The 114,469-nt window shown below is 69.5% G+C and carries 97 protein-coding genes and 1 pseudogene (1 of these 98 cut by a window edge); 59 read left to right on the top strand and 39 right to left on the bottom strand.

The features are described from left to right. Window positions 1–522 precede the first annotated feature (522 nt). On the bottom strand, window positions 523–765 hold the full coding sequence (locus WME79_RS41260; protein WP_437526480.1) for an addiction module protein: 243 nt from the start codon (window positions 763–765) through the stop codon (window positions 523–525). A 137-nt stretch (window positions 766–902) separates the two neighbouring features. On the opposite strand from WME79_RS41260, the gene WME79_RS41255 reads away from it, so the two are divergent. Further along, complete coding sequence (locus tag WME79_RS41255) at window positions 903–1,127, top strand: addiction module protein (protein ID WP_437526477.1); 225 nt, start codon at window positions 903–905, stop codon at window positions 1,125–1,127. Between the two features lie 440 nt (window positions 1,128–1,567). On the opposite strand, the pseudogene WME79_RS41250 reads toward WME79_RS41255, so the two are convergent. The 3 genes and pseudogenes from WME79_RS41250 to WME79_RS41240 form a co-directional block, all read right to left on the bottom strand. After that, window positions 1,568–1,735, bottom strand: a pseudogene (locus WME79_RS41250) (GFA family protein); the annotation flags it as partial. A gap of 57 nt (window positions 1,736–1,792) precedes the next feature. Further along, entirely contained in the window at window positions 1,793–2,497 is a 705-nt protein-coding gene (locus WME79_RS41245) for an NADPH-dependent F420 reductase (RefSeq protein ID WP_437526475.1), read from the bottom strand. A gap of 95 nt (window positions 2,498–2,592) precedes the next feature. Then, a complete protein-coding gene (locus tag WME79_RS41240) occupies window positions 2,593–3,255 on the bottom strand; it encodes an SDR family NAD(P)-dependent oxidoreductase (protein ID WP_437526472.1) in 663 nt (220 codons plus the stop codon). A 340-nt stretch (window positions 3,256–3,595) separates the two neighbouring features. On the opposite strand from WME79_RS41240, the gene WME79_RS41235 reads away from it, so the two are divergent. The 8 genes from WME79_RS41235 to WME79_RS41200 all read left to right on the top strand — a co-directional run bounded on the left by WME79_RS41235 (window position 3,596) and on the right by WME79_RS41200 (window position 10,651). Next, window positions 3,596–4,072: a helix-turn-helix domain-containing protein gene (locus tag WME79_RS41235; protein WP_437526469.1), complete on the top strand. Its 477-nt coding sequence runs from the start codon at window positions 3,596–3,598 to the stop codon at window positions 4,070–4,072. Further along, window positions 4,005–4,640 carry an IS630 family transposase gene (locus tag WME79_RS41230; RefSeq protein ID WP_437526466.1) on the top strand — a complete coding sequence of 212 codons (636 nt, stop codon included), beginning with the start codon at window positions 4,005–4,007 and terminating at the stop codon, window positions 4,638–4,640. The genes WME79_RS41235 and WME79_RS41230 overlap by 68 nt, the downstream gene beginning before the upstream one ends. A gap of 9 nt (window positions 4,641–4,649) precedes the next feature. After that, window positions 4,650–5,069 carry a winged helix-turn-helix transcriptional regulator gene (locus WME79_RS41225; RefSeq protein WP_437526463.1) on the top strand — a complete coding sequence of 140 codons (420 nt, stop codon included), beginning with the start codon at window positions 4,650–4,652 and terminating at the stop codon, window positions 5,067–5,069. A gap of 96 nt (window positions 5,070–5,165) precedes the next feature. Beyond that, entirely contained in the window at window positions 5,166–5,786 is a 621-nt protein-coding gene (locus WME79_RS41220; RefSeq protein WP_437526461.1) for a glutathione S-transferase family protein, read from the top strand. A gap of 247 nt (window positions 5,787–6,033) precedes the next feature. After that, window positions 6,034–6,801 (top strand): dienelactone hydrolase family protein, encoded by a 768-nt coding sequence (locus tag WME79_RS41215; RefSeq protein ID WP_437526459.1) that lies wholly within the window; start codon window positions 6,034–6,036, stop codon window positions 6,799–6,801. Window positions 6,802–7,040: 239 nt separating this feature from the next. After that, window positions 7,041–8,048 (top strand): GlxA family transcriptional regulator, encoded by a 1,008-nt coding sequence (locus WME79_RS41210; RefSeq protein ID WP_437526456.1) that lies wholly within the window; start codon window positions 7,041–7,043, stop codon window positions 8,046–8,048. Window positions 8,049–8,272: 224 nt separating this feature from the next. Beyond that, complete coding sequence (locus WME79_RS41205) at window positions 8,273–9,058, top strand: alpha/beta fold hydrolase (protein ID WP_437526453.1); 786 nt, start codon at window positions 8,273–8,275, stop codon at window positions 9,056–9,058. Between the two features lie 369 nt (window positions 9,059–9,427). Further along, on the top strand, window positions 9,428–10,651 hold the full coding sequence (locus WME79_RS41200; RefSeq protein WP_437526450.1) for an MFS transporter: 1,224 nt from the start codon (window positions 9,428–9,430) through the stop codon (window positions 10,649–10,651). 9 nt (window positions 10,652–10,660) lie between these two features. Here the strand turns inward: WME79_RS41200 and WME79_RS41195 are convergent, their stop codons facing one another. From WME79_RS41195 to WME79_RS41185, 3 genes are all read right to left on the bottom strand, one after another. Next, window positions 10,661–11,458, bottom strand: a complete 798-nt coding sequence (locus WME79_RS41195) for an alpha/beta fold hydrolase (RefSeq protein WP_437526448.1) — start codon at window positions 11,456–11,458, stop codon at window positions 10,661–10,663. A 76-nt stretch (window positions 11,459–11,534) separates the two neighbouring features. Beyond that, window positions 11,535–12,131: a dihydrofolate reductase family protein gene (locus WME79_RS41190; protein WP_437526445.1), complete on the bottom strand. Its 597-nt coding sequence runs from the start codon at window positions 12,129–12,131 to the stop codon at window positions 11,535–11,537. 46 nt (window positions 12,132–12,177) lie between these two features. Beyond that, window positions 12,178–12,879 (bottom strand): hypothetical protein, encoded by a 702-nt coding sequence (locus WME79_RS41185; RefSeq protein WP_437526442.1) that lies wholly within the window; start codon window positions 12,877–12,879, stop codon window positions 12,178–12,180. A gap of 401 nt (window positions 12,880–13,280) precedes the next feature. On the opposite strand from WME79_RS41185, the gene WME79_RS41180 reads away from it, so the two are divergent. The 3 genes from WME79_RS41180 (at window position 13,281) to WME79_RS41170 (ending at window position 15,472) form a co-directional block, all read left to right on the top strand. Then, window positions 13,281–13,772: a DoxX family protein gene (locus tag WME79_RS41180; protein WP_437526440.1), complete on the top strand. Its 492-nt coding sequence runs from the start codon at window positions 13,281–13,283 to the stop codon at window positions 13,770–13,772. A gap of 97 nt (window positions 13,773–13,869) precedes the next feature. Beyond that, on the top strand, window positions 13,870–14,493 hold the full coding sequence (locus tag WME79_RS41175; RefSeq protein WP_437526437.1) for a glutathione S-transferase family protein: 624 nt from the start codon (window positions 13,870–13,872) through the stop codon (window positions 14,491–14,493). Between the two features lies 1 nt (window position 14,494). After that, window positions 14,495–15,472, top strand: coding sequence for an endo alpha-1,4 polygalactosaminidase (locus WME79_RS41170; RefSeq protein WP_437526434.1), 978 nt, complete (start codon window positions 14,495–14,497; stop codon window positions 15,470–15,472). Window positions 15,473–15,495: 23 nt separating this feature from the next. Here the strand turns inward: WME79_RS41170 and WME79_RS41165 are convergent, their stop codons facing one another. Continuing rightward, entirely contained in the window at window positions 15,496–16,506 is a 1,011-nt protein-coding gene (locus tag WME79_RS41165) for a LysR family transcriptional regulator (protein WP_437526431.1), read from the bottom strand. Window positions 16,507–16,596: 90 nt separating this feature from the next. Here WME79_RS41165 and WME79_RS41160 point away from each other — a divergent pair, with 90 nt between their 5' ends. Both WME79_RS41160 and WME79_RS41155 read left to right on the top strand, forming a co-directional pair. Continuing rightward, window positions 16,597–17,790, top strand: coding sequence for an FAD-dependent oxidoreductase (locus WME79_RS41160; RefSeq protein WP_437526428.1), 1,194 nt, complete (start codon window positions 16,597–16,599; stop codon window positions 17,788–17,790). A gap of 419 nt (window positions 17,791–18,209) precedes the next feature. Continuing rightward, window positions 18,210–19,088, top strand: a complete 879-nt coding sequence (locus WME79_RS41155) for a class I SAM-dependent methyltransferase (protein ID WP_437526427.1) — start codon at window positions 18,210–18,212, stop codon at window positions 19,086–19,088. 197 nt (window positions 19,089–19,285) lie between these two features. Here the strand turns inward: WME79_RS41155 and WME79_RS41150 are convergent, their stop codons facing one another. Both WME79_RS41150 and WME79_RS41145 read right to left on the bottom strand, forming a co-directional pair. After that, the gene (locus tag WME79_RS41150; RefSeq protein ID WP_437526424.1) at window positions 19,286–20,593 is read right to left on the bottom strand and encodes an RNA polymerase sigma factor; all 1,308 of its coding nucleotides are present in this window, start codon (window positions 20,591–20,593) and stop codon (window positions 19,286–19,288) included. Further along, complete coding sequence (locus WME79_RS41145) at window positions 20,533–20,868, bottom strand: YciI family protein (RefSeq protein WP_437526421.1); 336 nt, start codon at window positions 20,866–20,868, stop codon at window positions 20,533–20,535. The genes WME79_RS41150 and WME79_RS41145 overlap by 61 nt, the downstream gene beginning before the upstream one ends. A gap of 270 nt (window positions 20,869–21,138) precedes the next feature. Between WME79_RS41145 and WME79_RS41140 the strand changes: the two genes are divergently transcribed. The 5 genes from WME79_RS41140 (at window position 21,139) to WME79_RS41120 (ending at window position 23,961) form a co-directional block, all read left to right on the top strand. Beyond that, a complete protein-coding gene (locus tag WME79_RS41140) occupies window positions 21,139–21,312 on the top strand; it encodes a hypothetical protein (RefSeq protein WP_437526418.1) in 174 nt (57 codons plus the stop codon). A gap of 84 nt (window positions 21,313–21,396) precedes the next feature. Continuing rightward, on the top strand, window positions 21,397–21,744 hold the full coding sequence (locus tag WME79_RS41135; protein ID WP_437526415.1) for a VOC family protein: 348 nt from the start codon (window positions 21,397–21,399) through the stop codon (window positions 21,742–21,744). 58 nt (window positions 21,745–21,802) lie between these two features. Then, on the top strand, window positions 21,803–22,162 hold the full coding sequence (locus tag WME79_RS41130) for a YciI family protein (protein WP_437526412.1): 360 nt from the start codon (window positions 21,803–21,805) through the stop codon (window positions 22,160–22,162). Next, window positions 22,159–23,421, top strand: coding sequence for an RNA polymerase sigma factor (locus WME79_RS41125; RefSeq protein WP_437526409.1), 1,263 nt, complete (start codon window positions 22,159–22,161; stop codon window positions 23,419–23,421). The genes WME79_RS41130 and WME79_RS41125 overlap by 4 nt, the downstream gene beginning before the upstream one ends. A gap of 219 nt (window positions 23,422–23,640) precedes the next feature. Continuing rightward, window positions 23,641–23,961, top strand: coding sequence for a hypothetical protein (locus WME79_RS41120; RefSeq protein WP_437526406.1), 321 nt, complete (start codon window positions 23,641–23,643; stop codon window positions 23,959–23,961). 158 nt (window positions 23,962–24,119) lie between these two features. Here WME79_RS41120 and pobA read toward each other — a convergent pair whose 3' ends face one another. Genes pobA through WME79_RS41070 form a run of 10 tightly spaced genes read right to left on the bottom strand, consistent with a single transcriptional unit; the run spans window position 24,120 to window position 33,035 of the window. Further along, window positions 24,120–25,313 carry a 4-hydroxybenzoate 3-monooxygenase gene (gene pobA / locus WME79_RS41115; protein ID WP_437526404.1) on the bottom strand — a complete coding sequence of 398 codons (1,194 nt, stop codon included), beginning with the start codon at window positions 25,311–25,313 and terminating at the stop codon, window positions 24,120–24,122. 7 nt (window positions 25,314–25,320) lie between these two features. Beyond that, a complete protein-coding gene (gene pcaC, locus WME79_RS41110; protein ID WP_437526401.1) occupies window positions 25,321–25,719 on the bottom strand; it encodes a 4-carboxymuconolactone decarboxylase in 399 nt (132 codons plus the stop codon). Window positions 25,720–25,722: 3 nt separating this feature from the next. Continuing rightward, complete coding sequence (gene pcaD, locus WME79_RS41105; RefSeq protein WP_437526398.1) at window positions 25,723–26,505, bottom strand: 3-oxoadipate enol-lactonase; 783 nt, start codon at window positions 26,503–26,505, stop codon at window positions 25,723–25,725. Window positions 26,506–26,512: 7 nt separating this feature from the next. Then, on the bottom strand, window positions 26,513–27,886 hold the full coding sequence (locus WME79_RS41100) for a 3-carboxy-cis,cis-muconate cycloisomerase (RefSeq protein WP_437526395.1): 1,374 nt from the start codon (window positions 27,884–27,886) through the stop codon (window positions 26,513–26,515). Window positions 27,887–27,892: 6 nt separating this feature from the next. Beyond that, window positions 27,893–28,483: a protocatechuate 3,4-dioxygenase subunit alpha gene (gene pcaG / locus WME79_RS41095; RefSeq protein ID WP_437526392.1), complete on the bottom strand. Its 591-nt coding sequence runs from the start codon at window positions 28,481–28,483 to the stop codon at window positions 27,893–27,895. Next, a complete protein-coding gene (pcaH, locus tag WME79_RS41090; RefSeq protein WP_437526389.1) occupies window positions 28,473–29,192 on the bottom strand; it encodes a protocatechuate 3,4-dioxygenase subunit beta in 720 nt (239 codons plus the stop codon). Before pcaH ends, pcaG begins: the two co-directional genes overlap by 11 nt. 3 nt (window positions 29,193–29,195) lie before the next feature. Next, complete coding sequence (gene pcaF, locus WME79_RS41085) at window positions 29,196–30,401, bottom strand: 3-oxoadipyl-CoA thiolase (RefSeq protein WP_437526386.1); 1,206 nt, start codon at window positions 30,399–30,401, stop codon at window positions 29,196–29,198. Beyond that, complete coding sequence (locus WME79_RS41080; protein ID WP_437526384.1) at window positions 30,401–31,051, bottom strand: 3-oxoacid CoA-transferase subunit B; 651 nt, start codon at window positions 31,049–31,051, stop codon at window positions 30,401–30,403. The genes pcaF and WME79_RS41080 overlap by 1 nt, the downstream gene beginning before the upstream one ends. 6 nt (window positions 31,052–31,057) lie before the next feature. Then, on the bottom strand, window positions 31,058–31,741 hold the full coding sequence (locus WME79_RS41075) for a 3-oxoacid CoA-transferase subunit A (RefSeq protein ID WP_437526383.1): 684 nt from the start codon (window positions 31,739–31,741) through the stop codon (window positions 31,058–31,060). A gap of 31 nt (window positions 31,742–31,772) precedes the next feature. Continuing rightward, complete coding sequence (locus WME79_RS41070) at window positions 31,773–33,035, bottom strand: MFS transporter (protein WP_437526380.1); 1,263 nt, start codon at window positions 33,033–33,035, stop codon at window positions 31,773–31,775. A gap of 671 nt (window positions 33,036–33,706) precedes the next feature. On the opposite strand from WME79_RS41070, the gene WME79_RS41065 reads away from it, so the two are divergent. Continuing rightward, window positions 33,707–34,981 (top strand): hypothetical protein, encoded by a 1,275-nt coding sequence (locus WME79_RS41065; protein WP_437526377.1) that lies wholly within the window; start codon window positions 33,707–33,709, stop codon window positions 34,979–34,981. Window positions 34,982–35,105: 124 nt separating this feature from the next. Here WME79_RS41065 and WME79_RS41060 read toward each other — a convergent pair whose 3' ends face one another. Next, window positions 35,106–35,618, bottom strand: a complete 513-nt coding sequence (locus WME79_RS41060) for a hypothetical protein (RefSeq protein WP_437526374.1) — start codon at window positions 35,616–35,618, stop codon at window positions 35,106–35,108. Window positions 35,619–36,054: 436 nt separating this feature from the next. On the opposite strand from WME79_RS41060, the gene WME79_RS41055 reads away from it, so the two are divergent. The 3 genes from WME79_RS41055 to WME79_RS41045 all read left to right on the top strand — a co-directional run bounded on the left by WME79_RS41055 (window position 36,055) and on the right by WME79_RS41045 (window position 39,115). Next, entirely contained in the window at window positions 36,055–36,729 is a 675-nt protein-coding gene (locus tag WME79_RS41055) for an HAD hydrolase-like protein (protein ID WP_437526373.1), read from the top strand. 213 nt (window positions 36,730–36,942) lie between these two features. Continuing rightward, on the top strand, window positions 36,943–37,941 hold the full coding sequence (locus WME79_RS41050; RefSeq protein ID WP_437526370.1) for a hypothetical protein: 999 nt from the start codon (window positions 36,943–36,945) through the stop codon (window positions 37,939–37,941). Beyond that, entirely contained in the window at window positions 37,931–39,115 is a 1,185-nt protein-coding gene (locus tag WME79_RS41045; RefSeq protein ID WP_437526367.1) for an alpha/beta hydrolase family esterase, read from the top strand. Before WME79_RS41050 ends, WME79_RS41045 begins: the two co-directional genes overlap by 11 nt. Before the next feature lie 179 nt (window positions 39,116–39,294). On the opposite strand, the gene WME79_RS41040 is transcribed toward WME79_RS41045, so the two are convergent. Next, window positions 39,295–40,407, bottom strand: coding sequence for a cellulose binding domain-containing protein (locus WME79_RS41040; protein WP_437526364.1), 1,113 nt, complete (start codon window positions 40,405–40,407; stop codon window positions 39,295–39,297). 605 nt (window positions 40,408–41,012) lie between these two features. Here WME79_RS41040 and WME79_RS41035 point away from each other — a divergent pair. Further along, window positions 41,013–42,101: an alpha/beta hydrolase family esterase gene (locus WME79_RS41035; RefSeq protein ID WP_437526362.1), complete on the top strand. Its 1,089-nt coding sequence runs from the start codon at window positions 41,013–41,015 to the stop codon at window positions 42,099–42,101. A gap of 6 nt (window positions 42,102–42,107) precedes the next feature. On the opposite strand, the gene WME79_RS41030 is transcribed toward WME79_RS41035, so the two are convergent. Then, the gene (locus WME79_RS41030) at window positions 42,108–42,473 is read right to left on the bottom strand and encodes a hypothetical protein (RefSeq protein ID WP_437526359.1); all 366 of its coding nucleotides are present in this window, start codon (window positions 42,471–42,473) and stop codon (window positions 42,108–42,110) included. A 495-nt stretch (window positions 42,474–42,968) separates the two neighbouring features. Here WME79_RS41030 and WME79_RS41025 point away from each other — a divergent pair, with 495 nt between their 5' ends. The 28 genes from WME79_RS41025 (at window position 42,969) to WME79_RS40890 (ending at window position 92,793) form a co-directional block, all read left to right on the top strand. Next, the gene (locus tag WME79_RS41025) at window positions 42,969–44,360 is read left to right on the top strand and encodes an MATE family efflux transporter (RefSeq protein WP_437526356.1); all 1,392 of its coding nucleotides are present in this window, start codon (window positions 42,969–42,971) and stop codon (window positions 44,358–44,360) included. Window positions 44,361–44,595: 235 nt separating this feature from the next. After that, window positions 44,596–47,400 (top strand): TonB-dependent siderophore myxochelin receptor MxcH, encoded by a 2,805-nt coding sequence (mxcH, locus tag WME79_RS41020; RefSeq protein WP_437526353.1) that lies wholly within the window; start codon window positions 44,596–44,598, stop codon window positions 47,398–47,400. A gap of 92 nt (window positions 47,401–47,492) precedes the next feature. Beyond that, window positions 47,493–48,248 (top strand): MotA/TolQ/ExbB proton channel family protein, encoded by a 756-nt coding sequence (locus WME79_RS41015; protein ID WP_437526350.1) that lies wholly within the window; start codon window positions 47,493–47,495, stop codon window positions 48,246–48,248. Between the two features lie 2 nt (window positions 48,249–48,250). Beyond that, window positions 48,251–48,703, top strand: a complete 453-nt coding sequence (locus WME79_RS41010; RefSeq protein ID WP_437526347.1) for an ExbD/TolR family protein — start codon at window positions 48,251–48,253, stop codon at window positions 48,701–48,703. After that, window positions 48,700–49,638: a ferric siderophore ABC transporter substrate-binding protein gene (locus WME79_RS41005; protein ID WP_437526344.1), complete on the top strand. Its 939-nt coding sequence runs from the start codon at window positions 48,700–48,702 to the stop codon at window positions 49,636–49,638. The genes WME79_RS41010 and WME79_RS41005 overlap by 4 nt, the downstream gene beginning before the upstream one ends. 304 nt (window positions 49,639–49,942) lie before the next feature. Beyond that, window positions 49,943–51,133 (top strand): hypothetical protein, encoded by a 1,191-nt coding sequence (locus WME79_RS41000; RefSeq protein WP_437526341.1) that lies wholly within the window; start codon window positions 49,943–49,945, stop codon window positions 51,131–51,133. Window positions 51,134–51,152: 19 nt separating this feature from the next. Further along, window positions 51,153–52,040 carry an ABC transporter ATP-binding protein gene (locus WME79_RS40995; RefSeq protein WP_272102574.1) on the top strand — a complete coding sequence of 296 codons (888 nt, stop codon included), beginning with the start codon at window positions 51,153–51,155 and terminating at the stop codon, window positions 52,038–52,040. Further along, window positions 52,037–55,432, top strand: a complete 3,396-nt coding sequence (locus WME79_RS40990) for an ABC transporter permease (protein ID WP_437526337.1) — start codon at window positions 52,037–52,039, stop codon at window positions 55,430–55,432. Before WME79_RS40995 ends, WME79_RS40990 begins: the two co-directional genes overlap by 4 nt. A gap of 927 nt (window positions 55,433–56,359) precedes the next feature. Continuing rightward, on the top strand, window positions 56,360–57,742 hold the full coding sequence (locus WME79_RS40985; RefSeq protein ID WP_437526334.1) for a salicylate synthase: 1,383 nt from the start codon (window positions 56,360–56,362) through the stop codon (window positions 57,740–57,742). 73 nt (window positions 57,743–57,815) lie between these two features. Further along, window positions 57,816–64,421, top strand: coding sequence for an amino acid adenylation domain-containing protein (locus WME79_RS40980; RefSeq protein WP_437526331.1), 6,606 nt, complete (start codon window positions 57,816–57,818; stop codon window positions 64,419–64,421). 154 nt (window positions 64,422–64,575) lie between these two features. After that, window positions 64,576–70,116: an amino acid adenylation domain-containing protein gene (locus tag WME79_RS40975; RefSeq protein ID WP_437526328.1), complete on the top strand. Its 5,541-nt coding sequence runs from the start codon at window positions 64,576–64,578 to the stop codon at window positions 70,114–70,116. Further along, window positions 70,113–71,894 carry an ABC transporter ATP-binding protein gene (locus WME79_RS40970; RefSeq protein WP_437526325.1) on the top strand — a complete coding sequence of 594 codons (1,782 nt, stop codon included), beginning with the start codon at window positions 70,113–70,115 and terminating at the stop codon, window positions 71,892–71,894. The genes WME79_RS40975 and WME79_RS40970 overlap by 4 nt, the downstream gene beginning before the upstream one ends. Continuing rightward, window positions 71,891–73,630 carry an ABC transporter ATP-binding protein gene (locus WME79_RS40965; protein WP_437526322.1) on the top strand — a complete coding sequence of 580 codons (1,740 nt, stop codon included), beginning with the start codon at window positions 71,891–71,893 and terminating at the stop codon, window positions 73,628–73,630. Before WME79_RS40970 ends, WME79_RS40965 begins: the two co-directional genes overlap by 4 nt. After that, a complete protein-coding gene (locus tag WME79_RS40960; RefSeq protein WP_437526319.1) occupies window positions 73,627–74,736 on the top strand; it encodes a saccharopine dehydrogenase NADP-binding domain-containing protein in 1,110 nt (369 codons plus the stop codon). Before WME79_RS40965 ends, WME79_RS40960 begins: the two co-directional genes overlap by 4 nt. Beyond that, window positions 74,733–76,901 carry a methyltransferase gene (locus WME79_RS40955; RefSeq protein WP_437526316.1) on the top strand — a complete coding sequence of 723 codons (2,169 nt, stop codon included), beginning with the start codon at window positions 74,733–74,735 and terminating at the stop codon, window positions 76,899–76,901. Before WME79_RS40960 ends, WME79_RS40955 begins: the two co-directional genes overlap by 4 nt. Window positions 76,902–76,921: 20 nt before the next feature. Continuing rightward, complete coding sequence (locus WME79_RS40950) at window positions 76,922–79,216, top strand: methyltransferase (RefSeq protein ID WP_437526314.1); 2,295 nt, start codon at window positions 76,922–76,924, stop codon at window positions 79,214–79,216. Beyond that, complete coding sequence (locus tag WME79_RS40945; RefSeq protein WP_437526311.1) at window positions 79,213–80,403, top strand: cytochrome P450; 1,191 nt, start codon at window positions 79,213–79,215, stop codon at window positions 80,401–80,403. The genes WME79_RS40950 and WME79_RS40945 overlap by 4 nt, the downstream gene beginning before the upstream one ends. Then, on the top strand, window positions 80,400–81,545 hold the full coding sequence (locus WME79_RS40940) for a Gfo/Idh/MocA family oxidoreductase (protein ID WP_437526308.1): 1,146 nt from the start codon (window positions 80,400–80,402) through the stop codon (window positions 81,543–81,545). Before WME79_RS40945 ends, WME79_RS40940 begins: the two co-directional genes overlap by 4 nt. 30 nt (window positions 81,546–81,575) lie before the next feature. Further along, entirely contained in the window at window positions 81,576–82,307 is a 732-nt protein-coding gene (locus WME79_RS40935) for a VOC family protein (protein ID WP_437526305.1), read from the top strand. A gap of 36 nt (window positions 82,308–82,343) precedes the next feature. Beyond that, window positions 82,344–83,960 (top strand): (2,3-dihydroxybenzoyl)adenylate synthase, encoded by a 1,617-nt coding sequence (locus tag WME79_RS40930; RefSeq protein ID WP_437526302.1) that lies wholly within the window; start codon window positions 82,344–82,346, stop codon window positions 83,958–83,960. Window positions 83,961–84,026: 66 nt separating this feature from the next. After that, window positions 84,027–84,836: a thioesterase II family protein gene (locus tag WME79_RS40925; RefSeq protein WP_437526299.1), complete on the top strand. Its 810-nt coding sequence runs from the start codon at window positions 84,027–84,029 to the stop codon at window positions 84,834–84,836. A 214-nt stretch (window positions 84,837–85,050) separates the two neighbouring features. Continuing rightward, window positions 85,051–85,380 carry a hypothetical protein gene (locus WME79_RS40920; protein WP_437526296.1) on the top strand — a complete coding sequence of 110 codons (330 nt, stop codon included), beginning with the start codon at window positions 85,051–85,053 and terminating at the stop codon, window positions 85,378–85,380. 221 nt (window positions 85,381–85,601) lie between these two features. Further along, window positions 85,602–86,780 carry a TolC family protein gene (locus WME79_RS40915; protein WP_437526293.1) on the top strand — a complete coding sequence of 393 codons (1,179 nt, stop codon included), beginning with the start codon at window positions 85,602–85,604 and terminating at the stop codon, window positions 86,778–86,780. Then, on the top strand, window positions 86,777–88,093 hold the full coding sequence (locus tag WME79_RS40910; protein WP_437526290.1) for an efflux RND transporter periplasmic adaptor subunit: 1,317 nt from the start codon (window positions 86,777–86,779) through the stop codon (window positions 88,091–88,093). The genes WME79_RS40915 and WME79_RS40910 overlap by 4 nt, the downstream gene beginning before the upstream one ends. Before the next feature lie 10 nt (window positions 88,094–88,103). Then, a complete protein-coding gene (locus WME79_RS40905) occupies window positions 88,104–91,346 on the top strand; it encodes an efflux RND transporter permease subunit (RefSeq protein WP_437526288.1) in 3,243 nt (1,080 codons plus the stop codon). Next, on the top strand, window positions 91,339–91,533 hold the full coding sequence (locus WME79_RS40900) for a hypothetical protein (protein ID WP_437526286.1): 195 nt from the start codon (window positions 91,339–91,341) through the stop codon (window positions 91,531–91,533). The genes WME79_RS40905 and WME79_RS40900 overlap by 8 nt, the downstream gene beginning before the upstream one ends. A gap of 67 nt (window positions 91,534–91,600) precedes the next feature. Then, window positions 91,601–91,771 carry a hypothetical protein gene (locus tag WME79_RS40895; RefSeq protein WP_437526284.1) on the top strand — a complete coding sequence of 57 codons (171 nt, stop codon included), beginning with the start codon at window positions 91,601–91,603 and terminating at the stop codon, window positions 91,769–91,771. 194 nt (window positions 91,772–91,965) lie between these two features. Next, window positions 91,966–92,793 carry a hypothetical protein gene (locus tag WME79_RS40890; protein ID WP_437526282.1) on the top strand — a complete coding sequence of 276 codons (828 nt, stop codon included), beginning with the start codon at window positions 91,966–91,968 and terminating at the stop codon, window positions 92,791–92,793. A 64-nt stretch (window positions 92,794–92,857) separates the two neighbouring features. Here WME79_RS40890 and WME79_RS40885 read toward each other — a convergent pair whose 3' ends face one another. From WME79_RS40885 to WME79_RS40870, 4 genes are all read right to left on the bottom strand, one after another. Further along, on the bottom strand, window positions 92,858–95,176 hold the full coding sequence (locus WME79_RS40885) for a heavy metal translocating P-type ATPase (protein ID WP_437526279.1): 2,319 nt from the start codon (window positions 95,174–95,176) through the stop codon (window positions 92,858–92,860). 80 nt (window positions 95,177–95,256) lie between these two features. After that, window positions 95,257–95,550, bottom strand: a complete 294-nt coding sequence (locus tag WME79_RS40880; RefSeq protein WP_437526277.1) for a DUF5132 domain-containing protein — start codon at window positions 95,548–95,550, stop codon at window positions 95,257–95,259. Then, complete coding sequence (locus tag WME79_RS40875; protein ID WP_437526274.1) at window positions 95,550–95,762, bottom strand: hypothetical protein; 213 nt, start codon at window positions 95,760–95,762, stop codon at window positions 95,550–95,552. Before WME79_RS40875 ends, WME79_RS40880 begins: the two co-directional genes overlap by 1 nt. A 243-nt stretch (window positions 95,763–96,005) precedes the next feature. After that, window positions 96,006–97,244 carry a YncE family protein gene (locus WME79_RS40870; protein ID WP_437526271.1) on the bottom strand — a complete coding sequence of 413 codons (1,239 nt, stop codon included), beginning with the start codon at window positions 97,242–97,244 and terminating at the stop codon, window positions 96,006–96,008. Between the two features lie 762 nt (window positions 97,245–98,006). Here WME79_RS40870 and WME79_RS40865 point away from each other — a divergent pair. Further along, entirely contained in the window at window positions 98,007–99,005 is a 999-nt protein-coding gene (locus WME79_RS40865; RefSeq protein ID WP_437526268.1) for a DUF1259 domain-containing protein, read from the top strand. A 209-nt stretch (window positions 99,006–99,214) separates the two neighbouring features. Here WME79_RS40865 and WME79_RS40860 read toward each other — a convergent pair whose 3' ends face one another. After that, window positions 99,215–100,618 carry a multicopper oxidase family protein gene (locus tag WME79_RS40860; protein WP_437526265.1) on the bottom strand — a complete coding sequence of 468 codons (1,404 nt, stop codon included), beginning with the start codon at window positions 100,616–100,618 and terminating at the stop codon, window positions 99,215–99,217. Continuing rightward, window positions 100,615–101,091 (bottom strand): hypothetical protein, encoded by a 477-nt coding sequence (locus WME79_RS40855; RefSeq protein WP_437526264.1) that lies wholly within the window; start codon window positions 101,089–101,091, stop codon window positions 100,615–100,617. Before WME79_RS40855 ends, WME79_RS40860 begins: the two co-directional genes overlap by 4 nt. Before the next feature lie 296 nt (window positions 101,092–101,387). On the opposite strand from WME79_RS40855, the gene WME79_RS40850 reads away from it, so the two are divergent. Then, a complete protein-coding gene (locus tag WME79_RS40850; protein ID WP_437540125.1) occupies window positions 101,388–101,690 on the top strand; it encodes a hypothetical protein in 303 nt (100 codons plus the stop codon). Between the two features lie 173 nt (window positions 101,691–101,863). On the opposite strand, the gene WME79_RS40845 is transcribed toward WME79_RS40850, so the two are convergent. Next, window positions 101,864–102,334 carry a YncE family protein gene (locus tag WME79_RS40845; protein WP_437526261.1) on the bottom strand — a complete coding sequence of 157 codons (471 nt, stop codon included), beginning with the start codon at window positions 102,332–102,334 and terminating at the stop codon, window positions 101,864–101,866. A 43-nt stretch (window positions 102,335–102,377) separates the two neighbouring features. On the opposite strand from WME79_RS40845, the gene WME79_RS40840 reads away from it, so the two are divergent. Beyond that, complete coding sequence (locus tag WME79_RS40840) at window positions 102,378–102,512, top strand: hypothetical protein (protein WP_437526258.1); 135 nt, start codon at window positions 102,378–102,380, stop codon at window positions 102,510–102,512. Window positions 102,513–102,584: 72 nt separating this feature from the next. Further along, window positions 102,585–103,274: a tRNA-uridine aminocarboxypropyltransferase gene (locus WME79_RS40835; protein ID WP_437526255.1), complete on the top strand. Its 690-nt coding sequence runs from the start codon at window positions 102,585–102,587 to the stop codon at window positions 103,272–103,274. Between the two features lie 25 nt (window positions 103,275–103,299). Here WME79_RS40835 and WME79_RS40830 read toward each other — a convergent pair whose 3' ends face one another. The 4 genes from WME79_RS40830 to WME79_RS40815 form a co-directional block, all read right to left on the bottom strand. After that, complete coding sequence (locus WME79_RS40830; RefSeq protein WP_437526252.1) at window positions 103,300–104,088, bottom strand: CAP domain-containing protein; 789 nt, start codon at window positions 104,086–104,088, stop codon at window positions 103,300–103,302. Between the two features lie 135 nt (window positions 104,089–104,223). Beyond that, entirely contained in the window at window positions 104,224–104,697 is a 474-nt protein-coding gene (locus WME79_RS40825) for a hypothetical protein (protein ID WP_437526249.1), read from the bottom strand. 48 nt (window positions 104,698–104,745) lie between these two features. Continuing rightward, on the bottom strand, window positions 104,746–105,270 hold the full coding sequence (locus WME79_RS40820; protein ID WP_437526246.1) for a hemerythrin domain-containing protein: 525 nt from the start codon (window positions 105,268–105,270) through the stop codon (window positions 104,746–104,748). Between the two features lie 181 nt (window positions 105,271–105,451). Beyond that, the gene (locus WME79_RS40815; RefSeq protein ID WP_272102623.1) at window positions 105,452–105,682 is read right to left on the bottom strand and encodes a hypothetical protein; all 231 of its coding nucleotides are present in this window, start codon (window positions 105,680–105,682) and stop codon (window positions 105,452–105,454) included. Between the two features lie 427 nt (window positions 105,683–106,109). Between WME79_RS40815 and WME79_RS40810 the strand changes: the two genes are divergently transcribed. Then, the gene (locus tag WME79_RS40810; RefSeq protein ID WP_437526243.1) at window positions 106,110–107,393 is read left to right on the top strand and encodes a hypothetical protein; all 1,284 of its coding nucleotides are present in this window, start codon (window positions 106,110–106,112) and stop codon (window positions 107,391–107,393) included. A gap of 19 nt (window positions 107,394–107,412) precedes the next feature. On the opposite strand, the gene WME79_RS40805 is transcribed toward WME79_RS40810, so the two are convergent. The 4 genes from WME79_RS40805 to WME79_RS40790 form a co-directional block, all read right to left on the bottom strand. Then, complete coding sequence (locus tag WME79_RS40805) at window positions 107,413–108,306, bottom strand: class I SAM-dependent methyltransferase (RefSeq protein ID WP_437526241.1); 894 nt, start codon at window positions 108,304–108,306, stop codon at window positions 107,413–107,415. A 194-nt stretch (window positions 108,307–108,500) separates the two neighbouring features. Next, on the bottom strand, window positions 108,501–110,054 hold the full coding sequence (locus WME79_RS40800; protein ID WP_437526238.1) for an AAA family ATPase: 1,554 nt from the start codon (window positions 110,052–110,054) through the stop codon (window positions 108,501–108,503). A gap of 128 nt (window positions 110,055–110,182) precedes the next feature. Beyond that, complete coding sequence (locus tag WME79_RS40795) at window positions 110,183–110,692, bottom strand: AAA family ATPase (protein WP_437526235.1); 510 nt, start codon at window positions 110,690–110,692, stop codon at window positions 110,183–110,185. A gap of 85 nt (window positions 110,693–110,777) precedes the next feature. Beyond that, the gene (locus WME79_RS40790; RefSeq protein ID WP_437526232.1) at window positions 110,778–111,485 is read right to left on the bottom strand and encodes a TVP38/TMEM64 family protein; all 708 of its coding nucleotides are present in this window, start codon (window positions 111,483–111,485) and stop codon (window positions 110,778–110,780) included. A gap of 62 nt (window positions 111,486–111,547) precedes the next feature. Here WME79_RS40790 and WME79_RS40785 point away from each other — a divergent pair, with 62 nt between their 5' ends. Next, window positions 111,548–112,306 carry a TetR/AcrR family transcriptional regulator gene (locus WME79_RS40785; protein ID WP_437526229.1) on the top strand — a complete coding sequence of 253 codons (759 nt, stop codon included), beginning with the start codon at window positions 111,548–111,550 and terminating at the stop codon, window positions 112,304–112,306. 39 nt (window positions 112,307–112,345) lie between these two features. Here the strand turns inward: WME79_RS40785 and WME79_RS40780 are convergent, their stop codons facing one another. After that, on the bottom strand, window positions 112,346–112,618 hold the full coding sequence (locus WME79_RS40780; protein ID WP_437526226.1) for a DUF2277 domain-containing protein: 273 nt from the start codon (window positions 112,616–112,618) through the stop codon (window positions 112,346–112,348). Window positions 112,619–113,109: 491 nt separating this feature from the next. Between WME79_RS40780 and WME79_RS40775 the strand changes: the two genes are divergently transcribed. Then, on the top strand, window positions 113,110–114,469 hold the 5' portion of the coding sequence (locus WME79_RS40775; RefSeq protein WP_437526223.1) for a hypothetical protein. Its footprint extends 1,415 nt past the window's final position; 1,360 of the gene's 2,775 nt are visible here — the first part of the coding sequence; the start codon lies at window positions 113,110–113,112; its stop codon lies off the right edge, out of view.

Below are 114,469 nucleotides of genomic sequence, written 5' to 3'. Positions count from 1 at the left end.
GCCTTCAGGTCGGAGGTAGTGGATGTTGATGCCGTTCGTTTCGCAGACTCCACTTCGCCCGCGCCCTCACCCGCTCTCGGGGGTGGCCCCGATGAGCCCGATGTGCCGCGCCCCCGTCGACGCCCCCGCCGAGACGGCGGTCGAGCCGCCGACCGCGACCGAGGCCGCCCTCCTCGAGCGCCGGCACCAGGGCCAGGTTAGCCCGTTGTACCTTCGTCTCGAACGCGTTTCTTCCAAACAGACGGGCTACGCCGCTGATGGAGTACGGCGACGACAACCGCCGCCCGCTCGTTTCCTTCAGCACGGAGCAGGAAGTAGACCGCATAGGGAACCGCTTGAGCAGCGCGCGCCGGACACCACCCCGCCCGACATCGGGGAACTGCGACGGGAGGTCGCTGATCCGGCGGACGATGTGCCGTAGCTCATCGACGAACTGTCCGCCCAGCCCGTCCTCCTCGCCCTCGTACCAGTCCGCCGCCTCCCGGATGTCCAGCTCGGCAGACGGGAGGACGAGGAGCCGGCTCATCGACGCGTTGCGAGGTGCGTACGGAGGTCGGCCTCGACCTGTTCCCAGGAGCGGCCAGCATTCGGTGCGGCCTCGTACTCGGCGAGCCGGCGATCGAGCTCGACCTTGTGCCACTCGGGTACCGGCACCTCGTCTTCCCTCGCCGCGATCCGCTCCCAGAGCGCCTGGACGTACTCGATCTGCTCGTGCACGGTGAGGTCGTCGAAGCCGGGCGGCGGGCCCTGGATGGCTCGTTGCATGAGCCGCAAGATACCACGAGGTACCGCGACGACGCAGCACACGGCCCTCGCGGTCGAGAACGAGCGGCGCCGACGGCGAACCACGCCAGCCGCGCCGTCCATCCAGCCGAGCCGGAGCCGCGCGGTACAATCCCCCCGTGAACCTTCCCGAACTGGAAGCCGAAGCCCTGAAGCTGCCCGTCGCGGAGCGCGCACGTCTCGCAGAGACGCTTCTGGAAAGCCTGGATGAGCTCTCCGAGGAGGACCACAGGCGCCTCTGGACCGAGGAAGCGACGCGCCGGGACGCAGAGCTTGACGCGGATCCGTCCCGGGGGCGACCGGCCGAGGACGTCTTTCGTGACGCCCGCGCGCGGCTCCGGTGACGCTCCCGGTCATCGTTCACGACCGGGCTGAGGTCGAGCTGAACGAGCGTGCGCCCGACGTGCGCCCTCGACCTGGATGGCGCGCGAGAAAGGCGCTCGCGAGGTCGGGTGGTGGGAGCTACCCGGCCGCTGCGACGTCCAAGGCGGCAGGACTGCAACGGCGTACGTGCTCAGGGCGACGACAGCCGGCCGGCTTCGGGAGCCATGCTCGCTCGCTGCTCCGGCGCATGCCTCCGGAAAAGCGGCTCGAGGCTGCGATGCGGCTGAGCCAGGCGGTCCGTGACCTACGATGAGATCGAGTTCTGTCGCCGGCGAAAAGTCAAGGTCCGCGCCAGCGGAGAGGAGCTGGTTGTCAAGGCTCCGGAAGATACCATCCTCCAGAAGCATGAAGGCTTCCCAGACAGTGAGGGCACGTTCCCGCACCCCACCGTTCGTGCGACCTACTCTTCAAAGCGACCCGTGGCGTCACGATCGCGGTCGTATCGTCTCGTGAGTGGAAACGGCGGCAACCAGGACTCGCGACGAACGATCCAGCTTTCGTAGGTTGGCATCAGTTGATCTGGGGCATCCAGGGATCCTAGGTTCACTTCGATCTCGTCTGCCAATCTGAGGATACTGTGTCCTTGAGGCAGCCGCTGCGACCGACGATTCCGCTTGCGCTCAGATCAGCTCGGGCTCTGTGACGCGATGAGCGATCGCAGCCAGTCGTCCGAGGCCTTGCGGTACTCGGGGACGCGGCTCCGTTCGGCCGCGGCGAGCGCCTCCTTCAGCCGAGGCGCGTCGAGGTCGTGGATGTAGCAGGGGGTACCCGGCTGCTGGCGCCACGAGTCCTCGAGGCCGCCTGCGTCGACCGCATCGAAGCCGAGCTCGTCGACGAGGCGCATGACCTTCGCCCGCGCTTCCGGCGGATCCCCCGCGATCGGGAGCGCGACGCGCCCCGGCGTGCCCTCCGGCTTGCCCTTCGCGAGCAGGCTCTCGAAGTAGATGTTGTTGAACGCCTTGACCACCGGCCGCCCGATCTGCTCGGCGACCCACGCGCTCTCGACCTGCCCCGCCTCGATGGCCGGGATGCTGCCGTCGCGGACCGGGTAGTAGTTGTTGGTGTCGATCACGACCACGCCGGCGGGCACGCCGGCGAAGAGATCCTTCGGCAGGTCCACGACTGCGCGCTGGGGGATCGTAACGACCACGATCTCGCCGCCGCGCGCGGCTTCCGCGGCCGAGACGGGGGTGGCCCCGGTCTCGGCGGCAAGCTCGCGGAGCGTGTCCGGCCCGCGCGAGTTCGCGATCACGACCTGGTGACCGAGCTTCCCCAACAGCTTCGCCAGCGACCCGCCGATCGAGCCGGCGCCGATGATTCCGATCTGCATTCGTCACTCCTTCGAGCCGAGCCGCCCGCGATCGAGCGCGGACGCCGGCGGTCCAGGTGCATCGTCTGACGCAGACGGGCGATCGCTCGCGCCGTTCACGTCGGGGATGGGCTGTACCACGACCAGCCGCCCTCGGCCCGCGCAGGAGAACGCTGCCCCCAGGACGAGCTTGCCCTCGGGGTATGACGACCTGGCCCCCAAGGTAGGGCGACCTCGTTCACGAGCAGCAAGGCGTCGTCCACGGCCAGCGCGACATCGTCCCGGGGATGGGATGAGGGAGCAGCAAGTTCAAACGTCCGCCCGCGCAACGCCTGAGTTGAGCCGTGCCGCGAAGCGGCGTCGGTTTGAACGATTCGCGTGATCATGTGCGGGAGGAGCGCGCGATCGAGACGCACGGCGGCCATGAGGTTGAGCGACAGCTCGTCCTGCCAGATGTCCTCGGTGAGCGACGCGAAGCCGCCGCCCGGCGCAGAGGAGCCGCCGACGGTGTGGACCAGGATGTCGATCCCGCCAAGCTCGCCCAGGAGCGCGCGGACGACAGCGTCCACCCCTGCTACCGTGGCGAGGTCGGCCTGTACGAAGACGTTCGGCGACTGGCCTTCTGGGAGCGCAGAGCGCGCCGTGGTCGCCGTCACGGCGCCCCCGGCGCCGAGGCGGCGGACGATGGCCTCGCCCGCCCCCTTGGTGCCGCCTGTGACGAGCACGCGCTTGCCGGCGAACTCCTCGGGATCGATCGAGAATCTTCGGGGCGTGTTCATCCGTCGATCTCCGGGTGGGCGATCCGAGCTCGATCGAGCAATGGCATCGACGCTCCGCGCGTTCTGCGCGGCGACGTCCCCTGCGAGCGGTTCAGGTACTTGCATGGGCGGTGATTCCTCCTGAGGGACAATGACTCGCGGCCCGGCGCGTGGGCCCCCTCGCACGCAAGGTTGGGCTAGTGCCGCCCCGCAGTTTTGACGATCCGTTTCGCTCGGCTCGTGCGTCTGGGTGGGCGTGAGGGAAGAACGAAAGCAGCCGAGGTCCCGGTTCAGGGGGCTCCAGCTCAGCCAGGAGGACCAGCAGGCGCTGCGCCGACGCGAGCGGGAGGGCCCGCTGGGCATGCTCGTCGCACGGCGGATCCAGGCGCTGCGTCTGCTCGACAAGGGCTGGACGATCACGCAGGCAGCGGAGGCGACGGGAACCTACCGCCGCGAAGTGCGGCGTGTCGCCAACCGCTTCCTGGAGGGCGGCGTCGAGCACGCGCTGAGCGAGGAGTCCCGGCGACGCCGCTCCAAGCTCCTCGACAGTGTGCAGACGGCTGCGCTCATCGCGATGGTCTGCGGTCCGCCGCCCGAAGGGCGGGCGCGATGGACCATTGCCCTGGTCACCGACGAAGCCGAGCGCAGAAAGATCGTTCGCTCGGTCAGCCGAGAGACCATACGCAGGACCCTCGCCGACCAGGACATCAAGCCCTGGCGGGAAAAAAATGTGGTGCGTTCCCAAGATCGACGAACCGTTCGTCGAGCGGATGAAGGACGTGCTGGAGCTGTACGCCCGGCCCCACGACCCGAGCGAACCGGTCGTAGCGCTCGATGAGCGCCCCGTCGTCCTGCACGACAACGCAAGGCCCGACAGGCCGATGCGCCCAGGAAAGCCGCGGCGCATCGACTACGAGTACGTGCGCCGGGGAACGGCCAACATCTTCTGCATCGTGGAGCCGAAGACAGGGCGCCATCTCACCCACGCGACGGAGGACCGGACGCGTCCATCCTTCGCGCTCGCCGCCGAGCGTATTGCCCGCGCCTACCCGCGGGCGTGTCGGATTCATCTGGTCCTGGACAACCTCAACACTCACACCCCTGCATCGCTCATCAAGGCCTTCGGGGCCGAGCGGGGCCACGCGCTTGCCTCGCGTTTCGAGTTCCACCACACGCCGAAGCACGCGAGCTGGCTGAACGCCGCGGAGATCGAAGCCAGCCTCGTGTCCAGGGAGTGCCTCGGCCGCAACCGCATCCCAAGGCTCGCGGCGCTCCGGGCTCGGGTACGACAGTGGAACGCAGCTGCGGACCGAGCTCGACGCAAGATCAACTGGAAGTTCACCGTCCGCGACGCCGAGCGAATTTTCGGGTCCGACTGGTTCAACAGAATCGTGTCAGAGCACTAGGCTCATCGGGTGGCAAGAACGCACGAAAAGGTGGGGTACGCACCTGAAGGTGAGTACGACGAGCCGGCGACTCCCGAGATCGCCGCCGAGCGTGTCGAGCAGGCGCTCGAGCTCCTCAAGGGGCGCTGGAAGCTGGTGATCCTATTCCGCCTCTTCGGAGGGAAGGTGCAGCGCTTCTCGGAGCTCGAACGCGCCATCCCTGGCATCTCGCAGAAGATGCTGATCCAGCAGCTCCGGCAGATGGAGCGCGACGGGATGATCTGGCGCATCACGCACCCCGAGGTGCCGCCCCGGGTCGAGTACGGGCTCACCGAGTGGGGACAAGCGCTCTGCCCGGCGCTGGACACGCTGCTGCGATGGGCAGCCAAGCGCGGCGCGTCCTCTCCCGTTTCCCCCAACCTCGGTCGGGTCACGGCGCCTCGGGCGTGACGTCCTTCAGGTGGAGCGCCGTCCAACGAGAGCGAGCTCATGCGCGACGAACGAAGCCCGCTTGCGGCTCGCGCGCGGCGGGGTTCTGCTCGCCGCATGTCCGACCTCAAATTCTATTACGCCCCCATGACGAGCGCAGACCGGGTGCACTGGGCGCTCGAGGAGCTCGGCGTCCCCTACGAGAAGGTCAAGCTCGACCTCGCGGCGGGAGATCAGCGCAAGCCCGAGTACCTCGCGCTCAACCCGAACGGCAAGGTCCCGCTGCTGGTCGCGGAGGGGAAGCCGATCTTCGAGGGGCTCGCGATCCTGCTCTACCTCGGCGAGCGCTTCGGCGTGGACAAGGGCCTCTTCCCGCCGCTCAACGCCGATCGCGCCGAGGCGTTCAAGTGGATGGCCTGGGGCAACGTCACGCTGTTCGAGGCGACGACGCGGCTCCTGCGCAACACCCTGGAGCGCTTCCCTGCCGACGAGCGCAACCCCAAGGTAGCCGAGGGCGCGAAGCAGGACCTCGCGAACGGGATCGCGATCCTCGACCGCGCGCTCGAGGGCAAGGAGTACCTCGTGGGCAACCAGTTCTCGCTCGCCGACGTGTCGCTCGTGACGGCGCTGCCGTTCCTGGCCCGCTTCGGCGTGGACCTCTCGCCTTTCGCGAACGTGAACGCGTGGATCGCCCGCTGCACGAGCCGGCCTGCGGCCCAGCGGGTCAGGCCGGGCTGAAGTCTCCGCCCTCGCCCTGACTCTTGTGGAGCATCACCAGGAAAGCCGGGCCGCCGATCAGCGCAGTCACCGCGACGACGGGCGGCTCGGTGCCGAGGGGGCGGAAAGCGAGGCGCGGGCCATGAAGCACGGCTGAGCGCCCAGCACGTCCACGCTTGTGCGTCGCGGGCGTTGCAGCACCGCCGCTTCGCGCCGCGCACGAACGCGTGCAACCTTGCTCGTCATGTCGATCTACGGCTTTATGGAGATGTCGTTTCAGCATGCCGGCGTCACGCGGAAGGTGTATCGCCGTGGCGCCGGCCCTGGGGTCGTCATCTTGCACGAGCTACCGGGCCTCATCCCCGAGGACATCGCGCTCGGTGCGCGGGTGGCGGACGCTGGCTTTACCGTCTTCATGCCGAGCCTGCTGGGGACGCCCGGCAAGAGGGACTCGTGTCTCCACATCGCCGAAAGCGCGGCTCGCCTCTGCATCAGCCGTGAGTTCAACAACTTCGCTACGAGGCGGCGGAGCCCGATCAGCAACTGGGTGCGCGCGCTCGCCCGCGCGATGCACGCGGAGCTCGGAGGCAGGGGCATCGGCGCGATCGGCATGTGCCTTACTGGAAACTTCGCGCTGGCGCTCATGCTCGATCCGATCCTCGCGGCGCCCGTGGTGTGCCACCCGGCGCTGCCCGCACCTTACACGCGCGCGCAGCGGGCTGCTCTGCAGCTTTCGGACGCCGAGCTCCGCATCGTCAGAGAGCGCGTCGCGGCGGGCACACCAGTGCTCGGACTCCGCTTTACGGAGGATTGGTTCTGTCCAAAGGAGCGCTTCGACCGGCTCACCGCCGAGCTCGGTGACGGGTTCGAGAGGATCGAGATCGACTCGTCCGAAGGGAATCCTTACGGGATCCGGCGCGATGCCCACTCTGTCCTGACCCGCGATCTGGTCGACCGCGACGGCCACCCGACCCGCGAGGCGCTGGCGCGCCTCCTCGCTTTCCTCCGCGAGCACCTCCACGGCACGGCCGGCTAGCGCGCCGACCGGTCTGAACGAGTGCGGGTGTGCCGCGGGGCGATCACGCCACGCGCGCCCGACTTCGCCGGGCCATCGCGTGGCGGATCCCTGCCTGGAGAGCCCTCCGGCGGAGGATCGCGCCCGGCCGGCGACGGGCACGGCGGGAGCGTCGTGGCGCGGGCGGCGGCGAGATCGAGCGCATTCCCGCTCTGCTGCGCTCCCGCCTGGGCCGCCTTGATCTATCTACCTGTCCCCTCATGCCAGCGAGCTTCACCCAGCCCCGCCTCGTCGTCCTGCTCGCCTTCGAGGGCGCCGCGCTGCTCGATCTCGCCGGGCCTCTCGAGGCCTTCACCGTGGCGAACACCTTGCGCGCGCCGGGCGCTCCTCCGCCTTATCGCGCGATCGTCGCCTCGACGGCCGGCGGGTCGGTGCGCACCACGACCGGGCTCGCGGTCTGTGCCGAGCCGCTCGCGGCGCTCGACGACGAGGCCATCGACACCCTGATCGTGCCGGGCAGCGGGCCGCCGGAGGCCCCGGCCGTGCCGCCTGATCTCGTCGCCTGGCTCGCCCGCCGCGCGCCGCGCGTGCGTCGCACCTGCGCCGTGTGCACGGGCGCATTCCTCCTCGCCGCCGCGGGCCTGCTCGACGGTCGCCGCGCAGCGACCCACTGGCGCTCCGCGCCGCTCCTCGCGGAGCGCCACCCGGGCGTCCGCGTCGACGCGGACTCCGTCTACCTGCGCGACGGCTCGATCTGGACCTCGGCCGGCATCTCCGCCGGCATCGACCTCGCCCTCGCGCTCGTCGAGGAGGACCTCGGGCACCGCGCGGCGATGGCGGTCGCCCGGCAGCTCGTCGTGTTCCTCAAGCGGCCTGGCGGGCAGTCGCAGTTCAGCGCGCCGCTCGCGGCGCAGGCCGCCGAGGGCGGCACCTTCGCCGACCTGCATGCCTGGATGGCGGACCGCCTCGCCGGCGATCTCCGCGTCGAGCGCCTGGCCGCGCAGGCGGGGATGAGCCCGCGCACCTTCGCGCGCGCGTACACGGCCGCGGTGGGGCAGACCCCGGCGAAGACGGTCGCAGCCATGCGCCTCGAAGCCGCCTGCCAGGCCGTCGCGAGCACGGACCTCCCGCTCAAGCAGATCGCCCACCGGTGCGGCTTCGGCGACGAGCAGAACCTGCGCCGCACCTTCCTGCGCCGGCTCGGCGTGGGACCGCTCGAGTACCGGGAGCGCTTCTCCGGGAACGCCCGCGCGCGTGGCAGGAAATGACGGCAGTTCGGCGGGGCGCCCCGCCAGCGAGCGCGCACCCTCCTGGAGCTTGGCCTTCGCCGGCAGACAGGAGCCCCCGCCATGACCACAGAGATCGCAGGAATCCAAGCCCCTGACACGCGCCTTGCCCATGACGCGACCGTGCTGGGCATCGCCTCGCACAAGGAGCCGGAGGTCGCTGCTGGAGGGCGCCCCCTTCGACAACTGAGCTGGACGGAGCGCTCATGAAGATCACGGCGAACCGGATCCAGATCCATGTCCGGGAGCGAGGCGAGGGGGACATCGCCCTCGTCTTCCTCCATTACTGGGGCGGCTCATCGCGCACGTGGGCAGCGGTGGCCGAGGCCCTCTCCCCGAGGTGCCGCACGGTCGCGATCGATCAGCGCGGCTGGGGCGACTCCGACGCACCGGAAGAGGGCTATCGCATCGGCGATCTGGCCGATGACGCGGAGGCCGTGATCCAGGTGCTCGGCCTCGAGCGCCACGTGCTGGTGGGCCACTCGATGGGCGGCAAGGTCGCGCAGCTGCTGGCGTCCCGCCGGCCTGCCGGGCTGCGGGGGCTCGCCCTCGTCGCCCCTGCGCCGCCCACGCCGATGCCGCTCAGCGACGAGCAACGCGCGACCATGGCCCGTGCCTATGACTCGCCGGAGTCGGTCGGCTTTGTGCTCGATCATGTGCTGACCGCGCGTCCGCTGAGCTCCGCGCTCCGCCAGCAGGTGATCGAGGACAGCTTGCGCGGCGCGCCCGCCGCCAAGGCCGCCTGGCCGCACGTCACGTCGCTGGAGGACATCTCCGCAGACGTTGCGTCGATCGACACGCCGGCGCTGCTGATCGCCGGTGAGCTCGACAAGGTCGAGCACCTCGACGTCCTGCGGCGCGAGGTGGTGCCGCGCATCGCCGGCGCAGGCCTGCGCGTCCTGCCCGGCACAGGGCACCTGTCGCCCCTCGAGGCGCCCCTCGCGCTCGCGTCCGCGCTGCGGGATTTCGTCACGGAGCTCGAATCCGCGTGAGCCGGAAGGCGCAGATCGCGGACGCTCGAAGGGACCCTCCGCGGCCGTCGTTTCACGCACGGGCCTCTGGCCCTCGCCGATCCCGTCAGCCCGAGCCCTCCCTCGATCGTCCGTCTCGAAAGACGCTAATCCGTTATAGCGGATGATGCCTGCTGCGCCAGCAGCGGGCGTATGCTGCGCGTGTGCTGCTGGAGCAGCAGGCGGCGGGCCGTGAGCTGACGCCGGCCTCCTGCCGTGGCGCCAGGCGGTCGCCATGGGCCTGCTCCGGCTCGGGAGCGTGATTTGCAGGGCGCCCGCGCGGCAGCACCACCCGATTCGGCACGGCGGACGAACGCGCCGATCGACCGGTCGCTCGCCTCGGTTCGCGTGATGACCTCTTCGCCGCCTCTCCCCCACCGTTATCTCCTCGGCTTCATGGTGCTCGGCATGCTCGCGGGCTCGAGCAACGGCGTGGCCAAGGTGGTCCTGCCGCTGTATGCCGCCTCGCTCCACGCCTCCCCCTGGCAGATCGGCCTGGTCGGCGGCCTGCAGTTCACCGGCATGCTGCTGCTCTCGATGCCGGTCGGAGGCTTGATCGACCGCCACGGCAGCCGGCCGCTGTTCCGCTTCGGCGGCCTCGCGGGCGCGGCGCTGTACCTGATCGGCTTCACCCACATGGATCGGCCCTGGCAGCTCATCGCGGGCGTGGTCCTCTTCGGGCTGCTCAACCCGTTTCGCATGGTCGCGACCCAGACCGAGTTTCTTCACCTGCTTCCTCGCCTCGGCCCGCGCAAGGCAGGCTGGCAGCGCGCGTCCCACTCGCTCGGCATGTTCTTCGTGGGCCCGATGCTCGGCGCGCAGCTCCTGGGCCTGCTCGGCTACACCGGCGTGTTCGTGGTGACCGGGCTCGGGCTGCTGGCGACGGTCCTTGTCGGCGATCGCGTGCTCTCCGGGGCTCCCCCCGGCCGCGGGCGCTCGGCCACACCGCTCCTCGAGCGCCTGCGCGGGCAGGTCGGGATCATCCTGTCTCGCCGCGAGCTGCGCCAGAGCATGCTCATCGAGCTGTGTGGTCAGATGGCGATGTCCTACTTCGCCGTGTTCGTGGTGTTGATCGGGATTCGCGAGTTTCACCTCTCGGTGCCACAAGCCGCGAGCCTGGTGACCCTCCAGGGCGCCGTGTTCGTGCTGACCTTGCTCCTCGCCGGGGGCGCCCTGTCGCCGCTGCGCGACGCTGCCCGCTACGCGATCGCCTTTTCGCTGCTGCTCGCGACCGAGCTCCTGCTCGCTTTCCCCCTCGGCGTCGCGTCGCTGTGGATCGGCGCGGTCTTGCTCGGGCTCGGGCTGGGCGTGCAGCACCTCACGAGCGTCAATCGCTTCGCGGCGCTCACCGCCGAGCTCGGCCGCGGCCGGGTGGGCGGTCTGTTCTCGCTCTCGGGACCGGCCGGGGGCCTGATCGGCGCGGTGGCGGGCGGCTCGCTCGGGCAGCGCTTCGGCCTGTTCAGCGGCTTTCGCGTGCTCGCGGCGCTCTATGCGGTGCTGATGGTGTGGCACGGGCGCGGCGTCCTGACCGAGAACCACCAGCCCGTCGCGCTCGCCGAGGGCGAGCCGGAGTGACTGCAGCAGCTACGCCAGCTCACGCAAGAACGACAGGACCACCTCTCCCAGGCGCTCGGGTTGTTCGAAGGGAAGGCCGTGGCCGGCGTCCTGTACCTGTTCGATCCGTACACGTGGGTTGAGGCTCCGCAGCTCCGTTGCCACCTCGAGCGTGACGACGGGGCTGTCGTCACCAAGGACGAGCAGGCTCGGGACGTCAATCGCGCTCACCACGTCGCGATACGCGGGGTTGGGCGGCGTGAGAACGTCGAACGCGTCCATGCGGGTCTTCAGCCTCGCCTCGGCTTGCAGCTCGATGATCTCGGGCGAGCGATGCGGGTTTCGGGCTCGGGCCCGCGCAACGAGGTCAGACTTCTGTAAGCCGAGGACCTGGCGGTGTTGCTCGGCGACGTCGCTGTCGTACACCTCGCGCTGGCGCTCGGGGCTCAAGAACGTCGGGTCGACCAGGATGAGGCCGCGGAGGACCCCCGCCCCTCGGCTCGCCACCACCGCGGCGGTCATGCCGCCCATCGAGTGGCCAAGCAGGACCGGACGGGAGAGCGAAAGGCCGCGGATGAGGCCCACGACGTCGCTCGCGTGATCGTCGTACCGGTATCCGTGGGGCGGCGCGCTCGAGCCGCCGTGCCCTCGGGCGTCGGGCATGACGACGTCGAATTCACCTTCGAGCGCCCGCGCCAGGGGAGTCCAGCAGGCGCCGCTCCCCATCAATCCATGGAGCAGAACGACGGGAACCTTGGCGCCTCCCGTTCGGAGGTAGTGGATGCTGATGCCGTTCGCTTCGCAGACTTCACTGATCCAGGTCGTCATGGAACTGTCCCTGCCTGCCGCAGCTTCACACGTGTGATGTCTCCCGTCGCCCATTCGACCGCCCTCGTCCGCAGGACTACGCCTTGCGTACCGGGTAGCGCAGGTGTGTGACGCCGACGCCAGCGATCACCGTCGGGTTGCCAAGGACGGCTGGCGTGCGGGCGAGGTGGTCAAAGAGTCGAACTCCGGACCCAAGAAGAACCGCCGCGATGTCGACGTGGATTTCGTCGAGGAGCCCAGCATTCAGGCACTGCTGGATGGTGTCGGCGCCGTGGACCCCAACGGACTTCCCGGCGGCGGCGGCTCTGGCTTGGCTCACGGCGCTCTCGACGCCGTCGGTCACGAAGTGGACAGTCGAGTTGGGTCGCGGCCATCCGTCGGGGATGTGGTGGGTAAGCACGAATGCTGGTCCCCAAGCGTGATTTCCGCCCCAGCCCTGGGCGACCTCGAAAGTGCGTCGACCGGTGAGCATGGCACCAAGTCCGGACGTGAGACCGCGAAGGTGCTCGGCGCTCGGCCCGGACACCTTGAACGTCATGGGATCCGACCCTCCCATGTGGATCTCGACGTCCCCCGAATTGACGTACCAGTCGAACACCTCGGCCACGCCATCGTTGAGGTCGGCGACGTAGCCGTCGAGCGACATGGACATGATTGCGATAACCTTCGACATCGCGATGCTCCTCTGGAGGGTGGAGACTGCGTTCTGGGGAGACACGTCAGCAAAAATGGCACGTTTGGCGGAGATCGCAGCCGAGGCATCGCTCGGCGAGCGCCGTGAAGTCGGGCACAGCAAATGGAAGACCTCCGTCGCGCGAGAAGAGGTCTTCGAAGAGCCGGGCAGGCGGAAAAACGTAGTTGCCAAAGGTGATGCTCACCCATGACCGCGCGGCAGCGATTCCGGCGATCTCCATGTGCCCGGCCTTGTACGGGTAATTGGCGATAGCATACGGCGGAACGTTCACGAGATCCATGCGCGCTCCGAATTCGGGCGCCGCGTCCTCGGAGTCGCGGCCTTCGGACATCGACACGGGCACCTGGGTACGATGGCATGTGATCGCGACGTAGTAGACGTCATCGAACTGCGTTTGCGTCATGTCGAGCCGCGCCCCGTCTTGAAGCGCTTCGAGCGCAAGCAGAGGCGGTCGCTTCGGTCGGAACTCGCTCCAGATCGTGGCTTGGACGTTGTCATCATTCGCCAGGGAATGGCAGAGCTCCTCCGCGGCGTCGGGACGCATCCACGAGCCTGGATTGCGCCCGCGGTACTTGCCGGCCTTGGGCATCCCGCGTGACATGGTGAACACGAAGGACCCAACGGGCTCGGGGTCCGTCCGCACGAATCGCTCGGGGTTCTTCCCGACGAACCCAGCACTCATTGCGGCCTCGAGAAACGCCGTCATCGCCTCCGCCTTGAAGGCCAAACGCGGATCGAGCGGGACGAGAAGATGAGAATAATACATGCTCATGGATTGCCTCGCGGTCCTGGGAGCCCTCCGTGAACGAGTCGCCACGTGTCCGTGGAGGGCGACCGGTAGTTAGGCGCCGGCCATCTCGCGCACAATTAATTAGCGTATCCGACGGCTGCACCACCTTGTCAAGGAGACCAGCGCCGGACCGTGCGGGCGCTACACCGGACGAAGGCGCGGCTCGTGCCGGCGGCGGCGAGCGGCGCGCCCGCGTTCGCGCAGCATCGCCCCGCGCCGGAGGGCGTCCGCCGGGCCGGGCGCCCGGTCAGGGGCGGCGCGGCGATTTTTTTCTCGGCGACCGATGATTCCTGGCGGGGCCGGGGGTCTACGAGGTGAATCCCAGCACGGAGGCACCCATGACCGCGATCTCCCCCAGCATCCATCATCGTGACCAGGATCTCACCACCATGCCCCGGGCCGAGGCGCCCGCCAGCGTCGCAGCGCCCGGCGCGGCGCCGTCCAGGCGAGCGCTGTGGGCGGGACGCGTTCTGAGCGGGCTGGGCGTGCTGTTCCTGACGTTCGATGCCGCGGTGAAGGTGCTGCAGCTGTTCCCCGCGGATGCAGCCACGGCCCAGCTCGGATTCCCGGTCAGCCTCGTCCCCACCCTCGGCTACCTTCAGATCGCTTGTCTGGTGGCGTACCTGATCCCGCGCACCGCGGTGCTCGGCGCGATTCTGTGGACCGGTTACCTGGGCGGCGCGATCGCGATCCACGTGCGGGTCGGGAGCCCGCTCTTCAGCCACACGCTCTTTCCGATCTACATCGCCGCGCTCCTCTGGGCGGGGCTCTGGCTGCGCGACCGCCGCGCGCGCGCGCTGCTCGCGAGCCCGGCGTCGCTCGACCGATGAGCTTCACATTTGCTTCCCGCCTCCCCGCCTTCATGGTCAGATCGGGCCGCGGCCAGCCCGCCTCTCGAACCATGGATCGCGAGCAAGGAGACCACCGATGATCAAGGTCTACAACTTCGCGCGCGGGGCCCGCGGCCTGCGCGTGATGTGGCAGTGCGAAGAGATGGGTTTGCCCTACCAGGTCGAGATGGTCTCGTTTCCGCCGAGCGAAGCCTACCTCGCGCTGCATCCGCTCGGCACCGTGCCGTTCCTCGAGGATGAGGGCGGCGTGGCGATCCACGAGTCCGTCGCGATGATGCTCTACGTGGCGCAGCAATACGGGCCCACGCCCCTCTTGCCCGGCAAGGGCGATCCGGCGCTCGCGGGCGTGCTGCAAATGGCCGTGTTCGGCGAAGCGACCATCGGGGCAGCCGTCAATGCCCTGCTGACAGCACATTTCGGCGCGCCGGAGGCGGAGAAGCGCAACTGGTCCGTCCGCGCGCACGAGGCAACCGTCGAGAAGGCCTTGCGCTTCACGGCCGACATGCTCGGCAACATGCCTTTTCTCGCCGGCGAGGGCCTCACGCTTGCCGACATCTCCGTGAGCACCGCGATCGGAATCTATCGCGGCGCGCTCGGCAAGACGTTGCCCGACGCGCTCGTCACCTACCAGGAGCGGATCGCCGCGCGGCCGGAGTACCAGCGCGCGCGCGCGAGGTGCCGTGGCGAGGACAGGGGCTGAAATGAATCGATCGTGGCCCGCGGTGGTCAAGTCGTTGATCTTCGTCCTCGCGGCGGTGCACGCCGCGTGCGGCGACGCCGGCGTGGATCCGGGCGGGGCAGGGGGCTCGCGCCCGGACCCGCCCGACAGCTCGGGCACGCCGGTGTCGACGTCCACCTCATCGACGTCCACCTCATCGACGTCCGCCGGCGGGGACCCCGGCATCTGGATCCCGGCGCTCGAGACGTCGTGGCACTGGATGATCGACCACCCCCTGGATCTGGACGACCCGAAGGACATGGGCCTGGTCGATCCCACGGGAGCGCCCATCGAGTCGCCGCCTCCCACGGTCTACGACCTCGACTGGGAGTTCACGCCGGCCGAGACGGTGGCCGCGTTCCACGCGAAGGGCGCCAAGGTCATCTGCTACGTCGACGTCGGCGCGTTCGAGGACTATCGGCCAGACGCCGGCGACTTCCCGGAGTCCGTCAAAGGCAACCCGGACTACCACTGGGAGGGCTCGTTCTGGCTCGATATCCGGCAGATCGATGTCCTCAGGCCGATCATGCAGGCCCGGTTTCATGTCTGCAAGGACAAGGGCTTCGACGCCATCGAGCCCGACGAGGTCGACGGTTACGCCAACGACTCCGGGTTCCCCCTCACCTATGAAGACCAGATCGCCTACAACGTGCTCATAGCGGATCTCGCCCACTCAATGGGCATGTCCGTGGGGCTCAAGGGCGACATCGAGCAGGCGGAGGACCTGTGGCCGCACTTCGACTGGACGCTGAACGAGCAGTGCTTCGAGTATGAAGAGTGCGAGATCCTCGTCGATACCTTCCTGGCGAACGGCAAGGCCGTGTTCGAGGTGGAGTATGACGATCCGTTCTCCGGTCACATGACCGACAGGTCGCTCTTCTGCGAACAGGCGAACGCCTGGGGCTTCAACAGCATGGAGATGCCGCTCGACCTCGACGGTGGCCGGTGGCCCTGCCGGTGACCCGCGGCCTTCCGAGCACCGCATCATCGCCTCGTTGGTGAGCTCGACGCTGGCCTCGAATCCCGAGGTCCACTGGGCTTCTTCCTCGTGCCCTCCGCCGCGCGGCCGCGCGCGGGCGGGCCGTCGCGGAGCGCGGCGATGACGAGCTCCCGGAAGCAGCGGGCGCCCTCGTCCTCGTGGGTCCGGTCGTGCCAGACGAGCTGCATGCGGAAGACGAGCGCGGCCACGGGCGGCTCGAGGAGGGTGAGCGGCGCGAGGCGCGCCAGCGCCTCGGCGATGCGGCGCGGCATGGCGGCGACGAGGTCGGTGTTCGCGGCGATGACCGCGGCGGCGGAGAAGGTCGGGACGGCGGCGGCGATCTCGCGGCGCAGCCCCTGGGCCGCGAGCGCCTCCACGGCGGCGCGGTTGCCGATGCCGCCGCGCCCGAGCGCGATGTGGATGTCGATGTGGCGCAGCGAGTTGAACGCCTCGCGCGTGAGCCGGCGGCGGGCGCACGGGTGACCGCGGCGGACCACGAACACGCTGTCCTGCTCGAAGAGGTCTGCGGCGTGGTGGCCCGGCGGGAGCGGGTGCGCGGGCGCGATCGTCGCGTCGACGTCGCCGCCGCCGAGCCCCCCGGTCGCCTCGAGGTGGTCGACGCTCACGACGCGGAGGGTCGCGCGCGGCATCTCGGCCGCGGCCGCGCGCGCGATCGCCGGCAGGCTGCAGATCTGGTCGAGGTCCGAGAGCGCGAGCGTGAACGCGCGCGTGGTCGCCCGCGGGTCGAACGCGCGATCCCCCTCGATCGCGCCGGCGATCTCGCCGAACGCGGCCCGGAGCCGCGGCGCGATCTGCTGCGCGCGGGGCGTGGGGACGAGGCCGCGCCCGCTGCGCACGACGAGCGGGTCGCCGAGCTGCGCGCGCAGCCGCGCGAGCGAGTTGCTCACGGCCGACGGCGTGACGCGGAGCCGCCGCGCCGCCCGCGCCGCGCTCCGCTCCTCGAGCACCGCGTGCAGGACGAGCAGCAGGTTGAGATCGAGAGTCGACAAGTTCACGGATAGTGACGATTACCATCACGAATCATCACTGGCAATGAGCGTCAGTCCCACCCATGCTGGCCCGGGATCGAGGTTGGAGGTGGCGAGATGACACAGCGAGGTGTGCGGCGGGTGGTGGTCGTCGGCGGGGGCATCGCGGGCCCGGTGCTCGGGATGTTCCTTCAGCGTCTCGGCGTGGAGGCGACGATCTTCGAGGCGCGCGCGGCCCCTCTGGAGCAGGAGGGTGCGTTCCTGGGCGTCGCGCCGAACGGGATGAACGTGCTCGCAGATCTGGGCATCGCGGACGCGGTGCAGGCGCGGGGCGCGGTGTGCGACGGGATCCAATTCGAGAACGCCCGCGGGCGGCGCATCGGCGTGATCGATCAGCGCGACGCGGCGCGCCGGTTCGGCGCGGGGCTCGTGATGATCCGGCGCGGCGCGCTGCACGCGGCGCTCGCGGAGGAGGCGGCCCGGCGGGGCGTCGCGATCCGGTACGGCATGCGGCTCGAGGGGGTGGACTGCTCGGATCCGCGCGAGGTCGTGGCGCGCTTCGAGGGCGGCGGCGAGGCGCGCGGCGACGTGCTCATCGGGTGCGACGGCGTCCGATCGCGCACGCGGGCGGCGGCGCTGCCCGGCGCGCCGGCGCCGGGATACACCGGCCTCATCGATTTCGGCGGCTTCGCGCGCTGCCCCGGCGCGCCGCTTCAGCCTGGCTGGAGCGTGATGGTCTTTGGCCGGCGCGCGTTCTTCGGCGCGTTCGCGGCGCCGGAGGGCGAGGTCTGGTGGTTCCACAACAGCGGAGAGCCCGCGCCGGAGGGCGCCGCCGCGCCGGGGCCGCTCCGCGAGCGCATCCTCGCGCTCCACGAGGGTGATCCAGGCTGGATCGCGGACGTGGTGCGCGCGACGCCCGAGGTGCTCGGTCCGTGGCTGCTGCACGACATCCTGACGATGCCGCGCTGGCACGCCGGCCGGGTCTGCCTGATCGGGGACGCGGCGCACGCGGCGACGCCGCACGCCGGCCAGGGCGCCTCGCTGGCCATGGAGGACGGGATGCTCCTCGCGAGGTGCCTGCGGGACGAGCCTGAGCCTGAGCGAGCGTTCGCGGCGTTCGAGCGGCTGCGGCGGCCGCGGGTCGAGGCGATCGTCCGCCAGGCGCGCCGCAACGGCAGCCGCAAGGCGGTCTCGGGGCCTGTCGCCGGGTGGCTCCGCGACCGGGCGCTGCCGCTGTTCTTGCGGATCGGCGCCGCCGCGCAGGAGCGCGCGCACGCCTACCGGATCGACTGGGAGGAGCGGATCGCGTAGCCGGGGAAAGGGCGGGGGCGCGTACCCCTCGCCGTCGCTCCGAAGGACAACCGGCCGTCGCCGTCGGAGACGGGGACGCGTCAAAACGCGCGAGATGCGGGAGGGACGCACTACCGAGCGTTACCGAACAGAGCGTTACCGACGGCCGCATCATCACAATTTCCGACCGCCACGGACGTCCCTATCAAGCCTGTTGAGGGTGATTGGCGTCAGGCTGTTGCGTATGACAGAGACTCCTCGAAGCGTCGGGCGCGGGCTTTTCGGGTGGAGGGGAAGTCTGGCGGGGGTGCGCGTCGCGGCGCGACACGGGGCGTGCCGGGGGTACATCAATGGGCAATGAGGATCGCGCGAGACGGCTTGGGCAGGCGGACGTCCATGCCGTCAGGTACGTTCACGAGCCGAACACCAGGCGCGATCTGATGTGTGTGGCCGGCGATGACGCCGTGGTGGCCGCCGCCGCGGGCTGGGCGATGCGCGACGCGGTCGGGGTCCATGCCACGCTCAGCTGGCTCAAGAAGCACCCCGGGCAGAAGCGGCGCGCGGAGATCTGCTTCCATGAGGAACTGCGCGCGCACGGCTGGATCACGGCCAGTGATCCTCCGCGGCTGACCCGGGAGGGGAGCAACGCGCTCGAGGTGCTGACTCGCACGATCGGCGCGGACAGAACCAGCGAGACGGTGCGGTTCCTCCACCAGAACGCCACCATCGACTCGAGCAGCCGCGTGCTCGACGTGGGCTGCTCTGCGGGGCACATCCTGCGGAGCCTCGCGGCGCGGCGGCCGCTGCGCGCGGTCGGCGTCGACCAAGATCTGTTCGCGCTCCACGTCGCAGCGCTCGGCTGGAGCGGGCTGCTGTCGGCGCGGGAGCCGGAGTGGTGGTGGGCGAACGCTGTACGCTTGCCCTTCGGCGATGGCGAGTTCACGCACGGGCTCTCCTTCGCCACGCTGAATTACCTGCCGGTGCGTGCGTCGCTCCGGGAGCTCGCGCGCGTCATCCAGCCCGGTGGGCAGCTCATCGCCAGCGTGGAGGGCGAGGGGGTCTGGCGCCACAGATGGAGGCTGAGCGATTCCCTTCGTCGCATTCACCTGATGCGCGAGCGCCTGGGCGGCGCGGCCCTGCTCCACGCGGACTGGCAGCGGATCCCCGCGCTCCGGCGGCTCTCCCAGCGGATCTATTTCTCCATGGCCGCCCTCAAGCAGCTGCTCCCGAAGGCCGGTTTCGCGGTCGAGCGCTGCGAGGCGCTCTGGGAAGAGCAGGGAGCGCCCTGGGCGATCGGGATCGCCGCGCGACGCAAATGAGGCTCGTATCCGGCCGCCCCCGGCGCTCGATGTCGTCGAGGGCGCCGTCATAGCGCGAGCAGAGGACCGTCGCCGCCTTCCCCGAAGCCGTCGCGAGGGCCACGTGCCCCGAGGGAGAGCCTGCGACGGAGCGGAGCGAGCCGCAGCCGAGCAGCCCCGAGCGGAGGGGCCGCCTTCACTCCACAGCCTGCGGGGAATCACGGACCGATGGCCCGGAGCCGCCGCTGCAACAGCGCTTTCACCGCGGGCGTGGGCGCGGATTTGAGCGCCACATCCCGATAACGCCGCGCCGCATCGTCATTTCCGCAGCGCCGATGCAAGTCGGCGAGCACCGCAGCCCACAAGTAGGAGCCGGTCAGCCAGGTGGGCGGCTCCAGGCCGTCGAGAACAGCGAGCCCCGCGGCAGGCCCCTGCCACTCCGCCGTTGCGACCGCGCGATTCAGCCGGTGTATCGCGGAGGGGCCGAGCCGCTCCAAGAGGGCGTAGCAGTCCACGACCCTTTCCCACCGGGTCTCTGCGACAGACGGCGCGAGACAATGCTCCGCGGCGATGCCGGCCTCCGCGTGGTACCTGGAAAACACATCACCCTGCGCAGATCTGGCCAACCACGAAAGCCCAACCTGAATTTCCTGCTGGTCCCAAAGAGAGCGGTCCTGCTCTTCCAGGAGCAGCAACCCACCGGAGGCATCCTGGCGAGCGGTCATCCGTGCCGCGTGCAGATGCATCAGCGCCAGCAGGGCAAACGTTTCCGGAGTCCGGCCCACCGGGTGTTCCGCCAGGATGGCCGCCAGCCGCATCGCTTCGTCGCAGAGCTCTCGGCGGATCGCCGTCTCCGCGTAGGAAGCGAGGTAGCCCTCCGTGAACAGGAGGTAGAGGATTGCGTGCACGGCGGGGAGCCGCGAGGCGCGCTGCTCGCCCGTGAGCTCGTCGCGGAGCAGCGGAGATTCCCGCAAGCGGCTGCGGGCACGACCAAGGCGCTTGTACACGTTGGCTTCGCTGGCAAAGAGCCGCTCCGCGATCTCTCGGACATCGAAGCCGCAGAGGGTCTTCAGCGCAAAGACGAGCTGCGATTCAACGGGTATCGCGTCGTCGCAGCACACGAACAGCATCCTGAGCAGATCGTCTCGCACATCGCCCGCGAGGAAAGGGTCCGGACCGTTCTCCGGCGCACCGGGGTCGTCCAGGGCGTGCTGCTCCGCCCTGCGATCGCGGCGCGCTCGTCGGCGTATCTCTCCCACAAGGTGGTTGTGCGCCACGCGGAAGAGCCACGCCGATGGATTGTCCGGCAAGCCGGCGATCGTCCACGATTCAAGGGCAGCCATGAGCGCCGACTGAACTGCGTCCTCGACAGCCTCGATGTGCTGCAGTCCTACGCGGCGCGAGAGCATGGCGACCAACCGGCCGTACTCGTGCCGGAAGGAGTGCTCAAGCAGCCGAGGTGCGCTCAAGGAGCGTGGATCTCGATGACTTCGACGCCTGAACCGGGCCGCACGAGCCCTGGACATTCACGGGCCACTTGGATCGCCTCTTCCAGCGTCTGCGCCGAGACGATCATGTAGCCGCCGACCAGCTCTTTGACCTCCACGAAGGGTCCGTCCGGCGCAGGCTGCGTGGTGACGAGCCTCCCCGCGCCGAGCTTGCCCCCCATGTCAGGCAGGTTCTTCTGGAACTTCTCCCTCCAATCGTTGAACTTGGCGTACATCGCTTGCATCTGGGCGGGCGAGGGTTTCTCGCCATCTCCACCGGGCAGCGCTCGCTGCAAACACAGATACTTGGGCATGGTTTCTCCTCTGGGAGCTCCGCCGGTCACCTCGACCGGCACCCCCATGACGCTCGCGCGTCCGGGTTTTGGACACCTCCGGTCGTTTTTTTTGTCGAGGCCCTCAGGTAGGCGGCGACGTCTTCCAGGGATCAGGTCCCGGATCGCCGCGGCTCGCTGCGATGAGGCGCGGCCGGTCCACACGAACGAGGAGATACTTGTATACTACGGCGCCGTCGGGTACACCACAAGCATTCACCTGTGGAGATGTGATGCCGACCCTTCATCACAATGTCCACGTCGCCTGGCCCGCTCGAGCTGATCCGCGACTTCGCGCAGGTGGTCGCCACGCTGGAGCGCGATGCCGGTGTGACGCACGGGAAGATGTGCGGCTCGGAGGGCCTCAAGATCGGAAAGAGCGTCTTCGCCATGGAGGTGAAGGCTAGCGGCCCGGATTTTTTCTGAGAGGGACCTGTCGTGGCGCGACCCGCTCGAACGTCTCCCGATCGAGGCCCCGCTTCGGGGCTTCCAGCTGGGAGAGAATAAGCCATGCAAGCCCCCTTTGTCTGGTTCCATCACAACGGCGAAAAATCCAATGAAACCAAGAACTTCTTCGAGACGCTGCTCGGCTGGAAGCCGTCCGATGGCCCGGGCGGCATGACCATGCTGGCAGGCGAGGGAGGACCGTTCGCGGCCCTCGCGTCGAAGACCGAGCGCTACGGCGATCAGAGCGCCTGGATCCCGTTCGTGATGGTCGACGACGTCGATGCAGCCACCCAGCAGGCGATCTCGCTCGGCGCGGTGCTGCTCAAGGAAAAGAGCCGGGGGCCCGCCGGAACCTTTTCCATCGTGCGCGATCCGGGCGGCGCGGCGATCGGCCTCTGGAAGAAGGCCTGACCATGACGGTGCTGGCTGGCTAGCGCGAGCTGCGAGACACCCTGGGCTTGGAGCGACGATGACGACGTACGCGCTGCTGATTTACCGGACATCCCCTCCGTCGGTTCCAATTCCGGAGCTCGAGGAAAGGCGGGCGCTCCTCGAGCATCGTGCGCTCCAGGCCGAGGCGTCAGCGCGAGGAGAGCTACACGCCGTCGCGCGGCTCGACGAAACGCGCGCGGCGCGGACCGTCCGTCCGCGCTCCGGGGGGCATGAGGTCACCGACGGCCCGTTCATCGAGGCGAAAGAATGGCTCGTTGGCTTCTATGTGGTGGACTGCGAAAGTGAGGAGCAGGCCCTCGCACGCGCGCGGCAGATTTGCGGGGACGGCGCGCACGCCGTGGAGGTGCGGCCGGTCAACTGGCGATGGAAGCCTTGAGCCAGGCGGAGCACGCGGGGGCGATCCGGCGCGTCTACCCCAGCGTGCTCGCGAAGACGCTCGGTCTCACGAGGTCGCTCGTGGACGCGGAGGACGCGGTCCACGACGCGATCGAGCGCGCGCTCAAGTCATGGACCGTTACCGGGGCGCCCGAATCGGCAGAGGCGTGGCTGATCACGGTTGCTGCCAACTCCTACCGGGACCGAGTCAGGCGCTCGCGGAAGGAAGAGCGTCACGAGGACGCCATCGTGGTGTTGGCGCAGCTGAGCCCGTGGGCGCGTATCGCCGCCGCCGAGCCGGAGATCCTTCGCGGCTGGAAGGACGAGCTGCTCAGGCTCCTGTTTGCGTGCTGCCATCCAGCGCTCGAAGACGGCGAAAGCGCGGCCTTGGCGCTCTCGACGGTGGTTGGGCTCTCCGTCGGTGAAATCGCCCTGGCGTTCGTCGTGGCTCCCCGGAGCATGGAGCAACGCCTGACGCGAGCGCGCCAGCGGCTGCGTGACAAGGGTGATGTCGAGGGGACGACGCCGGAGCGTGGACACGAGCGCATCGGCGCCGTGCTGCGAACCATTCATCTGTTGTTCAACGAGGGCTACTGGTCATCCGGGGACGACGCGCCGGTCCGCGCGGACCTTTGCCGGCTCGCGATCGGTCTCGCTCGTTCGTTGTGCGAGACCTACCCCCGGGAGCCGGAGGCCGCGGGGCTGCTCGCGCTGCTCTTGCTCCACGACGCGCGCCGCGATGCTCGGCTCGACGAGCACGGCGGCCCGGTTCCGTTGCCCGAGCAGGACCGAACCCGATGGGACCATGACGGCATTCGTCGCGCGATCGATCTGCTCGAGCGGGCTCTCGGCCTGGGGGCACCCGGACCCCTGCAGACGGAGGCGGCGATCGCCGCCGTCCACTGCAAGGCGCGCACGGCCGAGGCGACCGATTGGGCTGAGATCGCATCGCTTTACGCGCTGCTCGAGCGGTTCCGCCCGACGCCGGCGGTGCGTGTGAATCGCGCCTTCGCCGTTGCCCGAGCCAGGGGGCCTGCGGAGGGGCTCGCCTTGCTCGAACAGCGTGACGTCGATGTGAGCGCCTATCCTTACGTGCACCTCGTTCGGGGAACGCTCCTGGGTGAAGTGGGAGAGACGGCGGCCGCTGCCCGCGCGCTCGGGGAGGCGGAACGATGCGCGCGCAACGTACACGAGCGGAGGCAAATACGGGACCGGCTCGCTCGCCTCACGGCCGGCGGAGACCGCCCATGGCTCCGCTGACAATCTCGGTCCGTGGCTCTGTTTCCCCGATCCATGAGACCTGCGTCTCACGCCGAGAAGCGCGGCGCGCTGCAAGGACCGCCTCCTGCTGGCGGCGTGGCGCGGTGCAGACAAGAAGACCTTTCCGGCCCTGTCGACTCGCATCGACTCGGGCTCCGCCGGATTCCCCGACGGTGTGCCTTGGCTCGTGAAATGCTTCTACGAGGAGAACGCCAATCCATGACCACCTCTCCTGAAGATCTGTTCTGGCGGCTCGCCGCGGAGCTCGAGCGAATCGACCCACGCATCACGGAAGGCACGATCATGAACGGCCGATGCCTCCGCGTCGGAAAGGAATTTCTCGCGCTGGTCGACCACAAGGGCTCAGGTCTGGTGGTGAAGCTGCCCAGGGAGCGCGTCGCGGAGCTCATCGAAACCGGCGTGGGCAAGCCCTTCGGCCCGGCAGGGAAGGTCTTCAAAGAGTGGCTCTCGGTCCCGACGCCGGACCGGCGACGGTGGTTACAGCTCCTTCGCGAAGGAATCGAGTTCGTCGGACGATAACCCTGTCCTCCGCGTCCCTCCCGACGGCGACAACGGCATCGAGGCGTTCGCGCGCGACCCGGAGACGGGGGGGCGGGGCTGCGTTCACCCCGCAACATGCGGGCTCGTTCCGTAGCGACGCGACCGACGGGTCGTCCGGCGTCTGCCCACGAGACCGATCAACCGTCCGTGGGGCCCCAATCCAGGGGTAGCCCGACGTAGTTCTCCGCCAGCGAGGTGGATGCTGAGCGCGAACGCACGATGTAGTCGAGCTGCGACCGCTGCAGGCGCTGCTGGAACGCGTCGTCGCCCGGGGAGCGGTGCAGCATGGAGGTCATCCACCACGAGAAGTGCTCGGCGCGCCAGACACGCCGCAGACAGGTCGGAGAGTACCTTTCGAGCGCCGTCGTGTCGCCGGTCTTGAAGTAGGCCGCGAGCGCCTGCGCCAGCACACGCACGTCAGCGATCGCCAGATTCATGCCCTTGGCGCCCGTGGGCGGCACGATGTGCGCCGAGTCGCCCGCAAGATAGAGCCGACCGTACTGCATCGGCTCGACCACGGAGCTGCGCATCCCCGTGACGGCCTTCTCGAGGATGGGCCCCTCGTTGAGCCGCCACCCGTCGTCGGTCTCGAGGCGAGCGTGGAGCTCACGCCAGATACGGTCGTCGGACCAGTCCTCGATCTGCTCGTCCGGCTGGACCTGCAGGTAAAGGCGCGTCAGCTTCGGCGAGCGCATGCTGAACAGCGCGAAGCCGCGCTCGTGGTGCGCATAAATGAGCTCGTCGTGCGCCGGCGGCGCCTCCACCAGGATACCGAGCCAAGCATAAGGATACGTGCGCTCCAGCACAGAGAGCACGCCGTCCGGGATCGATCGTCGGGATACGCCGTGCGAGCCGTCGCAGCCGGCAACGAAATCACACTCGAGGTCGCATGGCGCGCCGTCATGGTGGTACCGAACGCGCGGGCGCTCCGTATCGATGTCGAGCAGACGCACCTGTTCGGCCGAGAATTGAATCGTACCGCCGGCCTCGAGGCGCGCGCGGATGAGATCCTTGACCACCTCCTGCTGGCCGTACACGGTGATGCCGCGCCCACCGGTGAGATCGTCGAGCGCGACGCGGTGGGTGGCGCCGTCGAACCGGAGGTGAATGCCGTGATGCACCATGCCCTCGCGGCGCATGCGCTCGCCCACGCCGGTCTCGTTGAGGAGGTCCACCGTGCCTTGCTCGAGCACGCCGGCGCGAACACGACGCTCGACGTACTCGCGCGTGTGCTTCTCGAGCACGACCGACTCGATGCCCTGCCGGTGCAAGAGGTGCGAGAGCATGAGCCCCGCCGGGCCGGCTCCGATGATTCCGACTTGAGTCCGCATGAGTACGCTAGCCTCCTTTCTCCGGCTCGCCGTCGATCTCCGCGAACGTCTCCGCGGCCAGACGGAACGCCGTGTTCGCGGCCGGTACGCCGCAGTAGATCGCCGTCTGGAGCAGCACTTCCTTGATCTCGTCGCGCGTCACGCCGTTGTTCAACGCCGAACGCACATGCAAGCGAAACTCCTCACCATGATTGAGGGCCACCATCATGGCGAGGCACAACAGGCTGCGTGTCCGGCGATCCAGCCCGGGGCGAGTCCAGATCTCGCCCCATGCATAACGGGTGAGCAAGTCCAGGAACTCGCCATTGAACTCGCTCCGGCTCTTGATACTGCGTTCGACGTGGGCGTCGCCGTGCACGGCGCGGCGCATCTTCATGCCATGGTTCAGTCGCTCGCGCTCGTCCATCTCTCACTCTCCCTGGCCCGCGATGAAGCGGAGGACGCTCTCGTTGAACAGCGGTGTGGCTTCGATGTTGGACAGGTGCGCCGCAGGCAGCTCGGCGTAACGCGCCCCCGCGATGTGCTCTGCGAGCCAGCGGCCTTCGGACGGCGGCGTCGCGCTGTCGCGCGCGCCCGCGATCACCAGCGTGGGCGCACGCACATCGACGACGTTCGCTCGCTGATCCGCGTTGCGCACGGCCGCGCACGCGGGGATGTACCCCTCGGGTCTGGTGGTGAGCAGCATCTGTCGTACGCGCTCCACGGCAGCGGGATCTCGCTGCCGGAACTCCGCGGTGAACCACCGGTCGAGCACGGCCTCTGCGATCGCGGCCATGCCGCCTCTCGCGACCGCTTCGATGCGCGCGTCCCAGAGGGACGCCGGGCCGAACGCCGCAGCCGTGTTGCACAGCACGAGCTTGTGCAGCCGGTCCCGCGCATGAGCGCCGAGCCACATGCCGACCGCGCCGCCCAGCGACAGTCCGCAGAAGTGAACCCGCGATAGCTCGAGCGCATCGAGCAGCGCCACGGCGTCCCGGCCCAGGCGCTCGATATCGAAGGGCGCGTCCGGCACCGAGGACGCGCCGTGTCCGCACATGTCGTAGCGCAGCACGCGGAAGCGGCGCGTCAGCGCAGGCACCTGGCTGTCCCACATCCCGAGCGTCGTGCCGAGCGAATTCGCGAGCATGACGACGGGGGCGTCCGCCGGCCCGTCCATGCGCCAATGCAGCTCGCCTCCGGCGACTTCGATCATCGGCACGTCACACCTCGCTCCGTCGCGTGTTTCGGAGGTGCTGCGCGAGCGCGCGGTCGCTCCACTCTTCGGCGAGCCCCAGGTAGGCGGCCGGGTCGCACAGGGCGTCGAGCTCGGTGACCGAGAGATGGGTCGTCACCTCGTGCTCCGCCGCCAGCATGTCACGCAGCGGTCTCCCCTCGTCCACGGCGCGCCGGCAGGCGCGTTCGACGAGCGCGTGCGCCGCCGGTCGACCCATCGTTCGAGCGAGCGCGAGCGCCACCGCTTCGGCCAGGATGACGCCCCGCGTGCTGTCGACGTTGGCCCGCATCCGCTCCGCGTCGACCTGGAGACCCTCGATCACCTGCACGGCGTGCATGAGCGCGCCGGAGGTCAGCAAGCAGATCTCGGGCAGCGACTCCCACTCTGCGTGCCAGCCGCCGAGCCCTCGTTCGTGCTCCTGCGGCATGGCGGAGAGGAGGGTCGCGACGAGGCCTGGGACGCGCGTCGCCGCCGCCAGGATCGCGGCGGCGCCGACCGGGTTGCGCTTGTGTGGCATCGTGGAAGAACCCCCACGTCCGGGCGCTTGCGGCTCGAATGTCTCGGCGACCTCCCACTGCATCATGAGCGAGAGGTCGCGCGCCATCTTGCCCAGGCTGCCCGCGAGCAGGCCGAGCGCCGTGGCCACCTCGGCGATGCGATCGCGCTGGGCGTGCCACGGCAGATCCGGCACCGCGAGCTCCAGACCTTGCGCGAGACGCGCGGCGACCTCGAGGCCTCGCTCGCTGAGGGAAGCGAGCGTGCCGGCGGCGCCACCGAGCTGGATCACGAGCACCCGGCCTCGCAGCTCGCGAAGGCGCTCGCGCGCGCGCCCCATCGCGGCCAGCCAGCCGGCTGCCTTCAATCCGAACGTCACGGGGAGCGCCGGCTGCAGCCATGTACGCCCGAGGAGCACTGTCCGCCGGTGAGCGCGCGCGAGCTCGGCCAGCGCGCCGGCCAGGCGCCCCAGGTCCGCCTCGAAGAGGTCGAGCGCGGCGCGCAGCTGCAGTACCAGGCCGGTATCGATCGCGTCCTGGCTCGTCGCACCCCAGTGCACGAAGCGCGCGGCCTCCGGATCCTCCCGAGCCACAAGGCCCGTCAATTCGGCGACGAGCGGTATCGCGGCGTTGCCGGCGAGCGCGGCGCCGCGGGCGAGCCGGTCGAGATCGAACCGTTCGGCGCGACATTGGGAGGCGATCGGCGCCGCGGCCTCCGGTGGAATCACGCCCGCCCCGGCCTCGGCCCGCGCCAGCGCGGCTTCGAAGTCGAGCATCCCCTGCACCCGCGCTCGATCGGAAAAGATGTCCTGCATCGCCTCAGAGGCGAAGAATTCGTCGAACAGGCCGCGCGATCGAGCCGTCATGACACATCAACCATCGAAGAAGACCGTTTCGTCGGCGCCCTGGAGAACCACGTTCCACTCGAACACATCGTCCTCGCCCGGCCGGGCGTTCGCGATCAAGCTGCCGCGCCTCGACGCCGGCACACGCCCGAGCACGAGGTCATCCGCATTGGCGACCTCGTCGGCGAAGTAGATGCGCGTGGCGAGCGGGAGCAAAAGCCCGCGCATGAACACGTGGACAGAGATGTGAGGCGCCTGCATCCCGGCGCCCGGCGCGGGCACGCGCCCCGGCTTCACCGTGCTGAAACGAAATGCGCCGGCGTCGTCCGTCGGTACCCGCGCATAACCCTTGAAGCTGGGCGTGGTGCGCTCATCCCGCCGATCGGCCAGCTGTGGGTAGTCACCGTTCGCGTCCGCCTGCCAGATCTCGATCAGCGCATCGGGCACGGGCACGCCATCCCCGTCGAGGACGCGGCCCTGCACCGTGATGTGCCGCCCCGGCGCGCCGGGCTCCGCGACCTGGGCGCTGAACAGCCACTCGAGTCCCAGGTGAAAGAACGGCCCGACCGTCTGGGAGAGCGTCGGCTGCAGCGTCGGCGTCCCACGTTCATCCGCCATGAGTCGGGTCCTCCAGGGGCGTCGCGTCGCGCCCGCGCAAGATGATGTCGAAGCGGTAGCCGAGCGCCCATTCCGGCATCGTCGCCTCCAGGTCAAAATTCGCAATCAAGCGGTTCCGCGCGCGTCCATCTGCGACAGAGTTGAAGATCGGGTCGAGCGGCAGCAGCGGATCCCCGGGGAAGTACATCTGGGTCACGAGACGCGTCAGAAACGCGGGGCCGAACACCGAGAAATGGATGTGCGAGGGACGCCAGGCGTTGTGGTGGTTTCGCCAGGGATAAGCGCCCGGTTTGATGGTGATGAAGCGATAGCGTCCCTCGTCGTCCGTCACCGCCTGACCAGCGCCCTGGAAGTTCGGGTCGATCGGCGCGTCGTGGTTGTCCTTCTGGTGCAGGTAGCGTCCGGCGGAGTTGCACTGCCAGATCTCGACCAGCGTCCGGCGGAGCGGCCGCCCGTGCTCGTCCAGCACGCGGCCTCCGACGACGATGCGCTCACCCAGGGGCGCGCTCCTGCCCTGGCACGTGAGATCGGCGGCATTCAGCGCCACGATCTCCGGACCGAACACGGGGCCCGTCACCTCGGACAACGTCTGCGGCAAGACGACGAGCGGCCGCGTCGGAGCCCGCTTGTGCGTCGAGTTGTACGGTCGATGCAGGTAGGGCGGCTGCGCATCCGGCGCAGGACGGCGGTAAATGTCTTGGTCGGCCATTGTTCACACCCGCTCGAGGATCATGGCAATGCCCTGACCGACGCCGATGCACATGGTGCACAAAGCGCGGCGGGCGCCGCTGCGTTGCAGCTGATAGACCGCGGTCGTCACGAGCCGCGCGCCGCTCGCGCCGAGCGGGTGGCCAAGGGCGATGGCGCCGCCGTTCGGATTGACGAAAGGCGCGTCGTCAGGCAACCCGAGCTCGCGCAGCACGGCGAGCGCCTGCGCAGCGAAGGCTTCGTTCAGCTCGATGAGGTCCAGTTGGGCGAGCGTGAGCCCCGCGAGCGCAAGCACCTTGCGCGTGGCGGGGACGGGGCCGATGCCCATGATGCGGGGCGCGACGCCCGCCGCGGCGACCGCGACGATGCGCGCGCGCGGCGTGAGCCCGAAGCGCTTCGCCGCCGCCTCCGACGCGAGCAGGACCGCGCTGGCGCCGTCGTTGATGCCGGAAGCGTTCCCGGCCGTGACGGTGCCGCCGTCTCTGACGACTGGCTGGAGCTTCGCCAGGCCATCCAGGCTCGTGTCGGGCCTCGGGTGCTCGTCCCTGTCGACGAGGCCTGTCGCCGCCTTCCTCGGCACCGCCACCGGCACGATCTCCTCTGCCAGGAGACCCGCCTCGATGGCGGCCGCCGCCCGGCGCTGGCTGCGGTAAGCGAAGGCGTCCTGATCGGAGCGCGAGATCTTGAACTCTTCTGCGACGTTCTCGGCCGTCTCCGACATCGAGTCCGTGCCGAAGCGCGCGTGCATCAGGGGATTCACGAAGCGCCAGCCGAGGGTCGTGTCCTCGAGCTTGAGCCCTCGGGCGAAGGCGGCGTCGGCCTTCGAAAGCACGAAGGGTGCGCGCGACATGCTCTCGACCCCGCCGGCGATCATGAGCGACACCTCGCCCGTCTTGATCGCGCGCGCGGCCACGGCGACCGCTTCCAAGCTGGACCCGCACAGCCGGTTGACGGTCGCGCCCGGCACCGATGCCGGCAGGCCCGCGAGCAGGGCCACCATCCGCGCGACGTTGCGGTTGTCCTCACCGGCCTGGTTCGCACAGCCGTAGATCACGTCGTCCACGGCCGACCAGTCCACGCTCGGATTGCGATCCATGAGCGCGCGGATCGGCACGACCGCGAGGTCGTCCGCGCGCACCGCGGCGAGCGCGCCGCCGTAGCGACCGAAGGGAGTCCTTACCGCGTCGCAGATGTAAGCCGGCGCCGTCATCAGGCCATTCCCCGCCGGAGCGGCGCAGCCGTCAGCCGTGCGAGCTCCTCGAATGAAAGGCCGTCGATCCACTCGACGGCGGTGAGCCCTCGCGGCGTGACGTCGATCACCGCGAGATCCGTGTAGATGCGCTTCACGCACGCGATACCGGTCAGCGGATACGTGCAGCGCTCGACGATCTTGCTCTCCCCCGACTTCGTCGTGTGCTCCATCATCACCCAGACGTCGCGCGCGCCGATGGCGAGGTCCATGGCGCCGCCGACCGCTGGGATGGCGTCCGGCGCGCCGGTGTGCCAGTTGGCGAGATCGCCGTTCACGGACACCTGGAACGCGCCGAGGACGCAGATATCGAGGTGGCCTCCGCGCATCATGGCGAACGAGTCGCCATGATGGAAAAAGCATCCGCCGGGCAGCAGCGTCACCGGTTGCTTGCCGGCGTTGATGAGCTCGGGGTCTTCATCGCCTGGCGCCGGCGCCGGGCCCATGCCGAGGATCCCGTTCTCGCTGTGCAGGAACACCTCACGGTCGCGCGGCAGGAAGTTCGACACGAGCGTCGGCAGCCCGATGCCGAGGTTCACGTACATACCCTCTTTGATGTCGTCGGCCACGCGTGCGGCCATTTGCTCGCGGCTGTAGCGTCGGATGATCATCGTCCCTCAGCCGGCGCGCGCCGCCTCCCGCGCCGCGCATACCACGCGGTGAACGAAGATCCCGGGCGTGACCACCGCTTCTGGATCGAGCGCGCCGAGCGCGACGATCTCACCGGCCTCCGCGATGGTGCATCGGGCCGCTGCCGCCATGATCGGCCCGAAATTGCGCGCCGCCTTGCGGTAAACGAGGTTGCCCCAGCGGTCCGCCTTGTGCGCCTTGATGAGCGCGACGTCGGCGTGGATCGGATATTCCAGTATATAGAGACGTCCGTTGATCTCGCGCGTCTCCTTGCCCTGCGCGAGCGGCGTGCCGTAGCCGGTCGGCGTGTAGAACGCGCCGAAACCTGCCCCCGCCGCCTGGATGCGCGCCGCAAGATTGCCCTGGGGCACGAGCTCGAGCTCGACCTCTTTCGCGCGGTAGAGCGCGTCGAACACGTGTGAATCGTGCTGGCGCGGAAAGGAACAGATGATCTTGCGGACGCGGCGCATCTTCAAGAGGGCCGCGAGGCCCGTGTCGCCGTTGCCCGCATTGTTGCTGACCACGGTGAGATCGCGAGCCCCCTGCGCAATGAGGGCATCGAGCAACTGGAACGGCATTCCGGCCGTGCCAAAGCCGCCGATCATGATCGTCGCCCCGTCGCGAATGCCTCCCACGGCGGCTTCGAGCGAGCTCACAACCTTGTCGATCACGCGTCCCTCCGGCGTTCCATTCTCGTTCGCATCAGCTTTCCGCGGGCGCGGGCAGCCCCGTGGCTGCAGGTTCCGATCGCGGCCTCGCCCGTCCGACGGCGGTCACCGCGATCGCGCCGAGCGCACCCACGATGGCGAAGGCATAGAAGCCCCACGGGTACGCGATCCCGGCGCTCAGCAGCGCGCCGCCGAGGATCGGACCGCAGATGGCGCCGAGTCGCCCGACGCCGGCAGTCCAGCCGAGCCCGGTCGCCCTGTTGCCGTCCGGATAGACCCGTCCCACATAGGCGTAGACCAGGACCTGCGCGCTGAAGACGAAGCAGCCAGCGATCAGCACGGCCGCATAGACGAAGGCACCGGGGAGCCGGACGCTGAGCAGCGCCAGGAACACCGCGGAGGCGACGAACCAGCCGATGACCGACGGGCGCACGCCGAACCGGTCCGCGACAACTCCGGCGAGCAACAAGCCGATCACTGCGCCCACATTGAGCGTCAGCAGCATGCTCAGCGCCGCGCCGAGATCGTAGCCAGCCTGCCGCATGATCGCCGGCAGCCATGTGTTGAGGCCGTAGACGAGCAACAAGCCCATGAACGAGGTCACCCAGAACGCCAGCGTCGGGCGCATCAGGCCTTGCTGGAACAGGGAGGCGACCGCGCCGAGAGCGTCGCGCAGCGACCGGCGCGACCGCGCTACCTTGAGGAACGATTCGGACTCCGGCAGGTGGCGGAGCATGAGCGGGACCAGCACCAGCGCCGGCGCTGCGCCGATGACGAACATCGCGCGCCACCCGAGCGGCTTCATGACGATGATGCCGAGCAGCGCGGTCAACACCGCGCCGACGTGGTACCCGGTCATGATCGTGGTCGTGGCGCTGCCGCGCCTGTCGGTGCGCGCGTACTCGGTCACCAGCGCGATCGCGGTCGGCAGGCAGCCGCCTAGCCCGAGGCCGGCGAGGAACCGGAGGAGCCCGAACACGAACGCAGATGGCGCGAACGCGCACAGGAGCGTGCAGAGGGAGAAATCGATGACGGCCAGGAGCAACGCCTTGCGCCTGCCGATGACGTCGGTGACCGTGCCGATGGTCAGCGCGCCGATCGCCATTCCGATGAGGCCGACGGTGGACAGCATCGCCGCGCTGTCCGGGTTGAGGCCCCACACCTTGTTCTGGAGCAGCACCGGCAGCACCGTGCCGAGCACCACGAGGTCGAAACCGTCCAGCAGAACGGCCGCCCAGCAGAGCGGGACGACCCAGCGCCCGCCGCCTGGTCCGCGAGTCACTTCACCGGTAGACATGGTTTCCTCTGCTGCGTCATCGCGCATGCGGGTTCGACGTATTCCGACGTAATTGACCGCTGGTTTCTCTGCCCAATCGAAGGGAGTCTCCTCGGTCCGGTCCGGTCGAGAGCTTCACTCGACGTAAATATAAAGCGATGATGAATCCCGGCTCAGGCCCTCAGACCCTGCAGGCGTCGCGGTCACGATGACGAATTGCCACACGCAGCCGCCCCGGAGAAAGCGGCAAGATCGCCGCTCAATGGGGATGACAGATCTGTCGCCTGCCTCGCCTCGGCAGGCCTCTTCGATACCGGCCATTTCGCCATCGAAGAGAAGCTGCCCGAGATAATTGAAACCTCATCATAGTGGTTCGTCGCTGGGATAGCCGGCGATAATTTTGTCACCCCCCCTGCGTGGCGATCTTGCCGCTTTCTCCGGTGCCGCGGGGCGTGGCAACTCGTCGTCGTGACGGCGACGAACCTCACCCCTGGTGGCGGCCATGCATGCGGATGCGCTGCTCGGTCAGATTTCGGACCGCGCCATCGAGGCAGCGCGTTCATCGCAGAATCCTATTTGACGCGCGCGACAGCGAGATGCGCGGCTTTTCCTATTGACGAGCACACCACGGAGAACGCATGAGCACACAGACGGGGGCGTCGAGGCGCCTGGTCGGAGTTAGCGCAGGGGTCTTGGCCGTCATCCTCGGCATCACTTCCTTCGACCGCGCGGCGCGGGCACAAGCGCAGCCCGAAGCACCACCGGCGCCCACGGGCGAAGATCCGCCGACCGCGGCGCCCGCGACCGCTCCCGCAGGCGCAAGCCCGGCGCGAGCGCCGACTGCCGAAGCCATCGCCGGCGCGCCGACACTGGACAGCGCCGCAGGGCCTGGCTCAACTTCGCCGGCGCCACCGCCTCCGGCGGAGGAGGAGCTATGGAAGAAGCCGCTCAGCGTCGCGGCTTGGGCCCGCGTCGGAGGTCGCTTACAGAACCCTGGCGCGCGCGAGAAGATGGACCGACTGCTCGCGGACGGAGAGCTGCATCTGTTGCTTTCAGGCGAAATCAACCGGTTCATCGGGGTGCAGGGCGCGGTCGTCGCTCAGTTCGGACCAACCCCGACCGGGGGCAACATAGCGGGCAGCGCGACCCTCCGTGACGCCATCGCCAAGATCAAGTTTCATGATCTGCTGAACGTCTGGATCGGCCGAATGATCGTGCCGTCGGATCGCTCTGCCTTTTCCGGGCCGTGGTCGATGGGGCCGTGGAACTACCCCGGACTCTTCGAGCCCTACACGCCGCCGCTCGGGCCGAGGCAGGGGCCGTTCGGGCGCAACGATGGGGTGACCGCCTGGGGCAAGGTAGCGGGCGGCCTGTTCAAGTATTATGTCGGTGCTTACAACCTGCATGACTCTTCGGTAAGCCCGCTCTACACCGCGAGGCTCAACTTGAGCTTGCTCGACCCGGAGCCAGCCTATTACCAGAAGTCCACGTACCTCGGAGAGAAGAGCATCCTCGCGCTCGGCGTGGCGGGTGAGGTGCAGAGGGACGGTTCGGTCGAATCACTGCCGCCCCCTGCGGCGGGCATGCCTCCAGGCATCCCGCGCAAGGACACCTACATGGAGGCCAACGCCGACCTCCTGTTCGAAAAGAACCTCGACACGGCGGGCACGATCACGCTCGAAGGCGCATTTTACAAGTACTTTGGCGATTTCGAGCGGTTCGACTATTCCTGTTTCGCGCTCGCGAGCTACCTCACGCCGACCAACATCGGTGTCGGAAAGTTACAGCCTCTGGTCCGGCTGCAACAAGCGAAGCCGAAGAACGCCGACCCCTATCTGCTCATCGACGCCCAGGTGGGCTATGTCATCGAAGGGTACGCTGCGCGTGCGGCGCTCGGCTATCAAAGAAGCGATCTGTCAGGGGCGAAGGGGAATGCCCTGTTCCTCGGCGTCCAACTGCAGAAGTGATCGGAGATCGGGGGCGTCCTTGGGGGGACGCAGTACGACCGAGTTGACGCGGCTGAGGGGTTCTGGAGCAAGGAGGGGCAAGCGAAGTCATAGGTCACCCACGATGGTCAGCTCCTGCTCCCTCCTAGGAGCAGGGCTGACCGCTGCTTTGCACACAGATCTGTCCGGACATGCCGTTTTCGAACGACGCTCTCCAGGTCGTTCCCGCTTCCGTGGGCGGGTCCTGCCAGGTCAGCTCTGCGAGCTGCATGAGGACCAGACCGGCGGCGCCTCCGCTGAGCGTGAGCTGCGCGCCCGCCAGGAAGGCACTTTTGTCGGGGCCAGCGCTGGCCCCTTGCGCCAGGACTGCCGTTCCAGAAATCGTGATTCCGCCGAGCTGGCAGGCGCTGAACGTCACCTGCCCGAGGGCGGGGTCAATCGCGGCGGCTCCTCCGCTCGGGCACGCGGCGGGATCATCGGCGGAGGTACGATCCTCGAGCTCGATCAGGACACCGACCAGCGGCAGCGCGATCGCGTGCATGAATCGCGCATAGTCCTGTTCGTCGTCGAGCGTGCCGATCGGCCCATCGGCGCCGCTGTCGCCGCTGCTTGATTCCTTGTCCGCAGGGCCGCACGCTCCGAGGTAGAGCACGGCCATCCCAAGAGCGCAGCGGACCACCCATCGGGAGGAAAGAGCGGGATGATTCATCGTCGTCACCTTCGGTCAGGGGGCGTTGGTCAGGACCTGCGAGGGCTCTCGGCTCGCGTCCGACCCTCCTTGTTCTATTGCCGCTGCGACCCGCTCGAATAGACGGCGAGATCGTCGTCGCCCCCCTTGGACAAATTTGTCATCCCCGCTCGTCGACTTCGAGAGCCATCACGATGCCCACCGCTCCGAGGGGAGCGTCACCGGCGGATGCGTGTACCGGCCGAGATAGCGAAGGGCAGCAGCGGAGCAGTAGGCGCGCTCCGCGCGGCGCCTGCGGCAACGCGCGCTTCGCGGGACGCGCCGGACGCGCGGGTTCCAGCGCGCCGCCCATGTTGCCCCTCGCGACCCTTGCCGCCGCCCCCTTCGGTGCCCTACGTGCGCCGCCATGCGCACGTTGTTCCTGGATCTCGACGGCACCTTGACGGATCCGGCCCCTGGCATCGCTGCCTGCTTCGTGCACACGGCCCATGTGCTCGGGCACGGCTCGATCAGCCTCGCCGAGGTGCGCCGCTTCATCGGTCCGCCGCTGCGGGAGGCGTTCGCCGAGATCCTGGCGACGCGCGACAGCATCCGCATCGAGGAGGCCGTGCTCGTCTATCGCGAGCGCTTCGGCACGCTCGGCCTGTTCGAGAACAGCGTGTATCCCGGCGTGCCAGAGGCGCTCGCGCAGCTCTGCCAGGCGGGCCACGGCCTCTGCCTTGTCACCAGCAAGGCGGCCGTCTATGCCGAGCGCATCATCGACCACTTCGGCCTTCGCTCGCACGTGCCCCGCGTCTACGGCGCCGAGCTGTCCGGCGAGCGCTCGACCAAGGCCGAGCTCATCGCGCACGCTCTCGAGCGCGAGTCGCTCACCCCCGCCGACGCCTGCATGATCGGCGACCGCGAACACGATGTCCTCGGCGCCAAGGCGCACGGCCTCGTGGCGATCGGGGTGACGTGGGGCTACGGGTCGCGCGCGGAGCTGGAGGCTGCGGGCGCCGACCGCATCGTCGACACGCTGGAGGAGCTGGTGCTGACGGTGCGTGGGTTGAGGGAGACCCGAGGTCGAGCGGCTCGATGAGTCCGCGGCTCCGCGGCGTCGCTATCTCAGGTCCATCCTCCACGTAGGGAAGCGGCTTCCGTCACACCACAGCCCCCTGCGGGCCCCCCTTGGCCTGCCGCTCGTCGCCCCTCCCCGCGCCCGGGGGGTGTCGGGTTTGTCACTCCCCCCGCCGGCCTGTGTGGCGTTACTCTGTGGCGCGCAACGAGGCTTCTCGTCGATACTTATCAATTTATGACGGTAGAGCTGATTCATGCCATCGTTCGTCAGACCACCGTCCTCATCGCCCAGCTGGCGACCTCGGGCGGCTGGCGTGCCCCTCTGGCCCAGCTCGCAGACCAGGTGTTCCAGGACCTGGTCACCGAGCTCGAGCGGCAAGGCGTCAGCCGCAAGGTGGGCGCCGACATGTTCGGCATGGGGCTCCGGACGTACCAGCGCCGCGTCCGGCGGATCACGGAGAGTTCGGTCGAGCGCGGCCGCTCGCTCTGGGAGGCCGTGCTGGACCACATCCGCCGCCGGGGGATCACGCCGCGGGCCGAGATATTGAGGGCGTTCGCCGGCGAGGATGACGTCCTGCTTCGCGGGGTGCTCTTCGACCTCTGCGAGAGCCGCTTGATCTTCCAGGCGGGGCAGGGGGCTCAGGTGGTGTATCGCGCGGTGTCCGACGACGAGCTGGGCGCGCTGCGCGCGCTCCGCTCCGGCGAAGGCGTCGACGAGCTCGTCTGGGCGATCATCTATCGCGAAGGCCCGCTCGCGCGCGACGAGCTGCTGCAGCGCACACACATCGAGCGCGCGGAGCTCGACGCCGCCCTGGGGCGTCTCGTGGAATCGGCGCGCGTCGAGCGGACCGGGGAGGGCGCCGGGGCGACGTACAGCGCCGGGAGCCTCTACGTGCTGCTGGGCTCGCCCGTGGGGTGGGAGGCGGCGATCTTCGATCACTTCCAGGCGATGGTGAAGACCATCCTGTGCCGGCTGCGCGAGGATCGCTCCGCGCCCGGCCTCGGCGACCGCGTCGGGGGGAGCACCTATACCCTCGACCTGTGGCCCGGCCATCCGCACGAACAGCGGGCTTACGAGACGCTGGGGCGCCTGCGTGCCCAGCTGGTCGAGCTGCGCGAGCAGGTCGAGGCCTTCAACGCAGCGCACGAGAGGCCGGACAGGTACACGCAGGTCGTTCTGTACATCGGACAGTGCTTGATCCAGCAGGACAGCGGGGGCGGCGATGAGATCTAGGGTGGTCGTGACGGCGTGCCTCATCGCGAGCGTGATGGGCGGGGCGCTCCTCGGCTCGGCCTGCAGGGACATCGGGCCTCAAACGGGGAGCGAGACCAACTTTCTCAGGAGCTGTGATGCCAGCTGCGCGGACGGTCTCTCCTGCATCTGCGGCGTCTGCACGCGCGCCTGCTCGGTCGCCCGCGAGTGTACGGCGCTCGTCTTCGGCGCCGAGTGCGTGGCCGTGGCGGAGCGGCCTGCCGAGGCGGCCTGCGACGCGGCCGAGAGCGCTGCGTTCTGCGATATCTCCTGCAGCGGCGACGCCGACTGCGAGCCGCTCGGCGCGCCGTTCCGCTGTCAGGGCGGCTTTTGCCGAACGCCCGGCGATGGCGAGACGGCGACCGCCTGCCCGGCGATCACGCTTTCGCCCGGCGACAACGAGCGCACGGTGACGGTCGGGGACACCACCCGAAGCTACGTCGTTCGCCTCCCCGCGAGCTACACGGGCGCGAGCCCCATGCCGCTGGTGCTCGACTTCCATACGCTGGGCGGGACCCCGGCGGAGGAGGCCGAGGCCTCGGGGTACCGCGAGCTCGCCGACACCGAGGGGTTCCTCGTCGCGTGGCCGCAGGGCATCGACGGTGCGTGGAACATCGGTCCGTGTTGCACGACGTCGCGCGACGTCGATGACGTGGGGTTCGCGCGCGCCCTGGTCCAGGAGGTCCAGAAGGAGGCGTGTGTCGACCTCAAGCGGGTCTATGCCGTCGGCGTCGCGAACGGCGGCGGGATGGCCTACCACCTGGCCTGCAACGCCGCGGACGTCTTTGCTGCGGTCGCTCCCAGTGCGTTCGACCTTCTGGCGGAGTCGGAGCAGCCCTGCCAGCCGTCGCGGCCGGTGACCGAGATCTCGTTCCGGGGTACCGCGGACTTGCTGGTGCCTTACGAGGGCGGGCCTCAACAGGCGCCGAACGGCGCGAACATCACCTTCCTCGGCGCCGCCGGCACCTTCGAGAGGTGGGCCGAGCTGAACCAGTGCACGGGAGCCCCGAGCGCGGCGGACAGCGATGGTTGCTCGACGTACTCGAGCTGCGCAAACGGCGCGGAGGTGACGCTGTGCACCACGGAGGGCGGCGGTATGACCTGGGGGAGCCCCGAGATCGGGTGGGCCACGCTGAAGAGGCATTCGCTTCCTTGATCGCGTGACGGACGCCGGCTGTGAGGCCCAGGAGCGGCGCCCTCCGCCGCGCGCTCGCCGATTCCGGCGAGCGCTGGCTCGGAGTCACGGCCGCCGCGACGCTGCCGTGAGCTCCGAGCTCGATCCCCACCGGCGCTTGGCTCGCCGCGTGCGGGATCTGCGAGCGTGACGCCGCTCTCCTACTTGCCGAAGAAGCTGGCGGCCTGGTTGCCGAGCAGCTGCTGTCCCGCGCTGTTCGCGTGGCAGCTGTCGGCGGTCGTCCCCTGCCCGAGCGGGCCGAAAGAACCCGGATAGATCACGTTCAGCGTCGGATCGGCGGCCGCCTGCCGGGCGAGACGGTCGGTGAGCTCTGGGCCGCCTGGGCCTGCGAGGTCGCAGGTCCATCCGGAGTTGTAGAGCGGCTGACCCGTGATGTAGATGGTTGCCCCGGGCGCCGCGTGCTCGCGTGCGTTGGCGATCAGCTTCTTGACCTCATCGAAGGTCGCTCCGGCCCCTGAGAAGATGCACACCTGAACCCAGACTGCAGTGGGCTTGCCATACTTGGCCACCTGCTGATCGAACTTCTTCCAGGAGGCCGAGCTGGTATTCGTCCAAGTCTGGACGACATCGCCGTTGGTCCCATAGGGGGGCCACATCCGTTGGCCACCGACGGTCTGGTACCCCTGTGCGGTGTTCTCGGCCATCGAGCAACCGATGAAGCCCATCGAGCGCGGGGCCCCGCCGCCGGAGCCGCCGCTGCCGCCGGAGCCGCCGCTGCCGCCGCTGCCGCCAGCGCCTCCGCCAGCGCCGCTGGTCGCCGAGGAGCTAGAGGAGGAACTCGAGCTGCTGCTCGCCGAGGAACTCGAGCTGCTGCTCGAGGAGGACGTGGTCGTGCCTCCGGTGCTGCTGGCTGAGACGATGGTGGGCCGCCCGGTGCCGTTCGCGCAGAACCCCCACGACGTCGTCCCCCCCTTCGCGATCGCCCCGTTGTAGCTCTCGTTCGTGACGTTGAGCCGCCCGCCCGACGTCGTGGAGCGCGCGTTCCAGAGGTTCGCCACCGTCGTGCCGCCGAGATCGACGACCATGCCCCAGGAGGTCGTGGCGGCGGTGCGGCTGAGGTTCTTGACCGTCACGTTCGCGCAGTACCCGCTGCCCCACTGCGATTGAATCGTGAGCGTCGCGTCGATCATGCCGTCCGGGCTGGTCACGCCGGACTCGAGCGAGTCGCTGTCCTCCAGATCAACCGGCTCCATCGCGCATGCGAGCAGGCAGCAAGCGAACGAGAGAGAGACGTACCCAAGAAAGCGATTCATACGCATTGAGATTCTCCATGTCTGGAGCGGCCGGCTCGCGGGTTGTTGCTCAAGATAGATAAGAAGATCGGTGGTGCGCTTGCGAGCTCGGTCGATCCATGGGTCAGGTGTCAATGATTTCCGGTAAGACGAATTAATTCAGTTATGGTGTTCCGCGTGGCGTCGCGACGAACGCGATGTTCGTCGCTCGCACGGCCCGGGAAGGCGCCGATTCGTGAACTCTAGTGGGAGCTCGCGTGAGACGGGAAGTGACAGCTATGAGACGGGGGAGGGATGTCAAAAAAGGACGACGAGGGAGTGTCAGGGGAGTCACCCCCGCAGCGTGGCAATCTTGCCGCTTTCGCAGGGGTGGTTGGGTGTGGCAACTCCTCGTCGCGACGGCCACGCCTGCAGGGGCTGAAGGCCAAAGCCGGGCGACGCCGACCCAGCAAGAAGCGTTTGCCTTCGCTTCAACTTTCCGCCGAGCCGAGGCTCTCGGTCGGACAGGAAGCACGATGATGGCGCACAAGAGGGCTCGGAACAGCGACGCCCACGGGACAGCAGCTGCTCGGCAACCACGCTGTCGATTTCTTCGGTGAGCGGGATCCTACGAGGAGGTAGTTATCATGTCCAATCGCAAGGGTTGCCACTGGGTGCTCGGAGCGCTCGTGGTCGGTGTCGTCCCGTCCTGGCTGGCTGCGTGCACGACGTCGACGGACAACGTCGGTGAAGGGAGCGGCGGAGCCACCTCCGCCACGAGCGGCCAGGGCCCGAGCGGCACCGGTACTGGAGGCGCGGGAGTCGGGAGCGGCACCAGCGGCGCGGGAGAGACCGCGAGCACGAGCGGCGGAGGCACGACCGGAAGCGGCGGTGCGGGGGCGACGGCCGGAAGCGGCGGTGGCACCGGCGGGTCGGGCGGGGATGCCAGCGCGCCGTGCCCCGCCTCCGCCACGCTGAAACCCGGCGACACGACGGTGAAGATCACGGTGGATGGGCTAGAGCGCTCGTTCCTCGTTCACGCCCCACCGGGCTATGATGGCGTGACCCGCGCCCCGATCGTGTTCGATTTTCACGGGCTCAGCGGCAACAGCAACCAGCAGAAGAACCTCTCCGGCTGGGATGACGTCGCCGACGCCGAGGGCTTCCTCGCGGTCTACCCTCAGGGGGTCTCGAACGCGTGGAACGCCGGGCTCTGCTGCGGTGACGACGCCGACGACGTCGCCTTCGTCAGGGCCATCATCACGAAGCTGGAGAGCGAGGCGTGCATCGACACGAAGCGCGTCTACGCGTCGGGTTGCTCGAACGGCGGCGGCATGTCGTACAAGCTGGCCTGCAAGGCGGCCGACGTCATCGCCGGCGTGGCGCCGGTGGACTTCGACTGCGTCGACGGCGCCGGGTGCGGGGACTGCTCTCCGACGAGGCCCGTCACGGTGGTCCAGTTCCGCGGGACCAACGATTCGCTGGTGCCGTACGATGGCGGCAACGCGTTCGCCGGTGCCAAGGAGAACTTCGCGACGTGGGGCGAGCTCAACACGTGCACCGGCTCGCCGGCAGCGCTGTCCGAGCGCGCGGCGTGCGAGACGTATCCAACGTGCGGAACCGGCGCAGAGACCGTCCTCTGCACCGTTCAGGGCGGCACGCACTGCGGCAGCTACAACTCCTTCATGATCCCCGAGCTCGCCTGGCAGGTCCTCCAGCGGCACGCGCTTCCGTAGCCTCGCTCACCACCAGCCGATGTCCTGGATGACGGTGCCGACGTCGCCGTACCGCACGATCGCGCGGTTCTGACGGATCTCATAGGACTTCGGCGAGCTGTTGACGATGTCCTGATCGAAGGTGTGGCACTCGAGCTTGTAGGTGCCCGCGCCCTGCATCAGCGCGCCCTTCAGCTTGATGTACGTCTCATTGCAGCGGCTCCTGAGCCGCAGGATCGCCTCCTGGGAGGCGTCGATGAGCAGCTCGAGGTGGACCGTCTTCTCCTGCTTCGGGTGCGACGCGTCGAAGGCGAGATTGACGATGACGCCGGCGTCGAGCAGCGCCTCGATATCCGACTTGGAGAACATCTCGTAGACCATGAGCTTTGCCATCGCGCGCTCCTTCCAGGATGTGCTCGTAGCTATGTACTACGGCGCGCAGCCCCGGGCCGAGGATCCTCGCGCAGCGTGACGCCGGAGCCCCGCGATCGCCCTCGGGCAACGGGGGCCGGCCGCTGCGCGCTCCGTGGCCGAGCGGCAGAAAATCCCTTCAGATCACGGTCGAAATGCTGCTCCCGCCGGTCGCCCCATGCGATGAAAATAAAAATCAATTGCATCTGCGCCAGCTCGTATGCTAGGAGATAGCAAGCACGCTGGAGAGGGAGGCGCAGGGGCGCGGTGTGCCCTGGGGCTGCCTGTCGGATCGCGTTCGTCCGAGGAGGTGGCGTCGTGGGCACCTTAGCGCCTGCGGACGCTCACGTCTGCGCTCTCGATGTGGGGACGTCATGAAAACAGATTTCTTCCAGCTGCGTTGTAGTTGCGCACGTGGGGGCGGCGCGGTTCCAGCCGTGTGGAGTCGATGACACCGAATCGACGGAGATCTGTGCCATGAACGATAGAGACACGCAGAAGCAGTTCATCCTCGAGGGGAAGCTGACGAGAGTGATGTGGGAGCTCTCGTGGCCGGCGGTGCTGGCCATGGTGCTCTACGGGCTCAACGCCTTCCTGGACGCCGTGTTCGTGGGCCAGCTGATGAACAAGAGCGCCCTGGCCGGCGTCGGCATCGCCTATCCCTTGTCCCAGATGACGCTCGGCCTCGGCAGCCTGGTCGGGACCGGCGCGGGCACGGCGCTCAGCATCTACCTGGGCGCCGGCGACAAGAGCAAGCTCCACAGCCTGCTGGGCAGCGTGAACGGGCTGTCGCTGCTCCTCAGCTTGCCTTACACCGTGCTCGCCTACGTGTTCGCAGAGCCGCTGGTGCGCATGATGGGCGGCACCGGGGAGATCCTCGCGTACGGCACCGAGTACTTCAAGGTGACGGCGCTCGGCTCGGTGTTCTGGGTGCACGGCCTGGCCGTGAACATGACGGTGCGCGGCGAAGGCAAGATGAAGACGGCGGCGTGGATGATCTCCCTCGGCCTGCTGGTGGATGTCATCCTGAAGCCGCTGTTCATCCACACGTTCGGCTGGGGCGTGCAAGGCGCGGCGTGGGCCACCAACGCGGCGATGTTCGTCTACTCGGCCGTGGGGCTCCTGTATTTCGCGAGGGGGCGCGCCTCGTTCGACACGGCCTGGCGCACGATCCGCGTCGATCCGGCGATCCGGAAGCAGATCATCTCGCTGGGCATGCCGGGCATGATCTTGACCATCATGGGCATCGCCCAGAACGTCGTTGTCTACAACGCGGTATCGGGCCAGGGCACGGAGAACGACGTCGCCTTCTACGCCGCCTGCAACCGCCTCTTCCTGTTCATGCTGACCCCGATGCTCGGCCTGATGCGCGCCTTGCAGCCGGTGGAAGGGATCAACTACGGGGCACAGCGCTACGTCAGGGTGAAGCGGGCCTTCAGCCTCTTCGGGCTCGCCGGGGTCGCGTTCGTCCTGCCGTTCTGGCTCGCGATGATGCTCGCCCCGAACGCGGTCCTCGGCTTCCTGCTGCCGGGGTCCGAGTTCACCGCGCAACAGGTGCTCGATTTCCGGATCTACATCGTCGTGCTGCCCCTTCTGCCGTATGTCTTCAACGCGCTGGTGCTGTTCCCCTGCCTGGAGCGGGCGAAGCTCGCGAGCGTGGTCGCCCTCCTGAGGCAGGTGGTGCTCTTCATCCCCTTGATGTGGCTCCTCCCGAGGCTCGTCGGGGTGAGCGGTGTCTACTGGGGGACCACGGCCATCGACGTGGCGATGTTCCTCCTCGTGCTCGTCATGGTGAATCGAGAGTTTCGCAGGCTCGACGGGCGCGACGTCGAGACGAGCTCCGCGCTCCGGGAAGCGCCCGCTGGCTGAGCCCGGCCCGGCCTCCGAGATCTCCCGCCGGCCCGCGGCGATCACCCGGTGATCGCCGGGCAGCAGCACGCACCGGCCGACCCACCCGCGCGGCGCCCTCCCCGCGCGCGATGTCCCCTCCTCCCTTGCCCGCCCAGAGAGCCCGCGCGGATCGCCGCGCGCGGCCACGAACAGCATCCAAAGTACACATGCAAAAGTGTTGCAATAGGTTCCGGGTTGCTATAGATGAAGCCGCATGAACACCGAGGCACCCGCGCGTCGAGGCCCTTCGCGCCCGTCCCGGGCGCGAAGGGGCGCCGGTGCCGCCGCGCTCGTCGCGGCCGGTGCTCTGCTCGCGGGCGGTGCCGCGCACGCGCAGGACGCCGGCGCGGCTTCGCCGGCGGAGCCGCCCCGGGACGCCGCGCCGGACGGCGACGCGCCTCCGGCCGCCGCGGATGAATCACGACAGGCGCCGGAGAATCACCCGCCGGTCCTCAACGCATTCGTCGAGGCCGATTACCCGGCGGCCGCTCTCGCGCAAGGCCTCGAGGGGACCGTCGTGCTGAGGCTCAGCATCGAGGCGGATGGGCGGGTGTCGGCGGCGGACGTGGCGCAGGCCGCGGGGCACGGCTTCGACGAGGCGGCGCAGGCCGCAGCGCAGCGATTCCTGTTTTCGCCTGCGCGACGGGGGGACACCCCGGTCGCCTCCCGGATCCTCTACACCTACGAGTTTCACCTCCCCAAGGCGCCTGTGAGCGGCGCGCTCCGCGGGCGCGTGCTCTTGCCCGGCGCGAGCTCGCGCGGCGTCGCCGGCGCCGAGGTGCTCGTGCGGCACCAGGATGGCAGGGCCGAGCGAACGCGCACCGACGGCGAGGGCCGCTTCCAGATCGAGGGCCTCGCGCCCGGGCCGTGCGTCGTGATCGCCGAGGCGAGCGGCGTCGGCCGGGCCGAGGTCGAGACCGAGATCGCCGGAGCGCACGTCGCCGAGATCGCCTTGCGGCTCGTGCAATCCGGCGAGGAGGCCCCGATCGAGGTGACCGTGCGCGGGCCGTCGGAGGCCGAGCGGCACCGGCAATCGGCCGAGGCCGTGACGGTCGTCGAGACGGACCGCATCCAGCGGGAGACGTCGGACATGGGCGAGGTGCTCGCGCGCACGCAGGGGGTCAGCGTGCGCCGCGAGGGGGGCCTCGGCTCGGCCACGCGCTTCTCGCTGAACGGGCTGACGGGCGATCAGGTGCGGTTCTTCCTCGACGGCGTGCCGCTCGATCTGGCCGGCTATCCGTTCGGCGTCTCGAACGTGCCGGTAGGCCTCGTCGAGCGCGTCGAGATCTACAGCGGCGTGGTCCCGGTGCGCCTCGGCGCCGACGCCCTCGGCGGGGCGGTCGACCTGATCACCGATCAGGATCTCTGCGAATCGCGCGCCGGCGCGTCCTACGAGGTGGGCTCGTTCGACACCCACCGGGCGGCGCTCGCCGGCAGCCACCTGCACAGGCCGAGCGGCTTGTTCGCCCGCGCGAGCGGCTTCTTCGACTATGCGAAGAACGACTACCCCGTCGAGCTCGAGGTCGAGGACGAGCGCGGGCGCTTCTCGCCGGCGCGCGTCTACCGCTTTCACGACGCATACCGCAGCGCGGGAGGCCACGTGGAGCTCGGGGTCGTCGATCGGCCGTGGGCGCGGCGCTTGCGCCTGCGCGCGTTCGTGACCGATTACGACAAGGAGTACCAGCACAAGCTCGTCATGAGGGTCCCGTACGGCGGCGTGACGTACGGGGAGACCTCGGCAGGCGTGAACCTCCGTTACGAACAGCCGCTGGGGCGCGGCGTGTCGCTCGACGCGGTGGGCGGCTATGCGTACGTCCGAGGGCGCTTCCTCGACGTCGCGACCTGCGATTACGACTGGATGGGACGCTGCGACCCCGAGGGCAGCGAGCCTGGCGAGACCGACGCTGTCCCCCACGACCAGGTCTTCTCGGACCATTCCGCCTTCGCGCGCCTCAACGTGGAATGGCGCATCCAGCCGTCGCACGCGGTCCGCCTGGCCATCGCGCCGACCTACGTGACACGGACGGGTGATGAGCGCCTGCAAAGGGATGCAGATAGCCCCGATCCGCTCGCCGACCGCCGCAGCGTGCTCGCGCTGGTGAACGGCCTGGAGTACGACCTCGACCTGTTCGAGGACCGGCTCGAACACCTTCTTTTCGTCAAGCAGTACGTGCAGCGCGTCGCGAGCGAGAGCTCGGCCGCCGGTGAACCGCCACGCGACCGCGACGGGAGCACCCACCGCTTCGGCATCGGCGACGCGCTCCGGTACAGGTTCACTCCATGGCTCTACGGGAAGGCCTCCTACGAGTGGGCGACGCGGCTGCCCAGCCCCGACGAGGTCTTCGGCGACAACACGTTCATCGCGGCCAACCTCGGGCTCGATCCCGAGATCAGCCACAACGTCAACCTCGGGCTCACCCTCGATGTCCGCGCGACGCCGGCGGGCGCCTTTCGTGCGATGGGCAACGGCTTCCTGCGCGCGGCGGATCGGCTGATCGTGCTCCTCGGCAACGATCGGGACCAGAGCTACGAGAACGTCCACGGCGCGCGGTCGCTCGGCGTCGAAGGCTCCGCCGGATGGACCTCGCCCGGGGAGCACCTCGCGCTCGACGGCAACGTCACTTACCTCGATTTCCGCAACACCTCGAGCGAGGGGGCGTTCGGCGCCTTCGAGGGAGATCGCATCCCGAACCGCCCGTACCTCTTCGCCAACGGCTCAGCGCGCCTGCTGTTTCGCCGCGTCTTCGCCGCGGAGGACGAGGTCGCGCTCACGTGGAACAGCCGCTATGTACACGAGTACTTCCGCACCTGGGAGAGCCTCGGCCGGCGTGACTCCAAGCAGGTGATCCCCTCGCAGCTCGTGCACTCGGCCGGGCTCGGATACGTCGTCCGGCGCGGCCGCGCGAGCCTGAGCACGTCGCTCGAGATGCAGAACCTCACGGATGAGCGTGTGTTCGACTTTTTCGGCACGCCGCGCCCGGGAAGGAGCTTCTACGTCAAGACCACGGCGGAGCTCTGAGCTCGAGAGGCAGGTGATGGGATGAACGGCGACATGACGAACCAACAGACAGGCCCTGCGGCTCGCGGAGCACACGAACTCGAGGAGATGAGATGCACACCGTTGTAGCCGTCAAGAACCTGCTTGTTCAGTCCGGCGCGTCCTGGGTCCTGTGGCTCCTGTTCGCGCTCTCGGCGGGCAGCATCGCCATTGCCATCGAGCGCTGGCTCTACTTCCGCTCGAAGGACGACGACGTGCGAGCGCTCGCCGCCGAGCTCGACGCCCACCTGTCGAACGGCTCGGTCGCCGCCGCGCTCGACGCGCTCCGGCCGATGCGATCGATCGGGGCGATCGTCGCCCGCGCGGGTCTGAGGCTAGCGCAGCGCGGGTCGGCCGCGGCGGACAAGGGGATGCAGAGCGCGATGGCCGCCGAGCGGAAGGCGCTCGAGGCGCGGCTCGCGTACCTCGGGACCCTCGGCAACAATGCGCCTTTCGTCGGCCTCTTTGGCACCGTCATCGGTGTGATCCTGGCGTTCGAGCAGCTCGGTCAGGCCACGGGGGCGGCGGGCGGCGGGGCCGCGAGCCAGGTCGCCTCCGCCGCGGTCATGGCGGCGATCGCGGAAGCGCTCGTGGCGACGGCCGTGGGCATCGGCGTCGCGCTGCCGGCCGTCGCCGCTTACAACTACCTGCAGCGCCGGATCGCCGCGATGCTCGACGACGCCGAGACGCTCTCGAACCTGGTGCTCGCCTATCTGGCCACCGGAGAGGCCGCGCAGCCCTCTCGTGTCGAATCCGCGCGCGCGGCCCACGGCGGCGCGGCGATCGACAAGCCGATGAATGGCGAGGCGTCTCGCCCGGAGGCGGCCTAGTCATGGCGAGCGCCGGGCAGAGCGCGAGATCCCGCCGCGGCGGGATCATCGAAGGGATCAACGTGACGCCGCTCGTCGACATCACGCTGGTCCTCCTGATCATCTTCATCGTCACCGCGAAGATCGTCGTCGCGCCCGCCGTCCCGCTGGACCTGCCGCACGCGTCGCAGAGTGAAGAGGTCCAGGCGGTGCTGAGCGTGGTGTTGCCCGCGGAAGGGCCTGTGCAGGTCGACGGAGCCGCGATCGACGACGCGGCGCTCCGCGAGCGCGCGCGGGCGGCCCTGTCGCGCGATCCGCAGCTCCGGGCCGTGATCCAGGCCGACCGCGCCGCCTCGCACGGCCGCGTGATGACGGTGCTCGACACGCTGAAAGCCGCGGGGATCGCGCGTGTCGCCTTCGGCGCTGTCCGCCCGGAGGCCGAGGCCCATGCGGCGGAGAGGACCGGCCACCCATGATTCGATCGGAGTTCCACCCCGAGAGCGTCGCCGGCATCGTCCTCGACGCGGCGCACGCCCACGCTCCGCCCCGGCGCGCGAGGGGACGAGCCCGCGCATTCGCCGCCGACAGCACCGCCGGGATCATCCTGGGGGCCGTCAAGGAGCATTCGGCCCGAGCGCTCGTGCTCGCGCTCATGCCGGCAGCCGTCATGCAGGGCACGGTCGGGATCATCGCGTTCCGCCTGGGACCGGACGACACGACGGCGAGCCAGAGCAAGGCTCGCCCGCCGCTTCAGGTGGAGCACGTTGTCGATCTGGCACCCCCGCCGTCGCCGCCGAGCCCCTCGCCGCAAGCGGAAGCTCCGGCGCCCAGGGCCGCCGAGCGTTCCCCCGCGCGCGCGGCCGCTCCTGCCGCTCCTCGGGCGCCTGCCGCTCCCGCCGCGCCTCCACCGCCCGCGCAGGCAGGGCAGGTCGCTCTGGCGGAAAACGGGGCTGCGCCGCTCGATTTCACCGGGTTCGACATCGCCGTTGGCCGCGGAGAGCGTTATGCCGGCGGCGTCACCTCCTCTGCGGGGACGAGCGCGCAGGCGGTGAACGCCGCGCGTGTGGACAAGAGCGCCGCTCCGGAGCGCCAGCAGGGAGGCCCCTCGCGCTCAAGGCCCGTCGGGCAGCCCGCGCGGGAGTGGAATTGCCCCTGGCCGCGCGAAGCAGATGCGCTCTCGGTGGACGAGCAAACGGTGGTCATTCGCACGGTCGTTCGTTCGGACGGCACCGTCGCCTCGGCGGAGCTCCTCTCGGACCCGGGATACGGCTTCGGCCAGATGTCGCTCTCGTGCGCCCGCAGGCAGCGATTCCTGCCCGCCGCCGACGAGGGAGGTCAGCTCATCACGGCGACGTCGCCGCCCATCCGCGTGAGGTTCACGCGACATTCGCGATCCACAGGCGCGCCCTGAAACGCCGATCACGTTGATCAAGCGAGAAATGAACCGCCAAGACGCCATAAGACGCCAAAAACACAAAATTCTTGGCGTCTTATGGCGCCTTGGCGGTTCGAAATTCTGCGCTTTTCAGGCAGTTTCAACCCCCTTTTCGCTCTGGCGAAGCCGGACGTGAGAAAGGAAGCAAGAGATGAACTCTTCAGGTACTACCAGGTCCCTCGAGGTCGAGGCCGCCGCACGCCCGAGCGCCCGGTACGGCGAGGAAGGGCGGCGGCTCATGGAACGATGCCGGAAGGGGGGCGCTCGCTGGGCTCTCGCGATGTCGTGCCTCATTGGCCTGCCGCTCATGGCGGGTTGCGGTAGCGACCCCGGGGAGAGCGGCGTCGAGGAGCCGGACGACGGCGGTCCCCGCTATGCCCTCGTCAGCCGCATCGAGGACAATGACTTCACGAACAGCACCGTGTTCGTCTGGGTGGTCGACGACCTGAGCGGAGGGGCCGTCCGCCTGGACGAGGCCATCGAGCTCCCCGGGAAAGGCTCTATCTGGGGAGTCCCGCAAACGGAGGTGTTCTATCTCGTGAGCTCCGAAGAGCTCACCGTCTCGAAATACAGGGTGGTCGCCGGCAAACCGGAGCTCGACGCTCGGCTCGGGCTCGGCGGAGCCGGGGTCTCCGTCCTCCTCGCGGAGAAGATGGCGTTCGACGGTCCGGACCGAGGCTTCCTCTTCGACCTCGTCTCGGGGCAGGTGATCGAGCTCGATCTCGCTGCCATGGAGATCACCCGGCGCATCGACGTGTCGGACGCGCGGATCGACGCCGCGGACTACACATTCCTCGGGGAGCCCAACCTTCGTGAGCACGGAGGCCGGCTCGTCGCTCCGCTGTACGGCGTGAGCGCGGCGTACGATCGCGTGGCCAGCGAGTCGAAGATCCTCTTCTTCGATCCGACCGACGGCTCGTTCGAGGTGAAGGCCGCCCCTTGCGGAGGCCTCCTCAATACGGTGAAGGCGCCGAGCGGAGACATCTATTTTTCCTCCGATCCGTATGTCGCCTCGATCTTCATGATCGACCCGGAGAGGGCTCCTGCGCCGTGCATGGCGCGCATGGCTGCGGGCCAGGACGAGCTCGACACCGACATCGTGGCGCTCAACGACGTGACCGGCGGACCGACCGGCGGCCTGGTCCCTGGCTCCGACGGCGTGGCGTACGTGCGCGTGCTGGACACCGGCAGCTTCTCGCCCGGCGCCGACGGCACCCATCTGGAGGCGTACGCGGCGCAGGACTGGCAGACGTGGCGCATCCAGCTCGACGATCCAGGGTCGGCCGAGCGCCTCGATCGCCAGCCGCTCGCCGGCGGCATCAAGGTGTTCGAGGTCGACGAACAAGCGTACGAGAACGAGTCAACGACAGGCTTCGAGTCGACCACGCTGGTGCGGACGACCGGAGACGGCGCGCCCGCGCGCGCGCTGACGATGCCTGGTGTCACGTGGAGCGTCTTGCGCGTGCGCTGAACAAGGTGCGGAGGGATCCATGTCCAACTCGAACGGGCTGATCGTGAAGGGGTTGACGAAGACGTACGCCAACGGCGTTCGAGCGCTGAACGGCGTCCACCTGAACGTCGGACCGGGGCTCTACGGGCTCCTGGGTCCAAACGGCGCGGGCAAGAGCACGCTGATGCGCACCCTCGCCACGCTCCAGACGCCAGACGCGGGGACGATCACGTTCAACGGGATCGACGTCATTGCGTCTCCCGACCGCCTCCGTCGCCGCCTCGGCTACCTTCCGCAGCAGATCGGCGCGTACCCGGGGGTGACGGGGCGGTCGCTGCTCGAGCGGTTCGCCTGGCTGAAGGGGCGCACGGACCGGCGCGAGCGCGACGCGGAGATCTCGACGCTGCTCGCGCGCGTCAACCTGAGCGACGTGGGCCACCGCGAGGTCGCGACCTACTCCGGGGGCATGCTGCGGCGGTTCGGCATCGCGCTCGCGCTCGTGGGATCTCCGCAGCTCCTCATCGTGGACGAGCCGACCGCTGGCCTCGATCCGGCCGAGCGCAACCACTTTCATCGCGTGCTCGCGGAGGTCGCTGCGGAGGCCGTTGTGTTGCTCTCGACGCACATCGTGGACGACGTGGAGAACCTCTGTGGGAGGCTGTCCATCGTCAACCGGGGGCGTGTGGTCGCCGAGGGAGCGCCGGCCGAGCTGACCGCGCCGCTCGCGGGCCGCCTGTGGACCCGGACGTACGCGCGGGGCGAGCCGATCCCCGACGACGCGCTCAACGTCTCACCCACGCCGAGCGGCACCCGCGCCGTCGTGGTGCGCGATGTGTCGCCCGGCGACGGCTTCGTCGCTCACGCGCCCAAGCTCGACGATGCCTATCACTACCTGCTGGCCGAATCGCGACAGGCGGAGGCCGCATGAGCTCGGCGCGCATCTACGCCGTCGAGGCGTGGCACGAGCTGCGGGCGGGGCTGCGTACCTCGCTCGTCCCGCTCATGTTCGTCGGCCTCGTCGGCTATCTGTTCATCATGCTCTCGAGCGCGGAATACCTGCGCGACATGGGCGGGGCAGACGTCGCGCGCAACAGCCCGCATGTGGTCTTCCTGATGACCTCCGGGCAATCGTTCTGGCTCATCTTTGCGTGGGCGTGGATCTTCGCGCAGGTCGTCACGAGGGATCGGGCGGCGGGGCTCCACGAGCTGGTGCTCTCCGCGCCCGTGTCGCTTCGCGGGCTGCTGATCTCGCGTTACATCGGCGCGGTCGGGCTCGCTTGCATCCTGGGCTCGGCGAGCTCGCTCGGTTTTCTGCTCGTCCCCGGGCTCGGCGCGCTCGGGGTGTTCCCGAAAGAGGCGATCGGGCCCACGCCGATCCTGGCGATCGCGTCGTCATGGGCGCTCTTCGTGGTGCCGTCGGCCATTGGCCTCGGCGCGCTCTACCTGACCGCGGCGCTCCGAACCCGGAGCACGGCAGGTCCATTCGCCGTGGCGGCGGTGGTGATCCTGATCTGGATGGTGGCCATGATCGTCCTGCGGGGCGGTGACCTGCACACGGACATCGCGACCGTGGTCGATGTGAGCGGCTTCGGGGAGGCGGAGGCGCAGACGAAGCGCTGGACGCCGCACGAAAAGGCGACGGCGCAGCTGGCCATGACCGCGCCGCTCCTCGTCAATCGGCTCCTCTGGAGCCTGGTCCCCCTCGCCATCCTGGCGTTCGCGCTCGTGCGGCACGGGCGCGAGGCGCTCGTGCTCGGGCGGGCCGGCAAGCCGTCGCCGGACGGCGAGGCGGCCTTTCGTGTCGCCGCGCCCATTGCCGCGGCGCTGCCGCCGATCACGGCGCCGTCATGGCTCCGCGCGACGCTGTCCGAGGCTCGCTGGCACCTCTCGCTGACGACCCGAGGGTGGGCGTTCCGCACAGCGGTCGCGCTCTGGACGCTCATGAACGTGGCAGGGGCCTTCTACCATGTGATCGGGCACGCCGAGGGGCCGCTGGTCCCACGGCCTGCGCTGCTCGCGCCGTTCCTCATCCGCCTTTGTTATGTGTTCTCTGTGTTCGCCGTGGCGGGGTTCGTGGGGGCGCTCGCTCGTCGAGATCAGCAATCCGGGTTCGATGAGATGATCGACGCGACGCTGGCGCCGCTCGGCACACGCGTGGTGGGCCGCGCCGTCGCCGCTCTCGTGTTGACGCTGGTCATGGCCCTGGCGCCGACGCTCTCGGCGTGGATCGTGACAGGTCTCACCCTACCTTCGAGCTTCGAGCCGTGGAATGCGCTGCTCGTGAACGCGCTTGTCGCTGCGCCCGCCTTGCTGGAGCTCGGCGCGATCACGTTCCTCGTCCACGCGCTCGTGCGTTCGCCCGGTACGGGTTACGCCGCATCGATGCTGGCTGCGTTCATCGCCCTCGTGAATCACGAGATCGACATCGTCTCGTATCCACCCGCGCAGGTAGGGATCCCGGTGCATATTGCCCTCTCCGAGCTTTCGGGGTGGTCGCCGTGGCTCGTGCAGGTGATCGAGATGGGCATCCTGAAGCTGAGCTGCGTCGGCCTCGCCGTGGCCCTGGCGTGGCTCGCCTACCCGCGCGGCACCGCCCTGAGAATGAGTGAACGATGGCGCGGGGCAGCGCGGCAGCTCGCCCAGGGCGCGGGAGCCCTGGCGGCCCTCAGCCTCTTTGCGATCGCTTGCTCAGCGACGATCTTGCACGAGCAGATCGTGGTGCAGAGCGGCTTTGCCTCGAAGAGCGAGGAGAACGCCGCCGATGCGGCCTGGGAAGCCCGTTTCTGGCCGGAAGCGTCGGCGTTCTCCGTGGAGGGAGGCGAGGTCGAGGCGAAGATCGCGCCGTCCGCGCGCACTGCCCACGTCCGCTGGACGCTGCGGGGAGTGCGGGCCAGCGCGGCGAAGCTGCACGGGAGCCTGCGCACCGGGATGGACATCGACAGCGCCCAGGTCGACGGCTCCCCTCGTGAGGTCGTCACGGCGAACGAGCATTTCATGGTCGACCTGGGCAGCTGCGCGCAGCGCGGGTGCGACGTCGAGCTCGAGATCACGATCGCATCGCCCCGCTGGTTCGCCGAGGGGGAGGCGCCGTGGCTGGATGGCTCCGGCGTGTGGGCGCGTGCAGCCGATCTCCTCCCGCGGCTCGGGCACGACGGAGAGCGAGCGCTGCGATCTCCATCCACACGCCGCGAGCTGGGGCTCGCGGAGCGCCCCGGCGCGCTCGACAGGAATGCGCTGGTACCCGCCCTCGCCGTGGCGCCGGCGGGCCTTTGGCGCTGGTCTGTGTCGTTCTCCGAGCAAGGCGCGAGCACGCCTGTCGAGGGGAGCACGACACAGGGCCTCGACTTCGCCGTGGTGTGGCTGCCCAGGGGGGCGGAGCTGAGACAGCTGCGGCAGGAGGGCATCACGGCGTGGCATGGCCCGTCCCGCTCCGATACGGCGCGTGAGGTCCTGGAGGACGTCCAGGCGATGGGCGAGTGTGTTCACGCGCGGCTCGGAGCCATGCCGGCGGTGACGACCGTCGTCCAGGCGCCACGCGACCTCGGTGAGATCCGGGCGCATGGGGCGGTCCTGTGGCTGCCGGAAGGGGACGGCTGGGACGTGGCCGCGTCCGGCGCTGGACGCCTGAAGCGGCGGGCTGCGGTGGCCGAGGCGCTCGCCGCGCGATGGCTCGCGGACCGCGCCGATCTGCGCGCGGAGCCGGGGGCGCGGTGGCTTATCAACGGCGTCGCGGGGTGGATCGGGCTCGAATGCGTGCGGTCGTCCGATGGCGGTGACGCGTGGCTCGCGCTCCTGGATCGCCGCAGCGATGACGTCGCGGATGCGCTCGGCGCCCTCGACGCGCCCGTGTCGGGTCTGGCCGATGACGGCGCGGCCAGCTGGGTCATGGCGTACGCCCCGCTGGAGACCCTCGCATGGGCGCAGGCCGTCGGAGACACCGAGGCATTGCAGGCAGCGACGCGGGTCGCCGATCTGGTGCGCTCCGGAGAACCGGTCCGAGGCGCGCTCGCGCGAGCAGCAGGCCCGATCATGGCCGACCGCCTCCTGGGTCCTCCCTCGGCCTCGGATGTGACCGTTGCGATCGCCGACGGCGGCGCGCTGGAGGCTCGCGGCGAGCGCTTGCAGTGGGAGAGGGGCGGCTGGCAGCCCGTCTCCAGCACGTTCGAGATCGTTCAACGCTTCTACGACGAGGAGACGCCGGCGCGGGTGACCCGCGTGCCGGCAAGATTGGAGAGCGATGCCCAGTTCGTCGTCTTCGACGCGTGGCCCTCATTCGAACGCTCGCCGCGGGACAACGCGTGGAAGGCAGGCCCGCATTGATGACGCGAGCCCGCGCCTGCACATCCTCGCGCGTCACGAGAATGAGGGCTGTGCAACGAACAGGTTTCGCTGCGGCATGGAGGACTCGTTGGCTGCGGTGGCGAGCGCTGAGTAGGGCGGCGCCTGACGAGCACATCATCGACTTATTTTCGTTAGACTTTCGATTGTGATCTGAGAGGTCGAATTCCTTCAGATCCGCTTAAATTCAGCGCGGAGGCGCCTCCGGGGAGCGATCGTGTCCGCCGCACGAATTCGCCGTCCGCCCGGCTTGACGCTGATGCAATTCGTATGTATATGCAAGACGTACGCAGCTTCAGGGTGTAGGCGATTCAGCGTCGTGCCTATCGGCGCTCGCGAGGCCACGCTCCACGGGGGTGGTGCCGCGAGCCGGGAGGGGTGCATTTGCGATAGCTGTCCATGACAGGTCGGCGTGAGCTCCGACCCGCAGATCGCGGGGACGGGAGCTGCGGCATTGTCATGTCGTGACGAGAATCTCGTCTGGATGGGGTGCGACCGCATGGGCCTGCGAATCCTCGCAGGACCTGCGGGGCGATGCTGGAAGGCGCGCGAAGAGGAACGCTTCGACCATCTGCCGCTCGGTCGACGTGTTTACCGTGACGCCTGTTCCCGATTCGAGGGCTCGCCACCCGAGCACGAATCGGGGGCGCGACCGTGGCTCGCGCCTGGAACACTGCGCGCAGCGAGCGGGACGTGGGCTGAACAGCTCACGTGCTCCTCCTGCGACTGACGTCTCAGTTGCGGCCTCTCGTACCAGAGGTGACATATGTTGCAAAAGCAACTTTTGTGTAAAAATAACAGGAGCGATGCGGAGCGACAGAGTGGACGTGCCATCTTTGGCTCCCTTCGAAGAAATCGAGGCGCAGGCAGCCCGGGATTGCATCACTCACGTGCGGGGCGAGCATGAACATGTCTCATCAACGGCACTACTTCGAGCGCCGCGTCTCGATCGGCGCAGACCCCATCGACCTCGCGGCGGCGCTCGCCAGGTCGGGCTCGCACGCGACGTACTTCGTGTATGAGCGCGACGGCGAATGGAGCGTCGCCCTCGGCGCGGCCTTCGAGCTCACTGCAGACGTACACGGCGTGCACCGCATCGATGCGACAGGGAAGCAGAGCTGTCCCGGCAGGGACTGCCTCGCCGCGGTGGAGGCGGCGCTCGCGTCGATCCCGCTCCGTGGCTGGCGCGCGTACGGCACGGCTTCGTTCGAGTTCGCGTACCTGCTGCACGGCATCGAGGCGAACCTCGGCACAGAGCCCCTGCTTCACCTGACCATTCCAGAGGTCGAGATCCGCCTCCAGCGCGGCACGGCGCTGGTTCGAGCGCTGACCTCGGACGAGCTCGAGCGGATGGTGGAGGTCCTCGCCTCCTCGAACCGCCGCCATCTGCGCGGGATGACCGACGTCGCTGGTCTCCCCCCCGTCCCGTCGCCAGAGGTGCTCCCCGCGAGGCTGCTCGAGACGACGGGCGCAGCGAAGTACAAGGAGCTGGTGGCCGCGGCGACGAACGAGATCGCGGCGCGCAAGCTCCACAAGGTCATCGCGTCGCGCGTCGTCCCGGTCGCCGCGCCCGTCGATCTCATCGCGACGTACGTCGCCGGGCGGCGACAGAACACCCCGGCCCGATCGTTCGTGGTCAACTGCCGCGACCTGAAGTTCGCCGGATTCAGCCCGGAGACCGTGCTCGAGGTGACCGCCGAAGGGCAGGTGATGACGCAGCCGCTCGCCGGGACCCGGGCGCTCGTCTCGGACGACATTGAAAACGCGCGCTTGCGGGCCGAGCTGCTCAGCAATTCGAAGGAGCTGGCCGAGCACGCGATGTCGGTGAAGCTGGCGTTCGAGGAGCTCAGCCGCGTCTGCAAGCAGGGGAGCGTGACCGTGAACGAGTTCATGGCGATATCCCGCCGCGGCACCGTTCAGCACCTCGCCTCACGGCTCTCGGGCATGCTCGAGGCGGGCAACACGGCCTGGACGGCGTTCCAGGTGCTGTTCCCTGCCATCACCGCGTCGGGGATCCCCAAGAGGGAGGCGGTCGACTGGATCCGGAGGCACGAAGCGGAGAGCCGGGGCCTCTACTCAGGCGCGGTCCTGACGCTGGATCACGACGGAGCGATGGATGCGGCGCTGGTGCTTCGGACGATCTTCCAGCGGGGGAGCAGCGTCTGGCTGCGCGCGGGCGCCGGGATCGTCGCGGAGTCGACGCCCGAGCGAGAGCTGGAGGAGACCTGCGAGAAGCTCCAGAGCGTGGCGCGCCACCTGGTGCGGTCGGAGTTCGCCAGCGAACCGGTGTGACGCAGGGGACATGGTGTTCCGAACTTGAGCTTTCCTTCTCACGAGTCAGCCAATGCACGAACAGACACAGCGAATGCACGACGAAGTCGCCTCTTCGGATCTGAGGGATACGGTCGCGAGCGTGCTCGGCGTGATGGCCGAGACGGTCTGTGAAGACAGCAACCTGATCGAGCTCGGGATGGACTCGATCGCGATGATGCGCCTCGCCGGCAGGTGGCGGCGGCAAGGCATCGAGGTCGACTTCGCCGAGCTCGCGGCGAACCCGCGGGTCTCTGCCTGGAAGGCGCTGATAGGAGAGCGAAGCTGTACCAAGGGCGAACGCGACGAGCGTTCGCCCGCCGCGACCACCATCGACGAGGCGGCGCCCTTCGATCTCGCGCTGATGCAGCACGCGTACTGGGTCGGACGCGAGCAAGGCCAGCAGCTGGGCGGCGTCGCTGCGCATTTCTACAACGAGTTCGATGGCGAGCAGATCGACCCCGCGCGGCTGGAAGCTGCCGTACGGGAGCTCCTTGGGCGGCACGGCATGCTGCGCGTGCAGATCCTGAGCGATGGCCGGCAGCAGATCCTTCCCGACAGCCGCGGGCGTGGGCTGAAAGTCCACGATCTGCGCGCCCTGTCGGCCGAGGCGGCGCAAGAGGCGCTGGCCGAGCTGCGCCGGACGCTGTCGCATCGGACGCTGGATCTGGCCGCAGGCGAGGTGTTCGACATCCAGATCTCGCTCCTGCCGGACGCGATCCGCGCGGGCGGCACACGCCTGCATGTGAACCTGGACATGGTGGCCGCCGACGCGCTCAGCCTGCGGGTGCTGCTGGCCGACCTGGCGCACCTCTACGCCGGATCGCAGCCGCTGCCTCCGATCAAGTACAGCTATCCGCGCTACCTGGCGGAACGCGAGGCCAGCCGCGCGAGCGTCAAGGGCCAGCGGTCGCAGACGGCCGACCGAGCGTACTGGCAAGCTCGCCTGAGCGACCTTCCCGCCGCGCCGGAGCTGCCCGCCGCGCCCTACCACGTGAACGTGGGCGCCACGACGGTGGTGCGGCGCCATCGCTGGCTCGCTCCGGAGCAGGTGCGCGCCTTCGCGTCTCTGGCGGCGCGCCACGGCCTCACGCCGGCCATGGCGATGGCGGCTGTGTTCGCGGAGACGCTGACCGCCTGGAGCGCGGAGCCGCGGTTCTTGATGAACCTGCCGATGTTCGACCGGGAGCCCTTGCACCCGGACGTCGGGATGCTGGTGGGCGACTTCACCTCTTCGGTGCTCCTGGCCTGGGACGGCGCAGCGCCCGGCACCTTCGCTGAGCGCGCGCAGCGCCTGCAGGCCCAGTTCCACGCAGACGCCGAGCACGTGGGGTATTCGGGCGTCGAGGTGCTGCGCGACCTTTCCCGGCAGCGAGGCGAGCAGGTGCTGGCGCCTGTCGTGTACACGAGCGCGCTCGGCCTGGGCGAGCTCTTTCCGGAGGTGGTGAAGCAGCTCTTCGGCAGGGCGTCCTGGATCATCTCCCAGGGGCCGCAGGTGTGGCTGGACGCGCAGGTCACCGAGCTCGACGGCGGCCTGCTGGTCAACCTGGATGCGCGTGAAGATGCGTTTGCGCCGGGCGTGCTGGACGCGATGTTCGACGCGCACGGCCGCCTGCTGGAGCGCCTGCTGGCGTATGAGGAAGCCTGGCGGCAGCCTGTGCCCGCGCTCCTCCCGGGAGAGCAGCTGAAGGTGCGTGTCGCCGCGAACGCCACCAGGACGGCCGTCTCGGGCAAGCGCCTGCACGACGGCTTCTTCGAGCTCGCGAAGCGACAGCCCGAGGCGCCTGCCCTCTTGTGGGGCGAAGGCGGCAGGATCTCGTACGGTGAGCTCCGGCAGCGCGCGCTGCGCGTGGCGGGCTACCTGCGGGAGCACGGCGTGAGCGCGGGCGACGTGGTGGCGATCCAGCTGCCCAAGGGGCCGAGCCAGATCGTCGCTGTGCTGGGCGTGCTGGCCGCCGGCGCGACGTACCTGCCGATCAGCGTGGATCAACCCGCGCTGCGCCGTCAGCGCATCCTCGACGCTGCTGGCGCCGCCCTCGTGCTCGATAACGTCCCGGAGGGGCAGGCGTCGCTGGCAGAGCCGCTGGCCGGCGAGGACTCGGATCTCGCCTACATCCTGTTCACCTCGGGTTCGACCGGCGAGCCGAAAGGCGTGGAGATCACCCACGCCGCAGCGATGAACACCATCGATGATCTGAACCAGCGCCTTTCGCTGGGCCCGACCGACCGGACGCTCGCGCTCTCCGCGCTCGAGTTCGATCTGTCGGTGTACGACATCTTCGCGCCGCTGTCGGCCGGCGGCGCCGTGGTCTGCGTCGAGGAGTGGGCGCGCCGCGACGCAGCGGTCTGGGTCGAGCTGCTGCGCAGCCATCGCGTGACCGTCCTCAACTGCGTGCCCGCCCTGCTCGATATCACGCTCGCGGCCGCCGGCGACCGTCCCGGTCCGCTGGCGCTCCGCGCGGTGCTCCTGGGCGGCGACTGGGTGACCCTCGATCTGCCGGGCCGCCTTGCGCAGTGCGCTCCGCATTGCCGCTTCATCGCGCTGGGCGGCACCACCGAGACCGCGATCCACTCCACGATCTGCGAGGTCACCGAGGTGCCTCCGCACTGGAAGTCGGTGCCGTATGGCAAGCCCCTTGGCAACGTGCAGCTGCGCGTCGTCGACCCTCTGGGGCGCGACTGTCCGGACTTCGTTCCGGGCGAGCTGTGGATCGGCGGCGCCGGTGTGGCCCGCGGCTATCGTGGCGACCGGGAGAAAACGGCGAACAAGTTTCTCCAGGCGGACGGGACGCGCTGGTACCGCACCGGCGACCGCGCGCGTTACTGGGCCGATGGCAGCGTGGAGTTCCTCGGGCGCGCCGACTTCCAGGTGAAGCTGCGCGGGCACCGCATCGAGCTCGGCGAGATCGAGGCCGCGGTCGGAGGTGTTTCCGGCGTCAGCCAGGCCGTCGCGGTGCTGGGTGAACGTGGGCTCTACGTGGCCATCACCTCGGACGATCCGAGGATCGCTGTGCCTGAGGCAGGCGAGATCATCGATCTGCGCCAGCCGCCGCCGGAGCTCGCAGCGATGCGTGAGTTCCTGGTGAACCGCCTGCCTGCCGTGATGGTGCCGGATCACCTGTGGCGCTGCAGGAGCTTGCCGCTCACGCCCAATGGCAAGATCGATCGCAAAGCCTTGCAGCGAGCGGTGAACACCATGGCCCTTCAGGCCAAGGCGACCGTGACGGCACCTGTCGGCGAGGTGGAACGCCGGGTCGCCGGGGTCTGGGCCGAGCTGCTCAAGGTGCGGGAGGTGGGCCGCGAGGACAACTTCTTCTCCGCGGGCGGCGATTCCCTCCTGGCGACACGCCTGGTGCGCCGGCTGCGCGAGGTAGGCCTCGATGGCGTCAAGCTGGCCGATCTGTTCGCCCATCCGACGCTGGCCGAGTTCGCTGCCACGCTGTCGCTCGGCGCGGGTGCTCCGGCGCTGCCGGCCCTGGTCGCCGATCCGGAGAACCGCCACCAGCCCTTCCCGCCGACCGAGGTGCAGCGGGCCTACTGGCTGGGTCGCGACGAGAGCTTCACGCTCGGGGGCGTCGCTTGCCAGTTCTACCGTGAGTACGACGTTGTCGATCTCGACGTGTCGCGGCTGGAGGCGGCCATCAACGTCCTGGTGCGGCGGCACGAGATGCTGCGCGCTGTCTTCGATGAGCAGGGCCAGCAACGCATCCTCGCGGACGTGCCGCGGTTCACGATAGAGGTCGTCGACGGCGGCGAAGACCCGGCTCAGGCGTACGAGGAGCTGCGGCGCGACTGCTCGCACAGCGTCTTCGACCCGACCCGCTGGCCGCTGTTCGGCATGCGGGCGGTGCGGTCGGGCGACCGGACGCGACTCGGCATCAGCCTCGACAACCTCATCCTCGATGCGCTCAGCATCCTCACCTTCTACTCGGAGCTCACAGCGCTCTACGAGGCTCCCGACGCTGCTTTGCCGCCGATCGGGCTGTCCTTCCGCGACTACGTGCTGACGTGCACGCCGGGATCGGAGGCGCTCGCCGCCGCGCGGGCGTACTGGACGAAGAAGCTGCCAGAGCTGCCGCCGGCGCCGCAGCTGCCGCTCGCCAGAGACCCGGCCGAGGTGGGGCGCCCGCGCTTCACGCGCCACGAGGGCAGCGTCGACGCGACCCGATGGCGCCGCATCGTCGAGCGCGCAGGTGAGCACGGCATCACGCCGTCCACGGTCCTGCTCACGGCGTTCGCCGAGGTGCTCAGCCGCTGGTGCAGCCGTCCGGATCTCACGCTCAACCTGACGCTCTTCGATCGCCGCGAGGTGCACCCCGACATCCACACGGTCATGGGCGATTTCACGTCGCTCACGTTGATCGGATACCGGCCCGCTGCCGGCGAGAGCTGGGTGACGCGAGCCCGGCGCGTCCAGCAGGAGCTGGGCGACGCGCTCGACCATCGCGACGTCTCGAGCATCTCGCTCGTTCGCGAGCTGGCCAGGTCGAGCGGCGCGTCGAGCCTGACCATGCCCGTGGTGTTCACGAGCGCCCTCGGCGTCCCCGGAGGCACCGCTGCGCCGGCCAGCGGCCCCTTCAGGAAGCAGGTGTGGGGCCTGACGCAGACCCCGCAGGTGTGGCTTGACCATCAGGTGATAGAGGCCGAGGGCGGCATCGCCCTGAACTGGGACGTTGTCGAGGACCTGTTCCCGGCAGGCCTGATCGCCACGATGTTCGACGCGTACCTGCGCGAGCTGAGCTGGCTGAGCAGCTCTGAATGGCACCTGCCCGTGCCCGATCTCCTGCCCGAGCCGCAGCGGCGCGTGCGCGCGCTCGTCAACGCGACCGCCGGAGAGAGCCCGCGGCGGAGCCTGCACCGCGCGTTCTTCGACCTGGCGCGCGAGCAGCCGCAGCGGATCGCATTGCGCTGGGGCGAAGCCGACGTGATGAGCTACGGCGAGCTCGCGTCGCGCGCGCTGCGCCTCTCGGCCGCGCTGGCCGAGCAAGGCGTGGCGACAGGCGATGTCGTCGCCGTGAACCTGCCCAAGGGGCCCGATCAGATCGCCGCGGTGCTGGGCGTGCTGGCGGCCGGAGCCGCCTACCTGCCGGTCGGGGTGGATCAACCCGACGCGCGCCGCGACCGGATGCTGGGCCAGGCAGGGGTTCGCGTCGCCGTCACCGGCCCGGAGCCGAGGTGCTGGCCGGAGGGCGTGCGTCCGTGCGTGTTCGGACAGGCGATGGCGTCCGCGCCCGCGCCGAGTCCGGCGGCGATCGACGCAGAGCAGCTGGCGTACATCATCTTCACCTCCGGATCGACCGGCGAGCCGAAGGGCGTTGAAATCACCCATCGCGCCGCGCTGAACACGGTGCTGGACATCAATCAACGCTTCGGCATCGGCGCAGAAGACCGCGTCCTGGCCGTGTCTGCGCTGGATTTCGATCTGTCCGTCTACGATATCTTCGGTCTGCTGTCCGCCGGCGGTTCGCTGGTCTTGATCGAGGAGGAATCGCGGCGCGATGCGAGGCGCTGGCACGAGCTGGTGTGTCGGCATGAGGTGACGATCTGGAACAGCGTTCCGACCTTGCTCGACATGCTGCTCATCGTCAGCAGCGCAGCGGAGCCGCCGGGCGCCATCCGCCTGGCGCTCGTCTCGGGTGACTGGATCAGGACGGATCTGCCCGGGCGGCTCGCCGCGCAGCGGCCCGGGTGTCGGTTCATCGCGCTCGGCGGCGCCACCGAGGCCTCCATCTGGTCCAACTTCTTCGAGGTGGATGGGGTCCAGCCGTCGTGGCGTTCGATCCCCTACGGCTATCCCCTGCGCAACCAGCTCTTCCGCGTGGTGGACGCGCATGGCCGCGACTGTCCGGACTGGGTGCCGGGCGAGCTGTGGATCGGCGGTCTCGGGGTGGCGCGCGGTTACTGCGCCGCGCCGGATCTGACGGCTCGCAAGTTCGTCGGAGATGGCGCGCGGTGGTATCGCACCGGCGACGTCGGGCGTTACTGGCCCGACGGCGCGCTGGAGTTCCTCGGCCGCACCGACAATCAGGTCAAGATCCGCGGACATCGCATCGAGCTTGGCGAGGTGGAAGCCGCTCTACGGTCGCACCCCGGCGTGCGGAACGCGGTGGCCGTGGCGGCCTCCGGGCGCCTCGCCGCCGCGGTGGTCCCTGCTGCTGCGGAGGAAGCGGGAGGCGCGATGGTCGATGGCCTGAATGGCCGCCGCTCGGACGCTGCGGCGGCGCTCAGCGCGGAGCAGCTGCGCGACCATGTCACCATGAGCCTGCCGATTCACATGGTGCCAGAGAGGATCGTGGTGCTGGCCCAGCTGCCGCTCAGCGCGAACGGCAAGGTCAACCATGCCGAGATCGTCAGGCTGATCTCGGCGGAAGTCGATAACGACGCCCGGGAGGTCGAGCCCCCGCAGGGTGAATGGGAGCATGCCGTCGCGGCGCTCTGGAGCGAGCTCCTGGCCGTGGCCAACGTCGGCCGCCATCAGAGCTTCTTCCAGCTGGGCGGCGACAGCCTCCTCGCGACGCGCTTCATCGAGGCCGTGAATCAGCGCCATGGCATCATGTTGCCTCTGAGGCGCCTGTTCAACGGACCGACGCTGCGCGAGGTCGCAGCGGCGCTCGCCGCCGAGCACGAGGCCCGCCAGGACATCGAGGAGGGCGCGCTCTAGCGGCGTCCGCCGCGGTGGCGCGCCGCCCGCGAGAGCGGGTGACGGCGCGCCGCCGAAGCGGACGCCGGAGCCGCGCGCGTGGGAGAGCGCTTCGCCGGTGAGTTCATCATCTGATGTGACGCTTGTCGTCAACAAGCTACAGGAGCTTACGTCCATGCCCGTTGCCGGGATCATCGAAGAGCTGAAGACGCTGGGTGTCGATCTGTGGACGGAATCGGGGCAGCTCCGGTTCCGTGCGCCCAAAGGGTTGCTCACGGAAGACAAGATGACGGTGCTGCGCACACACAAGGCGCAGATCATCGATTTTCTTGCAGCAAACCAGGGGGTGGTCGTCGCCGCGGACGATCAGGCGCGCCATGAGCCGTTCCCGCTCACCGACGTGCAGACGGCCTACCTGCTGGGGCGCCAGACCTCCTTCGGTTACGGCGGCGTCGCCTGCCACGGGTACCTGGAGGTGACGTATCCAGAGCTCGACCCCGCGCGCCTCGCCGACGCCTGGAACCTGCTGATCGAGCGGCATGAGATGCTGCGCGCCGTGATCGAGCAGGACGGCTACCAGCGCGTCCTGCCCGCGGTACCTCGGTACCACATCCAGTCGACGGACCTCCGCGGCGCGTCCGCCGCCGAGGTGGAGCGCGCGTTGAGCGGCGTCCGCGCCGAGATGGACCACCGGATGTACGAGACCACCGTATGGCCGCTGTTCGAGCTGCGGCATACCCGTACCCGCGGCGGCGACGTCGTGCACTTCTCGCTCGACTCGCTCATCGCCGACTGGGCGAGCGCCGGGATCTTCTTCGAGGAGCTCGATCTCATCCTCGCCGGTCGCAGCGACGAGCTGCGGCCGCTGGACCTCCGCTTTCGCGATTACATCTTCGCGGAGCGGCGGCTGCGCGAGACCGGGCGTTATCAGCGTGACCGCCAGTACTGGCTCTCGCGCGTCAACGATCTGCCCGGCGCGCCCGAGCTTCCGACGCTTCCATCGGCCGCGGAAGCTGGGCCCGTGCGCTTCCGCCGCTACCACAGCCGCCTGTCCGCCGAGCGCTGGGAGCGCCTCCGGCAGCGCGCCGGCGAGCGAGGGCTCACGGCCTCGATCGCGGTGCTGGGCGCCTATGCGGCCGTGCTGCAGCGCTGGAGCCGCCGTCAACGGTTCAGCCTCAACCTCACGCTGCTCAACCGTCTGCCGCTGCACCCGCACGTCGACCGGATCGTCGGAGACTTCACGTCGGTCAGCCTCATGGACGTGCAGGCGGCGTCCGGGCGCAGCTTCAAGGAGTGGGCTGCGCGGCTCGGCGATCAGATGTTCGCCGATCTCGACCACCGGCTGTTCACGGGGGTCGAGGTGCTGCGCGAGATGACCCGCCGGCGCGGGCGGGAGGCCGCGCTGATGCCGGTCGTCTTCACCAGCGCCATCGGCCTCGGCGCGCGGCGACGACCCAGCAGCGGCCGGCGCTTCGGCAATGGCGTCACGCAGACCCCGCAGGTCTACCTCGATTGCCAGGTCATGGATGACGCCGACGGGCTCGAGGTCAACTGGGACGTGCGTCAGGGCATCTTCCCGGACGGCCTCGTCGACGACATGTTCCGCGCGCTGCAGCGGCTGCTGGAGGATCTCGCAGAGCGCTCCGAGGCGTGGGAGGCCGTCGAGCCGGTCGCGTTGCCCGGTTGGCAGGCGCAGGAGCGCGAGCGGGTCAATCAGACCCGCTGTCCGCTGCCGGACTCCCTCTTGCACCGAGGGTTCCTGGAGCAGGCCGCCCGCGACCCCGGAGCGGTGGCGGTGATCGGCCACGCGGGGAGCTTGACGTACCGCGACCTCGCGATGAGGGCGGCGTCGGTCGCGCAGGCGCTGCGAGACGGCGGCTGTACCGCGGGCGAGCGAGTCGCCGTCGTCATGAACAAGGGGATCGAGCAGATCGTCGCGGTGCTGGGCGTGCTGCTCGCCGGCGGGACCTACCTGCCGCTCGACGCCACGCAGCCACGGCTGCGCATCGAGAAGGTGCTGTCGAACGCGGCGGTGCGACAGGTCCTGACCCAGTCGTGGATCTCGGCGGCGGCGAAGCTGCCGGAGGGCCTGCGCGTGATCGATGTGGACACGCAGGCGCCTGCGCAGACCTTCCCCGAAGCTCCGGCGGGCGACCCCGACGCGCTGGCGTACGTGATCTACACGTCCGGCTCCACGGGTGACCCGAAGGGGGTCATGATCACCCACCGAGCGGCGCTGAACACGATCGACGACATCAACCGTCGCTTCGGGGTGACCGGATCGGACCGGGTGCTGGGCCTCGCGCAGCTTGGCTTTGACCTGTCCGTGTACGACATCTTCGGAACCCTCGCCCTCGGCGGGACGCTCGTGCTCCCGGATCCCGACCGCGGCGCCGATCCCTCCCACTGGGCGGACCTCCTCGTGAAGCATGAGGTGACCCTGTGGAACTCCGTGCCTGCGCAGCTTCAGATGCTGGCGAGCTACCTGCAGACAGAGCCGGTCGCGATTCGCTCGTTGCGCATGGCGCTGCTGTCTGGCGACTGGATCCCCGTCACGCTGCCCGACCAGATGCGCCGGTTCATTCCTGACCTGACGCTCATCGGCCTCGGCGGCGCGACCGAGGCGGCTATCTGGTCGAATTACCATCGCATCGAGCAGGTCGATCCGGCGTGGACGAGCATCCCCTACGGGGTGCCGCTCGCCAACCAGGGCTTCCGCGTCCTCGACGAGTCGCTCCGCGACGCGCCGGTGTGGGTCCCTGGAGAGCTGTACATCACCGGGCACGGCCTTGCAGCGGGGTACCTGGGCGATCCGGAGCTCACGGCCGCGCGCTTCTTCAACCATCCCGTCGATGGACAGCGCCTCTACAGGACCGGAGATCTCGGGCGCTATCTCCCTGGCGGATCCATCGAGTTCCTCGGCCGCGAGGACAGCCAGGTCAAGATTCGCGGGCACCGGATCGAGCTGGGCGAGATCGAGGCCGCGCTGCTCGCGCATCCGGCGGTCGGCGCCGCGGCGGCCGTGGTGGCCGGCAAGGACCCCACGGATCGCTCGCTGCTCGGCTTCGTCGAGCTCGCGCGGCGCAGCGCGCCTGCGGACGAGGATCTCGCGGCGTCGCAGGCTCGTCTCGTGTCTGCGGCGCGGCAGTTCGCCGACAAGGAGGTCAGCGGCGTGACCGCGGCCCAGGTGACCGAGGCGACCCGAGCGCTGCACGACGCCTCGTTCGCGTCCATGATGAACGCGCTCTCCGAGCGCGGGCTCTTCGCCGGTCCGCGCGACACCCACTCGGCCGAGGAGATCCTGCGCGAGGCGCGCGTTCACGACCGCCATCACTGGCTCGTTCGCCGCTGGCTGGGGCTCCTGACCGAGGCGGGATGGCTCACGTACGACGAGGAGAGCCGCCGTTACGCGCAGCGCAGGGCCGCCGACGCGACGGTCGTCCACGACGCCTGGCAGCGGTTCGAGGAGCTGGCGTCGTCGTCCGGGCTGTGTACGCCCGAGTTCGTTCAGTACCACAGAGCGCACGTGGAGCGGCTGCACGCCTTGCTCGAGAACCAGCAGAACCCGTTCGAGCTGCTGTTTCCGCAAGGGAAGCACGACGTGGCGCTCTCGGTGTACCGCGACGACGCGATCGCGCGTTACAACAACCACGCGGTCGCGGCGCTCCTGTACCGGATCGCCGCCGCGCATACGGACGGCGCCCCCCTCCGGGTGCTCGAGATCGGCGCCGGCACCGGCGCCACCAGCGGCGTGGTCCTCCCGATGCTCGACGGCCATGACGTCGATTACCTGTTCACGGACCTGACAGCCTTCTTCCTGGCCGACGCGCGCGAGCGGTTCCGGGAGCGCCCCTGGGTCCGATTCGGGCAGCTCGACCTGAACGAGGATTACCGCGCCCAGGGCTTGCTGCCGAACTCCGCGGACGTCGTGGTGTGCGCCGGAATGCTGAACAGCACCCGCAACGTCGAAGCTGCGGTGGCGGCCGCGGTGGAGCTGCTCGGGCCATCGGGATGGCTCGTGTTCACCGAGCCTACCGCCGATCACCCGCACGTCCTGCTCACCCAGGGCTTCATGATGGACCCTGCGGGCGCAGACCGGGAGCGCGGCGGCACCAAGTTCCTGTCCACCCAGCAGTGGCAAGGCCTGATAGCGAAGAGCGGCGGTGAGCTGGTGCTTTGCCTGCCGGACGACGACCATCCGATGGCGGCGTATGGCATGCACATGTTCGCTGCGCGCTTCAAGACCGACCGGGCCCGGGTCAGGACCGACGAGCTCACGAGCTTCCTCGGGCAGCGGCTGCCAGCGCACATGGTGCCTGCTCATCTGCAGGTCGTCGACCGATTGCCGCTCACGGCGAACGGCAAGGTCAACCGCAAGGCGCTCGCTGCCCTGCGGCCCGCGGCGTTCATCGACAGCGCCGGGAAGGAGGCCGATGCGACGCTGGACGAGCTGGAGGGCCGGCTGTGTGCGCTCTGGGCGAGCGCGCTCGGCATCGCGCGGATCGGCAAGGACGAGAACTTCTACGATCGTGGCGCCGACTCGCTGATCCTCGCCAGGGTGGCAGGTCGACTGCGCGAGGAGGTGCCGGAAGCGGCGCCGTTCGCCTACGACACGCTCCTGCGGCAGATGCTCAATGAGCCGACGGTCGACGCGCTCGCGCGCGCGCTGCGCAGGCAAGACGGCGCAGCGCACGCGCCGAGCGGCGCCGGGGCAGGCGCGGAGGTGTCCTCCAGCGGCGGCAAGACCGCGCAGGTCGCGCAGCGCCGGGAGGGCAGCAACTCGTTGATCCTCTCGTTCGGCGGCGGGGACGGGCCGGCGCGCGTGATGTTCCACGCGGCGCTGGGCACCATGGATTACTTCCAGCATCTGGGGCGGGCGCTCGCCGCTCAGAATCTGGGGCCTGTCCTGGGCTTCGCTGTCGCCGATCCCGAGCTCTACCTCGCGATCCCTCCGAAGGAGCTCGTCGCGCGCGTGTCCGACGATTACGCGCAGCGGCTCATCGATGAAGGCTTCACGCGGTTTCAGCTCATCGGCTACTGCCTCGGCGGGCTGCTCGCCACCGAGGTGGCCCGGCGGCTGCTCGAGCGCGGCATGTCGGTGGACCTGGCGCTTGTCGACAGCATTCCGATGTTCATCGAGACGGACGAAGAGCTCGCGTTCGAGGCGATCTTTGCACCGAACTTGAACCTGGATCCGGTGAAGGCCGTCTTCGGCGAAGACGTCGACAGCGCCGACGTGTACCGGGCCATCGAGAAGCTGATGGTCGAGTACAATCGCAAGATTCCAGCCGGTGCAATGGCCAGGCTCGGCGGCGACCCCGGGCTGGAATCGGTCGCCGCCGCGGTGCGCAGGCAATCGGCGCGCAGTCAAGACGAGCGCATGGCCAGCTACGCGAAGGCGGCGGCCGCTCAGGCCGGGGTGCCCGTCGGACCCGAGCTCATCCCGGCGCTCTTCCGGACCTGCAGGCACAGCATGCGCGCCGCGCGGTTCGATCCCGAGCCTTACGTCGGCGATATGACGTTCTTGCGGTGCGACGAGGAGCAATCCTTCGGCATCACCGCGGGCGTCGGGCACCTGACGGCGCCGTTCTGGGAAGGCGTCTGCCTCGGCGAGTTCAAGCTGATCGACGTGCCCGGCAACCATTTCAGCGTCATCGAGCCGCCGCATGTGAATGTCGTGGCCGAGCACCTCGCGGTATCGTTGCGCCACACATGAGAGAGAATCGAGAGAATCAGCAGAAGGACGCGGCGCTCCGCGAGCTGCGCCGCCCGATTGCAGGGCTGACACGGCTCGGGATCTTCCTGGGCGGCGTCGGGGCGCTGACGACGCTCGTCCCGTTCATCGGGATCGCCGAGCTCGCGCGGATCCTCGTCGCGTCAGGCCCGATCGACAGCGCGAAGGTGGCCGGGGTCGCGCTGATCATCGTGGTCGGGCTCGGCGTCGGATGGACCTGCACCGGAGTGGCGTTGTGGGTGACTCACCTGGCCGACCATCGGCTTCAGGCCATCCTGCGGCGCGCGCTGGTGCGCAAGCTGGGCGAGGTGCCGCTGGGGTGGTACTCCGACAAGACGTCAGGGGTGGTCCGCAAAGCGGTCCAGGACGACCTGGAGGACTTGCACCACCTCGTCGCGCACCACGATGTCGAGCTCGTCTCGGCCATCGTCCTTCCGCTCGGCGGCCTTCTGTACCTGTTCTGGCTGGACTTTCGGCTGGCGCTGCTCGCGATCGCCACCCTGCCCATCTACATGGCCGCTTACGCATGGATGATGCGGGGCTTCGCCGAGAAGATGATGCAGCTCGACGCGAGCTTCGCCAGGGTGAGCGCCGCGATCGTCGAGTTCGTACACGGCATCGCGGTCGTGAAGGCGTTCGGCCAGACGGGCCGCGCTCACCAGAGCTACCAGCGCGCCGTCAGCGATTTCAGCGACCGATACGCCGGCTGGGTGCGGCCGCTGCTCCGGCTCGAGGCGCTGACCTCGATGGCCCTCTCGGTGCCCGTGATCATGCTGGTGAGCCTGACGGTCGGCTCATGGTTCATTCGAGAGGGCTGGGTGAGCCCCATCGACCTGCTCGCCGAGACCCTGGTCGCCGTGGTCATCCCGCAGACGGTGCTCACGCTGAACCAGGGCCTCACGGCCCAGCGCAAGGCCGTGGCGGCGGCGGAGCGCGTCGCCTCGCTGCTCGACGAGCCGTCGTTGCCCATCACGACGACGCCGCAGGCGCCGCGCGGGGCGGGGGTGCAGTTCGATCACGTCTCGTTCAGCTACGACGGCTCGAGGAGCGTGCTCTCCGACGTGAGCTTCGCTTGCAGGCCTGGCACCGTCACCGCGCTCGTCGGCACCTCGGGCGCGGGGAAGTCCACGCTGGCCAAGCTGGTGCCCCGGTTTTACGACGTGACCGGCGGCGCCGTCCTGCTCGGCGGCGTGGATATCCGGAACATCGCGCCGGACGTGCTGTACCGGAACGTCGGCTTCGTCCTGCAGGACGTCCAGCTGGTGCATGGAACGGTCGCCGACAACCTGCGCCTCGGCCGGCCCGAGGCGAGCGACGCAGAGGTCGTCGAAGCCGCGCGCGCCGCGCAGATCCACGACCGGCTCGTCGCCCTCCCCAGAGGATATCAGTCCGTGATCGGCGAGGACGCCATCCTGTCCGGCGGCGAGGCGCAGCGGCTGTCCATCGCGCGCACGCTGCTCGCGGACACCGCGGTGCTGATCCTCGACGAGGCGACGGCGCACGCGGATCCGGAGTCAGAAGCGCAGATCCAGGACGCGCTGTCCGCGGTCGCGCGCGGGCGCACCGTGATCGTCATCGCCCACCGGCTGGCGACGATCACCGGCGTCGACCAGATCGTCGTGCTCGACGAGGGCCGCGTGCACGAAAGCGGCACGCATCCCGCGCTGCTCGCCGCGGACGGGCTCTACGCCAGGATGTGGCGTGCTTATGCCGAGAGCGACATGACGGCTGCCGGTGCAGTGGTGGGGGTGGCCTCATGATCCGGCAACTGACCAAGATCCTGGGACCGCAGCACGCAAGGGCGCTGCACGTCTATTTCGGCTGGCTCATCGTCTACTCCGTCGTCCAGGGGGTGGCGATGGCGTTCCTCGTCCCGGTCCTCAAGGCGCTTCTCGGCGGGGACCTGGGCGAGGCGCTGCGCTGGCTGGGCCTCCTGGCCGCGGTCGTCGCGGTGACGTGCGTCGCCCGTTACCAGCAGACGATGAAGGGCTTCGCGCTCGCGCTGGTCGTCCTGACCACGCTGCACAACCGGCTCGGCAACCACGTCGCCCGCCTGCCGATCGGCTGGTTCTCCTCGGAGAAGGTCGGCCGTCTCTCACGGAGCGCGACGGGCGGCACCATGATGGTCACCAACGTGTTCGCCCACCTCCTGACCCCGGTGGTGAGCGGCATCCTGACGCCCGCGACGATCGCCGTCGCCATGCTGTTCTTTGACTGGCAGCTGGGGCTGACCGCCATCGCCTGCACGCCGCTGATCTACCTGACGCACCGCTGGTCGTCGGCGTGGATCGGCCGCACCGAGGAGCAGGTCGACGCCGCGGGGGCGCTCGCCAGCAACCGGGTCGTCGAGTTCGCGCGCAACCAGCAGGTGCTGCGCGCCTTCGGTCGGGCCACGGGGGGTTATGCGCCGCTGGAGGAGGCGATCGAGGGGCAGCGCGCCGCGGGCGGGTCGATGCTGCGCCAGACCTTCCCCAGGTTGCTCGCGGGCGGGCTGTCGGTGCAGCTCGCGTTCGCCGCGCTGATCGCGGTCGGCGTGGTGCGCGCCCTCGATCGGTCGATCGATCCGATCGAGCTTGTCGCGCTGCTGGCGCTGGCCGCCAGGTTCGTGGGGCCGCTGGCCGAGGCCGCGGGGCGGAGCGGGCTCTTGCGGATGGCAGGCAACGATCTGGAGCGGCTGTCCGCCATCTTCGATGAGGCGCCGCTGCCCGAGCCGGAGCGCTCCAGGCCCGTCGCGGCGCCGGGGGAGATCGAGTTCTCCGATGCCCTGTTCGGCTATCAGCCGGGCGCTCCCGTGCTCCGCGATGTGTCTTTCCGGATAGCGCCGAAGACGATGACGGCGATCATCGGGGCCTCCGGCTCCGGGAAGACCACGATAACACGGCTGATCGCGCGGTTCTTCGATGTCGACGCGGGCTCGGTGCGGGTGGGCGGCGTGGATGTCCGCGAGCTCTCCACGGAAGACCTGATGACGCAGCTGTCGCTGGTCATGCAGGACGTCTATCTGTTCGATGACACGCTCGAGGCGAACATCCGGGTAGGCCGGCTGGACGCCACGGACGCGGAGGTGCGCGAGGCCGCCCGTCTGGCGGGCGTGGAGGAGATCATCGAGCGCCTCCCGCAGGGCCTGAAGACCCGCGTCGGCGAGGGCGGAGCGTCGCTGTCCGGCGGGGAGCGCCAGCGCGTGTCGGTCGCCCGAGCCGTGCTCAAGGACGCTCCCATCGTGCTGCTGGACGAGGCGACGGCGGCGCTCGACCCGGAGAACGAGCGCTACATCCAGAGCGCGATGCGCACATTGATGAACCGGTCGACCCTGCTGGTCATCGCGCACCGGCTGCCGACCATCGTGTCTGCGGATCAGATCCTCGTGCTCGACGGCGGCCGCATCGTCGAGGCGGGGACGCATCAAGAGCTCTTGGCGCGCAACGGGCGGTACACGGCGTTCTGGAACGAGCGCCGCCGCGCCCACGGATGGCGGCTGGTGGAGGCTACAGGATGACGATCGGCATCTTGGGAGGTTATGGCGACGTCGGCGCGCAAGCGGCCCGGCGGCTCCTGTCGCTCGGCCTCGGGCCGCTGCGGATCGGCGGGCGAAACCTCGAAGCGGCCCGCCGCTTCGCGAATGAGCTGTCCGCGGGAGCGATCGAGCACCAGACGGTCGATTTTCGGGACGACGCGTCGTTGCGTCGCTTCGTCGGTGGGTGTCGGATCGTGCTCAACTGCGCCGGTCCATCCCACGCCATCGCGGACCGCGCGGCGCGGGCAGCCGCGGAAGCAGGCGCCGACTACGTGGACGCCGCCGGCGATGATGCGCTGTACGCGCTCCTGGACGACGAGGAGTACCGCAGCCGCCGGCGCGTGGCCGTGCTCTCGGCGGGGCTGCAGCCTGGCCTCACCGCGCTCTTGCCGCGATGGGCGGCGCAGCGGGCGTTCAGCCAGGTTCACGGCGTGCGCAGCTATTTCGGCGTGCTGGACCGATTCACCGAGGTCGCCGCGGACGATTATCTCCAGGCTGCCACGGACGGGGTGAGCGAGCCGCTCGCGGCATGGCGAGAGGGGCGTCGCTCCGGGGTGCTGACCCGGACGCGCAACGTGGAAGTCCCGTTCTTCCCCGGCCTGGCGAGCTTGCTGCCTTACCTCAACACCGAAGGGGAGCGGCTCGCGGCGTCGCTCCGGCTCGTTCGGGGAGACTGGTATACGGTCGTCACCGGCCAGCACATCCTCACGGCCTTCGACCGCGCGCGCAGCCTCGGGCGCCGCGAGGCGGTCGCGGCGTTATGCCGGGCCAGCTTGCTCGACCTCGCTGGACGGGAGCCTCACGTCCTCCTCGTCGCGCAGCTCGACGGCCTGCGAGACGGCGCCCCGGTCACGCGCACCCTGGTCGTGCGCGGGCGGCGCAACGCCGAGCTCACAGGGACCATGGCCGCGCTCACCACGCTGGCGGTGGACCAGGGCCAGGTGCCCGCTGGGCGCCACTTCGCCGCGGCGGCGCTCGACCCCCTGTCGACGGTCGGTCGCCTTCGCGAGAGCGGCGCGGTGACCGCGCTCGATCTGCTGGACACGTCGATTGACGCGCTCGGCGCTACCGAGGAGGGCTCCCTGTGACCGCCGGGATCCCTCTCGTGTTGTGCGGCGCCGGGTTCGGTCCTCTGCACCTGGCGGCGCTCCAGCGTTTGAATGGGCGCTTTCGCCTCATCGGCCAGCTCGCCGACGACAGCGAGGGCGCCCGGAGGTTCGCCGATCAGGCCAGGATAGCGCTCTGGACCCGGCCGGATCAGGCATCCGTCGGCGCCGGCGTGAGCTGCTGGGTATCGGCGACCGGCCACGGCGTGCCGGTGACCGAGCGCGCCGTCGACCTCCTGGGGCGCGGCAGCGCTGTGCTGGCGGAGGCGCCGCTCGAGCACGATGAGCTCGCGACGTGCCTGCGGCAAGCGCGCCTTGGCCGAGCCGCATTCCGGGTGGCAGCGGTCGCCTCTGCCACGCCGTCATCCCGGCGGTTCCTCGGCGCAGCGCAGGTGTTGCGCGCGCGCACGCCGGTCAGGTACGTCGCGGCGACGTGCACGAGAGCGTCGATCCAGGCGCTGCTCCGCCTCCTGGGAGACGCGCTCGGCGCCCTGCGCCCCTGGCAGATCCGTGAACCGACGCCGCTGGGGAGCGGGCTTGTCGTGCTCGGAGGCAGCCTAGCGGGGGTTCCCATCGTCCTGCGCGTGCGCAACGAGGTGTCGTCAGAGGCGCAGATGGTGGTCGAGATCGCTGTGGGCAGCGACGCCGGCGAGCTGAGGTTGACCGGGGTTCACGGCGACGTCCTCTGGACCGCACACGCCACGGGGTCTGGTGTGCTGCTCGGCGGAACAGACGCGCCGGCCGAGCGCGAGACCGTGAGCTGGCTGCGCGCGACCCGCGGCGAGCTGACGGCGTTCGCCAATGCCGTTGAGAGCCCAGGCGCAGCCGTCAGCGAGGCTCAGGTTCAGCTCACGCTGTGCCGCCTCCGGCACGACATCCTCGCGGCGCTTGGCTCGGCGACGGCGCGCGCTGATGTGGAGGCCGTCCCCGCCGCGGATCTGGCTGCGGCGGCCGTGGAGGCCGCCGCCGACGATGCCGGCGGTGAGGCCCCCCGCGTGCGCGTGCCGACAGGCGACGAGACGCACGAAGCGGGGTTGCGGCTCACTCGGCTGCTGGAACCAGCGTCGGGGAGGGATGCGCTGGCGCACCTCCCGGGGGCGATGCAGCGACTCGAGGCGATCAGCCTGCGGGCCCTGGGGGAGCTGCTCGTCGCGAGCGGCGCCGTGCATCCGGGAGGTGAAGCGCGCACCGCGGAGGAGATCGTCTCTGCGCTGGGCGCGGCGCCGCGACACGCGTGGCTCGTCCGGCGGTGGCTCGCCGCGCTGTGCGACCACGGTGTGCTCAGCAACGTGGCAGATCGGTATGTGTGGCGACGGGCCCTGCGGGACGCCGGCGCGGCCGCCGACCTGCCCGACGCATATGCCGCGCTCGGCTTCCCGGCTGCGATGGCGGAAGTTCACCAGGCGGCGCTGCTCCGCCTGCACGCGCTCGTGCGCGACGAGCTCTCGATTCAGCAGCTCTTGTTTCGCGAGCGGCAGGACCTCTCCACCATCGCCGCCTACCAGGACAACGTCTTCACCGCTTACCTGGGCGCCGCCGGCGCTCACCTCGTGCGCCGCTGCGCGGAGCTGCGGCACCGGCCGCTGCGGGTGCTCGAGCTCGGCGGAGGCGCCGGGCTCACCACGACAGCCGCGCTGCGGGCCCTCGACGGCGCGCCGGTCGACTATCTGTTCACCGACATCGCGCGCGCGTTCACGGCCGCAGCGCAGGAGCGGTTCGGCCGCCATCGCGGGATGCGCACTGCCGTGCTCGACATCAACGTCGATTTCACGGCGCAGGGCGTGGAGCCGCACGCGGCGGACGTCGTGCTCGCGGGCAATGTCCTCCACAACGCCGCGCATACGGGTCGGACGCTGCGCCGCATCCGCCGCGCGCTCGCCCCCGGCGGATGGCTCATCTTCACGGACTCCACACGAGAGAACTGCGCGATCCTCACGGCGATGCAATTCCTGCTGTCTCCTGCGGCCGGCTCGCCGCCGCTGGGCAGCGAGGACCGGCGCGCCGGGACCGATCAGGTGTTCGTCGACGCGCCTGGCTGGAATGAGGAGCTCCTGGCCGCTGCCTTCGTGCCGCGGTTCGTCCTTCCTTCGCTTGAATCACCGCTGGCCGTGGCAGGCCAGCACCTGTTCTTCGCTACCGCCTGCTGACGACCACCAGACGAGGTGCCATGACCGTGAGACAGATCATCGATGGGCTGGAGCGCCTCGGGAGCCGAGCGGCGCTGGTGTCGAGCGGGCGCGAGTGGACCGGAGCAGAGGTGCTCGACGCGACGTACCGCGCTGTCACGGCGCTGCGCCAGCGCGGAGCCGTCGCGGGCCGCGCGCTGAGCTGGAGCGCCGGAGACGCGCCGCAGGCCCTGCCCGTCCGGCTGGCCGCCATGCTGCTCGGCGCGCGGTTCTCCGCCGAGCAGCCAGCGAGCGACGGCGGTGATGCCCTGAGGATCACCGACGCTGACCTGTCCGCGCTCGGCGGGGCGAGCGCCTGCGATCCCCGCCTGGTGGACGACGCGCCGTTCTCCGTGGCTCGCGGATCGTTCGTGTGGTCGAGGGCGGTGTTCTGCGAGTCGGTCGCTGCCCTGCGCGACGCGCTCGGCGCTTCGCCTGCGCGCACGGCGGTGCTCTCACCGCTGGCCGGCTTCGGCGGGGATGCGGTGTTCGCGAGCTGGAGCGCCGGTGCAGCCGTCCACCATCACGCGAGCGCCGCGAGCCCGGCCAAGGCCCTTTCGTTCCTCGAGCGAGCGGCCCCGGACTGCGCGATCGTGTCAGCGACGCTGCTGCGCAGCCTCCTGGCTCACCCGGCGGCCGCGCTCGCCGACCTCGGGACGCTGCGGCGCATCGTGTACGACGCCGGCGCAGGCGCCGGTGGAGCGCTGTCCGCCGAGTCGTCCGCGGCCGTGCGGCGCGTCTTCGGCGCAGAGCTCGTGGACAGGATCGCCGGTGAAGCCGGGCTCGTCCCGGTGGAGCGCGAGCTGCGCAGAGCCGAGCAAGAAGCGGCGCGCATCGCGGAGCTCGTCATGAGCCATCCGAGCGTGGCGGCGGCGGCCGTGATCCCCTCCGACGGCGACGGCTGGGCGGTCTTTGCCGTCCCCGCGAAGCGTGCCAGCGACGACGCCGACGGGGACGCGAGCGGACAGCGCCTGATCTCCAAGGCGACCGCCGCGCTGGACGCGGAATTCGCCGGGACCGACCTGAACCGGGCGATCGCGGCCGTGGAGCGGCTGGGGCAAACAGCGCTGCTGTCGATGCTCAACGCGCTGGGCCGCAGCGGCCTTTTTACCGACACGGCCGCCGCGCACACCGTGGACGACGTGCTCGCGCGGGCGCGGGTCGCCGCCGCGCACCGGCCGCTCATCCGCCGCTGGCTCAGGGTGCTCACGGAGCAGAAGCTGCTGCGCCGGGACGGCGATCTGCTGAGCGCCGTGGGCCCGGTCTGCGACTTCTCGGACGCCGCCCTGGCGCGCGCATGGGACGAGCTGAAGGGCGAGTGGCTGGCCACGGTCGGCGCGGCCGGCACGATCGACTACGCGCTCCGCAACGCCGACCGATTGCCTGACCTGATCTCCGGCGCCGTGCGGGCCGTCCACCTGTTGTTCCCGGAAGGGCGCACCGACCTCGCCAGGGCCTTGTACCGCGAGAGCATCGCCGCCCGGTACCAGCACCGCGCCGTCAGCCTCCTCGTGAGCAGGATTGCCAGGGAATGGCCCGGGCAGCGGCCGATCCGGCTGCTCGAGGTCGGCGCCGGCACGGGAGCGACCTCCGAGTCGCTCCTGCCGGAGCTCTCGGGCGCCGAGGTCGACTACCTCTATACCGACGTCTCCAGGTACTTCCTTGATCAGGCCGCCCCGCGGCTCACCGCGCACCGGTGCGTGCGCTTCGGCCTCTACGACATCAACGTCGCGCCGAGAGAACAGGGCTTCGTCCCGAACTCGTTCGACGTGATCATCGGCGGGGGCGTGCTCAACGCCGCGCGGAACACGGATGCCTCCCTCCGCTGGCTCAACGAGCTGCTCGGCCCCGGCGGCTGGCTCGTCCTGACCGAGCCCACGGTCGAAGAGTTCTGGGTGATGGCGTCCCAGGCCTTCATGCTGGACGACGCCAGCGACGGCAGGGCCGAGACGGAGTCGACGTTCCTCTCGCTGCCTCAGTGGAACGCGGCGCTGGACGGCGCTGGCCTGCAGCGCGTCCTCGGGCTGCCCCGGGACGGCCACCCGCTGGAGCGGCTCGGCCATCGTGTGTTCGCAGCCCGGACCAAGATGGATCGGGTGCTGCTGACCTCGGAGGGCCTCTCCGAGCATCTCGGCGGGAGCCTGGGAGCCGCCGCCAGCATCGAGATTGTGGATGAACTGCCGCTCGCCGAAGGCGGCGCCCTCGACCGCGAGCGGCTGCAGGACTGGGCCGCGCGCCGCCGGCGCTTTGATTCCCGCCCGCTTCCCACGGCGACATCACAAGGACGAACGCAATGACCACCGCGACGAATCCCCCCATCCAGTATCCATTCAACCTCTTCGACGGCATCGCGCTCGCCTCTGCGTACTCGCGCGCTCAGCAAACGCCGGGGCTGCTCAAGGTCAAGCTGCCTTACGGCGAGCCGGCGTGGCTCGCGACCCGCTACGAGGACGTCCGCTTCGTGCTGTCCGACCGGCGGTTCAGCCGCGAGGAGGCCACGAAGCGCGCGGACGCCCCGAGGGCGCTCCCGCGCATCGCCGGCGGGATCGTCATGATGGACCCGCCCGAGCTGACCCGCATCCGCAACCTGGTCACCCAGGCGTTCACCAACCGGCGCGTGGAGCAGCTGCGCCCGCATGTCCGAGAGCTCGCCAACGAGCTGATCGACAAGATGGTGGCCAAAGGTCCCCCTGCGGATCTCGTGCGGGACTACGCGCTGCCGATCCCGATGTCGGTGATCTGCGAGCTCCTGGGTGTTCCGGTGGCGGATCAGTCCAAGTTCAAGGAGTGGAACGACTCCCTGCTCTCGACCAACACGCAGACCGCGGAGCAGACGCAGCGGAACCTCGGCGAGCTGTCCCAGTACATCATGGGGCTGATCCGCCTGCGCCGGGCCGAGCCGGGCGACGACCTGATGAGCGCGCTCATCGAGGCCCACGACGTGGACGACCGCCTGAACGAGCGCGAGCTGGTCCAGCTCTGCATCGCCATCCTGATCGCGGGGTACGAGGCCACGTCCTCGCAGATCCCGAACTTCATCTACACGCTCCTGACCCATCAGGAGCAGTTCGCGCGCCTCAAGTCGGATCCTGGCATCGTGGTGCAGGCGGTCGAGGAGCTGCTCCGTTTCGTGCCGCTCGCGTCCGCCGCGATGTTTCCGCACTACGCCACCGAGGACGTCCAGGTGGGCGACTCGCTGGTGCGCGCGGGGGAGCCCGTGTTTGCGTCGGTCGGCGCGGCCAACCACGACCCCCGCAAGTTCTCCGATCCACACCGGCTCGACTTCGATCGGGACGCGCGGGCGCACTTCGCGTTTGGCTGTGGGATGCATTATTGCATCGGCGCGTCGCTGGCCCGGGTCGAGCTCCAGGAAGCGCTGAGAGCGCTCGTGACCCGCTTGCCGGATCTGCGCCTCGACGCCGACGTCCAGTGGAAGACCGCGACGTTCTTCCGCGGGCCGCTCACGATGCAGGTGACCTGGTGAGCGCCGGCGGCGGCAAGAAGAAGCGCGTCGTCGTCGCCGGCACCGCCTTCGGGCGCATCTACCTCGATGCGGTCGCGTCGGCGCAGGACTCGTTCACGCTGGCCGGCGTGCTCGGGCGCGGCAGCGAGTTCTCCAGGAAGTGCGCCGAGCGCTACGGAGCGCCGCTCTACACCAGGGTGGAGGACATCCCCGGGGACATCGATATCGCCTGCGTGGTGGTGCGCTCGGGGGCGACCGGCGGCCCGGGCTCCGATCTGGCCAAGACGCTGCTCGAGCGCGGGATCCACGTGCTGCAGGAGCATCCCGTGCACGCCACGGAGATCACCGCGTGCCTGAAGGCCGCGAAGCGGGGGGGCGCCGCGTACGCGGTCAACACGCTGTACCCGAACGTGCGCCCGATCCGGCAGTTCCTTGCGGCGGCTGAGTACATCAGGAAGCGCCAGCGCATCCAGTTCATCGACGCCGCTTGCAACAGCCAGGTCGCCTATCCATTGCTCGACGTGATCGGCCGCGCTGCAGGCGACTTGCGCCCGTGGTCGTTCTCCGAATGTGCGCCGCGAGGCGACCGGCCCTCGCCGGCCGCGGGCCAGCCGTTCCAGAGCCTGAGCGCGACCCTCGGCGGCGTGCCCGTGACGCTCCGCGTGCAGAACCAGGTCCACCCCGAGGATCCAGACAATCACTCGCTGCTCATGCACAGGATCTCGCTCGGATGTGACGCTGGCGTGCTGACCCTGGCCGACACCCACGGCCCCGTCCTCTGGAATCCGCGCATGCACTCGCCGCGCGATCCGACAGGGCGCCTGATCATGAGCGGCCCCGGCACCGACCGCCTCGCTGTGGAGAGCACGTTGATCCTGGGCGACCAGCAGACGCGCAACTATCACGACGTGTTCGCGCGGACGTGGCCCGACGCGGTCGTGTTCGCCTTGCACGACCTGTGCGGCGACATCGCCGACCCGGCCCGCCGTGTCCGCAGCGGCCAGTGGGCCCTGGGCGTGTCGCTCGCGTGGCGTGATCTGACGGAGCGGATCGGGATGCCCGAGCTCATCCGACCGGAGACCCCGGAGCCGCTCCCCATCGACGAGCTGCGTGCGGCGGCGCGCGCTGCGGCCTTCGATGCGGCCGGGAGCGGCGCGCGTTGATCGAGCGCCTGGCGCTCGGGAGAACTGAACATGGCGACTTCTTGCAGCCACGTATTGCTATGGGTGCGCGACATTCATCAAGCCGTGCGCGATTACAGAGAGCTCGGGTTCAAGGTGGACTACGCGACACCCGAGAGAAAGGCCCAGCACGCGCACATCTGGTTCACGGAAGGCCCCATCGTCGAGCTGCTCACCACGCCGCGCAGCGCGAGGTGGTTCAAGTGGCCGATCGAGCTGATGGCCGGGCGCGGCTCGGGCAAGCGGATGATCCGCTGGTCCGAGGACGGTGAGGGCTTCTGCGACGTGGCGGTCGTGGTGGACACGCACGCCCTCGACCGTGAGCTCGCCGCGCTGCGGGAGGCAGGGGTCCCCGTCGGCAGAGCCATCGGGTGGCGGCGGACGAAGCCCGATGGCCAGGAGATCCGCTTCAAGTTTGCCTATCCGGCGAACGATCGTCTCCCGTTCATCGTGACCCCCTACGATCCGCCTCAACATCCGAGAGAGAACCGCCATCCGAACGGGGCCAGGAGGCTCAGCCGGGTGCGCATGGGGGTCCGCGCGGAGCATCGAGAGGCGGTGCGCCGGATCGTCGGTGACGACCCGACGTTCGCGCTCGAGCACGCCGAGGTGACGGGGGTCCGCGCCATCGAGATCGCCGGCCTGACCGCCGATCTCGACCCGACCCTCCTGCACGGCGCGGCCGTGCTGCCCGCCCGCCCGAACGCTGACCTGAGCCGCGCGCATCGAAGCGCAGGACACTGAGCGCCGACGAGCGTCGGTGGAAGCGAGGGAGCTCCTATGTTGAGTGGATGTGTCGATTGGCCCGCTGAATTCGTGGATCGTTATCGGGGAGCGGGGTACTGGCGAGGTGAGCGCCTGGGTGAGATGCTGCGCACGCGGGCCCGAGCGACCCCGGCGCGCGTGGCCGTCGTCGACGGCGCGCGTCGCTGGACGTACCAGGAGCTCGACGAGCGCGCGGATCGCTTGGCCGCGGGGCTGCGCCGGCTCGGCATCGCGGAGGAGCAGCGCGTCCTGGTTCAGCTGCCCAACATCGCCGAGTTTCTGCCCCTGTGCTTCGCGCTGTTCCGGATCGGGGCCATCCCGGTGCTGGCGCTGCCGGCGCATCGAGAGACGGAGATCGTGCACCTGGCAGAGCTCTCCCAGTCGGTCGCCTATGTGATCGCTGACACGCATGTTGGCTTCGATTACCGGGCGCTCGCCCGTTCGGTGTGCAAGCGGGTGGCGAGCCTCCGGCATGTCCTTGTGGTGGGTGATGCAGAGGAGTTCGTGCCGCTCTCCGAGGTGGACGCGCCGCCGGAGATCATGGCTGGGCCGGACGCGCGCGATGTCGCCCTGCTCTTGCTGTCGGGCGGCACGACCGGCGCTCCCAAGCTGATCCCGCGCACCCACGACGACTATGTTTGCAACGTCCGCCTCAGCGCCGATGTGACAGCCCTGGACGCGAATACCCGGTACCTGGTGAGCCTCCCCATCGCGCACAACTTCGCCCTGGGGTGTCCAGGCGCCCTCGGCACCCTGTACGCCGGCGGCACCGTGGTGTTCTGCAAGGACCCGAGCCCCGAGGCGGCGTTTCGACTGATCGAGCAGGAGAAGATCACCGTGACCGCCCTCATCCCGCCGCTCGTCCTGCTGTGGCTCGAGGCGGCGGAGTGGGTGCAGGCCGATCTGAGCAGCTTGCAGTGGATCCAGGCGGGAGGCGCTCGCCTCAAGGCCGAGACGGCGGCGCGTGTCCGACCCGTCCTCGGCTGCGGGCTGCAGCAGGTCTACGGCATGGCAGAAGGGCTGCTCAACTTCACGCGGCTCGACGACCCCGAGCCCGCCGTGATCAACACGCAAGGCCTGCCGGTCGCCGAGGACGACGAGGTGAGGATCGTCGACGCCTCGGATGTCGAGGTGGCGGACGGCGAGGTCGGTGAGCTTCAGGTCCGCGGTCCCTATACAATCCGAGGATATTATCGCGCAGAGGAGTACAATCGTCGGGCGTTCACCGCCGACGGCTTCTATCGGAGCGGGGATCTGGTGCGGCGGCTCGCCAGCGGGCATCTGGTGGTTGAAGGCCGGAGCAAGGACGTGATCAACCGGGGAGGGGAGAAGGTCCCGGTCGAGGAGCTCGAGAACTATCTCATGGCTCACCCGGCGATCCGTGACGTCGCCATCGTCGGCATCCCGGACGCCACGATGGGGGAGCGCACCTGTGCCTGCATCATCGCGCGCGGTGAAGCGCCCACGCTCGCCGAGGTGAACGCCTATCTCAGCCGCCTGGGGGTGGCTGCGTTCAAGCTGCCCGATCGTTTGAAGGTCCTGGAGAGCTTTCCGCAGACGAGCGTGGGCAAGGTCAACAAGCGGGCCCTGGCGAAGCAGGTCTGTGGCGCCTCGCCGGCCCTGTCCACGTAGTGGAGGCCTTCGCCACGGTTCAGACGCCGATCGTTCCTCGAGACATCAACACCGACCCGAGAACCCATGAACAGATCTACCCGAAGTTTGCGTCGCATCGTGAGCGCGTCTGCCCCGTCCAGCCCGCACCTGATCGTGTGCCCTTTCGGCGGTGGGAGCCACAGCGCCTTCCGCAGCTGGAAGGCGATGGCGCATGTGGACGTCTCGGCGTCCCTCGTGACCTACCCGGGGCGCGACCATCGTCTGCACGAGTCCGGCATGCGGAGCGTTCAGCACGCCGCGTCCGAGCTCGCGCACGAGCTGTGCGCGGAGCCGCCCAGCGGCCAGTGGCTTCTGGTAGGCCACAGCGTGGGGGCGCAGATCGCGTTCGAAGCATGCCGCTTGCTCGAGCAGTGGGGCCGGGCGCCAGCCGGACTCGTCCTGTCCGCTTGCCACGCTCCCCATCTGATCCCACGCCGCATGCTCAGCCCCCTCGATGACGAGGGGTTCGTCGAGGAGCTGATCCGCCTGGGGGGGTGTCCCGCGGAATTCCGCACCGACGCGCAGCTCAGAGAGGTGTTCCTGCCGATGCTGCGCGGCGACTTCCTTGCGTCGGAGAGCTACCGCCTTTCGCTGGACCGCTGTACCAAGCGTCTCCGGACGCCGACCCTCTTGCTCCACGGATCCGCCGACGATGAAGCCCGTCAGGACGAAGTGGAGGCGTGGAAGCTCTGGCTGGAAGGTCGGGTCGAGCTGCGCGCGATGGCTGGTGATCACTTCTACATCACGCAGGATCCGCGGGCGTTCGTCTCGGAGGTGCTGCGCGTGTTCCGGCTCCCTTCCAGGTCGACGGCTTCCCTCGGACACGCGCAGATGCCCTGGAGCTATTTCCCCTGAGATCTCTCCAGGCCGGTGGCAACGTGGGACGGACGGCGCCTTCCATGCACGACGGGAGCGTGGCTGGCCAACGGTCCCCCCGCGGCCTCGCCTCTCCTCGGCGAAGCAAGGGCTTCCTTGACGGTTGCCGTGCTTTCCTCCACTCTCCCAGAAGATGTCCGGCGTCCGGCGACCCCACCGTCCACGCAGCGCGATCCTTCGCTGGATCTGCGCCGTGCTTCCGGTGTTCCTCGTCGTCGGTCTCATCGCTCAGGGCCACACCCTCCAGGCGCTCGGCATAGCGATCGCCTGCGAGCACCCGATGCTCGCGTCGTCCTCCGCAGAGGAGAGTCATGACGAGGAGCCGGACCGCCCGCACCGCGAGTGTCCGCCGAGCTGCCACGACTGCGCTTGCGGCCGCATCCCCATGACCCTGCCCCTGGGCGAGGTGCTGCCCTACAGCCTTCTCGAGGCGTACGAGATCGTCGCCTCGACGCCGCCCGAGATGCCAGGGCGCTCCCTTACCCACCGCCTCGAACGGCCACCCCGACGCCCGCGCGCTTGAGGCGCCCGCGTCAGGTTCGCATCCACGAGCACGGCCGCAGCACAGGAGCGCGTGAGCGCCTCTGCGCCGCGCGGACGTGGCTCGGCCCTCTCGCGCGATCCTGACCGGGCAGAACCGCGGTTCTTCGCGCGAGCGCTCGATGCGCTCGAGGGCTGCCGTCCATGTTCCGTGCGCATTTACGTCGTCTGGTCGTCATTTCCTCGACTGTTCTCCACCTCTTGATGCCGGATGCGGCCGCCGCCGCCGAGGTCCCGCTCACGCGCGCTCGGATCGCCGAGCTCGTGCGCGCTGCGCCGGCCGCGCGCGCCGCCTCTTCCGAGGCTGCCGTCGCCGGCGCCGCCGTCACCGCCGCCGGGGTCATCTCGCTCGAAAATCCGGTCCTGTCCGGGATGGGTGGGATCCGCTTCAACCCCGATGGGGGCAGGCCGGCCGCCGCCGTGGCCTCGCTGTCGTGGCCGCTGGAGCTGGGCGGCCGGCGCGGGACGCGCGTCGAGGCCGCGAAGGCGGAGCAGCGCGCCGCGCTGGCCACCGCCGACGAGACGCAGCGGCGCCTCCTGCTGGCCGCGCTCCTTCAGCACGCGCTCGTGCTGCGCGACGAGGCGCAGGTCGCCCTCGCGGCCGAGCGCCGCGCGCTCGGCCAGCGGCTCGTCGCCGCGTCGGAGAAGCGCAAGAAGGCGGGGGAGGTGCCGGAGGTCGACGTGGCGCTCGCGCGCCTCCAGGAGGGGCGCGACGCCGCCGCCGAGGCGACCGCCCTTGGAGCGCGTCAGGCCGACTTGCTGGGACTCCGGTCGATGCTGGGCCAGGCGTCGAAGGACGGCGCGGTCACGGGCGCGCTGGTACCCGAGGAAGCCCCGCCTCCGCTCGCGACGCTGCTCCGCGAGGCCGATCAGCGGGCCGATGTGCGCGCCGCCCTGGCGGCGGTGGAGGCGGCCAGGGCCAGATCGGGTCGAGAGCTGGCCGGACGATGGCCGACCGTCAACGTGCTCGCCCAGTACGAGCGGGACGACCAGGCGAACATCGGGATGATCGGCCTCGCCTTGCCGGTGCCGATCCTGAACCCGAACCGGGCAGGGGTAGCGACGGCCGCGGCCGAGGTCGACGCCGCGACCGCCCGCCTTGCAGCGAGCCGGGCCAGCGCGGCGGGTGAGATCCAGGGGCTCTACGCGCGCTACGAGGCGACGAGGAACGCGCTCACCCACCTCGCGCCTGCCGCGGGTCTCTCGACGCAGGCCGTGGCGCTGTCGACGAGAGGCTACGAGCTCGGGGAGAACGACCTCGCGAGCGTCCTGCTCGTGCGCCGCGAGGCGCTCGACGCCCAGGCGGCGCTCCTCGACGCCGAACACGCCCATGCGAACGCCAAGATCGAGCTCCTGGTCGCGGCGGGGAGGATTCCGCAATGAGCGCCGCGAAGATGAAGATCGAGCTCACGCGCGCGAAGATCGCGGCGCTGGCCGGGGGACTTGTGTTGCTGCTCGCCGCAGCGGTGACGGGGGCGCTGCTCATCGACCACTCGGTTCACGACCACGGCGCCGACGAGCACGAAGGGCACGACCACGGCGCGCCGGCAGAGGCGGCCCATGGGCACGGCGAGCACGGTCACGGCGAGCATGAAGAGGGCGAGCACGGTCACGGCGAGCGCGAAGAGGGCGAGCACGAGGAGGGCAAGATCAAGCTGTCGGCCGAGGCGCTCAACAACGCGCGGCTCGAGATCCTGGCGGCCGGCCCGGGCAAGGTCGCGGACACCGTGTCGCTCCCGGGAGAGGTGGCGCTCAACGCCGAAGCCCTCGCCCACGTCACGCCGCGGGTCTCCGGCACGGCGCGCGAGGTGAGGAAGCAGCTCGGCGACACCGTGAAGAAGGGCGACGTGCTCGCGATCCTCGATAGCCGTGAGTTCGCGGAGTTCCAGCGGGAGCTCTTGACCGCGAAGGAGCGGCTCGAGCTCGCGGAAGCAAACTTCAACCGCGAAGAGGCGCTCTGGAAGGAGAAGATCGCCGCGGAGAAGGAGTACCTCTCGGCGAAGCAGGCGCTCGCCGAGGCGAAGATCGAGCATCGCAGCGCCGCCCAGAAGCTCCAGGCGTCGTCCGGCGCGGGCTCCGGGGCGAAGGGAGGCGCGTACGCGCTCATCGCGCCGATCGACGGCACGATCATCGAGAAGCACATCAACATCGGCGAGGTGCTCAAGGACGACACGCAGGCGTTCGTCGTCGCCGATCTCTCGACGATCTGGGTCAACGTCACGGTGTACGCGAAGGACCTCGCCCGCGTCCGCGCCGGCCAGACCGCGCGCGTGCGGGCGGAGGGCATCGAGGAGCCCGCGGAGGGCGAGATCACCTACGTCGGCCCGGTCGTCGGCGAGCAGACGCGCTCGGCGACAGCGCGCGTCGTGCTGAAGAACCCTGGCGCTGCATGGCGGCCCGGCTTGTTCGTGACCGCCGACGTGGCCGTCGATCAGGTCGACGCGCCGGTCGTCGTCTCGTACGAGGGGGTGCAAAGGGTCGAGGGGAAGGACGTCGTGTTCGTCCAGGAGGGCGACGCGTTCGAGGCCCGCGCCATCAAGTCCGGCCGCCAGGGCAAGGCTCCAGGCGCGCAGGGCGCCGAGCTCGTCGAGGTGCTGGACGGCGTCGCCGCGGGCGAGCGCTACGTCGGCAAGAACAGCTTCATCCTCAAGGCCGAGCTCGGGAAATCCGAGGCAGGCCACGACCACGCGCACTGAGGAGGAACCGATGCTCACCCTCCTCGCGAAGATCCTCGCGTTCTCCGTCCGCCATCGCTGGCTCGTCGTGGTCCTCACGCTCGCGGTCGGAGCGCTCGGCGTCTACAACTTCAACCGTCTGCCGATCGACGCGGTGCCCGACATCACCAACGTCCAGGTGCAGATCAACACCTCGGTCAAGGCGCTGTCGCCCGTCGAGGTCGAGCGGCGCGTCACCTTCCCCATCGAGTGGGCGATGGGCGGCATCCCCAGCGTCGAGCAGGTCCGGTCACTCTCGCGTTACGGCCTGTCGCAGGTGACCGTCATCTTCAAGGACGGCACCGACATCTTCTGGGCGCGCCAGCTCGTGGGCGAGCGCCTCGCGGCGGCCAAGGAGAGCCTGCCGCCCGGCCTCGGCGAGCCGCAGATGGGCCCGATCGCGACCGGGCTCGGCGAGATCTACATGTGGACGCTCGAGGCCTCGCCCGAGGCCCGGCGGCCCGACGGCAAACCTTACGAGCTCACCGATCTGCGCACCATCCAGGACTGGATCGTGCGCCCGCAGCTCCGCACGGTGCCGGGCGTCACGGAGATCAACTCGATCGGCGGCTACGAGCAGCTCTACCAGGTCTCGCCCGATCCGGCGAAGCTCGTCGGCTACGGCCTGTCGTTCCGCGACGTGCTGGAGGCCGTCGCGCGCAACAACGCCAACGCAGGCGGCGGCTACATCGAGCACAAGGGCGAGCAGTACCTGATCCGCGCGACCGGGCTCGTTCAAGGCGAGAACGACATCCGTCGCATCCTCGTCGGCCATCACGACGGCGTCCCGATCCGCGTCGGGGACGTCGCCGAGGTGGGCGTGGGCCGTGAGCTCCGCACGGGCGCCGCGACCGAGGATGGGCAAGAGGTCGTCATCGGCACGGCCATCATGCTCGTCGGCGAGAACAGCCGGTCCGTCTCGCAGCGCGTCAGCGAGCGGATGCAGTCGGTCAACAAGTCGCTGCCTGAGGGGGTCACGGCCAAGACCGTCTACGACCGCACCTACCTGGTCGAGGCGACCTTGAGCACCGTGCAGAGGAGCCTGCTCGAGGGCGCGGCGCTGGTCGTCGTCGTCCTGTTCCTCCTGCTCGGCAACGTCCGCGCCGCGCTCATCGCCGCGCTCGCCATCCCCTTCTCGATGCTCATCGCCATCACCGGCATGGTCGAGGGCAAGATCAGCGGCAACCTGATGAGCCTCGGGGCGATCGACTTCGGCCTCATCGTCGATGGCTCGGTGATCATCGTCGAGAACTGCGTCCGGCGCTTCGCCGAGGAGCAACACCGGCTCGGGCGGGTGCTCACCCGCGAGGAGCGGATCGAGCTGGCCTACGAGGCCTCGCAGGAGGTCCGGAAGGCGACGATCTTCGGCGAGATCATCATCGCGATCGTCTACCTGCCGATCCTGACGCTCACGGGCATCGAGGGGAAGATGTTCCGGCCGATGGCGGAGACGGTGGTCCTCGCGCTCGCCGGCGCGACGATCCTGTCGATGACGTTCATCCCCGCGCTCGTGGCGCTCCTCCTGACCGGCAAGGTGTCCGAGAAGGAGAACTTCCTCTTCCGGCACGCGAAGCGCGGCTACGAGTGGATCATCGGCTGGGCCCTCGCCCACCGCAGCACGGTGGTGCTGGGCGCGATCGCCCTGCTCGCGGTCTCGGGGCTCGTCGCGACGCGGCTCGGCAGCGAGTTCGCGCCCAAGCTCAGCGAGGGCGCCCTCGCGCTCCAGCCGGCGAGGATCCCGTCCATCGGGATCACCACGAGCGTCGAGATGCAGATGCAGCTCGAGCGCGTGCTCAAGGAGCGGTTCCCCGACGAGATCGAGCACATCTTCGCCCGGACCGGGACGGCCGAGGTCGCGACCGATCCGATGGGCCCGAACGTCTCCGACACGTACCTGATGCTGAGGCCGCGAAGCGAGTGGAAGAAAGCGAAGACGCAGGAGGAGCTCGCGGAGGCGATCGAGGAGGTGATCAAGGACCTGCCCGGGCAGAACTACGAGTTCAGTCAGCCCATCGAGCTCCGGTTCAACGAGCTCATCTCGGGCGTGCGGAGCGACGTCGCGGTCAAGGTCTTCGGCGATGACCTCGACGTCATGCTCAAGCAGGCGCAGAAGATCGGCGGCATCCTCGGAAAGACGCCGGGCGCCGCCGACGTGAAGGTCGAGCAGGTCACCGGGCTGCCGGTGCTCACGATCGACGTCGACCGGGACGCCGCCGCCCGCTACGGGCTCAACATCGCCGACGTGCAGGCGGTGATCGAGGCAGCGGTCGGGGGCATCAGCGCAGGCGAGGTGTTCGAGGGAGACAAGCGCTTCGAGCTCGTCATCCGCCTCCCCGACGCGATCCGCGGTGACATTCGCGCGCTCCAGAACCTGCCCGTCCCGCTCCCGGAAGCGGACCGCCCGGAAGCCGCCACGCGAACCGTCTCGGCGACGGACCGACCGGAGCAGCACGCGGCGTTCGTTCCGCTCGGCTCGGTGGCGAAGATCGCCGTCGAGGAGGGGCCCAACCAGGTGAGCCGGGAGAACGGCAAACGCCGGGTCGTTGTGCAGGCGAACGTGCGCGGGCGGGATCTCGGGAGCTTCGTGGCCGAGGCGCAGCAGCGGATCGACGCGGAGGTGAAGCTCCCGGCCGGCTACTGGACCGCGTGGGGCGGGCAGTTCGAGAACCTCATCGCTGCACGCCAGCGGCTCGCCCTGGTCGTGCCCGTCGCGCTCGGGCTCATCTTCGGGTTGCTCTTCCTGTCCTTCGGGACGCTGAAGAATGCGTTGTTGATCTTCACCGGTGTCCCGCTCGCGCTGACCGGCGGCATCTTCGCGCTCTGGATCCGCGGGCTGCCCGTCTCGATCTCCGCGGCGATCGGGTTCATCGCCCTCTCGGGCGTCGCCGTGCTCAACGGCCTGGTGATGGTGACCTTCATCGAGAACATGCGCCAGCAGGGCGAGTCGCTCGACGATGCCGTGTTCCACGGCTCGATCGCGCGGCTCCGCCCCGTGCTCATGACGGCGCTCGTCGCGGCCCTCGGCTTCGTCCCGATGGCGCTCGCGACCGGCACCGGCTCCGAGGTGCAGCGGCCGCTCGCGACGGTCGTGATCGGAGGCATCCTCTCGTCGACGGCCCTCACGCTTCTGATCCTGCCGACCCTCTATCGTTTGTTTCATGCGGGAGAGGCGCCTGCCGTTGCAGCGCCTCCCATTCCCGAACGCATCATCGAGAAAGGAGATCTCCATGCTTGAGCAACATCGTTATCCCCTCGTGCTGGCGGCCATCGTCGCCATGGCGTCCGCCGCGAGCGCCGTCGGCTGCGGCGGCGACAACTGCCATGAGGGCGACGAATGCGAGGAGGGCGAGGGAGGCGGGCAGGAGGGCGCCGGCGGGGCGGGTGGTGGCAGCGAGACGGGGATGGCCCGCCCCCCACGCTAGTCAGGACCTCGGCGACCTGCTGGAGCTGTTGGGCGTGCCGTGAGGCACAATGAAAGGGAGATCTCGAATGAACCGATTTCGATGGTTGTCGCTCGTCCTGTTCGTCTCGCTTGGCTCCGTCGCGGTGGTCGCGGGGTGCGGCGACAAGAACAAGACCGAGCCGAAGGATGCCAAAGGGCACGATCACAAGGAGGGCGACGGCCACGATCACAAGGAGGGCGACGGCCACAAACACTGAATCGTCGCTCATGACCCGTCCAGAACAAGCGCCGATACTTATCCGCCCCGATCGGCACCAGGCCGGCTCAACCACAATCGAGGGAGACCCGTCTACGCCTGGGACGGCGCTCTCCTGACACCGCGTCTTCAGTGCTCGTCCCGCGCTTCCCATCCCGGCTGCGATGCACAATGGATCGCCGCTGGGGGGCACCCATGTCGCTCGCGCTCGGCATTTTTCTTCTCGTGCTCGCGGTCGCACTGGGCGGGCTCCTGGCGGTGCTTCGCGGCTGGGACAGCGGCATCATGCCTGCGATACGGACGTTCGCGGTCGTTGCCGCGGCGTCGATCGCGCTGCTCCACCTTCTGCCCGAGGCGCTCGATGACCTGGGCTGGCGCGCGCTGCTGCCGGCTGCGGCCGGATTGCTGGCGCCGATGGTGATGGAGCGCCTCGTGGTCGGGGAGGACTGTGGCCATCATGCACCGAGGATGGCGCCCGCGCTGGGGTACGCGGCGGTGCTCGTGCACCAGTTTGGCGATGGCGCAGCCGTCGCATCGCTCGCCCGGGCCGGGCTGCTGTCCACGCCGGTCGTGCTGGCTCTCGCAGCGCACACGGTGCCGCTCGCCATGGTGGTCTCTCTGCTGACGCGCGAGACCCGAGCGGGGACCGATGGCCTACGCGTCACGTGCGCTGCGCTCACAGGCATTGCGCTCGCTACCGTCCTCGGTGCCCTGACACCGCGGCTCATCGGCCAGAATCGCTTCGAGAGCGCCGAACCCTGGGTGCTCGCCACGATCGCAGGGCTCCTCGTCCACGCAGTGTCGCACGAGGCGATCGCGAGCCGCGCGGTGACGCCCGCGAGCCGCGCCGCCGAGGCCGCAGGAGGGCTGCTCGGCCTGGCGCTCGGGGTACTAGGCATCGACGACGAGGCGTGGGCGCGACGTTTGCCGCCCGGATTCGGTGTCGCTGGGATGGTCCTCCTGGCGGCGCTCGTGCTGCTGCGCAGCTACGGCCCCCGGCGCGCCGCGCAGCCTCGCTTCTGAGCACCCGCCGCGCGTGAACCTCAGGGACGTGTTTGGCTGCACATGAGCCTGGTACAGGGATGTCTCAGGAGCGTTGAGCCGGCGATGCCCGCGTGGAGAGCACGCTATCACCATCGCCACGGATTCCCGCTGTGACATCCATCTGCGGAGCGGGCGCGGGCCTCGCTCCCCTTCGCGACGCCCGCCTCGGTCGCGCGGCGGCTGCGCTCGCGCCGGTCGGGAGCGTCGGCTCGTAACCGATGAGGCGCGCCGAGTTGAACACGACGAGGAGCGTGCTCAGGTTGTGGAGCACCGCCGCGATGAACGGGTTGAGCGCGCCCATCGCCCCGACCACCAGGCCCCCTGCGTTGACGCCCAGCGCGATGCCGTAGTTCTGGCGGATGACGTTGAGCGCCTGGCGGCTGAGCCGCATCGTCGTGACGACGCCGCCGATGTTGTCGGCCGCCAGCGCGATGTCCGCCGCCTCGATGGCGACGTCGGAGCCGGCCGTGCCCATGGCGATCCCGACGTCGGCCAGCGCGAGCGCCGGGGCGTCATTGATGCCGTCGCCCACCATCGCGACGTGGAACCCCGCCGCCTTCAGGTCGCGGATCCAGTCGTACTTCTGCTCGGGCAGCAGCTGGGCACGCCACTCCGTGAGCCCCACCGCGCCGGCGACCGCGCGGGCTGATTCCTCGATATCCCCGGTCAGCATCGCGATCCGCTGCACGCCCTCCCGGCGGAGCTGCGCCAGCGACGACGCCACGTCCGGACGGATCTTGTCGCGCACGCCGATCAGCCCGATGAGGCGCCCCTGGTGGGCGACGTACATCTCGGTCTCGCCCTCGGCCGCGTGCTCCGCGTAACGGGCCTCGGCCTCGGCAGACACCGCGATGTCGAACTGCTGCATGAGCCGGCGGTTGCCCACCAGCACCATGTTGTTCTGCCAGTCCGCGCGCATCCCCCGCCCGACCAGGATCTCACATACGTCGTGGGGCTGGACCGTGATCTCACGCTCCGCCGCGTGGCCCACCACCGCCAGCGCCAGGGGGTGCTGGGAGTGCAGCTCGCCGGTCGCCGCGAGCGAGAGGACCTGCTCGGCGGTGTAGTCGTCCACGAGCGAGATCACCCGCTGCACGGAGGGAATTCCCTGCGTCAGTGTCCCTGTCTTGTCGAAGACGATCACATCCAGCTTTGCCGCGGCCTCGAGGTGGGTGCCGCCCTTGATGAGCACACCGCGACGTGCGCCGTTCCCGATCGCCGCGCTCACCGCGGTGGGCGTGGCCAGACCCGCCGCGCACGGGCATGCGATCAGCAACATGGTCAGCGCCCTGGTCGCGTCGCCCGTCAAGGCGAGGACTGCAATGGACAGGGCGAACGAGGCAGGAACGAACCGTCTGGAGAACCGCTCCCCCACGGTGTGGATAGGGGCTTGCAGCTCACGCGCCTGTTCCACGCGCTGGATGAGGCGCCCGACGGCCGTATCGCTGCCGACCCGCTCCACGCGGGCCCGCAGGCCGCCGGAGAGGAGCACGGTCCCAGCGTAGACGGTATCTCCGCTCATCTTCATCACGGGGACGCTCTCGCCTGTGATCGGAGCCTCGTTGATCGTGCCCTGGCCCTCCACGATGATGCCGTCGACCGGGATGCGCTTGCCCGCGTAGACCGCGATCAGGTCTCCTGGCTGGAGCTCTGCGACGGGGCGGCGCACCTCCTGCCCGCCGAGGACTTGCCAGATCTCCTCGTCCGGCATCTCGAGGAGATCGCGGATCGCGCGCTCCGTGCGCCTCAAGGTCAGCGCCTGCAGGTACTCGCCCAGATTGAGGAGCCAGAGCACGGTCAGCGCGGTGACGTTCTCGCGCAACAGGAGGCTGGCGATCGTCGCCGACCCGACGAGCGTATCCGTGTTCATCCCGGTCTGGCCGGAGATCGAGCGCCACCACCCCTTCAGGAAGGAGTACCCCGAGATCAGCGTCGCGACGATGTTGATGCCGCCGATGATCGGATTCGACGCCAGCGCGCCGGCGCCGAACGCGATCCTCTTGACGCCGAGGCCCAGGAGGACCGAACCGCCGAGGACGAGGTTGCGCACCTGCACGTCGAGATCCCCGTGCTCGTGGTCCTCGTGCCCATGGTACCCGCCTTCGTGCCGCTCCTCGCGCGCGGCCGCCTGCTGCTCCCGCCACTGCTGGTACGCCTGGTGATCCAGCGGGGGAGACGAGAGGGCGGCGCGAAGCTTCGCCTGGACAGCGGTCGGGGTGAGCCCGGGATCGCAGCGCAGGAGCAGGCGCCCCGTCACGGGGTTGGCCTGAACCTCCTTGATGCCCGCTTCTTCCTGGAGCGCGGACTCGACGGCGGCGGCATAGCGGGGGTTGTTCTTCAGGCCCCGCGCCTCCCATCGCATCCGCCCCCTGACCACGGAGCGCAGACGCAAGCGAGCGTCCCGCGTCGTGTTGGGAGGATCTGAGCTCGCTCCAGCAAGGCTCACGCGCCTGCCCGCTGGTGTGCGTGGGCATGGTCATGAGCATGCCCGTTCTCACCCGAGATCGGCTCGGACACATCACCAAGCTCAGCCTTTGCTTCGGCGACGATGTCCTGCAGCTCCTCGCGGAGCCCCTCGACGATGCCCACGAGCTCCCGTTGCGCGACAATCCCGCCCTTGACGACGAGGAGCGCCAGGGGACGCACAGCGCGCCCCACGAGAGGGGCGAAGAGGGCACCGGCGGCGAGGCTCGAGAGGGCGACGATCAGCTTCGATTGAGCCAATTGCAGCGACATCAGGGGTGCCTTTCACTCGGCAGGTAGCGGTTCACCAGAACACCGCCGTTCGGCTTGAGCTGAGCAATAGCCGTCGCCGCTCGCTCTGCAAGCCGTTCACCGAAGATATATTCCCTGTCCTCGTCGTCCTTGAAACCATCCTGATTGAGCCGCGTTTCCAGCGCTTCAACGCGTCGATGAAAGAGAGCGACGCGGCCGCGGGATCCACACATGAGCTGGTGACGGAGCGTATGAACTGCGCTTCTGAGCCGCCTGGAGCGCGAATGCACATCCGAACACTCCAGCTTCGCGCAGCGCGCGGCGCCCCGATAGCGTCTCCGACGGAGCACGCCTGCCGGGCTCGGCTGCCCCGACGCGCGCAGCGTGCAGGATCCTGCGATCCGCGATCCGGTGCTCGATGCCTTTCACCAGCGCAGCGCCGCGCAGGCGAGGGGGGCCGTGACCTGCTCGCGCCCTCAGCGCGCCCCGGCCGCGACGCGCGCGAACGCGTCGGGATAGAGGCCCACCTCGGACTCGCTGCGCATCTCCAGCGTCTCGGGATCGAGCCGGAGCACCTTGCCCGGCGTCACGGTCTGATCGCCCTCGCAGACGACGAAGAGCCCGTGCTCCTCGTCGAGCTCCGCAAGGTGCGGCCTCACGCAATCATCCCTGATGTTCCGGGAGATGGCGCCGTTGTCGTCCGGGTCCATGCCGATGCGCGCGATCATGTCGGGCACCTGCGTCGGCACGTAGACGGCGCTCCCGTCAGGGGTCCACGCGGCGAAGTAGGGCGCGCCGATCGTGAGGATCCTCTTGGACTCGTCGAACGTCTCCGACTCGACATCGAAGAAGCGCACGTCCCTGCTCAGCGTGTTGCTCACGGCGATGGTCTTCCCATCAGGCGACATGACGGCGGTGTACGGCCCGTAGCCCGAGGAGTGGGCGTCGGGCGCCAGGGCCGGGCCGACGGGGACGAGCTTCACCTCGGCGTCCGGGTCCGTCAGGTCGACGATCGCGAGCGCGTCGTCGCCATAACAGGCGACGTAGGCCCGGGCGCCGTCCGGCCGCGAGAGGGCGATCCCGTGCGCGGCCTTGCAGACCGGGATGAGCCTCGGGTCGGTCGAGCCACGAAGCAAGAGCGCGTCGGGATCCACGACCGCGAGCGATGAGCGCGCCGCCTCGGCGTCCTCTGGGTTGTCGAGCGCGCGCTTGAGATCGAAATGAGAGACGACCACGCGCCTGCCGTCCTCCGAGATCACGATGTCGGCCGGGTTGGGCTCGACGCGCACCTGTCCTAGGAGGCGCAGGTCGTCGAGCGCGAGCTTCTGGACATAGCCGGCCACCGCGCTCCCGCCGTGTACCGAATGGGAGCCGATCTCGCCGGCGGTGGAAGGGTACGACAGCGTGATGTAGAGCGCGCCGCCTGCGGCGTCCACGGCCACGCGGTGGGGCCCATCGATCGTCACGGGATCGCGGCCCACGGGGCGGACGCCGAACCGCTCCCCGGTCTCGAGCGCGATGAGGGAGATCGTATCGGAGAGGCTATCGGTCACGACGCCCATGCCGCCTTCCGGAATCACGATCTCCGGAAGCCGGTTCGGATAGGGGTCGCCGTTGTAAGCATCGTAGCGGTATTCGATGATGGGATCGGGATCGCTGCAGCTCGCCAGCGTCGCCGCAGCGAGCGCGCAACCCAGGAATCGCGCAATGACCATGGATGACCTCGAGACGAGCGCCGCCAGCCCGTACACGCCGCACCCTAGCACGCCTCCGCCCGCGCTGGACGCGGCGATGAATCGACCAGGCGTCGACTGGAGGCAGAAAGTTCCTGACTGACAGCCGCAAGAGGCCAGGCCCATGGCGATGGCCGGGTGGTTGCGATGCCAACGCGCGCCTGGAGGTGCTGTCCGAGCTCGCCGGGCGTCGGCTCGCGGCCAGCCAGACGCGACCATTCGTTCGAGGCTCAACCTCCTTGCAGCCCAGGGACACCCCGTGCGGCGCTGTTCCAGCGTGAGCTCCTGGGCCGGACCGCTGCGGCGGCAGACGATGTCCGATGCCGTGACCGTCGGAGACGGTGAAGCGCTTTTTGAGGCAGCGCTGTCGATAGCATGCCAGTGTCGTATCACTCTCCGCGGCATCGAAACCTCGGAGCGCCGGGGCGCGCTCTCTCACGAATGCGGGAATGGTGGAGGAACGGGATGTCCTCGTCCAGACGGACCTTTACCGGGTGAATACAGACTTCATCAATTTAGAAAACGGGTTACTACGGGATGATGCCCGAGCCGGTCTATGTATGCTGACGTCGACTATCCGAGCTGCCAGTACGCGTTCAGATCATCGACGCGATGGACCGGAGTTTCGCCGCGGCGGGGAAGATCGATGTCTGGACCAAGGCGGACTCGGTCTCGTACGTTGATGACCTCACCGTCGCGCCGCTCTGACAAGACGCCGCTTGAAGAAAATGAGGAGAAGAAGCGATGAGGAACATCGTTGGTTGGTTCGGTCTCGCCGCGCTGACGGCGCTCTCCTGTAGCAACGCACCCCCGGCGCCCTCGGCGGAGCCGCCGGCCGTCGTGCGCCCTACCGCTCCGCCCGCGGCCGAGCCCGCCCAGCGACGAGCGCCGTCCGCCCCGGCTGCGCTGGATGCCACGGCCGTCGAGACGTCCACGGGCGGCAAGGCGGAGGTCTCCGAAGGCGTCGTGAAGGTCTCGTTTCCCCGGAACGACGTCAAGGTCGAGGTGGATGGCTGGACCATGCCGCCGTTCATGGGGCTCACCTCGTGGGCCGGGTTCACCCCCGGCGAGAAGCCTGGCGTCGAGGCGATGGTGATGGGCGATCTCGTTCTGTTCGAGGACGAGGTGAGCGAGGCCATGAGCGCCGCCCTCGACGCCGGGCTCGAGGTCACCGCCCTGCACAACCACTTCTTCTACGACCGGCCGAAGGTCTATTTCATGCACATCGGCGGTGAGGGCAAGCTGGACGCGCTCGGCAAGGGCGTGCGCGCTGCCCTCGACGCGGCGCGGGCCATCCGGCAGAAGACGCCGAAGCCGCGCGAGCGCTTCGACGGGTCGGCCATCCCGGCGAAGAGCGCCATCGATCCGGCCAAGGTGGAGGCGGCGCTCGGGGTCAAGGTCACCGCCAAGGACGGCATGGCCAAGGCCGTGATCGGCCGACCGGCCGCCGTCGCCGATTGCGGCTGCAAGATCGGCAAGGCGATGGGCGTGAACACGTGGGCTGCCTTCGCGGGCACGGACGACAACGCCGTCGTGGATGGCGACTTCGCGGTCACCGAGGACGAGCTCCAGCCCGTCCTGAAGGCGCTCCGCGCTGGCAAGATCCATATCGTGGCGATCCACCATCACATGGTCGGCGAGGAGCCGCGCATCCTCTTCTTCCATTACTGGGGGCGCGGCCCCGTCGCCGAGCTCGGCAAGGTGGTGAACGCCGCGCTCGCCTTGACCAAGAGCCAGCCATGATGGCGGGCCAGCGGACTCTATGTCGAGCTGGTGAGGGAGGAAGGTGCGCCCGCGCAAGCGCCCGGAGGAGGAGTCAGCCCCGGAAGGCGAACAGCCGGCAGCGACTGGCGAGGGAGAATCATGAGCGTGCGAGCACCCCAGGCCGCGGCGCGGCCCCCTGTCTCCGCGGGCGGCGACGTCCGCGGAAACCGACGAAGGTGAGCGGCTCCTCAGGGCTCGACGTGGATCTCACCCATCATGCCGCGCTCGGTGTGCTCGAGGATATGACAGTGATACATCCACATGCCCGGCTCATCGAAGCGCGTCGCGATGCGCACGGTGGACCGCTGCGGCAGGATCACGGTGTCCTTGTTGGCGAGATCCTCGTCGGCCACCGGCACATCGTCCCTGGCCAGGACCTGGAAGAAGAAGCCGTGCAGGTGGAACGGGTGGTCCATCTCCGCGTCGTTCTTCAGGTCATAGACATGGACCGATCCATTCTCAACGCCGATTGACGGCACGTCCGGAAACGCCTTGCCGTCGATCGTGAACGTCAGCTTGCCGTCGACATACCCCTCGTCGAACGTGATCGTCGCCTCCGCGGGCCCCCCCGGCAGCCGCTCGATGGCAGGGCCCGTCTCGGGGAGCGTGCGCCCGGACAGCCGGGATCCCGTGCCGATCCGCACCCTGGCGAGCGGCATCGGCTCGGCCAGCCCGGTGTGGTGCCCACGCTCGTAGGGCTCGTTCATCAGGGTGAGCTCCGTTCCCGGCTCGCCCTCGGCGATCAACAGCACATCGTAGCGCTCGCCGGGAGAGACAAGGAGCCTCTCGGTATCGTACGGCTTCGGGATCAGCCCGCCGTCGGTGCCGATCACGCGGAATGTGTGGCCCGGGAGCGCCAGGTTGAAGAAGCGTCCGTTCGCCACGTTGACGATCCGGAGTCGCGTGAGCCCGCCCGGCCGCACATCGAGCGCTGGCATCACCTCGCCGTTGACGAGCACGACATTGCCCTCGCGGCCCATCATGATCGTGTCGTCGTCGAGCTCTTCATTGAAGGTCCCGTCCTTGTTCAGGAACACGTCCCCGAGCACGGCGATCTTCTCGACATCCGCCGCCGGCTCGTTCGGTCCGCGCACGCGGATCAGGCCGAAGAGACCCTTCTGGATCTGCTCCGGCTCCATCACGTGCGGGTGGAACCAGGTAAACCCCGCGTCCCGCAGCGTGAACTCGTACGTGAACGTCGCGCCGGGCGCGATCGGCTGCTGCACGGCCATCACGCCGTCCATCTCGTTGGGCACCCGGACGCCGTGCCAGTGGATCGTCGTCGCTTCCGGCAGGCTGTTCTTGAAGTGGACGATCAGCGTGTCGCCCACGTTCGCCTCGATCAGGGGCCCTGGGACCGTACCGCTATAGGACCAGACCGCGGTGGTCGTGCCCTCCAGGTAGGTCTTCTCTGCCTCCCTGGCCTCGAGATCGACCTCGACGATCCTGGGATCGGGGTTCCTGTCGGGCGCGGCGGCGGGCTCGCCCCAGGCATCGGGCACGGGCGGCTCCTCTGCCTGCTCGGTGGCGCACCCGGCCGCGAGCAGCGACAGCAAGGCGGCGCCCAAAAGAGCACGCGAAATCCGTATCATGGTGCGCCCTCCTCGTCGGTGGGATTGCCGGACATCTCGTTCGAGTACCCGGAGTAGACCTCGCCCACCTTGCAGCGCAGACGGTACGTATACTCCATGTTCTCTGTCGCCTCGGAGTCCATGTAGGCCTTCTTCGATCCTGCGACGGTGAAGGCGACGGCGTAGTCGTTCATGGGGTCCTTGCGCTCGCCCTCGATCTCATCGCACTCCGGCTGTGGCACCCACTCGACGTGAAGCACGTCCAGCATCGGCATCACGAACGACAGGACGGGCGCATCGGGCGCCGTCGCCGCAGGCCCGCCGCCGCTCCCGCCGCCCTCTCCAGTGCCGCCGTGCCCCCCCGTGCCGCTCGCCGCTCCCGCGCCGCCGTCCCCTCCCGTGCCCTCGACAGGAGAGGGGCCCGTCTCCGACCCTCCGCAGGCGGCGAGGGCGATGCTGACAGCAGCGAGGCCGATGAGTCGAGAGCAAGCCATGACGGTGTCTCCTTGCTTGTTCCTGGCGTCCCCGAATGTGACCCATTGGGTCACAGCGGCGAGGTGCAGCGGGACGCCGCCGCTTGTTCTAGGCACCAGCGGGCCAGGCGTGACGCGCGGACACGTTTTTTCACCTGCGGCGCCCAGAGGCGGATGCCCGCAACGTTCTTCGAGCCGTCCGCTCACTTTCGCCGGTCGGTGGAATACACCCGGACCGCGACCTCGCGCTCCTGCTCGACGTGGCGCGCTTCAAGTACCCGCCTCACTGGGTCCCGCTCGAAGCGCTCCATCGCGCCATGTTGCCTGTCGACCCCACCTCCGGGCGGTCGCGCGGGTTCGTGACGATCCGGCGCGAGCACGCGGTGGCGCCCGTGGCTGCGCTGCACGACGCCAACTGGGCCGAGGTCGAGCGCTTTCTCCGCGATCTCGACGGCACCGACGTTCTGGTGCTGACCGGCTGCCTGCGCGAGGGAGTCTCCAGCATGCCGCTTCTGCTCGAGCTGCTGCGCCGCCCCGACCTGCCCCAGACAGTCAAGCAGCACCTGGCGCGGTTGCGCGCCCAGGTGGCGGCTCTCGACGCTCGCCCACCGCCGCTGTAGCAGGCATCGATCTGGCCGTGGTCGTGCTCGTCAACGTGGGGGGCCGGCGAGGTTGCCGGACCGGCCTCCACAGAGAAGATGCGCGCGGACGGTATCGATCCGAGCGCGCGGAAGTAGCGCGACGGACGAGCACAATCAGCGCATGCGAGCGCGGCCGCGACCTGCTCGCGCCCTCATCGCGCCCCCGCCGCGACGCGCGCGAACGCGTCGGGATAGAGGCCCACCTCGGACTCGCTGCGCATCTCCAGCGTCTCGGGATCGAGCGGGAGCACCTTGCCTGGCGTCACGGTCTGATCGCCCTCGCAGACGACGAAGAGCCCGTGCTCCTCGTCGAGCTCCGCAAGGTGCGGCCTCACGCAATCATCCCTGATGTTCCGGGAGATGGCGCCGTTGTCGTCCGGGTCCATGCCGATGCGCGCGATCATGTCGGGCACCTGCGTCGGCACGTAGACGGCGCTCCCGTCATGGGTCCACGCGGCGAAGTAGGGCGCGCCGATCGTGAGGATCCTCTTGGGCTCGTCGAACGTCTCCGACTCGACATCGAAGAAGCGCACGTCCCTGCTCAGCGTGTTGCTCACGGCGATGGTCTTCCCATCAGGCGACATGACGGCGGTGTACTTGCCAAACTCCCCATCTGAGCCCACGCCGCATGCTCAGCCCGCTCGATGACGGGTCGAGCTGCGCGCGATGGCTGGCGATCACTTCTACATCACGCAGGATCCACGGGTGTTTGTCTCGGAGGTGCTGCGCGTGTTCCGGCTCCCTTCCAGGTCGACGGCTACCCTCGGACAGGCGCAGATGCCCTGGAGCTATTTCCCCTGAGATCCCACTGTCCGGTGCGGGGCCGTTTGACCGGGACGGCTTGCGCGTGGGAGAACGCCCGGCCCGGACGAGATGACGTTCCTCCCGCTGCAGCCGCCCGATCTGCCCCCCATCCGCGCGCGCGGGACGCCGCGCTGCCGCGGCTGCGGTTTGCCGCAGGCGATGTGCCTCTGCGGTGCGCTGCCCCGGCTCTCCGTGCGCACGCGCGTCGTGCTGCTCACCCACCGGATCGAGCGCACGAGGAGCACCAACACGGGCCGGCTCGTCGCGCGCCTGCTCGAGGGCGCGGAGGTGCGCGTGCGCGGCGAGATCGCGCCGCGGCCGCGCCCGCCGCTGCCGGAGGGGCGCCGGCTCGTGCTCTTCCCGTCGCCAGAGGCGCGCGCCCTCACGCCCGACGACGCGAGCGGCGAGCCGGTGGTGCTGCTCGTTCCTGACGGCAACTGGAACCAGGCGCGCCGTGTGGTCCACCGGGACGCCGACGCGCGCGGCGCCGAGCTGGTCACGCTGCACGAGGGCGCGCCGAGCCGCTATGGCTTGCGCCGCGCGCCGCACGAGGGCGCCCTGTCGACGCTGGAGGCCGTCGCGCGCGCGCTCGGCCTGCTCGAGGGCGCGGCCATCGAGCGGCGCATGATGGAGGCGTTCGACGTGTGGGTGCACCGCGCGACGCGCGTGCGGCTCACCGGCAAGCTCGAGGAGGGCGCGGCGGTCCTGGGAGAAGATGAATCCGCCGATGCCCGCGGGGGCACGGCGCCCGGTGGATGAGGTCCGTGAGCGCTCGCCGCGCCCGTCACCGGAAGTTCTGCACCGCCCAGACGCTGCCGTCCGGGAAGGTGTGGAATCCGCAAGCCACCTTCGTGTAGCGGGTGTTGCTCATGTTGATGTAGTGGCCGTGCTTCTCGAAATCCTCGCCCGGCCCCTCGTCCCACATGAGCTGCAAACACGGGACGATCATCGAGTCCGGGGGACCTCCCCACCCGGGACACTCGTTCTGGGCGTTTTCCTTGCAAGCGCCGAATGCGCCGTGCGCCTGGCCGGTGTTCCCATCGGACTCGGCCTCTCCATCGGAGCACGACTCCGCCTCGACCCAGCGCGCAAGGGGCGGCAAGCCGAGCGTCGCGCGGTGCTCGTTGATCGTATCGACGCACAGCTGCGCCGCGCCTGTGGCGCCGCCCGAGCCGCCAGCGCCGCTCCCGGAACCCTCGCCGCTCGAGCCCCCGGTGCCGGCTGTGGCCGAGCCCCCAGCGCCCTGCGCAGAGGAGCCGCCGGCGCCTGCCGTGGCCGAGCCACCGGCGCCGCCAGAGCCCTGCGCAGACGAGCTGCTGGCGCCTTCGGCAGACGAGCCGCCGGCGCCCGCCGTGGCCGAGCCACCAGTGCCCTGGGCAGACGAGCCGCCGGCGCCCCCGGTCGCCGCGGCGGACGAGCTGCCGGTGCCCGCCGTGGTCGAGCCGCCGCTGCTGGTGCTTGGCCCGCTGCCGGAGCCTCCCGGGTGGATCACGGTGCCAGCGCCGCTCGACGGCCCGCCGCCTTCGCCCTCGATCGACGCGTCGCCCACCTCACCGACGCAGCCCGACAGCACAGCACCGATGATCGTCGCGGCGAGCGCGACGGCGCATAAAGGAGTCCAAGTGTTAAGCATCCGTCGAGTCTATGGGGCATTCGACGCATGCTCAACATCGACCGATCCTGCTTCACTTTTGCATGCTTGAGCTGTTCAGGCTCGATTGGCGGGCTTCCCGCGTGTCTGTGCGGAGAGAAGCGCGCGTGTCGCATGAATGTGTGTTCGTTTGCTTCGAATTCCACTCGTGCGAGACAGGACACCGCATGCCAGCGAGCGGCGACCGGCCTTCAGATGTCGCCCCTGCGGGCCGGCGGCGCGTGGAAACTTGAACGCCCGCCGCGCCCTGGCCTCGTCTTCCGCCGACCGAGGCGCGCGGCGCCTCCGCTGGAGAAAAACGATCGTCGCGCCGGCGAGCGCGTTCGCGACCATGAGCGAGTTCGTCGCCACGAAGACCCAGCTCTCGAGCATCCAGCTGTAGATGACGAACCCGATCGACGCGGCCAGCTGGCCGAGGAAGAGCCAGCTGGAGATGCCCTGGCTCGTCTTGCTCCTCCACTGCTTGTAGACCTGATTGCCGATCGTCAGGACGAGGATGCCAGAGCTGACCCAGCCGATCGCGTCTTTCATGTCTCACCGCCGGACCGCCGCTCGACCACTCTCTTCGAGCAGGCCTCGTCAGGCCCGGGCCGCGCCGTTCGCGTGGCTCCCGTGGATCGCATGGCTCGCCTGATCCGCGGAGGTCTTCCTGTAGCCCGCCGGCAGGAGCGTCTCGTAGCCTTCGGCCAGCCGCTGCTCGAACTCCGCCTTCATCGACCTGCCGAGCTCGGTGAGGCGCTTCTCGTCCACGGCCTTCTCGACCGCCGGGAAGAGCTCCTTTTCCTCCTCCTCCACGTGGTGCTGGATGAGCTCCTTCAGCGTCGTCACGCGCGCCTTGAACGACTGGTCCTCCGGAGAGGTAGAGAGCAGCCGCTTCAGCGCGAGCTCGGCGATGGCGTGCTCCTCGAAGCTCTCGAGGATCACGTCCTCCTTGATCTGCTGCACGGCGGGATAGAACGTCTCCTGCTCGATCGCCATGTGCGCGGCGAGCTCGTTGGCGAGCTCGGCGAGCACGAGCGCCGGATCCGATCTGCCGCTCTCGAGCTGCTTGAAGAGGGACTCCACCGTGCGATGCTGCTTCTCGAGCAATGACGTCGCTTTCATCTTCCTGCCTCCCGCTGTGCGCCGCGCCTCGGCGCGGCCAGGGTCGTTCGGGTTTCATCGCCAGCCGGGGCGCTCTCGCGCGCGAGGCGCTCCGGCCAGCCTTGCTCACGGTTCGAAGCGTGATGAGGGGCGAGCTCGTGCGCCGCCCCTCATCGCGCGAACAGCCCGAGATCGCCTCGGGCTACTTGTCCGTCTTCTCCTCGATCTTGTCCCCCGCCTTCTCGGCGGCGTCGCCCGTCGACTCCGCCGCGTCCTTCGCCTCGTCCTTGACGTCGCGCGCAGCGTCGTCCACGGCCTCGCCCGCCTTCTCGGCCGGACCCTCCGGCTGAGGCTTGCTGCCTCCGCAACCGATCACACCGACGCAACCGATGACCATGCTGCCCAGGAGCAGCGATCGAATCCCTGTTTTCACGGTATCCTCTCCTCCGCGCTCGAGCGCGCCCAGCGGCTCTGCCCCCTCGGCGCGCCCGGCGGTCTCTCGACGAACCTCGGCGCTGGCTTCGAGCTGTCTCGTCCCGAGCTCAGCTTCCGCTTCAGCGTTCAGCCTTCCTTCCGTCAGCCATGTCCGTCAGCCATGTCCGTCAGCAATGCCCGGGCCAAACCGCGCCAAGCGTCCGCGCGTGCTCCTCTTCACCACATCTCTCGGATCCGGGGATCGCGCCCCTGAGACACATCGCCTCGACCGTGGCGTCCTGCGACGCGCAATGGCCGCCCGCCCGGGATCTCCCGGGAGGGAGGGCGCTCGCGGCGCAGGGGCAGGGGAGGCCCCGCCCCGCAACACGGGCGCCTCCGCTTGGCCTCCGCGGAGATCGGAGCAAGAATCCGCCCGGAACCGCGACATGACCCACGACTTCGCCAGCGCGCTCAGCGCCATCTTCACGGGCGAGCGAGCCCGCCTGCTGCACGTGATCGTGCCGGCACACGTCCACGGCCACACGCTGGCGCTGCTGCGGGCGCTCGGTGAAGCAGGCCCGGCGCCCCGTCCCGTATGGGTCCTGGCAGATCCGGTCTACGGGCCCAGCCGCGGCTGGGCGGCCCGAGAGCATTCGCTGTCGCGTGAGCTCGGCGCCCCGGCGGCGCTCGCGACGCCTGAGCACGGCCCGCTGCGCGAGCCGCTCGACATCTTCGCCAGCGCCCTCGCGGCGCACGTCGCCGCCTGCGCCCCGGACGGGACCGCGGTCGTCGTGCTGGCACCGCAGCACATCGACGACCCGCGCGCCTATGCCCGCGACCTCTTCTGGCTCGCGCATTGCCCCGACCTCGCGCTCGTGCGCTGGGTCCTCGTCGACGCTGCCCACTCGAGCGTCGGCGATCTGCTCGCGCGCCTCGGCGAGGGCGCCTCCCGCGTCGTGTGGCCGGAGGCCGACGGCCCGGCCATCGCCGATCTCGAGCGCGTGCTCACCGATCTCTCGGCGCGCGGGCGGCGCCTCCCCGCCGACCTGGAGCTGCGCATCGCCGCCGAGTCGCCCCTCCGCGCCCCGGAGCTCCTCCCCGCGCGGCGCCTCCTGCACGAGGCGGACACGTGTTTTCACGCGGGGCGGCACGCCGAGGCTGCGAAGCTCCAGCAACAGGCCGAGGAGATGCTGGTGAGCCGGGGGCTGGGCGAGGAGGCCGTCCACATCGCCATGCAGCGCGCGCGCTCGCTGATCGCGGCGGGCGTGGTCGAGGAGGGGCATCGGGTGTTCGTCACCGCGCTGAAGGAGGCGGAGCGGCGCGGCCTGTTCGCGATCGTCCCCGAGGCCTACGCCTCGCTCGGCAGCCTGCACAGCAAGCAGCGCCGCTTCCTGGACGCGTCGGAGGCGTACGCGCGCGCGGGAGAGCTCGCGAACCGCCGGGGGAGCCACGAGTTCGCGGCGGACATGCACCGCTGCTCCGGCCACGCGGCGCTCAACGCCGACATGCCGGACGCCGCGGCGATGGCGTGGCGGCGGGCGTTCGAGCTGCTCGGCTCCGTGGCCCCGACCGTCGGCGCGCTGGAGAAGCCCCAGCAGATCGTCGTGCTCGGGCTCTCCCTTGCCGACGTCTTCGAGGAGCACGGCAACCTCCCGGCAGCGCGCGGGCTGCGGGGGCACGCCGAGGCCATCGAGACCCGCCACCCGCGGCGCGCCGCGACGTGGAGCTGACGCGCGGCGCTGGGCCGGGTCAGGCCGGCGGGCGAACGGGCGGCGGGGTAACGCCCGGGCCGGGCCGCTCGGCGACGAGGAGCCGCGTGTTCGTGGCCGGGTTGGATGGCGCGAACGGGGCGCGGAGCTGCCGGGCCCAGTCCGCTGCGCCCGTGTCGCGCAGCGCTAGGAACCCGGCCCGCTCGACCTCCGCGAGCATCACCTCGCGCCGGCGCAGGCCGATGAGCGGCTCGCTCCAGACCCACGTGAGCAGGCGGAGGGCGTGCTGCGCGCGGCGCGGCGCGGGCGGTTCCATGTAGTACACGAGGAGGACGCTGCCCGGCGCCGAGGCGTCGGCGAGCGCCTGCAGCGTCGACCGGAGCGCCTCGTCGGACAGGTACATCACGACCCCTTCCCAGACCCACGCGGTGGGCTCGTCGGGTCGATGGCCGGCCGCCGAGAGGCTCGCGGCGAGCGCGTCGCGCTCGAAGTTGACGGGCACGTAGGTCAGCTGCTCCACGAGCGGCGACAGCCCCGCCGCCTTGCGTCGCTTGAAGGCCTGCGTCGCCGGGTGATCGATCTCGAAGAAGCGGGTCGCCGAGAGCGCCTTCATCCGGAAAGCCCGCGTGTCGAGCCCCGCCCCCAGGCTCGCGACCTGGCGGCACCCGCGCTCCACCGCGCGCTCGAGCTCGGTGTCGATCGCCATCACGCGCAGCGGGACCGCGGAGAGCCGGCCGAGGGCGCGCGCGCGCTTCGCGGGGTCCAGGCGCCGGAGCCGGCGCGCGAACAGCGCCAGCGCGGCGCTCCACCCGCGCGACAGCAGCCGGTGGACGACCGGATCCTCGAAGCCCGGGACATCGGTCAGGCCCTGGTCCGCGAGCGCCCGGATGAGGGCGACGATGGATGCCGTCTGGCTGGGGCGACGCTCACGCATGCCTCGTGCATAGCCTCCGCCGGCGGGCTTTCAATGCGCGAGGGCCTGGGTGGCGGCCCGGCGACGCGCGGTGGTGCGAGGAAATTTCGTCGATTCCGGTTCATCGACTCGACTCGGCAGCTCCGAGCGGCGCCGTCACCGTCCAGGCCGGACACGGGGTGGAACGGCTCAGCGGTCATCGCCCCGGCGCGGCCTCAACACCCCACAAGGCGGACCGTCTTTCCCCCGTGCGCCACCTCGCGCACGAACAGCTTCTCTGCCCACGATCGCTCCTTGCGCAGGTCGAACATCACGAGCCACCCCTCGCCGAGCCCCGCGTGCTCCAGGTACCGCGCCACCTGATCGAGCGCCTCGGCCTCGGTCTCCGTGTCGCGGCGGACCTTCACCTCGATGGCGTGGCGCTCCTCGCGCCAGCAGATCATCAGGTCGAGCGCCCCGCGCCCGAGCCCGTACTCGTGCTCTACCCGCCCACCGCCGTTCACGACCCGCTGCAAGAAGGCCATCAGCATCAGGTGCGGCCCGGCCTCGCGGTAGCCGAACCCCTCGGCGGCGAGGTGGCCGTCCTTGCGCCAGAACGCTTGCCAGTCGGTGAAGAGCTTGCCCATGTCGAGCGAGCCGTCCGGGTGGATGTAAGCGGCGGGCTCGGCCGGGATCTGCGCCTGGCGAATGAACGTGAGCGCCCGAGGGACGACCTCGCGATAGATCGGATTCGCGATCTCGAAGCGCCCGCCGTGGAAGCGGATCAGGCCCAGGCCGAGGACGTAGGAGAAGTCGTCATCGAGCACATCGCTGTCCGTTTGCGTGCCGGCCAGCATGGGATCGAGCACGCGCCGCACCCGGGGCTCGCGCAGCCGGGCGATGAGCGAGTCGATGTGCGAGCGGCGCTCCAGGATGAGCGTCTCCTTGGCGGCCTCGACGTGTGTCGTCGTGATCGGGACGGCGCGGTCCTCCACGTCGCGGCGGACGATCTGGTCGGCCATCGCGTTGCTCAGCCACGGGTGGCCCTGTCCCAGCTCCCAGATCCGCCGCACCGCCTCGGGCTCGAAGCGCTGTCCGGTCGCGGCGGTGTGCTGCGCGAGCAGCTCGGCGACCTCGGCCTCGGTGAAGGGGCCGAGCGTCGTCGCCTCGGCGGTGATGTTGAACGGCGACGTCGTGCCCAGCCACGCGACCGCGCGCCGCTCCTCCAGCGCGAGCGCGTAGTCGCGCACCTGGCGCTGGCCGATGAGGGCCACGCTGGAGGGGAACGGGATCCGGCTCCGGTCGAGGTAGCCCTGCCGGAGCTGGGTCAGGAACGAGACCATCGCCGGCCCCACGAGCCCGTCCGCCTCGTCGAAGAGCACGACCAGCGGCCTGTCGCTGCGCGCCGCGAGATCGCGCAGGTAGCGCAGGACGAAGGTGCTCGCCGGATCGACGCGGCGGACGTCGTCCGCGGGGCAGCCGAGGTCGGGCAGGTCGCGGTCGACCGCGGTGTCGAGCGCGTAGAGGACGGCCTCGAAGGCCTTCGCCGGATCGGGCTCTTCGCGGGCGATCTGGACGTCGACCCAGACGGCGCGGAGGTCGCCCTCGCCATTCAGGTGCTCGACGAGCCAGCGGGCGCTGGTGGTCTTGCCCGTCTGGCGGCCGGCGTGGAGCGTGAAGTACCTGCGTTCCTCGATCGCATCGAGCACCGGCCCGAGCCGGCGCTCGGGCGGCAGCATGTAGTGCTCGCCGGGGATGCAGGGGCCAGCGATGTTGAACGAGAGCTTCACGGGCGAAAGCTACCACGCGAGGGGCGGCTCCGCGGTCAGGCCGCTGGGCCGAGCCCCGGTCGATCGCGCCGGTCGCGCCGCCGCCCTCGCTCGCGCCGCCCATGGCGGCCGGGACTCCCGTGCTCGGCTCAGCCGCCCGTGGTGTCGATGAACCGCATGTCACGGCCGCTGCGCTCGGGCTCCTCGGGCGGCTCCCACATGTCGCTCGCCAGCTCGAACATGTCCGGTGGAACCACCATGGAGAACGTCTCGCCCTTCTCGCTGTTGCGCTGCTCGACCCGCTCGCGACGCAATTCGCGGGGCGCGTCGAGCACATAGACGGTGAGCTCGTACCCCGCAGCGTCCACCCGCTTGTACAGCCGCTCGCGGTCGCGCCGGCGGATCAGGCCGATCTCCAGCACGACGTTCGCGCCCACGTCGATCGAGCCCCTCGTCAAGCTCCAGATCTGCTCGATGCAGCGCGCGGTGCGCTCGTGATACCATTCGATGATCCCCGTCTCGGGCCGATCGGGGCGGAACAGCCGCGCCATCCATTCATCCAGGTTCAGCCGGAGGGCGGCGTTATCCCGGTAGAGCCGCTGTGCGAACGTCGATTTCCCTGCGCCCACAGGGCCGATGATCAGATGGATTCGCGCCATGCCCCGACGCTATCCCGCCGCGCCGCCGGCGAGCAAGCGGCGCGCATGTTCGCGCGAGACAGCGCCCCTCGTGATGCCAAGAGTGTCAGGAGGGGACGACGCCGCGCCTGGAGCAGCGCCTGGCGAGCCACAGGAGGACCATGACGGTCACCGCGGCGGCGCCCATTCCGGCCCACGCCGACGGGGGCGCGTCGCGCAGGGCGTCGAAGACCCGTTGACCGAAATAGGCAGTCGCCAGGAGCGGCAGGGCGTACCCGGCCAGCGAGCCCCAGAAATGCGTCCAGAAGCGCACCCCGGAGAGGCCGAAGAAGATGTGGAGCATGGGCGGCATCCAGAGGACAAGGCGGAGCACGAACACCGTCAGGAACGCCCGCCGCTTCAGGGCCTCGTCGTAGGCGTGGAAGCGCGCCGGCACCCGCGCAGCGACCCAGTCGCGGGCGACGAAGCGCGCGAACGAGAAGCCCACGACGCTCGCTGCCATGGTGCCCGCCATCGAGAGCGCGAACGCCACCGGCCACGGCCAGATGAGCGGCGCCGCCAGGATGAACACCGTGCCCGGCACGCCGAACGGCTGGAGCGCGGCGTAGGCCAGGACGAACGCGACATACCCCCACGGCCCGAGCGAGAGCAGCGCCAGCTTGATGCGCGCGGGCTCGCCGAAGATCTCGAACAGCCCCATGCGCTGCGCGATGACGAGGAGCGCGGCGGCCGCGGCGACCACGCCGATCTTCACCCCCTGGCGGGCGCGGGAGGGGGAGAGCGCGGGATCGGCCGGGGAGGCGGGCTGGCGCACCCGACGTACCTGACAGCCCACCTGCGCACCGTCAAGGTTCCTGTTGACAATTTGGTCTTATCTTGTCAATATTGACCATCGTGAACGAGGGCGAGCCGAGCTCCACCGACAGACCCGCCGAGGATCTGCGCCGCCGCAGGCTGATGGACGCGGCGTTCACGGTGTTCCTGCGCTTCGGCTTCCGGAAGACGTCGATGGACGAGGTCGCGCGCGCGGCGGGCGTCTCGCGGCAGGGCCTCTACCTCCACTTCGCCACGAAGGAGGAGCTCTTCCGCGCGTCCGTGGGGTACTTCCTCGACACCGCGCTCGCCGCGGCCGCGGCCGCGCTCGCCGACGCGGAGCGCCCCCTGGAGGACCGCCTCGTGACCGCGTTCGACGCGTGGATCGGCCGGTTCGTGGGCGCGCTCGGGGCCGACGCGGCGGATCTCTCGACCGCCGCGAACGAGCTCGTCGGCCCCCTCGTCGCCGAGCACGAGGGGCGGTTCGTCGAGGCCGTGGCCGAGGCATTGCGCGCCTCCGGGCTCGCGACCGCCTACGAGCCCGCGGGGGTCACCGGGCGCCAGCTCGCGGACACCCTGGTTTCCTCGGCGCGCGGCCTGAAGTACGGCGCCGCGACGCGCGAGGCCTTCCTCGAGGGCATGGCCATCGCCGCGCGCGTTGTGTGCTTGCCGGAGCGGCGCGCCCGGGAGGCGCGGGCGGGGCAACCACGGCAATCACCGCAGGCGGCGCAACCACGGCAAGGAGAGCCGTCCGCGCCGAGCCCTCGCCGCGAAGGCAAGGGGCACGGCACGGCGCGCAAGGCGCGCGGCACGGCGCGATAGCCGGAGGGCCGCCCGAGCACGGCGCGGTGGCCCCGCGCCTCAGCCCCGGCTGAAGCGCAGCCGCGAGCGCTCGCGCGCCTTGGCCGCCTCGACCTCGCGGTCCCGCGGCGCGGCGGTCGTGGACAGCGACGCCATCAGCACGCGCGCCGCGGCCGCGACGTCCTCCACGGCTTGCGCGAACGCCGCTTCGTTGGCCTGCGACGGCCGGTTGAAGCCGCTCAGCTTTCGCACGAATTGCAGCGACGCCGCCTGGATCTCCTCCTCCGTCGCCGGCGGCTCGAAGTTGAACAGCGTCCTGATGTTCCGGCACATGGCGATCTCCCGAGGCTCGATGTGTACGAGGAACGATCCTAGTCTCGAGCCACGCCCGCGGTCCAGGCGCTGCGCGCGGCGGCGATGAACACCGGGACGCCCGCCAGCAACAAGGATCCAACGACCTTTCGGCCCACGCGAGACGTCCTCCTCGCCGGTCGCGCGGCGTGCGCGGCGCCGCTCTCCTTCTCCCGATCGGATTCCCTATCGGACCTTTCGGCGAGCTGCTCTCGCAGCGCGCCGGAGTCTCCGCTGGTGCACACCACAGTCGTTGACATAGCCACTGTGTAGGCAGTTCGCGCATACACGCGGCGAAACACACGGCGAGATACACGACAAACGCGACACGGCCGCATCACGACGTCACCCTTGTTGGCCGCACAACAGGGAGCACACTAACGGCATCAGGAAGTTCTTGATTCCTCAAGGATAACCGTGCACTTCTACACTGAGGAGTCCTTTTGCCAAAGCCCCCTGGCAAGGAGGTCGGTATGCGCCCACATCGTGCACTGCGCTCCCAGAATCGCCTGCTCTTCACCGCCGCCACGCTCGTTTGCCTCGCTGTCGGACCACCCGCGGAGGCGGCTCAGTCGTACACCCTCTTCGAGAGCGGTCAGGTCCGACCGCTCGCGCTCTCACCAAGCCGTAATCTGCTCTTCGCGGCCAATACGCCCGACGGCCGTCTGGAGATCTTCTACGTTTCGTCGGGTGGTCTGACTCACATCTCTTCCGTGAGCGTGGGCCTGGAGCCCGTCGCCGTCGCCGCGCGCAACGACGGCGAGGTATGGGTCGTCAATCACCTCTCCGATAGCGTCAGCGTCGTCGACGTCTCGTTCCCCTTGCGGCCGCGGGTCGTGCGCACGCTCCTCGTCGGGGACGAGCCACGGGACATCGTCTTCGCTGGTCCCGGGCGTTCGCGCGCGTTCATCACCGCCGCCCACCGGGGCCAGAACGCGCCGTTCGATCCGCAGCTGACGACGCCCGGGGTCGGCCGCGCCGACGTCTGGGTGTTCAACGCGAATACCGTCGCGACCGATACCTCGCTCGGAGGCACGCCCCTCACGATCCTCTCCTTCTTCACCGACACGCCGAGGGCGCTCGCCGTCAGCCCGAACGGGGCCTCGGTGTACGCCGCCGGCTTCCACACCGGCAACCGCACGACCGCCGTGCACCGCGCGATCGTGGAGGACGAAGGTGGGATGCTGCCGCCGTTCACCAACTACCTCGGGGAGCCGCAGCTGACGACGTCGCTCATCGTCCAGCACGACGGAGCCCACTGGGTCGACGCCGGGGGCAACCCCTGGGACGACTCGGTCATGTTCTCGCTGCCCGACAAGGACGTCTTCGTCATCGACGCCACGGCCAACCCCCCTGTCCAGCGGCCCGGCAGCGCCGGCTTCTTCACCGGCGTCGGGACCGTCCTCTACAACATGGTCGTCAACCCGGCGAACGGGAAGGTCTACGTCTCCAACACCGAGGCGTTCAACCTCGATCGCTTCGAGGGCCCGGGCACGTTCGCCGGCACGAGCGTCCGGGGACACCTGCACGAGAGCCGGATCTCCGTGCTCGGCAGCGGCGGCTCGGTCCTGCCGCGGCACCTGAACAAACACATCAATTACTCGACGTGCTGCGCTCCGGTGCCCAACACCGAGAACGCGAAGAGCCTGGCCACGCCGGTCGACATGGCGGTGACGAGCGACGGATCGAAGCTCTACGTCGCCGCGTTCGGGTCGAGCAAGGTCGGGGTCTTCCAGACGGCCCAGATCGAGAATGACACCTTCACGCCGAGCCTCGCGAGCCAGATCCAGGTCACCGGCGGCGGGCCGAGCGGGCTCGCGCTCGATCAGCCGC

Origin of the sequence: Sorangium sp. So ce726 (assembly GCF_051521405.1) — a bacterium.
Lineage (GTDB): Bacteria > Myxococcota_A > Polyangia > Polyangiales > Polyangiaceae > Sorangium.
Note: the sequence above shows the minus strand (reverse complement) of the source record. Positions and strands in the feature narration are given on the sequence as shown.

What these genes read in the sequence shown, in the direction of transcription:
- WME79_RS41220 (WP_437526461.1), top strand. Translation starts at nt 5,166, where the DNA reads ATGTCCGACCTCAAATTCTATTACGCCCCCATGACGAGCGCAGACCGG.
- WME79_RS41035 (WP_437526362.1), top strand. Translation starts at nt 41,013, where the DNA reads ATGTCCAATCGCAAGGGTTGCCACTGGGTGCTCGGAGCGCTCGTGGTC.
- WME79_RS41150 (WP_437526424.1), bottom strand. Translation starts at nt 20,593, where the DNA reads ATGTCCAGGGCTCGTGCGGCCCGGTTCAGGCGTCGAAGTCATCGAGAT.
- WME79_RS40825 (WP_437526249.1), bottom strand. Translation starts at nt 104,697, where the DNA reads ATGAAAGACGCGATCGGCTGGGTCAGCTCTGGCATCCTCGTCCTGACG.
- WME79_RS40960 (WP_437526319.1), top strand. Translation starts at nt 73,627, where the DNA reads ATGACGATCGGCATCTTGGGAGGTTATGGCGACGTCGGCGCGCAAGCG.
- pcaF (WP_437526386.1), bottom strand. Translation starts at nt 30,401, where the DNA reads ATGACGGCGCCGGCTTACATCTGCGACGCGGTAAGGACTCCCTTCGGT.
- WME79_RS41200 (WP_437526450.1), top strand. Translation starts at nt 9,428, where the DNA reads ATGACCTCTTCGCCGCCTCTCCCCCACCGTTATCTCCTCGGCTTCATG.
- WME79_RS41130 (WP_437526412.1), top strand. Translation starts at nt 21,803, where the DNA reads ATGACGACGTACGCGCTGCTGATTTACCGGACATCCCCTCCGTCGGTT.
- WME79_RS41055 (WP_437526373.1), top strand. Translation starts at nt 36,055, where the DNA reads ATGCGCACGTTGTTCCTGGATCTCGACGGCACCTTGACGGATCCGGCC.
- WME79_RS40855 (WP_437526264.1), bottom strand. Translation starts at nt 101,091, where the DNA reads ATGGCTTGCTCTCGACTCATCGGCCTCGCTGCTGTCAGCATCGCCCTC.
- WME79_RS40965 (WP_437526322.1), top strand. Translation starts at nt 71,891, where the DNA reads ATGATCCGGCAACTGACCAAGATCCTGGGACCGCAGCACGCAAGGGCG.
- WME79_RS41245 (WP_437526475.1), bottom strand. Translation starts at nt 2,497, where the DNA reads ATGCAGATCGGAATCATCGGCGCCGGCTCGATCGGCGGGTCGCTGGCG.
- WME79_RS40805 (WP_437526241.1), bottom strand. Translation starts at nt 108,306, where the DNA reads ATGCGTGAGCGTCGCCCCAGCCAGACGGCATCCATCGTCGCCCTCATC.
- WME79_RS40875 (WP_437526274.1), bottom strand. Translation starts at nt 95,762, where the DNA reads ATGTGTGGATCCCGCGGCCGCGTCGCTCTCTTTCATCGACGCGTTGAA.
- WME79_RS40980 (WP_437526331.1), top strand. Translation starts at nt 57,816, where the DNA reads ATGCACGACGAAGTCGCCTCTTCGGATCTGAGGGATACGGTCGCGAGC.
- WME79_RS41100 (WP_437526395.1), bottom strand. Translation starts at nt 27,886, where the DNA reads ATGACGGCTCGATCGCGCGGCCTGTTCGACGAATTCTTCGCCTCTGAG.
- pobA (WP_437526404.1), bottom strand. Translation starts at nt 25,313, where the DNA reads ATGCGGACTCAAGTCGGAATCATCGGAGCCGGCCCGGCGGGGCTCATG.
- WME79_RS41005 (WP_437526344.1), top strand. Translation starts at nt 48,700, where the DNA reads ATGATTCGATCGGAGTTCCACCCCGAGAGCGTCGCCGGCATCGTCCTC.
- WME79_RS41215 (WP_437526459.1), top strand. Translation starts at nt 6,034, where the DNA reads ATGTCGTTTCAGCATGCCGGCGTCACGCGGAAGGTGTATCGCCGTGGC.
- WME79_RS41160 (WP_437526428.1), top strand. Translation starts at nt 16,597, where the DNA reads ATGACACAGCGAGGTGTGCGGCGGGTGGTGGTCGTCGGCGGGGGCATC.
- WME79_RS41195 (WP_437526448.1), bottom strand. Translation starts at nt 11,458, where the DNA reads ATGACGACCTGGATCAGTGAAGTCTGCGAAGCGAACGGCATCAGCATC.
- WME79_RS40945 (WP_437526311.1), top strand. Translation starts at nt 79,213, where the DNA reads ATGACCACCGCGACGAATCCCCCCATCCAGTATCCATTCAACCTCTTC.
- WME79_RS40850 (WP_437540125.1), top strand. Translation starts at nt 101,388, where the DNA reads ATGTTGCCTGTCGACCCCACCTCCGGGCGGTCGCGCGGGTTCGTGACG.
- WME79_RS40975 (WP_437526328.1), top strand. Translation starts at nt 64,576, where the DNA reads ATGCCCGTTGCCGGGATCATCGAAGAGCTGAAGACGCTGGGTGTCGAT.
- WME79_RS40840 (WP_437526258.1), top strand. Translation starts at nt 102,378, where the DNA reads ATGGCTGGCGATCACTTCTACATCACGCAGGATCCACGGGTGTTTGTC.
- WME79_RS40860 (WP_437526265.1), bottom strand. Translation starts at nt 100,618, where the DNA reads ATGATACGGATTTCGCGTGCTCTTTTGGGCGCCGCCTTGCTGTCGCTG.
- WME79_RS40905 (WP_437526288.1), top strand. Translation starts at nt 88,104, where the DNA reads ATGCTCACCCTCCTCGCGAAGATCCTCGCGTTCTCCGTCCGCCATCGC.
- WME79_RS40795 (WP_437526235.1), bottom strand. Translation starts at nt 110,692, where the DNA reads ATGGCGCGAATCCATCTGATCATCGGCCCTGTGGGCGCAGGGAAATCG.
- WME79_RS41170 (WP_437526434.1), top strand. Translation starts at nt 14,495, where the DNA reads ATGAATCGATCGTGGCCCGCGGTGGTCAAGTCGTTGATCTTCGTCCTC.
- WME79_RS41000 (WP_437526341.1), top strand. Translation starts at nt 49,943, where the DNA reads ATGTCGTGCCTCATTGGCCTGCCGCTCATGGCGGGTTGCGGTAGCGAC.
- WME79_RS40935 (WP_437526305.1), top strand. Translation starts at nt 81,576, where the DNA reads ATGGCGACTTCTTGCAGCCACGTATTGCTATGGGTGCGCGACATTCAT.
- mxcH (WP_437526353.1), top strand. Translation starts at nt 44,596, where the DNA reads ATGAACACCGAGGCACCCGCGCGTCGAGGCCCTTCGCGCCCGTCCCGG.
- WME79_RS40885 (WP_437526279.1), bottom strand. Translation starts at nt 95,176, where the DNA reads ATGCGATGGGAGGCGCGGGGCCTGAAGAACAACCCCCGCTATGCCGCC.
- WME79_RS40865 (WP_437526268.1), top strand. Translation starts at nt 98,007, where the DNA reads ATGAGGAACATCGTTGGTTGGTTCGGTCTCGCCGCGCTGACGGCGCTC.
- WME79_RS41015 (WP_437526350.1), top strand. Translation starts at nt 47,493, where the DNA reads ATGCACACCGTTGTAGCCGTCAAGAACCTGCTTGTTCAGTCCGGCGCG.
- WME79_RS40810 (WP_437526243.1), top strand. Translation starts at nt 106,110, where the DNA reads ATGACCCACGACTTCGCCAGCGCGCTCAGCGCCATCTTCACGGGCGAG.
- WME79_RS41175 (WP_437526437.1), top strand. Translation starts at nt 13,870, where the DNA reads ATGATCAAGGTCTACAACTTCGCGCGCGGGGCCCGCGGCCTGCGCGTG.
- WME79_RS41180 (WP_437526440.1), top strand. Translation starts at nt 13,281, where the DNA reads ATGACCGCGATCTCCCCCAGCATCCATCATCGTGACCAGGATCTCACC.
- pcaC (WP_437526401.1), bottom strand. Translation starts at nt 25,719, where the DNA reads ATGGACGAGCGCGAGCGACTGAACCATGGCATGAAGATGCGCCGCGCC.
- WME79_RS41240 (WP_437526472.1), bottom strand. Translation starts at nt 3,255, where the DNA reads ATGAACACGCCCCGAAGATTCTCGATCGATCCCGAGGAGTTCGCCGGC.
- WME79_RS41040 (WP_437526364.1), bottom strand. Translation starts at nt 40,407, where the DNA reads ATGAATCGCTTTCTTGGGTACGTCTCTCTCTCGTTCGCTTGCTGCCTG.
- pcaD (WP_437526398.1), bottom strand. Translation starts at nt 26,505, where the DNA reads ATGATCGAAGTCGCCGGAGGCGAGCTGCATTGGCGCATGGACGGGCCG.
- WME79_RS40930 (WP_437526302.1), top strand. Translation starts at nt 82,344, where the DNA reads ATGTTGAGTGGATGTGTCGATTGGCCCGCTGAATTCGTGGATCGTTAT.
- WME79_RS40950 (WP_437526314.1), top strand. Translation starts at nt 76,922, where the DNA reads ATGACCGTGAGACAGATCATCGATGGGCTGGAGCGCCTCGGGAGCCGA.
- WME79_RS40925 (WP_437526299.1), top strand. Translation starts at nt 84,027, where the DNA reads ATGAACAGATCTACCCGAAGTTTGCGTCGCATCGTGAGCGCGTCTGCC.
- WME79_RS41230 (WP_437526466.1), top strand. Translation starts at nt 4,005, where the DNA reads ATGAAGGACGTGCTGGAGCTGTACGCCCGGCCCCACGACCCGAGCGAA.
- WME79_RS40780 (WP_437526226.1), bottom strand. Translation starts at nt 112,618, where the DNA reads ATGTGCCGGAACATCAGGACGCTGTTCAACTTCGAGCCGCCGGCGACG.
- WME79_RS41205 (WP_437526453.1), top strand. Translation starts at nt 8,273, where the DNA reads ATGAAGATCACGGCGAACCGGATCCAGATCCATGTCCGGGAGCGAGGC.
- WME79_RS41120 (WP_437526406.1), top strand. Translation starts at nt 23,641, where the DNA reads ATGACCACCTCTCCTGAAGATCTGTTCTGGCGGCTCGCCGCGGAGCTC.
- WME79_RS40890 (WP_437526282.1), top strand. Translation starts at nt 91,966, where the DNA reads ATGTCGCTCGCGCTCGGCATTTTTCTTCTCGTGCTCGCGGTCGCACTG.
- WME79_RS41135 (WP_437526415.1), top strand. Translation starts at nt 21,397, where the DNA reads ATGCAAGCCCCCTTTGTCTGGTTCCATCACAACGGCGAAAAATCCAAT.
- WME79_RS40995 (WP_272102574.1), top strand. Translation starts at nt 51,153, where the DNA reads ATGTCCAACTCGAACGGGCTGATCGTGAAGGGGTTGACGAAGACGTAC.
- WME79_RS41045 (WP_437526367.1), top strand. Translation starts at nt 37,931, where the DNA reads ATGAGATCTAGGGTGGTCGTGACGGCGTGCCTCATCGCGAGCGTGATG.
- WME79_RS40870 (WP_437526271.1), bottom strand. Translation starts at nt 97,244, where the DNA reads ATGGTCATTGCGCGATTCCTGGGTTGCGCGCTCGCTGCGGCGACGCTG.
- WME79_RS40900 (WP_437526286.1), top strand. Translation starts at nt 91,339, where the DNA reads ATGCTTGAGCAACATCGTTATCCCCTCGTGCTGGCGGCCATCGTCGCC.
- WME79_RS41060 (WP_437526374.1), bottom strand. Translation starts at nt 35,618, where the DNA reads ATGGCCGTGCTCTACCTCGGAGCGTGCGGCCCTGCGGACAAGGAATCA.
- WME79_RS41260 (WP_437526480.1), bottom strand. Translation starts at nt 765, where the DNA reads ATGCAACGAGCCATCCAGGGCCCGCCGCCCGGCTTCGACGACCTCACC.
- WME79_RS40880 (WP_437526277.1), bottom strand. Translation starts at nt 95,550, where the DNA reads ATGTCGCTGCAATTGGCTCAATCGAAGCTGATCGTCGCCCTCTCGAGC.
- WME79_RS41030 (WP_437526359.1), bottom strand. Translation starts at nt 42,473, where the DNA reads ATGGCAAAGCTCATGGTCTACGAGATGTTCTCCAAGTCGGATATCGAG.
- WME79_RS40820 (WP_437526246.1), bottom strand. Translation starts at nt 105,270, where the DNA reads ATGAAAGCGACGTCATTGCTCGAGAAGCAGCATCGCACGGTGGAGTCC.
- WME79_RS40990 (WP_437526337.1), top strand. Translation starts at nt 52,037, where the DNA reads ATGAGCTCGGCGCGCATCTACGCCGTCGAGGCGTGGCACGAGCTGCGG.
- WME79_RS40910 (WP_437526290.1), top strand. Translation starts at nt 86,777, where the DNA reads ATGAGCGCCGCGAAGATGAAGATCGAGCTCACGCGCGCGAAGATCGCG.
- WME79_RS40835 (WP_437526255.1), top strand. Translation starts at nt 102,585, where the DNA reads ATGACGTTCCTCCCGCTGCAGCCGCCCGATCTGCCCCCCATCCGCGCG.
- WME79_RS41235 (WP_437526469.1), top strand. Translation starts at nt 3,596, where the DNA reads ATGCTCGTCGCACGGCGGATCCAGGCGCTGCGTCTGCTCGACAAGGGC.
- WME79_RS41145 (WP_437526421.1), bottom strand. Translation starts at nt 20,868, where the DNA reads ATGCCCAAGTATCTGTGTTTGCAGCGAGCGCTGCCCGGTGGAGATGGC.
- WME79_RS41080 (WP_437526384.1), bottom strand. Translation starts at nt 31,051, where the DNA reads ATGATCATCCGACGCTACAGCCGCGAGCAAATGGCCGCACGCGTGGCC.
- WME79_RS41155 (WP_437526427.1), top strand. Translation starts at nt 18,210, where the DNA reads ATGTGTGTGGCCGGCGATGACGCCGTGGTGGCCGCCGCCGCGGGCTGG.
- WME79_RS41190 (WP_437526445.1), bottom strand. Translation starts at nt 12,131, where the DNA reads ATGTCGAAGGTTATCGCAATCATGTCCATGTCGCTCGACGGCTACGTC.
- WME79_RS40985 (WP_437526334.1), top strand. Translation starts at nt 56,360, where the DNA reads ATGTCTCATCAACGGCACTACTTCGAGCGCCGCGTCTCGATCGGCGCA.
- pcaG (WP_437526392.1), bottom strand. Translation starts at nt 28,483, where the DNA reads ATGGCGGATGAACGTGGGACGCCGACGCTGCAGCCGACGCTCTCCCAG.
- WME79_RS41025 (WP_437526356.1), top strand. Translation starts at nt 42,969, where the DNA reads ATGAACGATAGAGACACGCAGAAGCAGTTCATCCTCGAGGGGAAGCTG.
- WME79_RS41050 (WP_437526370.1), top strand. Translation starts at nt 36,943, where the DNA reads ATGACGGTAGAGCTGATTCATGCCATCGTTCGTCAGACCACCGTCCTC.
- WME79_RS41140 (WP_437526418.1), top strand. Translation starts at nt 21,139, where the DNA reads ATGTCCACGTCGCCTGGCCCGCTCGAGCTGATCCGCGACTTCGCGCAG.
- pcaH (WP_437526389.1), bottom strand. Translation starts at nt 29,192, where the DNA reads ATGGCCGACCAAGACATTTACCGCCGTCCTGCGCCGGATGCGCAGCCG.
- WME79_RS41070 (WP_437526380.1), bottom strand. Translation starts at nt 33,035, where the DNA reads ATGTCTACCGGTGAAGTGACTCGCGGACCAGGCGGCGGGCGCTGGGTC.
- WME79_RS41010 (WP_437526347.1), top strand. Translation starts at nt 48,251, where the DNA reads ATGGCGAGCGCCGGGCAGAGCGCGAGATCCCGCCGCGGCGGGATCATC.
- WME79_RS40895 (WP_437526284.1), top strand. Translation starts at nt 91,601, where the DNA reads ATGAACCGATTTCGATGGTTGTCGCTCGTCCTGTTCGTCTCGCTTGGC.
- WME79_RS40915 (WP_437526293.1), top strand. Translation starts at nt 85,602, where the DNA reads ATGCCGGATGCGGCCGCCGCCGCCGAGGTCCCGCTCACGCGCGCTCGG.
- WME79_RS40970 (WP_437526325.1), top strand. Translation starts at nt 70,113, where the DNA reads ATGAGAGAGAATCGAGAGAATCAGCAGAAGGACGCGGCGCTCCGCGAG.
- WME79_RS41210 (WP_437526456.1), top strand. Translation starts at nt 7,041, where the DNA reads ATGCCAGCGAGCTTCACCCAGCCCCGCCTCGTCGTCCTGCTCGCCTTC.